Source organism: Paraburkholderia oxyphila NBRC 105797 (assembly GCF_000685075.1).
Classification (GTDB): domain Bacteria; phylum Pseudomonadota; class Gammaproteobacteria; order Burkholderiales; family Burkholderiaceae; genus Paraburkholderia; species Paraburkholderia oxyphila.
The window spans coordinates 1-113160 of the sequence record NZ_BAYD01000002.1 but is presented as its reverse complement, the minus strand read 5'-3'; the positions used below and the strand labels follow the sequence as shown (position 1 = coordinate 113160).

106 protein-coding genes, 5 tRNA genes and 1 pseudogene (1 of these 112 only partly in view) are annotated in these 113160 nt (G+C 66.5%); 51 read left to right on the top strand and 61 right to left on the bottom strand.

The genetic code is table 11. The annotated features are described in order from the left end of the window. Positions 1 to 718, bottom strand: the 5' portion of a protein-coding gene (locus BO1_RS01410) for a glycosyltransferase family 4 protein (protein ID WP_028216014.1). It extends 347 nt beyond the left edge of the window; 718 of the gene's 1065 nt are visible here — the first part of the coding sequence; it begins with the start codon at positions 716 to 718; its stop codon lies beyond the left edge, outside the window. Between the two features lie 756 nt (positions 719 to 1474). On the opposite strand from BO1_RS01410, the gene BO1_RS01405 reads away from it, so the two are divergent. After that, positions 1475 to 3310, top strand: coding sequence for an ABC transporter ATP-binding protein (locus BO1_RS01405; protein ID WP_028216013.1), 1836 nt, complete (start codon positions 1475 to 1477; stop codon positions 3308 to 3310). 129 nt (positions 3311 to 3439) lie between these two features. Here the strand turns inward: BO1_RS01405 and otsA are convergent, their stop codons facing one another. Continuing rightward, a complete protein-coding gene (gene otsA, locus BO1_RS01400; RefSeq protein ID WP_028216012.1) occupies positions 3440 to 4873 on the bottom strand; it encodes an alpha,alpha-trehalose-phosphate synthase (UDP-forming) in 1434 nt (477 codons plus the stop codon). A 109-nt stretch (positions 4874 to 4982) separates the two neighbouring features. Next, entirely contained in the window at positions 4983 to 5732 is a 750-nt protein-coding gene (gene otsB / locus BO1_RS01395; RefSeq protein WP_028216011.1) for a trehalose-phosphatase, read from the bottom strand. A gap of 473 nt (positions 5733 to 6205) precedes the next feature. Here otsB and BO1_RS01390 point away from each other — a divergent pair, with 473 nt between their 5' ends. From BO1_RS01390 to BO1_RS01380, 3 genes are all read left to right on the top strand, one after another. Beyond that, positions 6206 to 6784, top strand: a complete 579-nt coding sequence (locus BO1_RS01390; protein ID WP_245643681.1) for an SCO family protein — start codon at positions 6206 to 6208, stop codon at positions 6782 to 6784. 89 nt (positions 6785 to 6873) lie between these two features. After that, positions 6874 to 7362, top strand: coding sequence for a copper chaperone PCu(A)C (locus BO1_RS01385; RefSeq protein ID WP_245643680.1), 489 nt, complete (start codon positions 6874 to 6876; stop codon positions 7360 to 7362). A gap of 167 nt (positions 7363 to 7529) precedes the next feature. Next, on the top strand, positions 7530 to 8405 hold the full coding sequence (locus tag BO1_RS01380) for a cytochrome c oxidase assembly protein (RefSeq protein ID WP_028216008.1): 876 nt from the start codon (positions 7530 to 7532) through the stop codon (positions 8403 to 8405). Between the two features lie 53 nt (positions 8406 to 8458). Here BO1_RS01380 and BO1_RS01375 read toward each other — a convergent pair whose 3' ends face one another. From BO1_RS01375 to uvrC, 7 genes are all read right to left on the bottom strand, one after another. Next, positions 8459 to 8947 carry a GNAT family N-acetyltransferase gene (locus BO1_RS01375; protein WP_028216007.1) on the bottom strand — a complete coding sequence of 163 codons (489 nt, stop codon included), beginning with the start codon at positions 8945 to 8947 and terminating at the stop codon, positions 8459 to 8461. 82 nt (positions 8948 to 9029) lie between these two features. Then, a complete protein-coding gene (locus BO1_RS01370; protein ID WP_028216006.1) occupies positions 9030 to 9302 on the bottom strand; it encodes a DUF2164 domain-containing protein in 273 nt (90 codons plus the stop codon). Positions 9303 to 9477: 175 nt separating this feature from the next. Beyond that, positions 9478 to 9551: transfer RNA gene (locus tag BO1_RS01365), tRNA-Cys, on the bottom strand. A 124-nt stretch (positions 9552 to 9675) separates the two neighbouring features. After that, positions 9676 to 9751 (bottom strand) — tRNA-Gly (locus tag BO1_RS01360). 74 nt (positions 9752 to 9825) lie between these two features. Continuing rightward, a tRNA-Gly gene (locus BO1_RS01355) sits at positions 9826 to 9901 on the bottom strand. A 178-nt stretch (positions 9902 to 10079) separates the two neighbouring features. Next, a complete protein-coding gene (pgsA, locus tag BO1_RS01350) occupies positions 10080 to 10670 on the bottom strand; it encodes a CDP-diacylglycerol--glycerol-3-phosphate 3-phosphatidyltransferase (RefSeq protein ID WP_028216005.1) in 591 nt (196 codons plus the stop codon). A 115-nt stretch (positions 10671 to 10785) separates the two neighbouring features. Beyond that, positions 10786 to 13131 (bottom strand): excinuclease ABC subunit UvrC, encoded by a 2346-nt coding sequence (uvrC, locus tag BO1_RS01345; RefSeq protein WP_028216004.1) that lies wholly within the window; start codon positions 13129 to 13131, stop codon positions 10786 to 10788. A gap of 197 nt (positions 13132 to 13328) precedes the next feature. On the opposite strand from uvrC, the gene earP reads away from it, so the two are divergent. From earP to BO1_RS01325, 4 genes are all read left to right on the top strand, one after another. Continuing rightward, on the top strand, positions 13329 to 14606 hold the full coding sequence (gene earP / locus BO1_RS01340; RefSeq protein ID WP_043283494.1) for an elongation factor P maturation arginine rhamnosyltransferase EarP: 1278 nt from the start codon (positions 13329 to 13331) through the stop codon (positions 14604 to 14606). Positions 14607 to 14746: 140 nt separating this feature from the next. Beyond that, a complete protein-coding gene (efp, locus tag BO1_RS01335) occupies positions 14747 to 15304 on the top strand; it encodes an elongation factor P (protein ID WP_028216002.1) in 558 nt (185 codons plus the stop codon). A gap of 312 nt (positions 15305 to 15616) precedes the next feature. Next, complete coding sequence (locus tag BO1_RS01330) at positions 15617 to 15826, top strand: CsbD family protein (RefSeq protein ID WP_028216001.1); 210 nt, start codon at positions 15617 to 15619, stop codon at positions 15824 to 15826. Between the two features lie 435 nt (positions 15827 to 16261). Continuing rightward, a complete protein-coding gene (locus tag BO1_RS01325) occupies positions 16262 to 17647 on the top strand; it encodes a sigma-54-dependent transcriptional regulator (RefSeq protein WP_028216000.1) in 1386 nt (461 codons plus the stop codon). A 120-nt stretch (positions 17648 to 17767) separates the two neighbouring features. On the opposite strand, the gene nagZ is transcribed toward BO1_RS01325, so the two are convergent. The 22 genes from nagZ to BO1_RS01215 all read right to left on the bottom strand — a co-directional run bounded on the left by nagZ (position 17768) and on the right by BO1_RS01215 (position 38390). Then, complete coding sequence (nagZ, locus tag BO1_RS01320) at positions 17768 to 18808, bottom strand: beta-N-acetylhexosaminidase (RefSeq protein WP_028215999.1); 1041 nt, start codon at positions 18806 to 18808, stop codon at positions 17768 to 17770. Positions 18809 to 18886: 78 nt separating this feature from the next. Next, entirely contained in the window at positions 18887 to 19294 is a 408-nt protein-coding gene (acpS, locus tag BO1_RS01315; protein WP_028215998.1) for a holo-ACP synthase, read from the bottom strand. A gap of 22 nt (positions 19295 to 19316) precedes the next feature. Continuing rightward, entirely contained in the window at positions 19317 to 20084 is a 768-nt protein-coding gene (gene pdxJ / locus BO1_RS01310) for a pyridoxine 5'-phosphate synthase (protein ID WP_028215997.1), read from the bottom strand. Further along, positions 20081 to 21010, bottom strand: a complete 930-nt coding sequence (gene recO / locus BO1_RS01305) for a DNA repair protein RecO (protein ID WP_084687718.1) — start codon at positions 21008 to 21010, stop codon at positions 20081 to 20083. The genes pdxJ and recO overlap by 4 nt, the downstream gene beginning before the upstream one ends. Positions 21011 to 21085: 75 nt before the next feature. Then, positions 21086 to 21991 (bottom strand): GTPase Era, encoded by a 906-nt coding sequence (era, locus tag BO1_RS01300; RefSeq protein ID WP_028215995.1) that lies wholly within the window; start codon positions 21989 to 21991, stop codon positions 21086 to 21088. Positions 21992 to 22052: 61 nt separating this feature from the next. Then, positions 22053 to 23312, bottom strand: a complete 1260-nt coding sequence (gene rnc / locus BO1_RS01295; RefSeq protein ID WP_028215994.1) for a ribonuclease III — start codon at positions 23310 to 23312, stop codon at positions 22053 to 22055. A 155-nt stretch (positions 23313 to 23467) separates the two neighbouring features. Then, complete coding sequence (gene lepB / locus BO1_RS01290; protein ID WP_028215993.1) at positions 23468 to 24361, bottom strand: signal peptidase I; 894 nt, start codon at positions 24359 to 24361, stop codon at positions 23468 to 23470. A 21-nt stretch (positions 24362 to 24382) separates the two neighbouring features. Next, positions 24383 to 26176, bottom strand: a complete 1794-nt coding sequence (gene lepA, locus BO1_RS01285; RefSeq protein WP_028215992.1) for a translation elongation factor 4 — start codon at positions 26174 to 26176, stop codon at positions 24383 to 24385. Positions 26177 to 26350: 174 nt separating this feature from the next. Beyond that, on the bottom strand, positions 26351 to 26695 hold the full coding sequence (locus tag BO1_RS01280; RefSeq protein ID WP_043283493.1) for a glutaredoxin family protein: 345 nt from the start codon (positions 26693 to 26695) through the stop codon (positions 26351 to 26353). Positions 26696 to 26700: 5 nt separating this feature from the next. Next, positions 26701 to 28227, bottom strand: a complete 1527-nt coding sequence (locus BO1_RS01275; RefSeq protein ID WP_028215990.1) for a DegQ family serine endoprotease — start codon at positions 28225 to 28227, stop codon at positions 26701 to 26703. Between the two features lie 25 nt (positions 28228 to 28252). Further along, positions 28253 to 29314 (bottom strand): MucB/RseB C-terminal domain-containing protein, encoded by a 1062-nt coding sequence (locus BO1_RS01270; protein ID WP_028215989.1) that lies wholly within the window; start codon positions 29312 to 29314, stop codon positions 28253 to 28255. A gap of 5 nt (positions 29315 to 29319) precedes the next feature. Beyond that, the gene (locus BO1_RS01265) at positions 29320 to 29973 is read right to left on the bottom strand and encodes a sigma-E factor negative regulatory protein (protein WP_028215988.1); all 654 of its coding nucleotides are present in this window, start codon (positions 29971 to 29973) and stop codon (positions 29320 to 29322) included. Positions 29974 to 30061: 88 nt separating this feature from the next. Continuing rightward, on the bottom strand, positions 30062 to 30661 hold the full coding sequence (gene rpoE, locus BO1_RS01260) for an RNA polymerase sigma factor RpoE (RefSeq protein WP_028215987.1): 600 nt from the start codon (positions 30659 to 30661) through the stop codon (positions 30062 to 30064). A gap of 237 nt (positions 30662 to 30898) precedes the next feature. Continuing rightward, positions 30899 to 31402, bottom strand: a complete 504-nt coding sequence (locus tag BO1_RS01255) for a protein YgfX (protein WP_052409331.1) — start codon at positions 31400 to 31402, stop codon at positions 30899 to 30901. Positions 31403 to 31427: 25 nt separating this feature from the next. Continuing rightward, entirely contained in the window at positions 31428 to 32669 is a 1242-nt protein-coding gene (gene fabF, locus BO1_RS01250; RefSeq protein ID WP_028215985.1) for a beta-ketoacyl-ACP synthase II, read from the bottom strand. Positions 32670 to 32864: 195 nt separating this feature from the next. After that, positions 32865 to 33104: an acyl carrier protein gene (gene acpP, locus BO1_RS01245; RefSeq protein ID WP_004197638.1), complete on the bottom strand. Its 240-nt coding sequence runs from the start codon at positions 33102 to 33104 to the stop codon at positions 32865 to 32867. A gap of 168 nt (positions 33105 to 33272) precedes the next feature. Then, positions 33273 to 34022, bottom strand: coding sequence for a 3-oxoacyl-ACP reductase FabG (gene fabG, locus BO1_RS01240; protein WP_028215984.1), 750 nt, complete (start codon positions 34020 to 34022; stop codon positions 33273 to 33275). Positions 34023 to 34063: 41 nt separating this feature from the next. Continuing rightward, the gene (gene fabD / locus BO1_RS01235) at positions 34064 to 35002 is read right to left on the bottom strand and encodes an ACP S-malonyltransferase (protein ID WP_028215983.1); all 939 of its coding nucleotides are present in this window, start codon (positions 35000 to 35002) and stop codon (positions 34064 to 34066) included. A gap of 122 nt (positions 35003 to 35124) precedes the next feature. Continuing rightward, positions 35125 to 36114: a beta-ketoacyl-ACP synthase III gene (locus tag BO1_RS01230; RefSeq protein WP_028215982.1), complete on the bottom strand. Its 990-nt coding sequence runs from the start codon at positions 36112 to 36114 to the stop codon at positions 35125 to 35127. Beyond that, the gene (gene plsX / locus BO1_RS01225) at positions 36114 to 37259 is read right to left on the bottom strand and encodes a phosphate acyltransferase PlsX (protein WP_028215981.1); all 1146 of its coding nucleotides are present in this window, start codon (positions 37257 to 37259) and stop codon (positions 36114 to 36116) included. Before plsX ends, BO1_RS01230 begins: the two co-directional genes overlap by 1 nt. 147 nt (positions 37260 to 37406) lie before the next feature. Continuing rightward, positions 37407 to 37586 carry a 50S ribosomal protein L32 gene (gene rpmF / locus BO1_RS01220; protein ID WP_018441573.1) on the bottom strand — a complete coding sequence of 60 codons (180 nt, stop codon included), beginning with the start codon at positions 37584 to 37586 and terminating at the stop codon, positions 37407 to 37409. Positions 37587 to 37718: 132 nt separating this feature from the next. Continuing rightward, on the bottom strand, positions 37719 to 38390 hold the full coding sequence (locus tag BO1_RS01215; RefSeq protein WP_028215980.1) for a YceD family protein: 672 nt from the start codon (positions 38388 to 38390) through the stop codon (positions 37719 to 37721). A gap of 485 nt (positions 38391 to 38875) precedes the next feature. Between BO1_RS01215 and BO1_RS01210 the strand changes: the two genes are divergently transcribed. Both BO1_RS01210 and BO1_RS01205 read left to right on the top strand, forming a co-directional pair. Further along, positions 38876 to 39523: a Maf-like protein gene (locus BO1_RS01210; RefSeq protein WP_043283491.1), complete on the top strand. Its 648-nt coding sequence runs from the start codon at positions 38876 to 38878 to the stop codon at positions 39521 to 39523. Continuing rightward, entirely contained in the window at positions 39520 to 40242 is a 723-nt protein-coding gene (locus BO1_RS01205) for an SAM-dependent methyltransferase (RefSeq protein ID WP_028215978.1), read from the top strand. The genes BO1_RS01210 and BO1_RS01205 overlap by 4 nt, the downstream gene beginning before the upstream one ends. A 105-nt stretch (positions 40243 to 40347) precedes the next feature. On the opposite strand, the gene BO1_RS01200 is transcribed toward BO1_RS01205, so the two are convergent. The 4 genes from BO1_RS01200 to BO1_RS49265 form a co-directional block, all read right to left on the bottom strand. Next, positions 40348 to 41373, bottom strand: a complete 1026-nt coding sequence (locus tag BO1_RS01200) for a S49 family peptidase (protein ID WP_028215977.1) — start codon at positions 41371 to 41373, stop codon at positions 40348 to 40350. A gap of 16 nt (positions 41374 to 41389) precedes the next feature. Then, a complete protein-coding gene (locus BO1_RS01195) occupies positions 41390 to 41803 on the bottom strand; it encodes a Rieske (2Fe-2S) protein (protein WP_043283490.1) in 414 nt (137 codons plus the stop codon). After that, on the bottom strand, positions 41800 to 42459 hold the full coding sequence (locus BO1_RS01190; protein ID WP_028215975.1) for an HAD-IIIA family hydrolase: 660 nt from the start codon (positions 42457 to 42459) through the stop codon (positions 41800 to 41802). The genes BO1_RS01195 and BO1_RS01190 overlap by 4 nt, the downstream gene beginning before the upstream one ends. A gap of 144 nt (positions 42460 to 42603) precedes the next feature. After that, on the bottom strand, positions 42604 to 43641 hold the full coding sequence (locus BO1_RS49265; RefSeq protein ID WP_043283489.1) for an RluA family pseudouridine synthase: 1038 nt from the start codon (positions 43639 to 43641) through the stop codon (positions 42604 to 42606). A gap of 899 nt (positions 43642 to 44540) precedes the next feature. On the opposite strand from BO1_RS49265, the gene BO1_RS01180 reads away from it, so the two are divergent. From BO1_RS01180 to BO1_RS01150, 7 genes are all read left to right on the top strand, one after another. After that, a complete protein-coding gene (locus BO1_RS01180; protein WP_028215974.1) occupies positions 44541 to 47870 on the top strand; it encodes an Rne/Rng family ribonuclease in 3330 nt (1109 codons plus the stop codon). A gap of 656 nt (positions 47871 to 48526) precedes the next feature. After that, on the top strand, positions 48527 to 49072 hold the full coding sequence (locus BO1_RS56155; protein WP_218002784.1) for a L,D-transpeptidase: 546 nt from the start codon (positions 48527 to 48529) through the stop codon (positions 49070 to 49072). 148 nt (positions 49073 to 49220) lie between these two features. Beyond that, positions 49221 to 50333 (top strand): GTP 3',8-cyclase MoaA, encoded by a 1113-nt coding sequence (moaA, locus tag BO1_RS01170; protein ID WP_028215973.1) that lies wholly within the window; start codon positions 49221 to 49223, stop codon positions 50331 to 50333. Between the two features lie 7 nt (positions 50334 to 50340). Further along, on the top strand, positions 50341 to 50976 hold the full coding sequence (gene mobA / locus BO1_RS01165) for a molybdenum cofactor guanylyltransferase MobA (protein ID WP_043283488.1): 636 nt from the start codon (positions 50341 to 50343) through the stop codon (positions 50974 to 50976). A gap of 102 nt (positions 50977 to 51078) precedes the next feature. Continuing rightward, positions 51079 to 52461, top strand: a complete 1383-nt coding sequence (gene moeA, locus BO1_RS01160; RefSeq protein ID WP_028215971.1) for a molybdopterin molybdotransferase MoeA — start codon at positions 51079 to 51081, stop codon at positions 52459 to 52461. Between the two features lie 85 nt (positions 52462 to 52546). Beyond that, positions 52547 to 52822 (top strand): DUF3566 domain-containing protein, encoded by a 276-nt coding sequence (locus BO1_RS01155; protein ID WP_027817320.1) that lies wholly within the window; start codon positions 52547 to 52549, stop codon positions 52820 to 52822. Further along, positions 52822 to 53319 (top strand): GNAT family N-acetyltransferase, encoded by a 498-nt coding sequence (locus tag BO1_RS01150; protein WP_028215970.1) that lies wholly within the window; start codon positions 52822 to 52824, stop codon positions 53317 to 53319. The genes BO1_RS01155 and BO1_RS01150 overlap by 1 nt, the downstream gene beginning before the upstream one ends. Before the next feature lie 96 nt (positions 53320 to 53415). Here BO1_RS01150 and BO1_RS01145 read toward each other — a convergent pair whose 3' ends face one another. From BO1_RS01145 to pncB, 5 genes are all read right to left on the bottom strand, one after another. Beyond that, complete coding sequence (locus BO1_RS01145; RefSeq protein ID WP_407669886.1) at positions 53416 to 54936, bottom strand: DNA recombination protein RmuC; 1521 nt, start codon at positions 54934 to 54936, stop codon at positions 53416 to 53418. A 5-nt stretch (positions 54937 to 54941) separates the two neighbouring features. Next, positions 54942 to 55931 (bottom strand): 2-hydroxyacid dehydrogenase, encoded by a 990-nt coding sequence (locus BO1_RS01140; protein WP_028215968.1) that lies wholly within the window; start codon positions 55929 to 55931, stop codon positions 54942 to 54944. 197 nt (positions 55932 to 56128) lie between these two features. Beyond that, positions 56129 to 57568, bottom strand: a complete 1440-nt coding sequence (locus BO1_RS01135) for a sodium:proton antiporter (RefSeq protein WP_043283519.1) — start codon at positions 57566 to 57568, stop codon at positions 56129 to 56131. Between the two features lie 62 nt (positions 57569 to 57630). Next, entirely contained in the window at positions 57631 to 58305 is a 675-nt protein-coding gene (locus BO1_RS01130; protein ID WP_043283487.1) for a LutC/YkgG family protein, read from the bottom strand. Positions 58306 to 58408: 103 nt separating this feature from the next. Further along, positions 58409 to 59611: a nicotinate phosphoribosyltransferase gene (gene pncB / locus BO1_RS01125; protein WP_028215965.1), complete on the bottom strand. Its 1203-nt coding sequence runs from the start codon at positions 59609 to 59611 to the stop codon at positions 58409 to 58411. A 289-nt stretch (positions 59612 to 59900) separates the two neighbouring features. Here pncB and fdxA point away from each other — a divergent pair, with 289 nt between their 5' ends. From fdxA to BO1_RS01075, 10 genes and pseudogenes are all read left to right on the top strand, one after another. After that, positions 59901 to 60224: a ferredoxin FdxA gene (fdxA, locus tag BO1_RS01120; RefSeq protein WP_028215964.1), complete on the top strand. Its 324-nt coding sequence runs from the start codon at positions 59901 to 59903 to the stop codon at positions 60222 to 60224. 129 nt (positions 60225 to 60353) lie between these two features. Next, positions 60354 to 60429: transfer RNA gene (locus BO1_RS01115), tRNA-Asn, on the top strand. Between the two features lie 83 nt (positions 60430 to 60512). Beyond that, positions 60513 to 60588, top strand: a tRNA-Asn gene (locus BO1_RS01110). Positions 60589 to 60746: 158 nt separating this feature from the next. Continuing rightward, entirely contained in the window at positions 60747 to 61019 is a 273-nt protein-coding gene (locus tag BO1_RS01105) for a CopG family ribbon-helix-helix protein (RefSeq protein ID WP_028215963.1), read from the top strand. Continuing rightward, a complete protein-coding gene (locus tag BO1_RS01100; protein WP_043283486.1) occupies positions 61007 to 61300 on the top strand; it encodes a type II toxin-antitoxin system RelE/ParE family toxin in 294 nt (97 codons plus the stop codon). Before BO1_RS01105 ends, BO1_RS01100 begins: the two co-directional genes overlap by 13 nt. Positions 61301 to 61387: 87 nt before the next feature. After that, positions 61388 to 61879 (top strand): CreA family protein, encoded by a 492-nt coding sequence (locus BO1_RS01095; protein WP_028215961.1) that lies wholly within the window; start codon positions 61388 to 61390, stop codon positions 61877 to 61879. 27 nt (positions 61880 to 61906) lie between these two features. Continuing rightward, the gene (locus tag BO1_RS01090) at positions 61907 to 62776 is read left to right on the top strand and encodes an AraC family transcriptional regulator (RefSeq protein ID WP_028215960.1); all 870 of its coding nucleotides are present in this window, start codon (positions 61907 to 61909) and stop codon (positions 62774 to 62776) included. Between the two features lie 161 nt (positions 62777 to 62937). Beyond that, positions 62938 to 63573: pseudogene (locus BO1_RS49255) on the top strand (AzlC family ABC transporter permease); the annotation flags it as partial. A gap of 137 nt (positions 63574 to 63710) precedes the next feature. After that, entirely contained in the window at positions 63711 to 64034 is a 324-nt protein-coding gene (locus BO1_RS01080; RefSeq protein ID WP_028215959.1) for an AzlD domain-containing protein, read from the top strand. Positions 64035 to 64308: 274 nt separating this feature from the next. Then, a complete protein-coding gene (locus BO1_RS01075) occupies positions 64309 to 65061 on the top strand; it encodes a DUF4088 family protein (protein ID WP_028215958.1) in 753 nt (250 codons plus the stop codon). A 23-nt stretch (positions 65062 to 65084) separates the two neighbouring features. Here BO1_RS01075 and BO1_RS01070 read toward each other — a convergent pair whose 3' ends face one another. Then, entirely contained in the window at positions 65085 to 67232 is a 2148-nt protein-coding gene (locus BO1_RS01070; RefSeq protein WP_028215957.1) for an ATP-dependent helicase, read from the bottom strand. Between the two features lie 342 nt (positions 67233 to 67574). Next, positions 67575 to 68051, bottom strand: a complete 477-nt coding sequence (locus tag BO1_RS01065; RefSeq protein WP_028215956.1) for a hypothetical protein — start codon at positions 68049 to 68051, stop codon at positions 67575 to 67577. Between the two features lie 309 nt (positions 68052 to 68360). On the opposite strand from BO1_RS01065, the gene BO1_RS01060 reads away from it, so the two are divergent. The 3 genes from BO1_RS01060 to panS all read left to right on the top strand — a co-directional run bounded on the left by BO1_RS01060 (position 68361) and on the right by panS (position 71596). Continuing rightward, positions 68361 to 68582 (top strand): RNA-binding S4 domain-containing protein, encoded by a 222-nt coding sequence (locus BO1_RS01060; protein ID WP_028215955.1) that lies wholly within the window; start codon positions 68361 to 68363, stop codon positions 68580 to 68582. Between the two features lie 201 nt (positions 68583 to 68783). Continuing rightward, complete coding sequence (locus tag BO1_RS01055; protein WP_043283516.1) at positions 68784 to 70202, top strand: MATE family efflux transporter; 1419 nt, start codon at positions 68784 to 68786, stop codon at positions 70200 to 70202. A 440-nt stretch (positions 70203 to 70642) separates the two neighbouring features. Continuing rightward, on the top strand, positions 70643 to 71596 hold the full coding sequence (gene panS, locus BO1_RS01050; RefSeq protein WP_028215953.1) for a ketopantoate/pantoate/pantothenate transporter PanS: 954 nt from the start codon (positions 70643 to 70645) through the stop codon (positions 71594 to 71596). 103 nt (positions 71597 to 71699) lie between these two features. On the opposite strand, the gene BO1_RS60090 is transcribed toward panS, so the two are convergent. Further along, on the bottom strand, positions 71700 to 72074 hold the full coding sequence (locus BO1_RS60090) for a DUF2917 domain-containing protein (RefSeq protein ID WP_043283485.1): 375 nt from the start codon (positions 72072 to 72074) through the stop codon (positions 71700 to 71702). A gap of 403 nt (positions 72075 to 72477) precedes the next feature. Between BO1_RS60090 and BO1_RS01040 the strand changes: the two genes are divergently transcribed. After that, positions 72478 to 74154 (top strand): phospholipase D family protein, encoded by a 1677-nt coding sequence (locus tag BO1_RS01040; RefSeq protein ID WP_043283514.1) that lies wholly within the window; start codon positions 72478 to 72480, stop codon positions 74152 to 74154. Between the two features lie 86 nt (positions 74155 to 74240). After that, complete coding sequence (fumC, locus tag BO1_RS01035) at positions 74241 to 75650, top strand: class II fumarate hydratase (protein WP_084687708.1); 1410 nt, start codon at positions 74241 to 74243, stop codon at positions 75648 to 75650. Between the two features lie 134 nt (positions 75651 to 75784). On the opposite strand, the gene BO1_RS01030 is transcribed toward fumC, so the two are convergent. From BO1_RS01030 to BO1_RS60085, 3 genes are all read right to left on the bottom strand, one after another. Further along, complete coding sequence (locus BO1_RS01030; RefSeq protein ID WP_028215950.1) at positions 75785 to 76288, bottom strand: acyl-CoA thioesterase; 504 nt, start codon at positions 76286 to 76288, stop codon at positions 75785 to 75787. 153 nt (positions 76289 to 76441) lie between these two features. After that, positions 76442 to 77464 (bottom strand): GlxA family transcriptional regulator, encoded by a 1023-nt coding sequence (locus BO1_RS01025; protein ID WP_043283484.1) that lies wholly within the window; start codon positions 77462 to 77464, stop codon positions 76442 to 76444. Positions 77465 to 77613: 149 nt separating this feature from the next. Continuing rightward, positions 77614 to 77751 (bottom strand): hypothetical protein, encoded by a 138-nt coding sequence (locus BO1_RS60085; RefSeq protein WP_167338301.1) that lies wholly within the window; start codon positions 77749 to 77751, stop codon positions 77614 to 77616. Between the two features lie 230 nt (positions 77752 to 77981). Between BO1_RS60085 and BO1_RS01015 the strand changes: the two genes are divergently transcribed. Together BO1_RS01015 and BO1_RS01010 are read left to right on the top strand one after the other, a co-directional pair. Continuing rightward, positions 77982 to 78695 (top strand): ArsR/SmtB family transcription factor, encoded by a 714-nt coding sequence (locus tag BO1_RS01015; RefSeq protein ID WP_028215948.1) that lies wholly within the window; start codon positions 77982 to 77984, stop codon positions 78693 to 78695. Positions 78696 to 78940: 245 nt separating this feature from the next. Continuing rightward, positions 78941 to 81469, top strand: coding sequence for a DUF6600 domain-containing protein (locus tag BO1_RS01010; RefSeq protein ID WP_028215947.1), 2529 nt, complete (start codon positions 78941 to 78943; stop codon positions 81467 to 81469). Positions 81470 to 81582: 113 nt separating this feature from the next. Here BO1_RS01010 and BO1_RS01005 read toward each other — a convergent pair whose 3' ends face one another. Together BO1_RS01005 and BO1_RS01000 are read right to left on the bottom strand one after the other, a co-directional pair. Beyond that, positions 81583 to 82554, bottom strand: coding sequence for a thymidylate synthase (locus BO1_RS01005; protein ID WP_028215946.1), 972 nt, complete (start codon positions 82552 to 82554; stop codon positions 81583 to 81585). Positions 82555 to 83180: 626 nt separating this feature from the next. Further along, positions 83181 to 84572 carry a sigma-54 dependent transcriptional regulator gene (locus tag BO1_RS01000; protein ID WP_028215945.1) on the bottom strand — a complete coding sequence of 464 codons (1392 nt, stop codon included), beginning with the start codon at positions 84570 to 84572 and terminating at the stop codon, positions 83181 to 83183. 578 nt (positions 84573 to 85150) lie between these two features. On the opposite strand from BO1_RS01000, the gene BO1_RS60915 reads away from it, so the two are divergent. The 9 genes from BO1_RS60915 to BO1_RS00955 all read left to right on the top strand — a co-directional run bounded on the left by BO1_RS60915 (position 85151) and on the right by BO1_RS00955 (position 94108). Then, positions 85151 to 85678 (top strand): hypothetical protein, encoded by a 528-nt coding sequence (locus tag BO1_RS60915; protein ID WP_028215944.1) that lies wholly within the window; start codon positions 85151 to 85153, stop codon positions 85676 to 85678. Between the two features lie 104 nt (positions 85679 to 85782). Continuing rightward, positions 85783 to 86280 (top strand): hypothetical protein, encoded by a 498-nt coding sequence (locus BO1_RS00990; RefSeq protein WP_043283483.1) that lies wholly within the window; start codon positions 85783 to 85785, stop codon positions 86278 to 86280. Beyond that, a complete protein-coding gene (locus BO1_RS00985) occupies positions 86277 to 86888 on the top strand; it encodes a hypothetical protein (RefSeq protein ID WP_028215942.1) in 612 nt (203 codons plus the stop codon). The genes BO1_RS00990 and BO1_RS00985 overlap by 4 nt, the downstream gene beginning before the upstream one ends. A gap of 27 nt (positions 86889 to 86915) precedes the next feature. Continuing rightward, positions 86916 to 88499 carry a hypothetical protein gene (locus BO1_RS00980; protein WP_028215941.1) on the top strand — a complete coding sequence of 528 codons (1584 nt, stop codon included), beginning with the start codon at positions 86916 to 86918 and terminating at the stop codon, positions 88497 to 88499. 96 nt (positions 88500 to 88595) lie between these two features. Beyond that, complete coding sequence (locus BO1_RS00975; protein WP_028215940.1) at positions 88596 to 89321, top strand: C39 family peptidase; 726 nt, start codon at positions 88596 to 88598, stop codon at positions 89319 to 89321. A 14-nt stretch (positions 89322 to 89335) separates the two neighbouring features. After that, on the top strand, positions 89336 to 90178 hold the full coding sequence (locus BO1_RS00970; RefSeq protein ID WP_028215939.1) for a hypothetical protein: 843 nt from the start codon (positions 89336 to 89338) through the stop codon (positions 90176 to 90178). Positions 90179 to 90367: 189 nt separating this feature from the next. Beyond that, on the top strand, positions 90368 to 91900 hold the full coding sequence (locus BO1_RS00965; RefSeq protein ID WP_028215938.1) for a hypothetical protein: 1533 nt from the start codon (positions 90368 to 90370) through the stop codon (positions 91898 to 91900). A 200-nt stretch (positions 91901 to 92100) separates the two neighbouring features. Beyond that, positions 92101 to 93477: a sigma-54 dependent transcriptional regulator gene (locus BO1_RS49245; RefSeq protein WP_245643679.1), complete on the top strand. Its 1377-nt coding sequence runs from the start codon at positions 92101 to 92103 to the stop codon at positions 93475 to 93477. A 133-nt stretch (positions 93478 to 93610) separates the two neighbouring features. Further along, the gene (locus BO1_RS00955) at positions 93611 to 94108 is read left to right on the top strand and encodes a dihydrofolate reductase (RefSeq protein WP_028215937.1); all 498 of its coding nucleotides are present in this window, start codon (positions 93611 to 93613) and stop codon (positions 94106 to 94108) included. 128 nt (positions 94109 to 94236) lie between these two features. Here BO1_RS00955 and pmbA read toward each other — a convergent pair whose 3' ends face one another. Next, positions 94237 to 95607, bottom strand: a complete 1371-nt coding sequence (gene pmbA, locus BO1_RS00950; protein ID WP_028215936.1) for a metalloprotease PmbA — start codon at positions 95605 to 95607, stop codon at positions 94237 to 94239. 189 nt (positions 95608 to 95796) lie between these two features. On the opposite strand from pmbA, the gene yjgA reads away from it, so the two are divergent. Both yjgA and mog read left to right on the top strand, forming a co-directional pair. Then, on the top strand, positions 95797 to 96423 hold the full coding sequence (yjgA, locus tag BO1_RS00945; protein WP_028215935.1) for a ribosome biogenesis factor YjgA: 627 nt from the start codon (positions 95797 to 95799) through the stop codon (positions 96421 to 96423). Continuing rightward, positions 96410 to 97033, top strand: a complete 624-nt coding sequence (gene mog / locus BO1_RS00940; RefSeq protein ID WP_043283481.1) for a molybdopterin adenylyltransferase — start codon at positions 96410 to 96412, stop codon at positions 97031 to 97033. The genes yjgA and mog overlap by 14 nt, the downstream gene beginning before the upstream one ends. A gap of 81 nt (positions 97034 to 97114) precedes the next feature. On the opposite strand, the gene orn is transcribed toward mog, so the two are convergent. Further along, positions 97115 to 97756: an oligoribonuclease gene (gene orn, locus BO1_RS00935; RefSeq protein WP_028215933.1), complete on the bottom strand. Its 642-nt coding sequence runs from the start codon at positions 97754 to 97756 to the stop codon at positions 97115 to 97117. A gap of 157 nt (positions 97757 to 97913) precedes the next feature. Here orn and BO1_RS00930 point away from each other — a divergent pair, with 157 nt between their 5' ends. Genes BO1_RS00930 through BO1_RS00920 form a run of 3 tightly spaced genes read left to right on the top strand, consistent with a single transcriptional unit; the run spans position 97914 to position 100481 of the window. Then, entirely contained in the window at positions 97914 to 99197 is a 1284-nt protein-coding gene (locus tag BO1_RS00930) for a M48 family metallopeptidase (protein ID WP_043283480.1), read from the top strand. Then, positions 99194 to 100141, top strand: a complete 948-nt coding sequence (rsgA, locus tag BO1_RS00925; protein ID WP_028215931.1) for a ribosome small subunit-dependent GTPase A — start codon at positions 99194 to 99196, stop codon at positions 100139 to 100141. Before BO1_RS00930 ends, rsgA begins: the two co-directional genes overlap by 4 nt. A 16-nt stretch (positions 100142 to 100157) precedes the next feature. Next, a complete protein-coding gene (locus tag BO1_RS00920) occupies positions 100158 to 100481 on the top strand; it encodes a putative signal transducing protein (protein ID WP_028215930.1) in 324 nt (107 codons plus the stop codon). 93 nt (positions 100482 to 100574) lie between these two features. Here the strand turns inward: BO1_RS00920 and BO1_RS00915 are convergent, their stop codons facing one another. From BO1_RS00915 to rpsP, 6 genes are all read right to left on the bottom strand, one after another. After that, a complete protein-coding gene (locus BO1_RS00915) occupies positions 100575 to 101513 on the bottom strand; it encodes a CobD/CbiB family protein (RefSeq protein ID WP_028215929.1) in 939 nt (312 codons plus the stop codon). A 159-nt stretch (positions 101514 to 101672) separates the two neighbouring features. After that, complete coding sequence (locus BO1_RS00910) at positions 101673 to 102359, bottom strand: CoA pyrophosphatase (protein WP_028215928.1); 687 nt, start codon at positions 102357 to 102359, stop codon at positions 101673 to 101675. An 86-nt stretch (positions 102360 to 102445) separates the two neighbouring features. Further along, on the bottom strand, positions 102446 to 102838 hold the full coding sequence (gene rplS, locus BO1_RS00905) for a 50S ribosomal protein L19 (protein WP_028215927.1): 393 nt from the start codon (positions 102836 to 102838) through the stop codon (positions 102446 to 102448). 150 nt (positions 102839 to 102988) lie between these two features. Beyond that, positions 102989 to 103756, bottom strand: coding sequence for a tRNA (guanosine(37)-N1)-methyltransferase TrmD (gene trmD, locus BO1_RS00900; RefSeq protein ID WP_028215926.1), 768 nt, complete (start codon positions 103754 to 103756; stop codon positions 102989 to 102991). A gap of 34 nt (positions 103757 to 103790) precedes the next feature. Continuing rightward, positions 103791 to 104573: a ribosome maturation factor RimM gene (gene rimM / locus BO1_RS49240; protein ID WP_084687707.1), complete on the bottom strand. Its 783-nt coding sequence runs from the start codon at positions 104571 to 104573 to the stop codon at positions 103791 to 103793. Between the two features lie 65 nt (positions 104574 to 104638). Then, positions 104639 to 104902: a 30S ribosomal protein S16 gene (rpsP, locus tag BO1_RS00890; RefSeq protein WP_028215925.1), complete on the bottom strand. Its 264-nt coding sequence runs from the start codon at positions 104900 to 104902 to the stop codon at positions 104639 to 104641. A 127-nt stretch (positions 104903 to 105029) separates the two neighbouring features. On the opposite strand from rpsP, the gene BO1_RS49235 reads away from it, so the two are divergent. Both BO1_RS49235 and BO1_RS00880 read left to right on the top strand, forming a co-directional pair. After that, complete coding sequence (locus BO1_RS49235) at positions 105030 to 106364, top strand: PQQ-dependent sugar dehydrogenase (RefSeq protein ID WP_084687706.1); 1335 nt, start codon at positions 105030 to 105032, stop codon at positions 106362 to 106364. A 185-nt stretch (positions 106365 to 106549) separates the two neighbouring features. Further along, a complete protein-coding gene (locus tag BO1_RS00880) occupies positions 106550 to 107020 on the top strand; it encodes an NINE protein (protein ID WP_028215924.1) in 471 nt (156 codons plus the stop codon). Positions 107021 to 107050: 30 nt separating this feature from the next. Here the strand turns inward: BO1_RS00880 and BO1_RS00875 are convergent, their stop codons facing one another. Beyond that, the gene (locus tag BO1_RS00875; protein ID WP_028215923.1) at positions 107051 to 108244 is read right to left on the bottom strand and encodes a PA0069 family radical SAM protein; all 1194 of its coding nucleotides are present in this window, start codon (positions 108242 to 108244) and stop codon (positions 107051 to 107053) included. Positions 108245 to 108381: 137 nt separating this feature from the next. Then, positions 108382 to 108870, bottom strand: a complete 489-nt coding sequence (locus tag BO1_RS00870; RefSeq protein WP_028215922.1) for an Lrp/AsnC ligand binding domain-containing protein — start codon at positions 108868 to 108870, stop codon at positions 108382 to 108384. A gap of 167 nt (positions 108871 to 109037) precedes the next feature. Between BO1_RS00870 and BO1_RS00865 the strand changes: the two genes are divergently transcribed. Beyond that, positions 109038 to 110336 (top strand): D-amino acid dehydrogenase, encoded by a 1299-nt coding sequence (locus BO1_RS00865; protein ID WP_156992078.1) that lies wholly within the window; start codon positions 109038 to 109040, stop codon positions 110334 to 110336. A gap of 100 nt (positions 110337 to 110436) precedes the next feature. On the opposite strand, the gene BO1_RS00860 is transcribed toward BO1_RS00865, so the two are convergent. Together BO1_RS00860 and BO1_RS00855 are read right to left on the bottom strand one after the other, a co-directional pair. After that, complete coding sequence (locus BO1_RS00860; RefSeq protein ID WP_028215920.1) at positions 110437 to 112224, bottom strand: acyl-CoA dehydrogenase; 1788 nt, start codon at positions 112222 to 112224, stop codon at positions 110437 to 110439. Positions 112225 to 112338: 114 nt separating this feature from the next. Further along, positions 112339 to 113160 (bottom strand): electron transfer flavoprotein subunit alpha/FixB family protein (locus BO1_RS00855; RefSeq protein WP_028215919.1); only part of this gene is annotated, 822 nt, incomplete at its 5' end.

Here is a 113160-nt window from a genome sequence, read left to right as displayed (position 1 = left end):
GCTTTTCGGCTTCGCCGATTTCGCCGATGTACTCGACGTGCGGCAGCGCCATCAGCGGCTTGATGACTTCTTCGTAGTAGGCACGGTCGGCCTTGTCGATCTTGGCGGCGACCTTGAGCTTCATGCCCGCCTGGCCGGCGATGCGGATCGCCTTGTCGAGACCCTTCTCCGGCGAGACGCGGCCGAGGAAGGCGAGGTAGCCGGGTTCGACGTTGGGAATCGGCTTGAGCACGTCTTCGGGCAGGCCGTGGTAGACGGTCTGCTGCCAGTTGGCTTGCTGCAGCGGGATGCGCTGGTTGTCCGAGATCGAGACGACCGGCACGTCGCTGAACGCGTTGAAGATCGGCTGCAGTTCCGGCAGGTCGAGACGGCCGTGCATCGTGGTGACGAACGGCACGTCCTGGCGCTGGAACAGCGAGAACGGGTAATAGTCGATGTGGAAATGCAGCACGTCGAATTCATGCGCGCGGCGGCGCACTTCTTCGAGCAGCAGCATGTGCGGAGCCATCACATCGCGAATCGTCGGGTCGAGGCGCAGCGCCTGCGGCCAGAATGCTTCGAGCTTTGCCGAGGTGATCGAATCGCCGCTGGCGAAGAGCGTGACGTCGTGGCCCTGCTCGACCAGCGCTTCGGTCAGGTAGGAGACCACCCGTTCCGTGCCGCCGTACAGCTTGGGAGGAACCGCCTCGTGCAACGGAGCGATTTGAGCGATTCGCATAGTGGTGAACTCCTTCCTCGTAATAAATCGGGCTAAGTACTGCAATTTTGACAATCGACCTCGCGAGCTGCGGCTTCTTTGCCGCGCGCCCCACCAGGCGTTCCATACCGCTAACCGCGCCGGAAGCCCGGCACACTGACCGACGCAGTTGTGAAGTCTTGAGTTGACACAAACGGCGGCTCAGGCGGTAAACGCGCAGGGTTCGCGGTCGTTGACGTCATGCTGTCAAATTCCCTACGCTGTTCGAGTCGGCATTATCGGGGTTTGCACCCATAGCCGGCTACGAGATTTCAAACTCTTTACATTGTTACAAAGCAGAAACACTCCGCAACCCCTTGTTTTTTAAGCCCGTTCTAGATTGGGGGTTCGTTTCCGGGCAGCGCGGCGTTAAATCCAGGGGCACCATGCTTCATTATCTGGCCCTGATTTGCTGGATCTCGCGGCCCGGGAGGCTTGCGGACGCGCCTGCGGTACGGCGCGTGATGTGTGCATACGGCGAGCTTGAACGCAATCCATAATTGTATCTCGAAAACGGTCGTGAAAACCCGTTTAACCTCCGGCGCGACAACATGTCGGGAAGGGTCCCTCCCTGTGACATAGTCGCGATAAGATGCGCGTCCCGCCGGGCACGAGCCATGCGGCTCGCGCGTGGGGTGTTTACAATGCGGGAATGCCACCAGGTTTGCCGTTGCGCGCCTTTTTGCCTCTTTTTCTACCTTGCACGGACGAAGCTCCGTCAGACCGACCACCGATCAATTGGAACATCTGACCATCGCCCAGCGTAACGCCCACAACGCAAAGCTCGCGAGCTATGCGCGACGGCCACTTGCGTTCCTTTTCCGCTACATCAAGCGCCATCCTTTCGCCCATGCCGTCGTGCTCGCCAGCGTGTTCGCGGCCGTGGGCTGCGCCCTCGCCTCGCAATACGCGATCAAGCATCTGATCGACGTGCTCGGCGCGGGCCGTCACCACCCAGGCCCGCTGTGGACCGCGTTCGCGATCCTCGTCGGCCTGATTGCGGCCGACAACCTGCTCTGGCGTGTCGGCGGCTGGTTCGCCGCGCACACCTTCGTCACCGTCACGGGCGACCTGAGGCGCGACCTCTTTCAGTACCTGAGCGGCCACTCGAATACGTATTACGCGGAAAAGCAGCCCGGCACGCTCGCGAGCCGGATCACCGCCACCTCGAACGCCGTCTACACCGCCGAGAACACCACCGCCTGGAACGTGCTGCCGCCGTGCATCGCCGTGGCGGGCGCCATCGTCATGATCATCTCGGTCAATCCGTTGATGGCGGCGGGCCTGCTGCTCTGCTCGGCGATTCTTTCGGTCATCCTCTTCAAGCTGGCCGGGCGCGGCTCGGCGCGCCATCACACGTTCGCCTCCAAGGCGGCCGCCGTGGACGGCGAGCTCGTCGACGTGATCGGCAACATGGCGCTCGTGCGCGCCTTCGGCATGACGCTGCGCGAGCAAAAGCGCTTCGGCTCGACCGTCAAGGCCGAACTGGACGCGCGCCGCTCGAGCCTGCTCTATCTGGAAAAACTGCGCCTGCTGCACGCCGTCATCACGGCGATGCTCTCGGCGGGCCTCCTTGGCTGGGCGCTGTGGCTCTGGAACCAGGGCAAGGCCACCTCGGGCGACATCGTGCTGGTCAGCTCGCTCGGCTTCACGATCCTGCACGGCACGCGCGATCTGGCCGTGGCGCTCGTGGACGTCACGCAGCACGTCGCGCGTCTGGCCGAAGCCGTGCAGACGCTGCTCGAGCCGCACGGCATGCCCGACCGCGACGATGCCAGCGAGCTCGTGGCCCAGGGCGGCCGGGTGGACTTCGAAGGCGTCACCTTCGCGTACCCGCACCGCAAGCCGATTCTCGACCACTTCGACCTGCATATCGAGGCGGGCCAGCGCGTGGGCCTGATCGGCAAGTCGGGCGCGGGCAAGACCACGGTGCTCGCGCTGCTGCAGCACTTCTACGACACTCAGGGCGGCGCGATCAAGATCGACGGCCAGGACATCGCCCATGTCACGCAGGACAGCCTGCGCCACGCCATCGCGCTCGTGCCGCAGGACATTTCCCTGCTGCACCGCTCGATCTACGAGAACATCGCCTACGGCCGCCCCGAAGCGACCCGCGAGGAAGTGCTCGCCGCAGCCCGCGAGGCGCGCTGCGCCGACTTCATCGAGGCGATGCCCGAAGGCTACGACACGCTCGTGGGCGACCGCGGCGTGAAGCTCTCGGGCGGCCAGCGCCAGCGCATCGCGATCGCCCGGGCGATCCTCAAGAATTCGCCGATCCTGCTGCTCGACGAGGCTACCTCCGCCCTCGACAGCGCTTCGGAGGAAGCCATCCAGCAGGCGCTCGACCGGCTCATGGTCGGCCGCACCGTGATCGCGATCGCGCACCGCCTCTCCACGCTGCACAACTTCGACCGCATCATCGTGATGAGCGCGGGCAAGGTGATCGACGACGGCAGCCCCGAGGAGTTGCGCAACCGCCCGGGCCTCTACCGCGACCTGCTCTCCAAGCAGTACGGCAAGCCGTCCACGCTGCATCTGGGCAGCAAAAAGGCCGACGAAAAGCACGTGGCCTGACGCCGGGCGCGATGCCCGCACCAAAAGAAAAAGCCGCTTCGTTCGTGAAGCGGCTTTTTCGTTTTTGGCGCTGCTCGAGGCGCTTTAATACGCGTACGAGCGAGGCCGGACCCGCCTGGCGCTGCCCTGCTACGACTGCGCCGGCTCGACGGACGCCGGCAACGACACGCCAACCTGCGCGGCCATGCTCGTCAAGTCGCGCATGAAACTGTCGCGCCAGACCGAGACATTGTTCTCGCGCAATTGCACCATCATGTCGTTGTAGCGCGCGAGACGCTCGGCGAGCGGCATCGAGAGCGCCTTGCCGAGCGCGTCGGCCATGCCGTCGATATCGAGCGGATTCACGATCAGCGCGCCGCTCAACTCCTGCGCGGCGCCCGCGAAGCGCGAGAGCACCAGCACGCCCGGATTCTCGGGGTCCTGCGCCGAAACGTACTCCTTCGCGACGAGGTTCATGCCGTCGCGCAGCGGCGTGACGTAGCCCACATGCGAGGCGCGAAACAGCGCCGCGAGCACGGCGCGCTCGTACTGCCGATGGATGTACCAGATCGGCGTCCAGTCGAGCTCGGCGAAGCGCCCGTTGATGCGGCCCGACTCGGCCTCGAGCCGCAGACGGATGTCCTGGTAAGCGTGCAGATCGGCGCGCGTGGGCGGCGCGATCTGCACGAACGACACCTTGTTGCGCTGCGAAGGCGTGTGCTCGAGCAGCCGCTCGAAGGCGCGAAAACGCTCGACGAGGCCCTTCGAGTAGTCGAGCCGGTCCACGCTCATGATCACCTTGCGGCCGTGCAGCGTCGCCTTCAGCGTGCGCACCGGCTTGTCGCGCTCGCCGGCCCTGGCGAGCTCGGCGACTTCATCGGGATAGACGCCGATCGGGTAATCGTTCGCGCACAGGGTCTTGCCGAACGCCTCGATCTGCGTGAGCCCGTCGGCGCGCTTTTCGACCGAGCCGCCCGCCTCGTTGACGATGTAATCGCAGAACGCGCGCACATCGGGCTTGGTCTGGAAGCCGAGCAAGTCGAACGAGCACAGCGCCTGCACCAGCTCGCGATGCGGCGGGACCGCCAGCAGCACCTGCGAGGCCGGAAACGGGATGTGCAGGAAGAAGCCGATGCGATTCTTCACGCCCGCCGCACGCAGCGCCTCGGCGAACGGAATCAGGTGATAGTCGTGGACCCAGATGACGTCGTCGTCGCGCAAAAGCGGCACGAGCTGCTGCGCGAGCCACGCATTCACGCGGCAGTAGCCTGCGTATTCGTTGCGGTCGTACTGCACGAGATCGGCGCGATAGTGGAACGCCGGCCAGAGCGTGGCATTCGAGAAGCCGCGGTAGTACTGGTCGTAGTCGCGGCGCAGCAGCCCGATGGTCGCGAAGGTGACCGGGCCGCGCTCCTCGAGCTGGATCTGCGGCTGGCCGGACGAGAGCACCTCGCCGCTCCAGCCGAACCACATGCCGCCGGTTTCCTTGAGCGCGTCGTAGACGCCGACCGCGAGACCGCCCGCGGCCGGGCCGCCTTCGGAGATCGGCGCGACCCGGTTCGACACGATGATCAATCGGCTCATGAGATGCAGGTTCCGTGCAGAAAAGAAGTTAGACGCGGCCGTGCGGGCGAGACCCAAGGGCAGCGCCTGGCAGCGCCGCCGCACGGGGGCCGGCCGGCGCGCGCCAGGTTCAGGCGCCGCGCAGCGGCGCGACGAGCGTGTCGAGCCATGCGAGCAAGGCCTCGACCGACTCGATACGCGTCTTCGCGATCGTATCGCCGCCGCCGACCTTGATCGAGAGGCCGCCCTGGGCGTTGACCACGGCAAAGCCCTTCTCGTCGGTCAGATCGTCGCCGGCGAATACGGGCGTGCGGCCCGCGAACGGCGGCTCGTCGAGGAAGGCGCGCAGCGCGCGGCCCTTGTCGACGTCCTTCGGCTTGATCTCGTAGACCATCTTGCCCGGTTGCAGCACGTAGGCGTCGGCGAATTCGGCCGCGAGCTTCTCGGTAGCCCCGCGCGCAGCGCCCTCGTGCTCGGGCGCGTTGCGGTAGTGCAGCGCGAGCGCCGCGCCCTTGATCTCGAGCAGCACGCCCGCGTGCGTGCGCACGACTTCGGCCAGCACCTGCTCCATGTGCAGCAGACGCTGGTCGTTGAAGCCGACGCGCTGCGTGTCGCCGTTCGCGTCGCGGCGCTCGGCGCCGTGCAGGCCCGCGACCGGCAGATCGGGCATGCCGAGGAACTTGTCGATGCTCTCGATGCCACGCCCCGAGACGATCGCCACCGCGCCGTGCGTCGCACGACGCAAGGCGGCGAGCAGCGCGAGCATGTCGGGGCGCACCAGCACGCCGTCGGGCGTGGGCGCAAGGTCGACGAGCGTGCCGTCGAAGTCGAAGAAAAACGCCGTCTTGTCGAACGGCAATTCAGCCGGAAGTACTTGCATTACGTTCGTTTCGTCCCTCGGCGCACCGGCCGGGTATGGGTCAGGCGAGCGCTCGCCCGACGCTGAAAGTGTGCGCATCTTACCGCGCATCGTGCTGATTTTCGAGAACGGCAGCCTTCACGGGCCGGCCTGGTACATGGCGACGTACGCCGTATCGGCTCGAAGTGTTCAGACGCTTTTTTTGCACTGCCGACTTGCCACAAGCGCGACATCGGCAAGACCGATGCGGCAAATTGCCCCTGCCGCGCCGCCACAGCGAGCCGTGCGCGGCAGTGAGCCCCCAATTTTGCTACAGTCCAGCGACATGGCGTCGGCCGGCCACGGTCATGCCCTTGTAAATCGAGTTAACGAGAGAGCCTTTGTTCCCCGAGATCGACGCTTCACGTTCGTCACGCTTCGCACTGCGCGCCATAGTCCGCCGGATCCGCCCGGCCCACCTGCGCCGTGCCTTGCGCAGCGTACGTGTCGCGACATTGCTGACGCTTGCCGCCGGTTCCGCGCTGCTCAGCGCCTGCTCGCATCCGGCCGAGCCGTGGCAACTCACTAATGTGAGCGGCCATCTGCCCGACCTCACTTTCGCGCTCACCGCCGATACAGGCAAGCCCATAACCGGCGCGGACCTGCACGGCAATACGACGCTCGTGTACTTCGGCTACACGCATTGCCCGGACGTCTGCCCGGAAACGATGGCGCGTCTGATGCAGGTCATAGCGAAACTCGGACCCGACGCGCGGCATGTGCGGATACTCTTCATCAGCGTCGATCCGGCACGCGACACGCCGCAGGCGCTGCATGCCTACGTGGGCGCGTTCGACGCCGAGCATGCGCTCGGCCTGACCGGCACCGATGCGCAGATCGAATCGCTCGCCAAGCGTTATCGCGTGGCGTACCAGATGGAAAAGCGCGATCCCGACGGCAGCTACGAAGTCACGCACAGCTCGGCCGTCTACGTGTTCGACGCACAAGGCCACGCGCGCCTGCTCGCAACCGACAAGGACTCGCCCGACGCCATCGCACACGACGTGCGCCGCGTGATCGGCTCCGCGGCGTAATTGCCGCCGGGCTTCGCCGGAGCGCCTGCGCGCCCGCGCAATCCGTAGCACCGATTTCAGTACCACCCGCAACAGGAACTGCCATGACGATGAAAATGATGTCCCGCCGCGTGACTCGCATGAGCCCTGTCAGCCGACTGGGCGCTACACTCGGCTGCGCCCTCGCCTGCACGTTCGCGGCGTTCGCCCCCGCGGCGCACGCGGCCGGCGAAGCGCTCACCGCGCAGAACGCATGGGTCCGCTGGCTGCCGAACGATTTGCCGGCAGCGGGTTACGTCACGCTGAAGAACGACGGCGACAAGCCGGTCGAGCTCGTGAACGTGTCGAGCGACGACTACGGCATGGTGATGCTGCATCAGACCGTCTCGAACGGCTCGACGCAGAAGATGATCATGGTGGACAAGGCCACGGTCCCCGCGCACGGCACGCTCTCGATCGCACCGGGCGGCTATCACCTGATGCTGGAGCACGCGAAGCACAAGATCGCGCCCGGCGACACGGTGGAGGTGAAACTGCACTTCTCGGACGGCGCGACGCTGGACACGCCGTTTGCGGTGAAGCCGCCGTCGCAACAGTGACGGTGTCCTGAACACGAAGAAGCGCGCCATGGCCTTCGTGAAGGAGCCGGCGATGAACCCGTGCGAAGGCCAACGAAGAACCTGTGTAGATGTCCGCGATGAACCTGCCCGGATGTCCACGATGAACCTGTTCAGATGTCCGCGATGAACCTGCCTGGATGTCCGCGATGAACCCGCTCTATTGGCTCGACCCGTGGGAGCCCTCGCCGACCGTCGTGATCGCCGTCGTTGTGACGGCGGTGCTGTTCGTGCGCGGCAAGCGCCATGCGAGGGTCTCGCTCGCGCGCCAGATCTCGTTCTGGTTCGGGCTCGGCGCGCTCTATGTCGCGCTGCATACGCGGCTCGACTACTTCTTCGAGCATGAGTTCTTCATGCACCGCGCGCAGCATCTGGTGCTGCATCATCTCGGGCCGTTCTTCATCGTGCTCGCGTATCCGGGCGCGGCGCTGCGCGCAGGCATCCCGTTCGCGTGGCGGCAACGCTTCGTGCGCCCGGTGCTGAGCGCGCGGCCGGTGCGCGCGATGCTCGACATCGTCATGCATCCGGTCGTCGCCGTGACGCTCTTCGTGGGGCTCATCTACTTCTGGCTGCTTTCGCCGATCCACTTCGTCGCGATGCTCGACTGGCGGCTCTATCGCGTGATGAACTGGAGCATGGTCATCGACGGCCTGCTGTTCTGGTGGCTCGTGCTCGACACGCGCCCCGCGCCACCCGCGCGCCTCGCCCCTGGCAAGCGCGTGCTGGTGGTGATCGCGGCGATTCCGCCGCAGATCGTGCTCGGCGCCTTCATCTTCTTCACGTCACACGAGCTCTATCCCGTCTATTCGATCTGCGGACGCGCATTCACATGGCTCTCGCCAATGCGCGATCAGCAGATCGGCGGCCTGCTGTTATGGATTCCGGGATCGATGATGAGCGTGATTGGCGCCTTGATCGCGCTGCGTCACTGGATGCGGCTTTCGGCGCGCGGGCGCCTCAAGCGCGCACCGGGCACGCGCAAGCCCGCACGCGCCGCGCACCAGCACGACGTGCAGCACACCTGAGTGGCGGGCGCCGCACGCGCAAGGCGTGCAATGCGGCGCACGACGGCGATGCACTACGCCGAGCGCATCCACACGTGCGGGATGCCGTCCTCGTCGTGAATCTCCGATACCGGCTCGAAGCCGAACGCACCGTAGAATTTTTGCAGATGCGCCTGGGCATGCAGCCGCATCGGCACGCCCGGCCATTGCTGCGCGATGTGCCCGATCGCGCGCTCGAGCAAGCCGTTGCCGAGCTTGATGCCGCGAAAGTTTGCCGAAGTCGCCACACGGCCGATGCGCACATCAGGGTCCTCGGCATCGGGCAGCAGCACTCGCAGATAGCCCGCGAGCTCGCGCTTGCCGAACCGCTCGCCCCACGCAAGCAGATGCCAGGCGTCGCCGTCGAGGCCGTCGATGTCGCCGTATACGCAGTTCTGCTCGACCACGAACACGGCCGAACGCAGCTTGAGCATGTCATAGACATCGCGTGAGGAAAGCGCATCGAATGCGTTCCATTGCCAATCGAGTTGGGCTGTTGGCAATGCGGGAGACTGCGCAGTCATGGGATTTCCGTCAAAGCGTGCTGAAACATCGATTATGCCCTGCTGCGCGAGCGCGGCACAAACGCGTCCATGGAGCCGGCTTTCACTTGCGCCGGCGCGGCGCTTCGAACTTGCGCCAGTACTGAAACGGCTCTTCGTGCAAGTCGATATCGAGTTCGACGATGCGCGCCTGCATGCGCTCCTGCGCATCGGCAATCGCCCGGTTATAGACGGCGGGCCCGATCTCTTCGAGAAAGAAGCCCAGCAGGCCGCCCGCGGCGATATTGCCGATCGGCTCGTCCATGTTGGCGTCGAAGTAACGCTGGATCGACGCAATCGCGGCAGCGCGTATGTCTTCGGAGAGTTCGATGGTCATGGCGGGGTCCAGTAGATGCGATCCGGAGATTGTGCGCGAGTCCGTGGGACAGCACATCACTCATTTGACCTGGTACGGCTGCTTACGTGACTAGCACGCGGATCGCGCACAACACACGACTGAAAAGGCGCAGAAAAAAGAAAAGCCACCCGAAGGTGGCTTTTCTCGTCTTACCTGGAGGCGCGAGCCGGAGTCGAACCGGCCTACACGGCTTTGCAGGCCGCTGCATAACCGCTTTGCTATCGCGCCAAAAGCGGACTATTCGATGCTTCTGGCACACCGTACTGCTTGCGCCCACAACCACCGAACAGATTTTGTGCGGCGGCCTTGCGGCCTGCCAAACAAAAAGGGAAGCGCTGCTTCCCCTGAATTCTGGAGCGGGAGACGAGTCTCGAACTCGCGACCTCAACCTTGGCAAGGTTGCGCTCTACCAACTGAGCTACTCCCGCATTTTTACTACCGCACTACTTCTACTACTCCGGCACCTCGTTTCACACTGCTGCAAAACGCCGCACCTAAAATCTGGAGCGGGAGACGAGTCTCGAACTCGCGACCTCAACCTTGGCAAGGTTGCGCTCTACCAACTGAGCTACTCCCGCATATTTACTGCATCGCCGCTGATTTACCGCTTATCTTCAGCGATCTCCACCGCATCTGCTTCGTTTGCTGCTTGTCGTGCAGCGGAGAAGTGAGATTATGTATAACCCGCAGAATCGTGTCAACCCCTTCGCATGATCTTTTTAAAAAAGATTCGCGAGGGGTCCACGGCTGCGCCGCTTACAGGCTCCCCCGCTCGCGGATCTGCGGCCACGCGAGCTTCATGTAGTAGAGCATCGACCAGATCGTCAGCACGGCCGCCACGTAGATGAGCCACGTGCCCCACACGCGCGAATCGAACAGCGTGAGCCCGCCGATCGTCAGCGGTGCATAGAACAGCAGCATGGGGATCGCCACCATCTGGCACGCCGTCTTGAACTTGCCGAGCTGATTGACCGCGACACTCTTGGACGCGCCAATCTGCGCCATCCATTCGCGCAGCGCCGAAATCGCGATCTCGCGGCCCACGATCACGAGGGCGATCACGGCGTCGAGCCGCTGCAGATGCACGAGCACGAGCAGCGCGGCCGTCACCATGAGCTTGTCGGCCACCGGGTCGAGGAACGCGCCGAACGAAGAGGTCTGATTCCATTTGCGGGCGAGATAGCCGTCGAACCAGTCGGTCAGCGCCGCGAGCACGAAGATCAGCATCGCGGCCGTGTTCTGATGCATCGGGGTCGACATCGTCTGCGGCAGATAGAACACGCCAACCACGAGCGGAATCAGCACGATCCGCAGCCACGTCAGGAGAATCGGAATATTGAACGGCATCGTGTGGCGCAGTCTGTTTGGGGAGATTGCAATGATGGGAGATGCAATTGTGCCGCGTCACCGGACCTGCCACAAGCAAACGTAAGGTGGCGCGGCGGGTGGCGCGGCAGCGGGCTCAATGAAGCTGCTGGTAGATCTGCTCGGCGAGCGCGCGCGAAATGCCTTCCACGCTAGCCAGATCCTCCACGCTCGCGGCCATCACGCCGCGCAGGCCGCCGAAGCGCGCGAGCAGGCGCTGACGGCGCTTCGCGCCCACCCCTTCGAGCTCTTCGAGCCGCGAGGTCTGGCGCGTCTTGCCGCGCTTCGCGCGCATACCCGTGATGGCGAAACGGTGCGCCTCGTCGCGGATCTGCGCGACCAGCATCAGCGCCGCGCTCTCCTTGCCCAGCTCGAGCGGCGGCCGGCCGTCGGCGAACACGAGCGTCTCGAGGCCGACCTTGCGCCCCTCGCCCTTGGCCACGCCCACCAGCATCGCAGGGTCGAGCCCCAGCTCGTCGAACACCTGGCGCGCGATCTCGACCTGGCCCTTGCCGCCGTCGATCAGCACGATGTTCGGCAGCGTGCCGCCGGTCGCAACGGGCTCCGCGCCTTCGGGCGGCACCGCGCTGGTATCAACGGCTTCGGCGGCCTCGGAGGTGTCTGCTGCTACAGCGCCGCCTGCAGCTTCGGGCGCGGGCAAGGCCTGCGCTTCGTCCGTCTCGTCGCGCGCCGACTGCGCGACCATCTTTTCATAGCGGCGCGTGAGCACCTGGCGCATGGCCGCGTAGTCGTCGCCGCCCGTGATGCCCGTGATGTTGTAGCGCCGGTACTCGCCCGATTGCATCTTGTGATGGTGATAGACGACGCACGACGCCTGGGTCGCCTCGCCCATCGTGTGGCTGATGTCGAAGCACTCGATGCGCAGATGCGCGAGGTCGTCGAGCTCGAGCCCGAGCATCTGCGCGAGCGAGCGCGTGCGCGCCTGCTGCGAGCCCTGCTCGGAAAGCAGGCGCGCAAGCGCGAGCCGCGCGTTTTGCTCGGCCATGGCGAGCCAGGCGCGCTTTTGGCCTTGCGGCTGACGCAGCAGCGTGACCTTGTGCCCGGCCTGCTCACTGAGCACGTCGACGAGCTCGCGGTTCGCCGGCGGATGGCTCACCACCAGCACCGGCGGCACGCGGTTGCCGAAGTAATGCTGGGCGATGAACGCGTCGAGCACTTCGGATTCGATGCCGATCTCGCGCTTGCCGCGCGCGGCCGGCCTGGCTGCCGGCGCGGAGTCGGCGCCTGCCTCTGCACGATCACCGGCATCGGCTTCGTCTTCCGCGTCACCGGCTTCGCTCCCGGCAGCCGGGGCCGCACCGTCCGGCCCTTCGGCCTCGCTCGCGAGATCTACCGCGAGCGCGAGCGGATCGGGCGCGGCGTCTTCATCGGCTTGCTCGCGCGCATCACCGCCTTCTTCGCCTTCATGGCCGGCTCGCGCACCTGCTGCGGACACCAGCGCCTTGCGCGCGAGCGACGGCAGCGACTTCAGCGCCGATGCCGCCAGCACGGTCTCGCCGTCGATCTCCTCGGCGACACCGCCCTCCTCATCAGTCAGCGCGCGCTCCACGTGCGCCGGGAAATACGCCTTGTCGCCGAGATGGCGACCACCTCGCACCATCGCCAGATTCACGCAGACCCGGCCGCCCAGCGCCACCACCGCGAGGATGTCGACGTCACTCTCGCCACCCGTCTCGATGGCCTGCTGATGCAGCACCGTCGAGAGCGAGCTCATCTGGTTGCGCACCGCCGCCGCCTGCTCGAATTTCAGCTCGGCGGCGAATGCGTGCATTTTCGTCTCCAACTCCTTCATCACTTCGTTCTGGCGGCCGAGCAGGAAGCGCGAGGCGTTGCTCACGTCGCGCGCGTAATCGTCCGCGCTGATCGCGCCCACGCACGGCGCCGTGCAGCGCGCGATCTGATGCAGCAGACAGGGCCGCGTGCGATTGTTGAAGACCGAGTCTTCGCAGGTGCGCAACTGGAACACGCGCTGCAGGATCTGGATGCTCTCGCGTACCGCCGAGGCGCTCGGGAACGGCCCGAAGTACTGGTTGTTGCGATCGACCGCGCCACGGTAGTAGGCCATGCGCGGAAACTTGTGGCCCGTGAGCTTGAGGAACGGATACGACTTGTCGTCGCGAAACAGGATGTTGTAGCGCGGCGTGAGCGCCTTGATGAGGTTGTTCTCGAGCAGCAGCGCCTCGGCCTCGGAGCGCGTGACCGTGGTCTCGATACGCGCGATGCGCGTGACCATCATGGCAATGCGTGGCGAGAGCTGCGTCTTCGTGAAATAGCTCGACACGCGCTTTTTCAGGTCGCGCGCCTTCCCCACGTAGAGCACGGTGCCTTGTGCGTCGTAGTAGCGGTACACGCCGGGCAGATGCGGGAGCTGCGCCAGGACCTCTTTCGGGTCGAAAACGTCGGGAGCGGTGGAAGCGGTCATCCAGTCTGGGGGGCGTCGGGTGGCAAGCCGCGCCGCCTCTCGCGACGCCGCCGTGCGGGTGTCTTAGAATCGCAAGTTTAGATCATTCCGCGCGGGGCCGAACCCGCTGGAGCATCGGCCGGATGGCCTGCGGGCCGCGCGGCACGATGGCCTGATGGCTGTTCTCACGATCCCGCACCTGCGCTCCTTTCCCCTCCATGCCAGACAGCAAACGTCCCGCAGCAACCGGCAAACGCGACACCACGCCAAGCCCAGACGAATCGCGCATCGCCTGCGACATCTTCTGCGCCGTGATCGACAACTTCGGCGACATCGGCGTGTGCTGGCGCCTCGCGCGCCAGCTTGCGCACGAGCACGGCTGGGAGGTGCGTCTCTTCGTCGACGACCTGCACGCCTTCCAGCGGCTTTGCCCCGCGCTCGACCTCGAACGCGCCACGCAAAGCGTCGAAGGGGTCGTGGTCGAACACTGGCACGAGCCCGGGCACGCGGGCGAGACGCTCCAGATCGCCGATGTGGTGATCGAAGCGTTCGCCTGCGAGCTGCCGGGCGTCTACCTGAGCGCGATGGCGCAGCGCGAGCGCACGCCCGTGTGGCTGAACCTCGAATATCTGAGCGCCGAGGACTGGGTTGCCGATTTCCATCTGCGCCCTTCGCCGCATCCGCGCTACCCGCTGCTCAAGCACTTCTTTTTCCCGGGCCTGGGTCCGGGGACGGGCGGCGTGCTCAAGGAACGCGACCTGGACGCCGCGCGCGAGGCGTTCGAGCGCTCGGCCGCCGCGCGCGCGGCGTGGTGGCAAAGCGCGACTGGGGGCCCGCCGCCGGGTCCGGATGCCACGGTGATCTCGCTCTTCGCTTACGAGAACCCCGCCGTCGACGCCCTGCTCGAGCAATGGCGCGACAGCCCGACGCCGATCGTGCTGCTCGTGCCGCAGGGCCGCATCTCCGGCGCGCTCGCGCGCTTTTTCGGCGTCCCGTCGTTCGATGCCCACGCTTGCGCCGAACGCGGGTCGCTGCGCGCGCACGGCCTCGCCTTTACGGAGCAGCGCGGCTACGACGCCCTGCTGTGGGCAAGCGACCTCAACTTCGTGCGCGGCGAAGACTCGTTCGTCCGCGCGCAATGGGCGGCCCGGCCGTTCGTCTGGCAGATCTATCCGCAGGCGGACGACGCCCATCTGCCCAAGCTGGACGCGGCGCTCGAGCACTACACGCGTACGCTCGCCGAGGCACCGCGCGACGCGCTCGCGCGTTTCTGGCACGCATGGAACGGCAACGGCGCCCAAACGACGCCTGGCGGCCCCGACGGTGCGCCCGGCCAGCCCCACGATGCGTCGCCTCGGCCCGTGCCCGACTGGCGCGATTTCGCCCAATATTTACCCGCGTTCAGGACGCGGGCGCAGGCCTGGGCGGACGAACTGGTGCATGTCGGCGATCTCGGCGGAAATCTAGCCGAATTCGCAAAAACTCAGTTAAAATAAGCGGTTACCCGACGGCAGCCGTCTCAAGCGCTTCGATTCCTGTGCCCCGATCATCAAGGGGACACACCATCCGACCCGCTTGCGACGTTTGCCGTCGCGCACACTTGAAGCTATTTAATATCTGGACAGGACTGTTTTTTATGAAGACCGCACAGGAACTCCGCGTCGGCAACGTCGTGATGATCGGCAACGACGCCATGGTCGTGCAGAAAGCCGAATACAACAAGTCGGGCCGCAACGCCGCCGTCGTGAAGATGAAGTTCAAGAACCTGCTGACCGGTTCGGGCATGGAAACCGTGTACAAGGCTGACGACAAGTTCGACGTCGTCGTGCTCGATCGCAAGGAAGTGACCTACTCGTACTTCGCCGACCCGATGTACGTGTTCATGGACGCCGACTACAACCAGTTCGAAGTCGAAGGCGAGATGATGGGCGACGCCCTGAACTACCTCGAAGACGGCATGCCGTGCGAAGTCGTGTTCTACAACGAGAAGGCCATCTCGGTCGAACTGCCGACCACGCTGGTGCGCGAGATCATCTACACGGAACCGGCTGTCAAGGGCGACACGTCGTCGGGCAAGGTCATGAAGCAGGCCAAGCTGAACACGGGCTTCGAGTTGCAAGTGCCGCTCTTCTGCAACATCGGCGACAAGATCGAAATCGACACGCGCACGAACGAGTACCGCAGCCGCGCGTAACGCGTTCGGTTGCATGCGCCAGCCGCGTGAGTGCATCCGCAACGATCTGCAAGCGCGCGCAAGGCCATCTCGATGCGTGGTGGATGCAAAAATGAAAGCGCCCTTCGGGGCGCTTTTTCTTTTATGCCCGAACGTGTATGTTTGTGACTCCATGGGAAATCCTTACCGGTTATTCAGGTGCGCAAATCAGGCGCGCTTCGCGGCGGTAAGGCACAGCACCCATGGCATGGTTTCTGCTGGTTCAATTTCGAGATACATCGCGCCATGGAGCAACCCGCGAGTATTGCTCTTCGCTGAACCAGGAGAGACACGATGAATAACGACATCGCTGCAGGCAAGTGGAAGCAGTTGCTGGGCAAGGCCAGGACGGCCTGGGGCAAGCTCACGGACGATGAGCTTGCGAAAGTCGAAGGGCACGCCGAACGCCTCGTCGGCTTGATCCAGGAGCGTTACGGCAAGACGCGTGACGAGGCCGAGCGTGAGGTCCGGCGCTGGCTCGATACACACGGGCCACACCACTGACCGATTGGCTGACGACGCGGCTTGCTTCGCCCTTGACCGAGGCCGCTTGCATGCAGGGTGGGGGTAGTACGGCTTGCGCGTGACGCTTCGCGGCGCAGCAAGCCCGCGCGGCACGCGACGCAGCGCGACGGTGACGTTGGGCAAGGACGATCCGCACGGGCAGATGCCCCGCGGGCGCCGCCCGCACGCGCGCACCGCATCGCAGTCGGCACAGCCCGACGCACCGCTGTGCGCCAGCCGCCAATCTGGGAGGACCGGAACTGAATAACATGCTTCGAGACACCCTGGTGATCTCGGTAAAAACCTCCGTATCGTGCCGCGCCGCGGCGCGCCGCATCGTCGCGCCTGCCGGCCGGTCTGACTGCCGCCCGGGCTGCGCGCACGCGAGCGCGCCTGCCCGGCGCACCTGCGTTCATCCGTAAGCCGCATTCAGCCATGCCACACGCCCTGATTGTCGAAGACGATCCCAACAGCCTGTCCGGCCTTTCGGCCATCCTGGCTGCCGACGGTTTTTCCGTCGATACGGCCGCCACGCTGGCCGACGCGCGGGCCGCACTCACGCGCTTCATTCCCGACGTCGTGCTCGTCGACCTGAACCTGCCCGACGGCAGCGGCCTCGAGTTGCTGCCCCTTCTGCCTGCCCAGCCGCCCGGAGGCGCACTGCCCGTGATCGTGATGACCGGCAACGCGACCGTCGAGAGCGCGATCGAGGGCCTGCGCCATGGCATCTGGGACTACCTGCTCAAGCCCGTCAACATTCCGCGCCTGCGCAGCCTGCTCGCGCGCATTCCGCGCCCCTACGAGCTCACCGAGGAAGTCCGCATGCTGCGCGCGACGCTGCGCGAGCTCGGCCGCTTCGGCCCGATGGTTGGCCGCAGCAACGCGATCCAGCACGTCTATGACGCACTCGAGCAGCTCGCGCCCACCGAATCGGCGATCCTCGTGCACGGCGAGGCCGGCACCGGCAAGGAAGTGGCGGCGCGCACGCTGCATCAGCTGAGCCGCCGGCGCAAGGGGCCGTTCGTCGTCTGCGACGTGCGCGCGCTCACGGCCGAAGCCGCCAGCGGGCGGCCCATCGCAAGCCAGCTCTTCGGCCACGAGCGCGGTGCGTTCAGCGGCGCGGAGCAGCGCGAGCCCGGCCTCGTCGATCAGGCGAGCGGCGGCACGCTCTTCGTCGACGAGCTCACCGAACTGCCGCGCCCCCAGCAGGAAGCGCTGCTGCGCGCGCTCGACTCGCAGACCTTCATGCGGGTGGGCGGCAGTAGCGAAGTGGGCACCGATTTCCGTCTCGTCGCGGCCACGCGCGCCGTGCCGCGCGAGGCGGTCCGGCAAGGCATGCTGCATGAGGGCCTGTGGATGCGCCTCGACGCCGCGTCGGTCCAGTTGCCGCCGCTGCGCGAACGCGAAGAAGATGCGGCCCTGCTCGCCGCGGCACGCGTCGACGAGCTCAATCTCGAGGCTCACGCGCGCGGCCTCACCGGCACGACGCGGCTCGTCTCGCCGTCGTTCGTGCGCGAGTGCCTCGCCTACGACTGGCCCGGCAACGTGCGCGAGCTGCACGAGCGCGTGGAGCGCGCGTGGCACGCGTCCGGCGACATCCTCGAAAGCTTGCAGGGCGAGGAAACCAGCGGCGTCGCGCCGCGCGAAGTCAACGGCGGCCGCGTGCAGGTCACGGTCGGCACGCCGCTCGCCGACGTCGAGGAGATGCTGATCCGCGCCACGCTCGACGCCGTGGGCGGCACGCGCCATCGCGCGGCGTCGCTGCTCGGCATCAGTCCGAAGACGCTCTACAACAAGCTCCAGCGGATGCGGCTGAACTGACGCCCCGCTCCCTCTTTTGCGCGTAGAAAAACGGCGGCCCTTCGAATTCGAAGGGCCGCCGTTACGATTTCCTGGGCCATGTGCGCACGCGATGTAACGTAACACGCGCCGCGCAGGTGCTCAGGGAAGCACGGTACGCATCAACGTCTGTGCGGACTGATACGCGGGATCGGCCACGAGTTTTTCCCAGCTAAGCGCCTTGCCGCGCGGACGCAGCCGCCTGATGCGCTTCGCCGACGCCTGCGCGGCGCGCGTAGGCTCTCCAGTGCGCAGCGCGTCGAGCACCTTCTCCGCCTCGTGCGGCTGGTTGCAGATCAGCACCATGTCGCAGCCCGCTTCGAGCGCCGCGCGCGCGCCCTCGGTCAGCGTGCCGCCCTGGCGCGCGGCCTCCATCGAGAGATCGTCGCTGAAGATGGCGCCCGTGAAGCGCAAGCGCTCGCGCAAGATCTCCTGCACCCAGATACGCGAGAAGCCGGCCGGCTTCGCGTCGACCTTCGGATAGATCACATGGCCCGGCATGGCCGCCGTGAGCGAGAGGCCGAGCCAGTCATAAGGCTGCGCGTCCTCGCCGAGGATCGATTCGAGCGGACGCTCGTCCACCGGCACCGCGACGTGCGAATCCGCCGTCGCGAAGCCGTGCCCCGGGAAATGCTTGCCGCAGTTCGCCATGCCCGCAAGCGCGAGGCCGTGGTTCAGGCTCTTGGCGAGCAGCGTGACGACGCGCGGGTCGCGATGGAACGCGCGGTCGCCCACCACCTTGGACTGGCCGTAGCCCAGATCGAGCACGGGCGTGAAGCTCAGGTCGATGCCGCACGCGCGCAGCTCGCTCGCGAGGATATAGCCGACCGACGTGGCCAGCTTGGTGGCAAGCAGCACATCCTTGTCCCACAGCGCGCCGATGCGCCCCATCGCGGGCAGCACCGTGAAGCCATCGGTCCGAAAGCGCTGCACGCGGCCGCCTTCGTGGTCGACGGCGATCAGCAGGTCCTCGCGCACCGCGCGGATGGCGTCCGTGAGCGCGACGAGCTGCGCGCGGTTTTCGTAGTGACGCGCGAACAGGATCACGCCACCGGTTGAGGGATGCGCGAGGCGGCGCACGTCGTCGTCGTTGAGCGTCGTGCCGACCACGTCGAGCATGACCGGTCCGGGAATTCTCTTCATCGATCGGGCGTTGAATGGATGTTGATTTTAGGCAACGGCCGCCGCGCGCAGCGTCTGCCGCGCGCGACCGGATGGAAATCAGCGAGTGGGTTGGCCAGTTTCGGCGATCACGAACGAGACGGCATAGTCCTGCTCGTCGGTGATCGACACTTGCGTGGTGATGCCGCGCGCCTCGAGCCATTGCGCGAGCTCGCCCGAAGCCACCATGTACGGCTTGCCGCCGGGCGCGTTGAGCGTCTGCACGGCACGCCAGGTCATCGGCATGCGGATGCCGAGGCCGATGGCCTTCGAGAACGCTTCCTTCGCGGAAAAGCGCGTGCACAGGTAGGCGAGCCCGCGCTTCTCGGAGCGCGCCTTGCGCGCTTCGTAGACCGCGAGCTCGTCAGGGCCGAGCACGCGCGCCGCAAAGCGGCCGCCGGTGCGCTCCATGACTGCCGCGACGCGGCTCACCTGGATCATGTCGGTACCGATGCCGTAGATCGCCATGCAGTCCTCGTCGCCGGGTGGGTCACGCGCGCGTCGCGGCGAGACGCGACGCGACCATGATCGCCTTCATCTCGCGCACCGCGTTCTCCCAGCCCGCGAAGATCGCATGCGCGACGATCGCGTGGCCGATGTTGAGCTCGTGAATGCCGTCGATCGCGGCGATCTGCTGCACGTTCGTGTAGTGCAGCCCGTGGCCCGCGTTGACCCTCAGCCCGAGGCCGATACCGCAGTTCACGCCCAGCACCACGCGCTCGAACTCGCGCTGCTGCCCGGCGGCCTCGTGCGCTTCGGCATAGCGGCCCGTATGCAGTTCGATCACGGGCGCGCCGGTTTCGTGCGCGGCGCGAATCTGCGTCTCGTCCGGGTCGATGAACAGCGACACGCGGATGCCCGCATCGGCAAGTTGCCGGCAAGCGGATGCGACGGCGTCGAACTGCCCCGCCACGTCGAGACCGCCTTCGGTTGTCAGCTCCGCGCGCTTCTCGGGCACGAGGCAGACGTCCTGCGGCTTGATCTCGCACGCGATGTCGAGCATTTCAGCCGTGACCGCGCACTCGAGGTTCATGCGCGTCTTGAGCAGCGGGCGCAGCTTGCGCACGTCGGCGTCGACGATATGACGGCGATCCTCGCGCAGGTGCAGCGTGATGACGTCGGCGCCCTGCTCTTCGGCGAGCAGTGCTGCGCGGATTGGATCGGGGTAGGCCGTGCCGCGCGCGTTGCGCAGCGTGGCGACGTGGTCGATGTTGACGCCGAGGTCGATCACGTCAGGCGAAGTGAGAAAGAAGCTCATAGATTCTGCAGGTCGATCAGGATCTGGCGCGTCGCAAGCGGCGTGCCGCCAAGGTAAGTGTGCAACAGGAAACGCATCAGCGCCTTGCTCTGCGCGACGGTCTGGGGTCGATGGTAATCGTCCTCCTCCATGTCGAGCAACGTCTGGCCGGAAAGCACGGGCCATTGCGAGGGCCATTCGTCGGAAGCCTCGCGCACGCCGCGCTCGGGATCGAACACGTAGCGCCCTTCGGGCACCACGGCCTTGCGGTTCACCGTGCGGTTGAGCGAGAGCGCGTAGCCGGTTTCGCGCAGCAGCACGCGCTCGAACGAGCGCAGCACCTGCACGGGCGGCTCGTCGTGCGCGAGACGCGTCATCGTCACGACGTAGTGGCGAAACAGTGGAGGATGCGGGTCTTCGCGCGCGCAGAACTTCACGAGCAGCTCGTTCACGTAGAAGCCGCACAAGAGCGCGTCACCGGTGAGCGGCAGCATGCCGCCTACCCATTCGGCGCCGGTGAGCGTGCGCACCTCGCCCTTGCCGGTCCACGAGAGCGTGAGCGGCTGGAAGGTCTGCAGCACGCCGCGCAGCGCCGAGTGCGGACGCTTGGCGCCCTTCGCGACAAGCGCGACGCGGCCGTGATCGCGCGTGAGCACGTCGATGATGAGGCTGGTTTCGCGCCAGGGATAGCTGTGCAGCACGAACGCGGGCTGCTCGGCGACGCGATAGTCGGGCGTCGCGCTGCGCGGCGCGCGCGGCAGTGTCGAGCGCGCGCTGGTCTTGCCCGGAGCGTGCGATGTCGGGGTGCGCTCGAGCGTGGCGTCGGCGCCTTCGGTCAAATCGCTGTCTGGCGCAGAGGACTTCGCGCGCCGGCTGCGCGATGGCGTAGCCTTGGCACGCGAGCGAGCACCGGCGGGCGCCTCGAAGTCGGCGTCGTCGGCGTTCATGCCCGCGTCGGGCGCGGGCCGGTCGTCGTTCAGGGTTCCGGCTGCGCCGTCACTCATCCTGGCACTCGTAGCGGGTCACTCGTAGCCGTAAGCGCGCAGGCCGGCCTCGTTGTCGGCCCAGCCGCTCTTCACCTTCACGAAGGTTTCGAGATAGACCGGACCGTCGAACAGCTTTTCCATGTCGAGGCGCGCGTCGGTGCTGATCTGCTTGAGCTTGGCGCCCTTCTGGCCGATCACCATGGCCTTCTGGGTGTCGCGCTCGACGAGGATCGTCGCGAAGATGCGGCGCAAGCGCCCTTCCTGCTCGAACTTGTCGATCAGCACGGTGCTCGTGTACGGCAGCTCGTCGCCGGTCCAGCGGAACACCTTCTCGCGCAGGATCTCGGCGGCGAGAAAGCGCTCGCTGCGATCGGTCAGGTCGTCTTCGCCGTAGATCGGCTCGCCTTCGGGCAGATACGGCTTGAGCGTTGCGAGCAGGCGCTTGATGTCGTCGGGATCCTTGGCCGAGAGCGGAATGATCTCGCGGAAATCGCGCAGCTTCTGCACTTCCTGGATGAACGGATAGAGCGTGGCCTTGTCGGTCACGCGGTCGATCTTGTTCGCGATCAGGATCGTGGGCGCGTTCGGCGGAATCAGGTCGAGCACCTTCTGGTCGTCGGGACCGAACTTGCCGGCTTCGATCACGAACAGCACGGCGTCGACGGAACTCAGTGTCGAGGTAACGGCGCGGTTCAGCGAGCGGTTCAGCGCGGTGCTGTGGCGCGTCTGGAAGCCGGGCGTGTCGACGAAGATGTACTGCGCGTCGTCGACCGTGTTGATGCCGGTGATGCGATGGCGCGTGGTCTGCGCCTTGCGCGACGTGATGCTGATCTTCTGGCCGACGAGCGCGTTCATCAACGTGGATTTGCCGACGTTCGGACGGCCGACGATCGCGACCATGCCGCAGCGAAAACCGGCAGGAGTGGAAGTGGGAGCGTTCATGATCGGACCGGAGTATGAGAGCGGCGCGCGGACGGTTGAAACGGCGCGCGCACGGGTTGAATCAGTGGCCGGCGTCGGCGGCGCGCACGGGGACCGCGGCGCCCGCTTCGGCGCTGGCGCCCGCGGTGGAGCCGGACGATGTGCTGGACAGCGCGCCCGGCGACGCGTCGTTGCCTGCGCCGGCCGCGCCGGTTGTGCCGCTTGCGCCATTACTGGCCGTACCGTGCTGTCCGCCGTTCTGCTGTGGATCGCGGCCGCGCGCCACACGCGGCGCGATCGACCCGGCGGACGGCACGGAGTCGAATTTATCGGCAGGCTTTTCGGCGTGCTTCTCCGCGGCGGTGCGCTCGGTTTTTTCAGCCGGCTTTTCCGGGGCTTTGTCGCCACCCTTCTCCACGCCACGCTCCTGCACGTGCGCCGCGCGGATCACCGCGAGCGGCGCCGCCAGTACGGTGGCGGCCGCAGCCTCATCGCCTGCCACAGCGGCATGGTGTGCACTCGTGGCCGCCGCACGCTCGCCGCGCGCGCGACGTTCCGGTGTGCGCAGATCGAGTGCGCCCTGCACGCCCGTCACGCCGGGCACGACCTCGGGCTCGGTCTTGGGCGCGCGTGCGCCCTTCGAGCGGCGCGGCTTGGCGACCAGCGCGGGCGCGGCGGCCATCACCTCGTCGAGCGCCTTCTTCGCGGCGGCCTGCTCGGCCGCGCGGCGGCTCGCCCCCGAACCCGACACCTTCACGTCGAGCTTGGGCACCGTGCATTCGACCTCGAACTGCTGATTGTGCGCCGCACCATGCGTGGCGACGACGGTATAGGTCGGCAACGCGATCTTGTGCCCCTGCAGGTACTCCTGCAGCAGCGTCTTGGAATCCTTGCCGAGCGTGCGCGGATCGATGTGATCGAGGATCGGCACGTAGAGGCGCTTGATGACCGTCTGGGCGGCGTCGAAGCCGCCGTCGAGGAAGATTGCGCCGAAGATGGCTTCGAGCGCGTCCGCGAGGATCGACGGGCGCCGAAAGCCCCCGCTGCGCAACTCGCCTTCGCCGAGCCGCAGGCCGTCGGCGATATTGAGGGCCTGAGCGATCTCGTAGAGCGACTGCTGCTTGACCAGATTCGCGCGCACGCGCGAGAGGTCGCCTTCGTCCAGCTTGCTAAAACGTTGGAACAATAGGGCCGCCACCGCGCAATTCAGAACCGAATCACCGAGGAATTCGAGGCGTTCGTTATGCGTGGCACTGTGACTGCGGTGGGTCAAAGCCTGGCGCAACAATTCCGCATTGCGAAATTCGTAGCGCAAACGGCTTTCCAACGGAGATAGGGGCATGGGGAGAGTATAACGCGCCCGCCGCCCCCGGCGAAAACGCGGGGCGGCGGGCGAAAAACCGTGATGAAGCGACGTTACCGCCGGTTCTTCAAGTAGCGTGCGAAGATGCGCTGCGAATCACACACGTGGACGCACACGCATCGACGCGCACGCCATTACTCGAACGAACCGATGCGCTTCAGATTGCTGAAGTTCATCCAGATGAAGAACGCGCGGCCGACGATGTTGGCGTCGGGCACGAAGCCCCAATAGCGGCTGTCCGCGCTGTTGTCGCGGTTATCGCCCATCATGTAGTAGTGACCCGGCGGCACCTTGCAGATCACGCCGCGCGCGTTGTACTGGCAGTTGTCGCGATACGGATAATCTTCGGCGCCCACAATGAACGGCGGCACCGCGGGGTTGTTGAGGATGTTGTTCTTGCGGTCGCCGAGGTCTTCGGTGAACTGCTTCGCGTAGCCGATGCGCTCTTCATCGAAATAATCGGGTTGCGGCGTCTCGGGCACCGGCTTGCCGTTGATCGTGAGCTGCTTGTCCTGATACGCGACCACGTCACCCGGCAAACCGATCACACGCTTGATGTAGTCGACCGACTCGTCCTTCGGATAGCGGAACACCACCACGTCGCCGCGCTCGAGCGGACGGCCCTGGGTGATCTTCGTGTTCGTGATCGGCAGGCGCAGACCGTAGTCGAATTTGTTCACGAGGATGAAGTCGCCCACGACCAGCGTGGGCACCATCGAGCCCGACGGAATCTTGAACGGCTCCACGACGAACGAGCGCACGAGGAACACGATCAGGATGACGGGAAAGAAGCTCGCCGTGTATTCGAGCCACCACGGCTGGCGCAGCTTTTCGTTGCGCAGGTTCTGACGCGTGACGGGCGCGTTCTCGTCGGCGAAGCGCTCACCCACACGCGCCTGCTGCCGGTCGAACTCGGCGACGGCCGCATCGGCGGCGAGGCGCCGGCGCGGCATGAAAACCAGCTTGTCTGCAACCCACGCGATACCCGTCAGCACGACGAGCACAAAAAGAATCAGCGCAAAATTCATGTAGAGATCCGTTGTTCTGGCTTATTTGTCTTCGACACGGAGAATCGCGAGGAATGCCTCTTGCGGAATTTCGACAGAGCCAACCTGCTTCATCCGCTTCTTGCCTTCCTTCTGCTTCTCGAGAAGCTTCTTCTTGCGCGTGATGTCGCCGCCATAGCACTTGGCCAGCACGTTCTTGCGCAGCGCCTTGATGTTCTCGCGCGCGATGATGTGCGCGCCAATGGCCGCCTGGATCGCCACGTCGTACATCTGGCGCGGGATGATCTCACGCATCTTCGCCGCCACTTCGCGGCCGCGGTATTGCGACTGCGAGCGGTGCACGATCACGGACAGCGCATCGACCTTGTCGCCGTTGATCAGCATGTCGACCTTCACGACGTCCGAGCTGCGGTATTCCTTGAACTCGTAGTCCATCGACGCGTAACCGCGCGAGACCGACTTCAGGCGGTCGAAGAAGTCGAGCACGATTTCCGCCATCGGGATTTCGTAGGTGAGCTGCACCTGGCGGCCGTGATACTGCATGTTGATCTGGTTGCCGCGCTTCTGCGTACAGAGCGTGATGACCGAACCCACATAGTCCTGCGGCATGTACAGGTTCACGGTCACGATCGGCTCGCGGATCTCGGCGATCTTCGAGGGCTCCGGCATCTTCGCCGGGTTCTCGACCTTGATCAGGGTGCCGTCGGCCTGCACGACTTCGTACACCACGGTGGGCGCCGTAGTGATGAGGTCCATGTCGAACTCGCGCTCGAGACGCTCCTGCACGATCTCCATGTGCAAAAGACCCAGGAAGCCGCAGCGGAAGCCGAAGCCGAGCGCCTGCGAAACTTCGGGCTCGTACTGGAGCGAAGCGTCGTTGAGCTTGAGCTTTTCGAGCGATTCGCGCAGCGCGTCGTACTGGTTCGCCTCGACCGGATAAAGGCCCGCGAACACCTGCGGCTTCACTTCCTTGAAGCCCGGCAGCGGCGCCGGCGCCGGCTTCGTGGCAAGCGTGACGGTGTCGCCCACCTTGGTCGCGGCGAGCTCCTTGATGCCCGCGATGATGAAGCCCACCTGCCCCGCCGAAAGCTGGTCGAGGTTGCGCGACTTCGGCGAGAACACGCCGACGTGCTCGACCGGGTACTGCGCGCCGGTGGCCATCAGCTTGATCTTGTCCTTCGGACGCAGCGTGCCGTTGACGATGCGCACGAGCATCACCACGCCCACGTAGTTGTCGAACCACGAGTCGATGATGAGCGCCTGCAGCGGCGCTTCCGGGTCGCCCTTGGGCGGCGGCACCTTGGCGATCAGCGATTCGAGCACGTCCTCGACGCCGAGACCGGTCTTCGCGCTGCAGCGCGTGGCGTCGGTGGCGTCGATGCCGATCACGTCCTCGATCTCGGCGATGGCGTTCTCGGGGTTCGCCGCGGGCAGGTCGATCTTGTTGAGCACCGGCACGACTTCGACGCCGAGCTCGATCGCGGTGTAGCAGTTGGCCACCGTCTGCGCCTCGACGCCCTGGCTCGCGTCCACCACGAGCAGCGCGCCCTCGCACGCGGAGAGCGAGCGGCTCACTTCGTACGAGAAGTCGACGTGTCCTGGCGTGTCGATCAGGTTCAGGTTGTAGACCTTGCCGTCACGCGCCTTGTAGCTGAGCGCAGCGGTCTGCGCCTTGATCGTGATGCCGCGCTCGCGCTCGAGATCCATCGAGTCGAGCACCTGCGATTCCATTTCACGGTCGGACAGGCCGCCGCACAGCTGGATGATGCGATCGGCGAGCGTCGACTTGCCATGGTCGATGTGCGCAATGATCGAGAAGTTACGAATATGATCCATTCAGTACCGATCAAGCGAAAAAGGCGCGCCCCAACCATTGCTGGGCACGCCTCGTAAATAGATGAAAAACCGCAGTATTTTAGCCGAAAAGGGGTCCCACGGGCGAACCGTCCTGTGATGTAACGGATGTGTCATGCCCATGGGACGCGTCGGGCGCGATGCCGGGCGGGCGTTTCACGCGCTGCCCGACGGGGGCGGCAGCACGCTTTGCGCACCCGCCACCTCCGGCACTTCGGCGCTCGAGCCCAGCGCGGCGCGCGCGCGCGCCTCGTCTAGCCGGTAGTGGCACAGCTCGACGCCGTCGCATACCAGCACCGGCACGAGCTCGTCGTAGCGCGCCTGCAGCGCGGGGTCGGAGTCGACATCGATCACCTCGATGCGCGCCCCCGCCGCCGCGGCCAGCGGCTCCAGCGCCGCGCGCATCTCCTCGCACAGATGGCACCACGCGCGGCCATACAGGACGAGATGCGCGCCCGCGCGCGGCTCGGTGGCGGTCGATGTCCGCGCAGGGGCGCCCATCGTACTTACTTCTGCCCCGAATTGCGCGGGCGCAGCGGCACGAACTGCGTGTTCTCGCCACGGCGCACGAGGATCGCCACCATCTTCTGCGGGTCCAGGCGCGATGCGAGATCCTGGAACTGCTTGGCGCTCGTGATGTCCGTGTCGCCCACCCGCAGGATGATGTCGCCCTTTTGCAAACCGGCGCGCGCGGCCGGGCCGTCCACCGAATCCACCATCACGCCGCCCTTGATCTTGAGCTGGCTCAGCTGGTCAGCGGAAAGGTCCGTCACCGAAAGGCCCAGTGCATTCGACGGGCGCGGCTTGGGCTCCGGCGCCTTCTGCTGGTCGGCCTTCGCGCTCTTGTCCGACTGCATCTCGGCAATCGTGATCGGCAGATCGCGCGTCGTGCCCTTGCGCCAGATCGTGATGGTCGCCTTGGTGCCCGGCTTGGTGTCGCCCACCATGCGCGGCAGGTCGGTGGCCGCATCGACCGTCTGGCCGTTGAACTTCTGGATGATGTCGCCGGGCTGGATGCCCGCCTTGTCGGCCGGACCGCCCGGCTCGACGCTCGACACCAGCGCGCCCTGCGCCTTCGGCAGACCGAGCGAATCGGCCACGTCCTTGGTCACCTCGCCGATCGCCACGGCAATCCGGCCGCGCGTGACCTTGCCCGTGGCCTTGAGCTGATCGGCCACGCGCATCGCCTCGTCGATCGGAATCGCGAACGAGATGCCCATGAAGCCGCCGGTGCGGCTATAGATCTGCGAGTTGATGCCGATCACCTCGCCCTGCATGTTGATGAGCGGGCCGCCCGAGTTGCCGGGATTCACGGCCACGTCGGTCTGGATGAACGGCAGATAGTCGCCCGTGTCGCGGCCCTTCGCGCTCACGATGCCGGCGGTCACGGTGTTCTCGAGGCCGAACGGCGAGCCGATCGCCACGACCCACTCGCCCACGCGCACCTTGTTAGAGTCCCCGATCGTGATGGCCGGCAGGTTGGTCGCCTGGATCTTCACGACTGCCACGTCGGTACGGTCGTCCACCCCGATCAGCTTGGCCTTGAACTCGCGCTTGTCGGTGAGCGTGACGTAAATGCTGTCCGCGTCGTCGACCACGTGTGCGTTGGTCATCACGTAGCCGTCGCTCGTCATGATGAAGCCCGAGCCCACGCCGCTGCTCTGTTCGGTATCGTTGCCGCTGTCCGGCCCGGAGTCCTGTCCCCCGCCTTGACCGCCGCCCTGGTCGCCGCCTTGACCGCCGTGTGGCGACTGGTCGCCGCCCTGCGGCCCTTGCGGGAGCGGGATGCCGAAGAAGCGGCGGAAGAATTCCGACATGTCGCCGTTGTCCATCCCCGGCGGCAGCCCGCGCTGCGAGAGCGTCACGCGCGTGGTGGTGCGGATGTTGACGACGGAGGGCCCCACCTTGTCCACGAGATCGGTGAAGTCCGGCAGATTGGCGGCAGGCGCCGCCGATGCCGTGTGCGGGGCGAACGGCAGGCACGCCGCCACCACCGCGGCCGCGAAGAATTTGCGCAGCGGGAGGATCGTCATATCGAAATCGGCCGTAGCGTAGAAGTTACTTGGGAGGCTTGTATTCTATGGCAGACGCGAATTGCTGCAACGTGATCTGGGGCACCTCGCCGAGCAAGGTGATCCAGTAATCCCCGCTGCGCTTCACGAGCACGTGGGTTGCGCCGCTGCTACCCGAGCCTTCCTTGCGGCTATTGTGCTCGACGGGCTCGACAAAGACGGAGATGGCCGACAGTCCATCGGAGAACACGGCCTGATCGACGGGAATGGGCGGATCGTTGGCGTCGCGCGCGGCCATCGGGCGGCGCAGTTCGCGGATCTTGCGAAAGCCCGGCACGGTCTGCGCGAAGGTCCAGCCCTGGGCCTCCATGTCGACCGGCTGCAGCGGCGGACGCACGACCGTCCAGCCGGCGGTGTTACGCATGGCGGCGGCGATCGGCGCCTTGTCCACCGGCACGCCGATGCTCACCTGCGTGAAGGAGAGTTGCTGGAGCACCTGGCCATTTGACGGGTCGAGCGTCTGCGCGCGCAGCAGCAGACCCGTCTTCGCGTCGGCCCACAGCTTGTAGGCAAAGCGGTAGGCGTCCTTCGGATCGAGTTCGATCACCTGGCTGTCGATGCCGGCCACGCGGTCGTTGCCGAGCATCTTCGGATCGTAGACGGCGAGCACCTGCTCACCGCTCGTGGAGAGCAGCGCCGGGAACGCCTCCTTGTTCTGGCGCTTTTCGACGACGCACAGCTTGCGCTCGGGCACGAACGTGTAGAGGTCGTCGTTATGGCGCAGCATCTTGCGCGGCTTGCCATCGAGGCTCTCGAGCTGCTCGTATTCGCCGTCGTTCTTCGTGGCGTAGTGCGTGATGCGCGAGGACTGCACGAAGGCACCGCGCTGATAAACGAAGGTGCCCGTGTAGTTCAGCTGCTGTGCGGCCTGCTGAATGCGGTCGAGCCACTGCGCGGCGCTCTGGCGTGTGGCCGGGTCGGTGGCCGACGCGCCTTGCGCGTGTGCGTGCGTGGCGGCAGACAGCGCGGTGAACATTACGGCCGCACAACACAGTAGTGCCGGCAGCCGCCCCCAGAATGTCGTTTTATTCAACCGCGCTATCTGCATCAGACTTATTGGCCTTGCGTGGTAAGGGCAGCGGAGCGGATGTACGGCATCGAATCCGACATGACCGGTTGCTGCGCGAACTGCTGGTGCGCCTCGAGATATTCGTCCAGGCGCGCGTCGCGGATGATGTTGCCGTCTTGCACGGCAGCCGCCTGCACCGGTGCCGTATTCATGGCCACACGCTGGACGTTGTCGCCGGCGGGCTGCACCGAAGCGATCTGCGGCGCGCCGGCCATGCCGACACCGCGCATCTGCGGCATGACGATCCACGTGAGCGTGGCGGCCGCGGCGGCCACGGCCAGCGAAGGCACGACGCGGCGGCGCAACGCCAGGATGCGCGAGACGCGGCCGTTATGCGTGGCGGCCTGGCCAGACGCCGCAGGCAACGCCGCCGGCGCCAGCACGTGCGGCTCGGCCTCGAAGCGTGCCGCGAAACCCGCCATGAACGACTGGCTCGCGGCCGGGCTCATCGCCAGGTCGTCCGAGCGCAGCACGTCGCCGATCAGGTGATAGCTCGACCAGGCCATGCGGCCTTCTTGATCGAGCCCAGAAAAAATAGTGTTCAGATGCTGTTCATCGCCGGCCATTTCGCCGTCGACGAAGGCGGACAGTTGCTCGCCGCGCGAGCTTGACACCGATTGCATCGAAACCGACCCCATGATGCTCCCCATTTTCTTACAGAGCGCCGTAGTGACACACACCCACATTCTGGTGGATTGCGTCCGTGCCCGGCGCGAGACTGGCCAGTTACCAGCGCTTGCCTTCCGGTGTGTCCAGCAGCGGACGCAATTTTGCCGCAATGGCTTCGCGAGCGCGGAAAATTCTCGATCTGACGGTGCCGATCGGGCAACCCATCATTTCGGCGATTTCCTCGTAGCTCAACCCCTCAATTTCACGAAGAGTAATGGCGGTGCGCAACTCTTCCGGTAAAACCGCCATCGCAGCATTGACCGTCTCTGCGATCTGCTTGCTCATCAACATCGACTCTGGCGTGTTGATATCCCTTAGTTGATCGGCGTCCGAGAAAGTTTCCGCTTCTTCAGCATCCGCTTCGGTAGATGTGGGGGCGCGTCTTCCCTGGGTCGCAAGGTAGTTCTTCGCCGTATTGACGGCAATTCGGTACAACCACGTATAGAAAGCGGATTCGCCACGAAATTGCGGCAGTGCCCGATACGCCTTGATGAAGGCATCCTGGGCCACGTCCTCGACCTCCGCGGGGTCCCGCACGAGGCGCGAGATCAGGCGGATGATCTTGCGGTGGTACTTGGAGACCAGCAGTTCGAACGCGGCCTTGTCGCCTTTTTGCACGCGTTCGACCAGCACCTGGTCGATTTCTTTTTCGCTCACCTGAAAAATCCGTTAGCTCATGGAAGTGGACGCGGGGGCACCATTGTAGCGTTACCGCCACGGTGCCACGTTATGCGCGTAACAGTCGTTACAGTCGTTACAGCGCTCTGGCAAGCGTAGGACGCACTTAGTTGGGGGCGACGCGGCGAAAGACAATGCGGGCGATGCCGGCAATGAGGAGAAATGCGGGTACGCGAAGCGCCGCGCAGGCGCATTGGCGCGATACGGCAGTCGCGCTTATCGGCCGGACGCGCCGCGGGCGCTCACGGCGAGGATGCGGAACGTCTCGGCGTCGAGGGAATCGGCGGCCACGAGCAAGGTCTTGCGGCGCCCGCCCGCCTCCACCACGAGCGCAAGCAGCGCCGCGCCCCACTGCGCGGCGCCGACGAGGCGCCCATCGACGAGACAGGCACCCGTGCGCGCAATGGCGGCGAAGCGATCGGTCCCGATTTCGATGAAAGCCGGCTGCGCGCGGCGCCAAGCCTGGAAAGCGAGCAGCCCGGCCGCGCCCAGTGCGAGCGTTGGCGGCAATGCGCGCCATCCGCCAAGCCAGGGCGAGAGCGTCGTAAAAAATGCTGCAGCGGCAATCAGGACGCCCGCGAGAAGCAGCGCCTGCAACGCCCGGGACGGGCGCAGGGCAACGCGCGGCGCATGCACGCGCCGCGCATCGGAAAGGGGGTGGCGGCCGGCCGGCGCGTCCAACTGCGCCGGCGCGGCCACTGTGTCGCGCGTAGCGATCACGTTCGGCTTAACGCCTGAATGCGGCTCAAGCGTGGCGCTTGAAAACCAGCGTGCCGTTCGTGCCGCCGAAGCCGAACGAGTTCTTCAGCGCGACGTCGATCTTCATGTCCCGCGCGGTGTTCGCGCAGTAGTCCAGGTCGCATGCCGGATCCTGGTTGAAGATGTTGATCGTCGGCGGCGACACCTGGTTGTGCACGGCGAGCACCGTGAACACCGACTCGAGGCCGCCCGCGCCGCCCAGCAAGTGGCCGGTCATCGACTTGGTCGAATTCACGACGATGTCCTTCGCGTGGTCGCCGAACGCGCGCTTGATCGCGGTGGTTTCCGCGATGTCGCCCAGCGGCGTCGACGTGCCGTGCGCGCTGACCCAGTCCACTTCGCTCGGGTTCACGCCCGCGTTGCGCATCGCGTACTGCATACAGCGGCGCGCGCCGTCGCCGTCTTCGAGCGGTGCGGTCATGTGATACGCATCGCCGCTCATGCCGTAGCCGCCGACTTCCGCGTAGATCTTCGCGCCGCGCTTCTTCGCGTGCTCGTACTCTTCGAGGATCATCACGCCGGCGCCCTCGCCCAGCACGAAGCCGTCGCGGTCCTTGTCCCACGGACGGCTTGCCGTTGCCGGGTCGTCGTTGCGCTGCGAGAGCGCGCGCGCCGCCGCGAAGCCGCCGATGCCGAGCGGCGAAACGGTCGATTCCGCGCCGCCCGCGATCATCACGTCGGCGTCGCCGTACTCGATCAGGCGCGAGGCTTCACCAATGCAGTGCAGGCCGGTCGTGCAGGCCGTGACCATGGCGAGGTTCGGGCCTTTGATGCCGTACTTGATCGACAGGTGGCCGGAGATCATGTTGATGATCGAGGCCGGCACGAAGAACGGCGAAATCCGGCGCGGACCGCGATTGAGCAACTCGGTCTGCGTGACTTCGATCATGGGCAGGCCACCGATGCCCGAGCCCACCACCACGCCCACGCGCTCGGCATTCTCTTCGGTGATCTCGAAGCCGCTGTCCTGCATCGCCTGGATACCCGCGGCAATGCCGTAATGGATGAACGTATCCATATGGCGCGCTTCTTTCGCCGGCATGTAATCTTCGACGTTGAAACCTTTCACTTCGCCGGCAAAGCGGGTCGAGAAGTTCGTAGCGTCGAACTTCGTGATGTTGGCGATGCCGGACTTCCCGGCGACCAGATTGGCCCACCCGTCGGCAACATTATTGCCAACAGGCGAAATCAGCCCCAGGCCTGTAACAACAACTCGACGGCGGCTCACGGTAACCCCTTTTCCATAGATGACAAAACAAAAGCCACAGAGGCCACAGGAAATGCTCCTGTGAGCCCTGTGGCTAGTTGACCGGCAGATGTCCCGCAGCGGTTGCGGGGCGTTCGCGGTTTCACGGGCAAGCGTCCTCGCGGGCCGCTAGCGTGCAACTTGTACGCGCGTCGGCCCGGGCAGGAAGATGGCGCTTTAGGCCTTGACGTTCGCGCGAGCGTAGTCGATCGCTTGCTGAACCGTCGTGATCTTCTCGGCTTCCTCGTCGGGGATTTCCATGCCGAATTCGTCTTCGAGGGCCATCACCAGTTCCACGGTGTCGAGCGAGTCTGCGCCCAGATCGTTCACGAACGAAGCTTCGTTCTTGATTTCAGCTTCGGCGACGCCCAGTTGCTCGGCGACGATCTTCTTGACGCGCTGTTCGATGTTGTCCATTACCCCTCCAAGGGAAAAAAGTCAGTTCATAAATGCGAGTGCGCGCATTTTATCAGGTTTGACCTGGCAGAAAAGCGGCGCTCGCTGTTCCGGAACGGCTATTCGCGAGAGCGCCTGGCGAGATTATTCGCACAGGTGCATCAAGGCGCGGATAGTACCTGAATCCGGTTAAGACATATACATCCCGCCATTTACGTGCAACGTCGTGCCCGTGATATAGCCTGCCTGCGGCGAGGCGAGAAAGACGACCGCGTGCGCGATGTCTTCCGGGCTGCCGAGGCGCCCCAGCGGAATCTGCTGCTTGAGCGCCGCCTGCTGCTCGGCGGGCAGATCCTTGGTCATGTCGGTGTCGATGAAGCCCGGCGCCACGCAGTTCACCGTGATGCCGCGGCTGCCGATCTCGCGCGCGAGCGCGCGCGTCATGCCCGCGACGCCGGCCTTGGCCGCCGCGTAGTTGGCCTGGCCCGGGTTGCCCGAGGAGCCGACCACCGAAGTGATGTTGATGATGCGGCCGGTGCGCGCCTTCATCATCGGGCGCAGCACGGCGCGCGAGAGGCGGAACACCGACTTCAGGTTGGTGTCGATCACCGCATCCCACTCGTCGTCCTTCATGCGCATCGCCAGGTTGTCCTGCGTGATGCCGGCATTGTTGACGAGGATCGCGAGGCCGCCGAACTCCTTGACCGTGGCGTCGATGAGCGCTTCGGCCGCAGCCGCGTCGTTGACGTTGAGCACCGCGCCGCGGCCCTTCACACCGGCCTCTTCGAAGGCTGCGGTGATGGCCTGCGCGCCGGCTTCGCTCGTTGCCGTGCCGATCACCGTCGCGCCCTGGCGCGCCAGTTCGAGCGCGATCGCCCGGCCGATGCCGCGCGATGCGCCGGTCACGATCGCGGCTTGATTGTCGAGAGTCTTTTCCATCGTTCGAATCCGTTGCGTTTGATGCTTGTCGATGCTGCGGCTCAGGCCTTGAGCAGCGCGAGCGCTTCCTCGAGCGACTTCGGATCGGCCACCGAGGCGCCGGTCAGATTGCCGTCGATACGCTTGGTGAGGCCCGCGAGCACCTTGCCGGGGCCGCATTCGACCACGTGCGTCGCGCCCTGCGCGGCAATCGCCTTCACGCACTCGACCCAGCGCACCGGGCCCGCGGCCTGACGCACCAGCGCATCGCGGATCTTCGCGGGATCGGTTTCGAAAGCCACGTCCACATTGTTCACGACCGGGATCTGCGGTGCGTTGAGCGTGACGTTCGCGAGGTACTCGCGCAGCTGGTCCGAAGCGGGCTTGAGCAGCGACGAGTGGAACGGCGCCGAAACCGGCAGCGGCAGCGCGCGCTTGGCGCCCTTGCCCTTGGCGATCTCGCAGGCTTTCTCGACGGCGCCCTTGTGGCCCGCGATCACGACCTGTGCCGGCGCGTTGAAGTTCACGGCTTCGACCACGCCGCCGCTTTCGGCTGCTGCTTCGGCACACACGGCACGCACGGTGTCGTCGTCGAGGCCGAGCACGGCGGCCATGCCGCCCTCGCCCACCGGCACCGCGCTTTGCATCGCCTGCGCACGGAAGCGCACGAGCGGCACGGCGTCGCGGAACGCGAGCACGCCTGCGGCCACGAGCGCCGTGTATTCGCCAAGGCTATGGCCCGCGACGATCGCCGGGGCCGGACCGCCCGCCGCTTGCCACGCGCGATAGACGGCGTAGGCGGCGGTGAGCATGACCGGCTGCGTGTTGGTGGTGAGATTGAGTTCTTCGGCTGGGCCTTCGGCGATCAGCTTGCCGAGGTCCTGGTTCAGCGCGTCGGACGCTTCCTTGAGCGTCTCGCGCACGATGGCGTTATCGCCAAAGGCGTCGAGCATGCCGACGGCCTGCGAGCCTTGTCCGGGAAAAACGAACGCGAATTTCATAACGTCCCCAATATTCGATCAAAACGGATGGGCGATGCGCTCCGATGGACCGCTCTCGAGCCGCGCACGTCGCGCGCGCGGCCTTTGAATGCGGGAGCGCGAAAACCCCTTCCAGGGTCGGGTCAGAAGCGGATGACGGAGGCGCCCCAGGTAAAGCCGCCGCCGACGCCTTCGATCAGCACGTTGTGGCCGCGCTTGATACGGCCGTCGCGCACCGCGACGTCGAGCGCGAGCGGAATCGAAGCCGCCGAGGTATTGCCGTGCTCGCCCACGGTGACCACCATGCGCTCGGCGGGCAGGCCGAGCTTGCGGCAGGTGCCTTGCATGATGCGGATGTTGGCCTGGTGCGGGATCAGCCAGTCGACCTGGTCGGCGGTGAGCTGCGCCTTTTCGAGCGCCTCGATCGCGACCTTTTCAAGCACGTTCACGGCGAGCTTGAACACGGCCTGGCCGTCCATATGCAGGAACGCGTTGCCGGCGATCACGCCGCCGTTCACGTTGCCCGGCGTGCAGAGGATGTGCGCGTAGCTGCCGTCGGCATGCAGCGCGCTCGAGAGCACGCCCGGTTCATCGGAAGCCTGCAGCACGATCGCGCCCGCGCCATCGCCGAACAGCACGCAGGTCGTGCGGTCCTTGAAGTCGAGAATACGCGAGAAGGTTTCCGCGCCCACCACGAGCGCTGTCTTGTGCTGGCCGCTGCGAATCAGGCTGTCGGCCACCGAAACGCCGTACGCGAAGCCCGAGCAGACGGCCTGCACGTCGAACGCCGCGCCGTGATTACGGATGCCGAGCTTGTTCTGCAGCAAGCAGGCGGTGCTCGGAAACACGAAATCGGGAGTGGAAGTGGCGACAATGATGAGATCGATCGATTGCGGGTCGACGTCGGCAGCGGCGATCGCGCGCTGCGAAGCGGCAAGCGCCAGATCGCTGGTCGTGACGTCGGGCGCCGCGAAATGGCGCGCGTGAATGCCCGTGCGGGCGACGATCCACTCGTCGCTCGTCTCGACGCCTTGTGCGGCAAGCCGTTCGGCCAGGTCCTGATTGGTGACGCGCTCGGGCGGAAGGAAACTGCCCGTGCCGAGCACGCGGGAATAGAGAGTCGATTGAGCCATTATGCCTTCGAGGATGATGCGGCGCCGGGCGGCAAACCGCCCGCCGTCTGACCGGGTGAGCTCGCGGATGGACTCGCGGACGGCTCCTCGGGAGCCCTTGCGGCGGCACTGTTCTGGCCGCCGGCCGCCTGTTCGAGTGAACTGGCGTTTTCTTCCATGGCGCGCGCGAGACGCTCCAGCACGCCATTTTTGACGGCATCATACCCGCGTTTGATCGCCCACTCAAACGCATAGGCGTCGGCGGAGCCATGGCTCTTGAAGACGAGGCTCTTCAGGCCGAGCAGCGCGGCGCCGTTGTACTGGCGGTGATCGACGCGCTTCTTGAAGCGCATCAGCACCGGCAGCGCGGTGATCGCCATGAGCTTCGTGAGCCACGAGCGGCCGAACTCTTCCTTGATCATGTCGTTGAGCATCTGCGCGAGGCCCTCCGACGTTTTCAGCGCGACATTCCCGACGAAACCGTCACAGACGATGACGTCGACGGTGCCCTTGTAAATGTCGTTGCCTTCCACGTTGCCGCGGAAGTTCAGCGTGCTCGCGCGCAGCAGTTCGCCCGCGCGCTTGATGGTCTCGTTGCCCTTGATGACTTCTTCGCCGATATTCAGGAGCCCGATGGTCGGGCGCTCCTTGCCTTCGAGCGCGGCAACGAGGGCGTGGCCCATCTCGGCGAATTGCAGCAGGTGCTGAGGTTCGCAATCGACGTTCGCGCCGAGGTCGAGCATCGTCGTGTAGCCGCGCGGATTGGGCAGCGCGAACGCGATGGCCGGCCTCTCGATGCCGGGCAGCGTCTTGAGCACGTAGCGCGAGACGGCCATGAGCGCGCCGGTGTTGCCGGCCGAGACGCAGGCCTGCGCCTCGCCCTCTTTCACGCGGTTGAGCGCGACGCGCATCGACGAGTCTTTCTTCTTGCGAAGGGCGACTTCGACCGGATCGTCCATTTCGACGACCTCGGTGGCGGGAACGACGGAAAGTGCGGGGAGGTCCAGCGCCTTCAGCTTCTTGAGCTGGGCGCGGATCGCCGTCTCGATGCCCACCAGTTGCAGTCGCGCGTCGGGATGCGAGCGGACGAAATTGACTGCGGCAGGGACCGTTACGGACGGACCGTGGTCGCCTCCCATGCAATCTATCGTGAGCGTAACAGTCATGGAATGCGACGGATTTCAGGCACAAAAAAGCGGCAGTTGAATGCCGCCTTTTTTGCCGAGCCGAAAAATTGTCAAGCGAACAGAATCGCCATGTGCGGCGCTGCCTGGAGACCCGTTTCCGGGTTGCCGCGCCGCACGCTGGAACGATTAGTCGTTCTTGGTCTTGACGACTTTCTTGCCGCGGTAGTAGCCGTTCGGGCTGATGTGGTGACGCAGATGCACTTCACCCGTGCTCGGCTCGACGGCCAGCGGTGCGCCCGTGAGGAAATCGTGCGAGCGGTGCATACCGCGCTTCGACGGCGACTTCTTGTTTTGTTGAACTGCCATGATAACTCCTGAAAATTTTCCGAATTCTAACACAGCCCGATCCGGCCGCCGCCACCCTTGGGGGATAGCCGGACTCCGGGACTGGGCCCACGAATTGATACTGCACGCCACCTGCAGCCACTCAGTAAAAACTCAGTGCTTGCTGCCGGGACCGTCCTTCTTGAGCGATTCGAGCGCCGCAAACGGGTTGACGCGCTCTTCCGGCTCGATTTCCTGCTCCGGCACGTCGTCGACGGAATCCACGCCTTCCGCGCCGTCGGCACCCGAGGCAAGGCTTTCGTGAATTTCCGGACAAACTTCGTGCTTCGGCACGAGCGGCAGCGAGAGCAACAACTCCTCTTCGATCAAGTCGACGAGATCGAAATGGCGCGAGCCCACAATCACATCGAATTCATCGTCGTCGAGCGGGAACTCGTCCGCCTCTTCTTCCGTCTGGACGATGCGGAAGACGGTGTCTGCGTGGAACGCCTGCTCGTAGGGAGCGAGGCAACGCTGACACGTAAGCCATGCGCCACCGTGAATCGCGAGCCGCAGATACGGCTGCGGCCCCTCGGTGCCGTCGTCCTGCAATTCTTGTTGCTTGAAGCCTTCGGCCTGCCACGTGAACGCGGTGTCGCGATCTGGCGCCTCGGCCGGGACTTCGTTTAGCATGCGCGGCAGCTGCGAGAGACGCACCGTGCCCGAGGCACTGCGGCCGCTACGCGCGAATTCGAAGATATCGAGATCGCGCGGATTGAGTGCGCTCTTGTCCTGCGCGCCCTTTTCCAATGCGGCGCCGGCAGGCTTGCCAGGATGTTCGGTCATTGCGCTCTCCTGCTCCAGAAGTACGGCCTGCAGACCATGGCAGGCAGTGAAAAAGCCAGACCATGCTGCCGAGCTGCATTCTTGATCTACCCGCTTGCAGCACCTGCTTCAATCGGCTCCGGTACGCTCAGGTACGCCGAGCTACGGATTCCCGCCCTCTCATTAATACACGTGTTTCAGACGTCGACCAAAGGCGTTGACCAGCGCTTACTCAAGACGCGCGAAGCGAGCGTACCGATGAAAAGCCCAAAATCATAACGTCTTTATCTTTGCGAGTCAAACACTTAAGCTCACGCTCGCAAGCCTCTGTGCAGCTTGAGTATTTCGGCAAATGCGTCGGCAAGAGCGTTGGCAAAATCATCGGCAGGCCGGACGGGGCGCATGAAATCCGCCCCCGTTTTTAACCGCGCCTGCTGCGAAAGCGATTGCCGAATGCCTTGCCCCCGAGCCGCCGCCCTACGACCCATTCTCACGATCCAACCATCATGCAGGATACCGCCGCACCTGTCCCACCGACGGGCCGCCCCGCGCTGATTCTCGCCTCCAGTTCGCGCTACCGCCGCGAGTTGCTCGAGCGCCTGCGCATTCCTTTCGACACCGCCGTGCCCGCCATCGACGAAACGCCGCAGCCCGGCGAAACGCCCGAAGCCACGGCGCTGCGTCTCGCCGAAGCCAAGGCCCGTGCCGTGGCCGCCGCCCTGCCGGCCGGCGCCGGGCGCGCGCTCGTGATCGGCTCCGACCAGGTGGCGACCTTCGACGGCCACCAGATCGGCAAACCGGGCACGCACGAGCGCGCGCTCGAACAACTGCGCGCCATGCGCGGGCGCGAAGTGTTGTTCCATAGTGCGCTCAGTCTGCTCGACACCGCTACTGGCCAAACGGATACCGTCGATGTCGTGACCAAAGTCCGCTTTCGCGACCTCCCCGACGCCGCGCTCGACGCCTATCTGCGCGCCGAACAGCCCTACGACTGTGCGGGCAGCGCGAAATCGGAGGGGCTTGGCATCGCGCTGCTCGAAGCGATCGAGTCCGACGACCCCACCGCCCTGATCGGCCTGCCGCTCATCGCGCTCACGCGCATGCTGCTCGCCGCCGGCTATCCGCTACTGGCGCCGCAGGAGGCTCAGCCATGACCACGGGCACGCTCTACCTGATCCCGAATACGCTCGGCGAAGGCGACGACGCCGCGCTCGCCGCCGTCCTGCCCGCGCCCGTGCGCGAGCGCGCGGGCACCCTGGCAAGCTATATCGGCGAAAACGCCAAGACCACGCGCGCGTTCCTGAAGCGCGTCGGCACCACGCGGCCAATCCAGGAGATCGAGATTCGCGAGCTCAACGTCAACACGCCTGCGGGCGAGATCGACAAGCTGCTCGCGCCGCTCCTGGCCGGCATCGACACGGGGCTCGTCTCCGAAGCCGGCGTGCCCGCCGTGGCCGATCCTGGCGCCCTGCTGGTGCGGCGCGCGCACGAGCGCGGCATCAAGGTCGTGCCGCTGGTCGGGCCGAGCTCGATCCTGCTCGCGCTGATGGCCTCGGGCCTGAACGGCCAGAGCTTCGCGTTCCACGGCTACCTGCCCGTCGACGCGAACGAGCGCGCGAAGAAGCTGCGCGAGCTCGAGCAGACCTCCCGCAAGGCGAAGCAGACGCAGATCTTCATCGAAACGCCCTATCGCAACCGCACCTTGCTCGACGCGCTGCTCGCGTCCTGCGCGCCTTCCACGCTCGTGTGCGTGGCCGTCGACCTCACGCTGCCCACCGAGACGATCGTGAGCCGTGCCGTGTCCGAATGGAAGAAGAAAGCGGCGCCCGAGTTGCACAAACGGCCCGCGATCTTCCTGATGCTGGCTAACTGAGCGCGCATGGGCGCTTGATCGAGTGCACGCCTGCTGAAAACGCAACGGCCGCTGTGTATCAGACAGCGGCCGTTTTTACGTCGGCATGAGCCCCAACGCGGCGGATCAGCGCAGCGAGACCTCCCCGCCCGAGATCAGCGAATGCACGGCCGCCGAGCCGATGCTCGCGCCGAAGCGCTTCGCCACGCGGTCGGTGATGCCCTGCTTGACCGTGTAGTCGATGATGTCCGGCGCCTTGATGACTTCGCGCGCCACGTAGTCGTTGTCGCCGAAGCCGTCGGCGAGGCCGAGCTCGACGCTCTTCTGGCCGGTCCAGAAGAGGCCCGAGAAGACGTCCGGCGAGTCCTTCAGGCGCTGGCCGCGGCCCGCCTTCACGGCGTCGATGAACTGCTGGTGGATCTGGTCGAGCATCTCCTGCGCATGCGCGTCCATCTTCGGCGTGTCGGGTGAGAACGGGTCGTAGAAGCCCTTGTTCTCGCCCGAGGTGCGCAGGCGGCGCTGGATGCCGAGCTTGTCCATCAGGCCCGTGAAGCCGAAGCCGTCCATCAGCACGCCGATGGAGCCGACAATGCTGGCCTTGTTGACATAGATCTTGTCGGCCGCGGCGGCGACGTAATAGCCGCCCGAGGCGCACATGTCGCCCACCACCACGTAAAGCGGAATGGCCGGGTATTTCTTGCGCAGCCGGTGGATCTCGTCGTTGATGATGCCGGCCTGCACCGGCGAGCCGCCGGGGCTGTCGATGTGCAGGATCACGCCAGCGGTGCCGTCGTCGTCGAAGGCGCTGTCGAGCGCGCTGTTGATGTCGTCGGCGTTGGCTTGCGTATCCGACGAAATCTCGCCGTCGAGCGTGACGAGCGCCGTGTGGCGGCCGCCGCTGTCCACGCGCGCGCCGGAAAGATCGAGGAGGCTCCACGCGATCACCGCCAGCACCGCAAGAAACGCGAAGCGGAAGAAGATCCTCCAGCGCCGCGCCGCGCGCTGCTCGTTGATCGCGGCTAGCGCAATGCGCTCGAGCGCCTCGCGCTCCCAGCCGGGCTTGCCACCGTCGGCGCCTGAGGCGCTGCCGGACTTCCCGGCGGGCGCGGGACGCGCCGGCTCGTTGGGCTCAGGGGTCAGATTGTCGGACATGCGTGGGCAATGAAGATCAGGATGGGGTCGGACTCAAATCGTCGTCCGGCAACCAGAATACCGCACGGCCCTCGGGCGTGTCGCGTTCCTCGACACGCACAGCACGCAGCCGCGCGCCGCGGCACGGGCCGCCCACGCACTTGCCCGTGTCGGGCTGATAGATCGCGCCGTGCGTCGCGCACATGATGTAGAGCCCCGACGACTCGAAGAACTGCCCTTCGACCCAGTCGAGCTCCATCGGCACATGCGCGCAACGGTTCAGGTAACCGTACACCTCGCCGCCGTACCGCACGAAGAACACCACGGCGTCGCCACCCACGTAAGTCGCGTTCATGCGCTGGCCGGCGCCGCCCTCGATGAGCTCGTCGGCGGCGCACACGCGCACGGGGGCATGCTGCGCCGTCGCATTCGTCTGCGGGTGCGCGCTCATGCGTGCTCCCTCAGCCAGGTGGCGAGCGCCGCCACGTCCGGCGCGATATAGCGCGGCGCGAGCACCTCCAGCGCACCCGGCGAATGGGCGCCGTAGGCCACGCCCACGCCTGCCGCGCCGGCGTTCGCGGCCATCTGCAGATCGTGGGTCGTGTCGCCGATCATCACCGTGCGGTTAAGATCCTGCCCCAATTCGCGCGTGAGTTCCTGCAGCATGGCCGGATGCGGCTTCGAGAAGGTCTCGTCGGCGCAGCGCGTGCCGTCGAACAGGCTCGTGAGCCTGGCTTCGGCGAGCGCGCGGTTCAGCCCGACCCGGCTCTTGCCGGTCGCCACCGCCAGCAGATAGCCCGTGTCGCGCAGTTCGGCGAGCATCTCGCGCACGCCCGAGAACAGCTCGGTTTGCTGATCCTTCAGCAGGTAATGGATGCGGTAGCGCTCCACGAGGCGCGGATAGTCGGCGGGATCGAGCGTGGGCGCGGCAATCTGCAGCGCCTCGCGCAAACCCAGGCCGATCACGTAGCTCGCGGCCTCGTCGCCGGGCACAGGCAGCCCCAGGTCGCGGCATGCGGCCTGGATGCTGCGCGTAATGTGGGCGGTCGAGTCCATCAGCGTGCCGTCCCAGTCGAACACAATCAGGTCAAATTGCTCTCGGGCCATGCGGTCCTTCTCCAAACACTGTTGTTCTTGAGTCCGGCTTGCTCCCCGGTTCATTGTGGCGCCGCTCGCGACGTACGTGGCGGCGCCGGGCGTGTTGTCCAGCGTAACGCCGCGCGCCGCTTCGATCAGCGCTTCGCCGTGCCCTCATTCGGGTTGCGCGGCGGCGTGGCCTTCGCCTTCCCCCGTCGCTTCGCGCTGCGCGCGCAGCTCGCCGACGAAGCGGCGCAGCTCGGGCGGCAGCGGCGCCTCGAATTGCAGCGGCGCGCCCGTGATCGGGTGCGTGAGCTTGAGCCGGTGCGCATGCAGGAACATGCGCTTGACGCCGGGATTCGCGCCGTTGCGCGCGAGCGCCTTGTTGAGCGCGAAGTCGCCGTACTTGGCGTCGCCGATGATCGGCAGGCCCAGATGGGCCAGGTGCACGCGGATCTGATGCGTGCGGCCGGTCTTGAGCTCGGCCTCGACGAGCGCGTAGCCGGGCCAGCGCTCGACGAGATTGAACACCGTATGCGACGGCAGCCCGTCGGGCTGCACGCGCACGCGGCGCTCGCCTTCCGGGGTCAGATACTTATGGAGCGGCTCCTTGACGGCGCGCCGGCGCCCCCAGTCGCTCGCCCATTCCCCGTGGACGCACGCGTAATAGCGCTTGTCCGTCTTGTTCTCGCGCATCTGCTCGTGCAGGCCGACCAGCGCCGAGCGCTTCTTCGCGAGCATCAGCACGCCGGAAGTCTCGCGGTCGAGCCGGTGCACGAGCTCGAGAAATTTGGCGTGCGGCCGCGCCTCGCGCAACTGCTCGATCACGCCGAAAGCCACCCCGCTGCCGCCATGCACGGCCACGCCAGCGGGCTTGTCGATGACGAGCAGTGCATCGTCCTCGTACAGCACGCTGAATTCCGCCGCGGGCACGCTCGCCGCGCCCGCGGGCTCGCTCGGCTGCGCCACGCGCATGGGCGGCACGCGCACGAGATCGCCGAGCTCGAGCCGGTATTGCGCGTCGATTCGCCCCTTATTCACGCGCACTTCCCCGCTGCGCAGAATGCGGTAGATGTGGCTCTTCGGCACGCCCTTGCAGACGCGCAGCAGGAAATTGTCGATCCGCTGACCAGCAGCGCCTTCGTCGATCTCGACGAACGAAACCTGGTCGCTCGCGACCTGATTCTGGGATATTTTGCCTAACCCTTTCATTCTGAATATAATTTGCCCAGCGCTGACGCGACGGCAGGCCAAACGGCCAAAAAGTTCCTGATTCGCCCGACGGATACCCAAGGGCGTTTCTTCGAGATCTTGAACCGCGCAGCATGCGCAGGCGGCAAGCGATAAACCGATATTTTACTTGCGCCCGGGGCTGGTTGCTCACCCCGTCTGAAGAGATGCAACGAGTTGCACGCACGGAAATCCGCGCACGGCAGGGACGGCGCCCACAGGCACGTTCGGTCGGGACGGACTCCGACGGTAACGGAAGGTTGGTATAAAGAATTCATCCGGTGCGTCGCGCCGCGTGGTCGACATGATTCGAAGCGACCGCAGCCCGACGCGCCGGTGGCGAAAATACGGCGAGCGCCCGAAGCGTCCCGGCAATGTGCGGGACATGGCGACGTCAAAAGTGGCGAGACATCCCGAGGGGGAAGGCGGGCGTTCCTGAAAGCTTCCCGTGTGCGGCATCTGCTTGATGCTTGATGCCGCAAAGCAGATCCAGCCGGCAGCGCGCGCAGTTCGCGGCTGCGGCCCATGTCCTGTCGTGGTCGTGCATGGCGCGCTTTGCCGCCTGCGCACGCAACCCATAGCGACCAGGCGGCGGCGGGCGGATCGGAAGCGCAGGAAGCCAGTGCCGTCGTTCTTTCCGCGGCCCGTCTTGTCGCTTGTTGAAGACGTATTTCGCATGAGCCCACGCGGCCCGTCCCTGGCAACGCAACGCCAGACCGGGCGCCCGAAAGGCAATTCTCCCCGCCATCGTTCCTGCTCCAGCGTGCTTGTGAAAACACAATAAGGCGCGGCTTGCCGCTGCCCGTCCCTGTGCTGCCCGTCGAAGCGTCGGGCGCCTCAAAGGGCCAGGGCCGCACGCGAAGCCGCACTGGAGCCGTTCAATGAAACGAATGTTGTTCAACGCGACGCAGCAGGAAGAGCTGCGCGTCGCCATCGTCGATGGACAGAAGCTCATCGACATCGACATCGAAACCGCCGGCCGCGAACAGCGCAAAGGCAACATTTACAAGGGCATCGTCACGCGCATCGAGCCGTCGCTCGAAGCGTGTTTCGTCAACTACGGCGAAGACCGCCACGGCTTCCTGCCGTTCAAGGAAGTCGCCCGCCAGTACTTCCGCGAAGGCATCGACATGCGCGGCGCGCGCATTCAGGACGCCCTCAAGGAAGGCCAGGAACTGATCGTCCAGGTCGAGAAGGAAGAGCGCGGCAACAAGGGCGCCGCCCTCACCACCTTCATCTCGCTCGCCGGCCGCTACCTCGTCCTGATGCCGAACAACCCGCGCGGCGGCGGCGTCTCGCGCCGCATCGAGGGTGACGACCGTCAGGAGCTGCGCGAAACCATGGCGCAGCTGCAACTGCCGGAAGGCATGAGCATCATCGCGCGCACGGCCGGCATCGGCCGCTCCGCCGAAGAGCTCCAGTGGGACCTGAACTACCTGCTGCAACTGTGGCGCGCCATCGAAGCCGCGTCGCAGGCTGGCCAGTCCGGCCAGCCGATGCTGATCTACCTGGAATCGAGCCTCGTCATTCGCGCGATCCGCGACTACTTCCAGCCCGACATTGGCGAAATCCTCATCGACACCACCGAGATCTATGACCAGGCACGCGCCTTCATGGATATCGTGATGCCGGACAATGTCAATAAGGTGAAGCGGTATCACGACGACGTGCCGCTTTTCTCGCGTTTCCAGATCGAGCACCAGATCGAGACGGCCTACTCCCGCACGGTGCCGCTGCCCTCGGGCGGTGCGATCGTGATCGACCACACCGAAGCACTGGTTGCCATCGACGTGAACTCGGCGCGCGCCACCAAGGGCGCCGACATCGAGGAAACCGCCGCGCGCACCAACCTCGAAGCCGCCGACGAAGTCGCGCGCCAGCTGCGTCTGCGCGACCTGGGCGGCCTGATCGTGATCGACTTCATCGACATGGAGTCGGCCAAGAGCCAGCGTGAAGTCGAGCAGCGCCTGAAGGACGCGCTGCGCCACGACCGCGCGCGCGTGCAGATGGGCAAGATCTCGCGCTTCGGCCTGATGGAGCTGTCGCGCCAGCGCCTGCGCCCCGCCCTCTCGGAAGGCAGCCACGTCACCTGCCCGCGCTGTAACGGCACGGGACATATCCGCGATACGGAATCGTCGGCGCTTCAGGTCCTGCGCATCATCCAGGAAGAAGCGATGAAGGAAAACACCGCGGCCATCCATTGCCAGGTGCCGGTCGAAGTGACTGCCTTCCTGCTCAACGAAAAGCGCGCGGAGATCAACAAGATCGAGTCGCGCTTCAAGGTCGGCGTCGTCCTGATCCCGAACAAGCACCTCGAAACGCCGCACTACAAGCTCGAGCGCCTGCGTCACGACGACACCCGCCTCGACGACCCGCGCGCCTCCTGGAAGATGGCCGAAGAGGCCGCGCGCGAGCTCGAGTCGGAGACCGGCTACAGCAAGCGCACGGCCGAAGCCAAGCCGAAGCAGGAAGCCGCGGTGAAGGGCATCACGCCCGAGCGTCCGGCACCCACCGCACAGGTCAAGCCGGTTGAAGCCGCTCCCGTGGGCGCGGCGGTCGCAGCCGCGCCGGCAGGTGGCGGCGGCTTCTTCGCGTTCATCAAACGTCTCTTTGGCGGCGCACCGGCTGCAGCCCCCGCTCCGGCTCCGGTCGAGCAACAGGAAAAGGCGGCCCGTCCGGCACGCGAAGCCCGCACCGAGCGCGGCGAGAAAGCCGGCGCTGGGGCCGGCTCCGCTGACCGCAACCGCAATCGCCGTAGCGGCGGCCGCGACGCGGCCGGTCGTGGCGAGGCCGCGGGCGGCACGCGCACCGGCCAGCCGTCGGGACGCCGTGAAGAACGCGAGCCGCGTGAAGCCCGTGAGGGTCGCGAAGGCCGTGAAGGCCGCGCGACCCGCGAGCCGCGTGAACCCCGCGAGCCGCGTGAAGCACGTGAATCCCGTGAGCCGCGCGAACAACGCGAACCGCGTGAGGCACGCGAAGGGCGCGAAGCCCGCGCCGAGCGCGAGCAGCGCATCGAGCGCGTCGAGCGCGGTCAGGAGCGCAGCGAGACGGCAGAAGCCGCCCCGCGCGACGAGCGCCAGGAGCGAGGCGAGCGCCGTGAGCGCGGCGAACGCGCCGAGCGTGGCGAACGCCGACGCCAGCAACCGGCCGAAGCCGCCGAGGCGCAAGAAGCACGCCTCGACGCCGCCAGCACCGAAGCCGACACTGCGGAAGCCGCCCAGGCCGCCCTCACCGACGGCGTGACCCACGCGGGTGCTGAGGAAGACGGCACGACGCCGCAAAGTGAAGAGCGCCGCCGCCGCCGCCGCGGCCGCCGCGGCGGTCGCCGCGAGCGCGATGCGGAAGGCACGCAAGGGCTCGAAGGCGCTGCGGGCGCCGATGATGGCAGCGACGAAAGCACCGACGAAACGGCCGTTGCAGCGCCTGCGGGCGAGCATGCTGCCGAGCGCGTCGAAGCCCAGGCCGAAGCCCGCGCGCCGGAAGCCGTCGTTCACGCTTCCGTCGCAGAAGCCGTGGTCGCGACCGCCCTGCCGGTCGCAACCGCCGCGGCTGCCGAAGCCGCGCAAGCGGAGCAGCCGGCCCAACCGGCGCAAGTGATCGAAACGTCGGCCGCCGAAGCGTCGGTCGCCGTGACGGCCGCGCCGGTCGAGACCCAGGGTGAGGCCGCTGCCGAAGCGGCGGCGCCTGCTGCCCCGCCGGTTGCGTCGGTTGCACCGGTCGTCGAGCCGGTTGCTGCTGCCACGCCGGTTGAAGCCGAGCCGGCCCAGGCGGTAGCTGCGCCGGTGACCGAAGCCGCAACGCCTGCGGCGCCCGTCGTGGAAAGCGCTGCTGCCGAAGCGCTGCCCGTGCGCGAAGACCGCGTCGAAGCGCCGGCCGCACCGGCTGCCGAGCCGGCCGTCATCGCTCAACCCGAGCCGGTCGAAACGCGTGTCGAAGCGGTTGTGGCGCAGGCCGAAACCGCAACGGTGATTGCCGAAACCGCGACCCAGCATCACACGCAAGCCGGCGCGGCCGTCACGGCCGACACGCTGCGTCCGATGCTGGAATCGGCTGGCCTCGTGTGGGTCAACACCGACGCCGTCAAGCTGCGCGCCGCGCAGGACGCCGCCGCGCAAGTGGTGAAGCCCGCGCGCGTGCCGCGCGAGCGCAAGCCGCTGCCGCCGGCCGACAGCACGCCGATGCAGCAGGTGGAGACGACCCGCCAGCCGTAAGCACCGCGCGAACGCTGCCTGGGCCGATTGACGGCGCAGGCAGCCAGCCATGCTGATCTGCACCCCAAAAGTTGGCCAACGGCCCAACCTTTGGGGTGTTTTTCATTGTGAGGAAGAATCAGGGTCCAGGCGAAAGGCACAACAGCCGGAAAAGCCAACAAGCCCAAATGCGACTGTGTGACACACGATCCGGGTGAGGCATATTGCAACTGGCTTGACACATAGCCAGTAATTCCTCGTATGCGGTCGTGAAAGTGAGTCGAAACCCCTACCATGCCGCCTGATGAGGATCGCGTCACATGACGCGCCAGTTTCTGGAAAAGTGACGATGCGGCGCTGACAGTCCCGCGTTTGGAGGTTCAATGTCGGGGCATGCATGGGTTCGTCGGGGTATCGTGGCGGGTGCGCTCCTGGCGACAGGAGCCGTGGCCGTCGTGGCGATCGGTGCCGGTGACTCACCGGCGGGATACCGCGCCGACGGGGCACCCCCTGGCGCCACGCCTGCCGCCGTCGCGACAACCTCTACGTCGCCTGGCGCAGAGGCCCTCCCCACCGCCTCGAAGATCGCAACAGCAGATGCTGCGGCCACCTCTGCGCCGCCCACGACCCAAGCCATGACGCCAGTACGGGTGACGCTGCCTCCCGCCGGGATGCCCATGTCTGAAGCGATCAAAATGATCCAGGATCAAGCAGCCATTGCGCTCGCCGCGAACCCGGCCGTAGAGCCGCACGATGCGCTCGGCGGTCCCCCGGTCTTTCCGGCCGGTTTTGACTTTGGCGCGGCTAGCCCGCCCGCCACTGCGCCGAGCGCGTGCACCAGGGCAAAGCGGATCGTTTGCGTGGACAAAACCACCTATACCGCCACGGTGTATGAAAGCGGCAAGCCGCAGTGGGCGTTTTACGTGCGTCCGGGGGACGCGCGGGGTCCCCGATATCTGACCGGAGAAGGCTACGGCCGGATTACCCACAAGAGTCGTAATCACGTCTCGAGCATTTATGGCACGCCCATGCCGTACGCGATGTTTATCTCGTGGGACGCCTCCCCCGCCACCGGTGAAGCCTTCCATTTGTCGTATCAGTTCCAGTCGGAAGGCTATTACGGGGCAAGCCACGGATGTATGGGCGTGGGTTCCGAAGCGGCCATGAAGCGACTCTGGGACAGCAGCCCCAAAGGCACACGGGTATTCGTCTATCGCACCTGAAGGCGCGCGACGGGGCACCGCCCGGTTGATGCGCCGCCGGAAACGGTGAGCATCGCTTCTGACGGCCAGGCTCCGGCTGATATATCAAATTGGTCATGGGCAAAGCGCGGTTGGGCTAAAATCGAGCTATCGCGAGTACGAGCCCACCATGTCCCGACGCATCATCCCTGTTGCCGACGTCCGTTCGCTGCCGCCCAGCCCGGCCGTTGAGGCCGTGCGCTCGCCGTCCGGCGAACTGTTCGACACCCTCGCGCGACCGCTGCACGACCTGCGCATCTCGGTGACGGACCGCTGCAACTTCCGCTGCGTCTACTGCATGCCGCGCGCGGTTTTCGACAAGGACTACCCGTTCCTGCCGCATTCCGCACTGCTCTCGCTCGAAGAAATCGAACGTCTTGCGCGCCTTTTCGTCGCGCATGGCGTCACCAAGATTCGCCTGACCGGGGGCGAACCGCTCCTGCGCAAGAACATCGAATTCCTGATCGAGCGTCTCGCGAAGCTGCGCACGCCAGCGGGCGAGCCGCTCGACCTCACGCTCACGACCAATGGCTCGCTGCTCGCGCGCAAGGCGCGCGCATTGCGCGACGCAGGCCTCACGCGCGTCACGGTGAGCCTCGACGCGCTCGACGACGCCCTCTTTCGCCGCATGAACGACGCCGACTTCTCGGTCGCCGACGTGCTCGAAGGCATTGCCGTCGCGCAAGCCGTGGGGCTCTCGCCGCTCAAGGTCAACATGGTCGTCAAGCGCGGCACCAACGACAGCGAGATCGTGCCGCTCGCGCGCCACTTCCGCGGCTCGGGCGTGACCTTGCGCTTTATCGAGTACATGGACGTGGGCACCTCGAACGGCTGGAACATGACCGAAGTGTTGCCGTCGGCCGACGTGGTCGCACGCATCGCCGAGCACTTCCCGCTCGTTCCGCTCGAAGCGCACAACGCGGCCGAAACGGCGCAGCGCTGGGGCTACGCAGACGGCGCCGGCGAAATCGGCGTGATTTCGAGCGTCACGCGCGCATTCTGTGGCGACTGTACGCGCGCGCGCCTCTCAACCGAAGGCAAGCTGTATCTGTGCCTGTTCGCCACGATGGGCTACGACCTGCGCGCGTTGCTGCGCGGCGAGGCGAGCGACGCCGCCATCTCGGCCGCGATCGCGCAGATCTGGGAGCAGCGCGCCGACCGCTATTCGCAGTTGCGCGGCAGCGAGGCCGCCCCGGCTGTGGGCGAAGAGCGCCGCATCGAAATGTCCTATATCGGCGGCTGATACGCCGATGCCCGCGACCTCGCCTGCCCCCGCCATCCCCGCCGCCGCACTCACCGGCCTCGTGCTCGCGGGCGGCCGCGGCCAGCGCATGGGCGGCGTCGACAAAGGCCTGCAGCGCCTGCACGGCAAGCCACTCGCCGCGCACGTGCTGGCGCGCCTGGCGCCTCAGGTGGGCGCCCTCGCCATCAGCGCGAACCGCAACCGCGATGTCTATGCCGAACTCGGCGCACCGTGGCAGGCGCAGGTGATCGCCGATACGCTGCCCGACTACCCCGGCCCGCTCGCGGGACTGCTTGCCGGCCTGCGTGCGGCCCGCACCGAATGGCTGCTGAGCGCGCCCTGCGATTCGCCGTGGCTGCCTGCCGACCTTGGCGCGAGGCTGGCCGAAGCGGCACGCGCGCAAGACACGCTGATCGCCACGGCAACGACGGCGAACGCGGCCGGCGAAGTCAGCCTGCACCCCGTCTTCGCGCTCGTCCACACCTCGCTCGCCAACGACCTCGCGGCGTTTCTGGACGCGGGCGAGCGCAAGGTGCGTGCGTGGTACGCGCGCCACACGGCGGCCGAAGTGGCCTTTGCCGACGAGCGTGCGTTTTACAATGTCAATTCCTTACAGGAACTTGCCGACCTCGACCGTGCCTGACGAGCGCCACCGGCTTGACCGCCACCGCCCGCCACCGGCCTGATGCACGTCCCCCAGGACGATCGCCGCACCCATCGTGCGGATGCGACGCTTCTCCACTCCATGACCACGCTTAACAGTATTTCCGGTAGCGCAGGAAGCCTTAGCCAGTTCGATCCTCAAGCCTTGCCCGTCAGCGCCGCCCAGGCCATCGTGCTCCAGTGGGTGACGCCGCTTGTGCAAAGCGAGCGCGTGCCGTTGCGCGATGCGCTCGCTCGCGTGCTCGCCTCGGACGTGATCTCGCCGATCGACGTCCCCGCGCACGACAACTCGGCCATGGATGGCTATGCGTTCGACGGCGCGTCGCTGCTGTTACACGATGCCGCACCCAGTGACGCGTCGCTCACGCTGGACGTGGCCGGCAAGGCATTCGCCGGCCATCCGTACACGGGCGCCATCGCGCCGCGCGCGTGCGTGCGCATCATGACCGGGGCGCCGATGCCCGCCGGCTGCGACACCGTCGTCCCGCAGGAGCGCGTGGAGCGCAGCGGGAGCACGGCGGGAGAAGCCGCCGCGGCCGAGTCGCTCACCGAAGTGGTCAATGAAGCGCTCACCGAATCGATTACATTCCGCGCCGACGCCGTGACGCCCGGCGCGAACCGCCGCCGCAAGGGCGAAGACCTCGCGCGCGGCAACGCGGCGCTGCGCGCGGGCCGCGTGCTGCGCGCGAGCGACATCGGCTTGCTGGCCTCGCTCGGCATCGTCGACGTGGCCGTGCGGCGGCGCCTGCGCGTGGCGTACTTCTCGACCGGCGACGAACTGCGCTCGCCCGGCGAGCCGCTCGACGCCGGCTGCATTTACGACAGCAATCGCTACACGCTTGGCGCGATGCTCCAGCGCCTGAACGTCGAGCCGATCGACCTCGGCGTGGTGCGCGACGACCCCGAATCGCTGGCCGCCACGCTCAAGGCAGCCGCCGAAAGCGCCGACGTCGTGTTGACCTCGGGTGGCGTCTCGGTCGGCGAAGCCGATTTCACGCGCACCCAGCTGCAGACGCTCGGCGACGTGTCGTTCTGGGGCCTCGCCATGCGCCCGGGCCGCCCGCTCGCATTCGGCCGCATCTGGTCGGGCGGCCACCCAGGCGTGGGGCGCGCGGCGCTCCTGTTCGGATTGCCAGGCAACCCCGTCGCCACGATGGTCGCGTTCTATCAAATCGTGCGGCCCGCCCTGATCGCGATGTCGGGCGCGACGCCGCAGCCGGTGCCGCTCATTCCGGCGCGCTGCGACGCGCCCATCAGGAAGCGCCCTGGCCGCACCGAATTCCAGCGCGGCATTGCCGAACGCGATGCGCAGGGCCAGTGGCGCGTCGCGCCCACGGGCTCACAAAGCTCCGGCGCGCTCAGCACGATGAGCGAGGCGAACTGCTTCATCGTGCTCGCCCACGAAAGCAACGACCTCGATGCCGGCGACGCCGTCGACATCATGCTCTTCGACGGTCTCGTCTAGTGCGGCGCTCATGGCCAGCCACCGCAACGTTCAACATCATTCAACGTCGATCAGCGACGTCCCATCGACCTACGGACCGACTCACATGAAAAAACAGATCTCGTTTATCGCCGCCGGGCAGACTGCGAAGGCCCTCATCCTCGTGTACCTGACCTTCAGCGTGCCGGTCGTGCTGCTCGTCGCGGTGGTCGCGTTCTTCCGCTACGGCACCTTCGAGCTCGGCACCGTATTCAGCGCGCTGATCCTCAATGCGATCGTCGGCTTCGTGCTGCTGTGGATCGCCTGCCATCTGTACAACTGGGTCGCCTCGCGCTTCGGCGGCATCGAGATCCATCTCTCCGATGTCCCGGAGGAAGCGTGATGAGCGCCACGATCCGCGCGGCCACGCCCGCCGATGTGAGCGCCATGCACGCGCTGATGTACGAGCTCGCCGAATTCGAAAAGCTCACGCACCTCTTCACCGGCACGCCCGAGGGGCTCGCCGACGCGCTCTTCGGCGCGCGTCCGTCGGCCGAGGCGCTGGTGGCTGAAGAGGCAGGCCGCATCGTCGGCTACGCGCTGTTCTTCCACAACTACTCGACCTTCCTCGGACGCCGCGGGCTCTATCTCGAAGATCTCTACGTGCAGCCGTCGCAGCGCGGCACCGGACTCGGCACGGCCATGCTGCGCGCGCTCGCGGCCATCGCCGTTGAGCGCCAGTGCGGCCGCTTCGAGTGGACCGTGCTCGACTGGAACGAGCCGGCCATCCGCTTCTACGAGAAGATGGGCGCGACCGTCCTGCCTGACTGGCGTGTGGTGCGCGTGACGGGCGACGCGCTCGACCAGCTTGCGGCACCGGCCGAGCGGGTTGCGAGCTAAGCCCCTGCGACAAGAAAAACGGGCCGTCCGCAGTTTGCTGCGAACGGCCCGTTTTTTTGTGTCCAACTCAATGCGCGCAATCGCGCTGCGCGTGGATCACTCGTCGCCGTTCTCTGCGTTGCGCAGCACATCGCCGAGCAGGTTCGACGCCGCCTCCCCGGGCAAGGCCTCGACATCGCGCAACTTGCGGCTCATCGCGCGCGTGCGCACCTCGGCGGCTTCGATCGAGCGCGTCACCGTCTCCAGCTGCGACTTCGTGCGCGCGAGCACTTCGCCGAACTTGCCGAACTCCGTCTTCACCGCGCCGAGCACCTGCCAGACCTCGCTCGAACGCTTCTCGATGGCGAGCGTGCGAAAACCCATCTGCAGGCTGTTGAGCAGCGCCGTCAGCGTGGTCGGGCCCGCGACGCTCACGCGGTAATCTCGCTGCAAGACGTCGGTGAGGCCTGGCCGGCGCAGGATCTCGGCATAGAGCCCTTCGGTGGGCAGGAACAGCAGCGCGAAGTCGGTCGTGTGCGGCGGCGCGACGTATTTTTCGGCGATGGTGCGCGCCTCGGCGCGCACGCGGGCCTCGAGCGCACGGCCCGCCTCCTCGATGCCGGCGGCGTCGGCACGCTCCTGCGCGTCGATGAGCCGCTCGTAGTCCTCGCGCGGAAACTTGGCGTCGACGGGCAGCCAGACCGGCGCGCTATCGGAGGCGGAGGAAGCGGAACCGCCGCCCTGCAGCCCGCGCCCCGGCAGCCGGATCGCAAACTCCACGCGCTCGCTGCTGCCGGGCACTGTCGCCACGTTCTTCGCGTACTGGTCGGGCGTGAGCATCTGCTCGAGCAGCGCTTCGAGCTGCACCTCGCCCCACGTGCCGCGCGTCTTCACGTTCGTCAGCACCTTTTTCAGGTCGCCGACGCCAGCCGCGAGCGTCTGCATCTCGCCCAGCCCACGATGCACCTGCTCGAGCCGGTCGGAGACGAGCTTGAACGATTCGCCCAGACGCTGCTCGAGCGTCGCGTGCAGCTTCTCGTCGACGGTGCGGCGCATCTCTTCGAGCTTCGCCGCATTGTTCGCTTCGATGTCCTTCAGGCGCTGCTCCAGCGTCGCGCGCACCTCGGCCAGGCGGCGGTCGTTCGCCTCGGTCAGCTGCACGAGCTGCTGGCCGAGCACGTTGCCGAAATGGCGCAGCGCCTGGCCTTGCTCGTCGCGTGCCTGTTGCGCCTGCAACTGCTGGCTCTGGCGCACGGCGTCGAGCTGCTGCGCGTTGCTCCCGGTGAGCTTCGCGAGCTGCTGCGCGAAGCTGTCGAGCTGGCCGCTCTGCACGGTCGCAATGCTCGTGAGGTGCGCGGCGAGCGCCTGCTGCACCTGTGTGAAGCCGCCGCCGAATTCGCTGCGCGAGGCCTGCGCGGTGCGCGCGATCTCGTTGCGCAGCTCGCGTTCGATGCGCTCGGCCGCGCGCGCCTGCGTGTCGGTCGAACCCGCGATGCGGTCGCTCAACTGGTCGAGCGCGTCGAGCGTGGCTTCGGCGCGCTCGTCGTCATGCGCGCCACGGCGCGCGCGCATCAACGCCACGATCGCACATAGCAGCGCGAGCGCGAGCACGAGCGTCGCAACCGCCATCAACGGCATGGCGCTCATGAACGCGCTTTCCCCATCACGTCGGGATTGACCGGATTGGGCGGCTGGCCCGCGCGCGGGCCCTCGCCCAGCGCGGCGATCAGATTGTCGGCGGCCAGGTTCGCCATCGCGCGGCGCGTGCCCTCGCTCGCGCTCGCGATGTGCGGCGTGAGCACCACGTTGTCGACCGTGAGCAGTGCCGGGTGCACGCTCGGCTCGCCTTCGAACACGTCGAGGCCCGCGGCGGCGATCTGGCGCGTGCGCAGCGCCTCGGCCAGCGCCGCGTCGTCGACGATGCCGCCGCGCGCGATGTTCGTGAGCGTGGCCGTGGGCTTCATCAGCGCGAGCTCGGCCGCGCCGATCGTGTGGTGGTTCGCCGGCACATACGGCAGCACGAGCACGACGTGATCGGCCTCCTTGAGGAGCGCCTCTTTCGTGCGGTACTCGGCGTTCAGCTCGGCCTCGATCTCGGGCGCGACGCGCGAGCGGTTGTGATAGATCACGCGCATGTTGAAGCCGCGCGCGCGGCGCGCGAGCGCCTGGCCGATGCGGCCCATGCCGACCACGCCGAGCGTCGAGCCGTGTACGTCTGTGCCCATGAACATGTCGAAGGACCACTTCTGCCACTTGCCCGCGCGCAGGAAATGCTCCGACTCGGCCACGCGGCGCGCGGCCGCCATCATCAGCGCCCAGCCGAAGTCGGCCGTGGTTTCGTTGAGCACGTCGGGCGTATTGGTGCCCAGAACATTGGCGGCGTTGAAGGCCGCCATGTCGAAGTTGTTGTAGCCCACCGCCATGTTCGAGACCACGCGCAGGCGCGGCGCCGCGGCCAGCACCGCTGCGTCGATCGGCTCGCCCATGGTGAGCGCGCCGTCCTTGTCGGCGAGGCGCGCCTTGAGGGCGTCGGCGGACAACGTCTCGCCATTGTTCCAGTCGACGTCGAAATACTGCTTGAGACGATCGATCACGTCGGGAAAGATCGGGCGCGCCACGAGAATCTTTTGCATCGTTGCTCTCCACACTTCAGAAGTTGATCCGCTTGCTTTGCTTTGACCGGGTCGGCCGCGTGCGGCTGTCCGCCATTGTCCCGCGCGAAGGGGCGCCAGCGGAAGCCTGCCGGACGGCTGAGGTGCATTCGGCCGCGAATCGGGCCACGGACGGCGGCTAAACCCGCCGGCTAGATGAGCCAGGCGAGCCGGGCGGGCTAGACGAAAAAGAGCCAGGTCGCCACGGCGAACACCGGCAGCAACACCACGCAGGACCAGCCAAGATAGCCGAAGAAGCCCGGCATGCGCACGCCGCGCTGCTGCGCGATCGCCTTCACCATGAAGTTCGGCGCGTTGCCGATATAGGTCATCGCGCCCATCCAGACGGCACCGGCCGAGATCGCCGCGAGCGTTTTCGCACCGCTCGTCATCAGCGATTGCGCGTCGCCGCCCGCGAGATTGAAGAACACGAGATAGGTGGGCGCGTTGTCGAGGAACGACGAGAGGACGCCCGTCGCCCAGAAGTACAGCACCTCGTTGGGGCGCCCCGGCGCGTCGTTTACGAACTGGATCAACTGCGCGAAGGCGCCCGCCTCGCCCGCGCGCAGCATCGCTATGACGGGCGTGATCGTCACGAAGATGCCTGCGAACAGCTTCGCGACCTCGGCGATGGGCGCCCAGTCGAAGCCGTTGTCCGCGCGCGCCTTGCGCGACGCGAAGACGAGCGATACGACCGACAACGCGACAAGCCCCACATCGCGCACGAGATTCTGCAACTCGATGCGGGTGCCCGGCAACGCGATGCCGATATCGGGCTTCCAGACGCCGCTCATCAGCACGAGCGCGATCGCGAGCCCCAGCAGCACGAAGTTGAACTTGCCGCCCACGTGAAGCGACGGCAAATCGGGCGTCGGATCGAGAATCGCCGCGCGCACTTCGCCCGAACGGCGGAAGTACCACGAATCGAGCAGCCAGAACACGGCGAGCAGCACGCCGCAAACGAACAGCATCGGCAGCGCGAGATGCTGCGTAGTCCAGAAGAAACCCACGCCGTTGAGAAAGCCGAGGAAAAGCGGCGGATCGCCGAGCGGCGTGAGCGAGCCGCCCGCATTGGCGGCGAGAAAGATGAAGAACACCACGACGTGGACGTTGTGGCGCCGGTTGTCGTTCGCGCGCAAGAGCGGCCGGATCAGCAGCATCGCGGCGCCGGTTGTGCCCATCACGCTCGCGAGCGCGGTGCCGAGCGCGAGAATCGCCGTGTTCGTGCGCGGCGAGCCGCGCAGATTGCCGTACACGCAGATGCCGCCCGATATCGTATAGAGCGCGCCGAGCAAAACGATGAACGGCACGTACTCGTCGACGAGCGCATGCAGGAACAGCGGCCAGGTGGCCGCAAACCCGTGCGTCGCCGCGAACGGCAGCAGGAACGCGAGCGCCCAGGCCGCCGAGATCTTGCCGAAGTGGTAATGCCAGAACGTGGCCGCGAACATCGGAAAGAGCGCGATCGACAGCAGCATGCCTGCGAATGGGAGGCCCCAGGTCGCGGAAAGCGTCGCGCCGTCCACGCCGGCCGCCTGCGCCGCGGGCGCGATCGTCACGCCGAGTGCCGCGACGATCCCGGCGCCCGCATGGCGTGCGAGCAACGCGAAACAACGCATGGGTCGCGCGGCCCTGCCCTTCACGTGCTGCGCGGCTTCGGTGCGCGCGACGGTCTCAAACGTCATGCGCCCTGCACGACGATGACATGCACGCGATACGGCCCGTGCGCGCCGAGGATGATGGTCTGCTCGATATCGCCGGTGCGCGACGGCCCCGAAACGAAGTTGACCGCGCGGGGCAGCTCGCCGCGTTCGGCGCGCATGAGCGCGAAGGCGTCCTCGTGACCGGCGACGATGCGCGACGCGGGCACGACGGCAATGTGCGTCTCGGGCAGCAACGCGCCGGAGGCCCACGTCTGCGGGCTGGAGAGCAGGACCAGCGTGCCCGTTTCGGCGGTTGCGCAAAAGCATCCGGTCAGGCCGACGAGATCGCGATCCTCGGGCTTGCGGAATTCGACGCTCAAGCCCGCGCCGGCCCAGTCGAACGATTCGAGCGTCTGCCAGGCCACTGCTTGCGTGGACAAGCCGAGCGACGCGAGATAGCGCGCGGCGGCGGCGGGCACGTCGGCGAGCTGCGCGACTTCATCGACGCTCGAGGCCATCTTCTTCGCCTCGGCCACGAAGCGCGCGACGAGATCGCCTTCGAGCGGCGGACGCGGGCCTTGCGGATGACGCGCGAGGTAGTCGGCGACAGCTTCGCGCTCGTGCGCGGCGGGCGTCGCGTCGCGGCCCTGCGCCGCGCGGATGCGCGCGAGTATGCTGCGGCGGGCGGCCGTGGTGTCGACCTTGGAGTCCATACGCGTCCTCGACAGATGAAGAAAAGCGACGCGCCGATTATACCGGGGCGTCGCTGTTCTTCTGGCACGGCGCGTGGGCGAATCAACGCCCGATGCGCGGCGCTTAACTGCTCGCGAGCTCTTCTTCCGTGGGCTGCTCGATGCCGAACACCTGGCGCAGATAGGCCAGATAGGCCTTGTCGTCGCACATGTTCTTGCCCGGCGAATCGGAGAGCTTGGCAACGGGCTGGCCATTGCAGCGGACCATCTTGATGACGATCTGCAGCGGCTGATAGCCGAGGTCATTGGTGAGATTGGTGCCGACACCGAAGGCGAGGCGGCAGCGGTCCTTGAAGCGTTCGTAAAGGCGCAGCACCTTGGGAATGTCGAGCGCGTCCGAGAAGATCATGGTCTTCGTGCGCGTGTCGCAGCGGTTGTCCTCGTAGTGCTTGAGCAGGCGCTCGCCCCACTCGAACGGATCGCCCGAGTCGTGGCGCGCGCCGTCGAAGAGCTTGCAGAAGTACATGTCGAAGTCGCGCAGGAAGGCCTGCATGCCGTAGACGTCCGAGAGCGCGATGCCGAGGTCGCCGCGATACTCCTTCGCCCACATCTCGAAGCCGTAGATCTGCGAATCGCGCAGGCGCGGACCGAGCGCCTGGCAGGCCTGCAGATACTCGTGCGCCATGGTGCCGAGCGGCGTGAGGTTGTGCTTCATCGCGTAGTAGACGTTGCTCGTGCCCGTGAACTGCTCGGCGAGGTCGTCCTTGAGCGTGAGGATCACCTCCTCGTGCCAGCGTTTCGAGAAGCGGCGCCGCGTGCCGTAGTCGGCGATCTTGCAGTCGGCGAATTCCGGCTTCGCGCCGAGCAGCTCGATCTTGTGGCGCAGACGCTCGCGGCCCTCTTCATACTGCGGATGATGCTGCGTGTTGCGGAAATAGACCTCGTTGACGATCGCGAGCACCGGAATCTCGAAGAGGATCGTGTGCAGCCACGGCCCCTTGATCTCGATGTCGATTTCGCCGTTGCCCTTAGGCGAAGGCGTGACCGAAATGTACTTCTCGTTCAGATGGAAGAGCGCGAGGAAATCGATGAAATCGCTCTTGATGAAGCGCATCTTGCGCAGATACTCGAGCTCGGGCTCGGCAAAGCGCAACCTGCAAAGCTTCTGGATCTCGCCGCGAATCTCATCGACGTAAGGGACGAGATCGATGTCGGGTGTACGGCAGCGGAAGCGGTATTCCACGTTGGCCGCGGGAAAATGATGCAGCACCACCTGCATCATCGTGAATTTGTACAGATCGGTATCGAGCAGCGAAGTAATAATCATGATGGGCGAGCCGGACTGCTATCGGAGGGCGCACGCCTTGCTTGCCGGCCGCCCTCGCCTTGCAAGGGCGAGACGACAGCGCCGCAAACGGCATGCGCCGGTGATGCGCCCATGTTACCCGAATGAGCCCAGGCCAAGCCGCCAGCGCCGCACCACCACAGCGCATAAACTAATCACGAAACGATCTAAGCAGCGCTGCGGACGTCTGGCTGAGAAAAATCGGCATCAGTTACAATAGGCGTTTTGGCAAACTGCCAACCCCCGATACAAGCATGCAGGAGCTGCCTGAATGACCCACGTTGTGACCGAAAGCTGCATCAAGTGCCGCTATACCGACTGCGTCGATGTGTGCCCGGTGGACTGCTTTCGCGAAGGTCCCAACTTCCTCGCGATCGACCCGGACGAGTGCATCGACTGCGCCGTATGCGTTGCCGAATGCCCGGTGAACGCCATCTACGCCGAAGAAGACGTGCCTGGCGACCAGCAGCAGTTCATCGAGCTGAACGCCGACCTCGCCAAGGGCTGGCCGAGCATCACCAAGACCAAGGCGCCGCTGCCGGAAGCCGACGAATTCAAGGACGTGAAGGACAAGCTCGCGCTGCTCGCACGCTGAGCGTCCGTCTCCGGGGCTGTCGTCATCCTGAAACCCTGCCCCTTTCGGCCGGGATCACCAAGAAGATGGCGACAGGGTGTTGACAGACTCCGCCAGACCCCATAGAATCTCGTTCTCTGCTTTTGTTGATCCCCGATAGCTCAGTCGGTAGAGCGCCGGACTGTTAATCCGTAGGTCCCTGGTTCGAGCCCAGGTCGGGGAGCCAAGATTCGCAAAGGCCCGTTGGTGTTAATCACAACGCACAACGGGCTTTTTCATGAAGTTAAAGTGTTGTAGCTGTACTGCTGTTCCCCGATAGCTCAGTCGGTAGAGCGCCGGACTGTTAATCCGTAGGTCCCTGGTTCGAGCCCAGGTCGGGGAGCCAAAATATCGAAGGCGTTGCGCACATCGCGCAACGCCTTTTTTCTTTTCTGGCGCGGCTTGGGCACTCGGCCAGATCAAGCCATCGCCGGATGTCTCGCATACGGTATCACCAGTTCGTGTACTATCAAGCAGTGATATCCTCCCCCTGGGCTCGGCGCCATGGCCATTTCCATCAAGCTCGACGACGATTCGGAAGACCTCCTCCAGCGGGCTGCCGGACTGGAGCATTGCACATTGCACGCCGTCTTGCGCGAGGCAATCGCACACCATGCCGAGCGCGTGAATGCCCGCGAGCGCTTCAAACAGGAAGCCCTCGCATCCTGGCGGCATTACAACGAAACCGGAAAGCATTTGCGTGGTGACGAAGTGCGTGCGTGGATGCGCACCTGGGGCACTGAAGACGAGAGGGCCGTGCCAGATTGCCACGACTAATCGTCACGCAGCGCGCCTCCGAAGGACTGGAGCGCTGCCGACGATTCTTGTCTCAAAAATCACCGGAAGCCGCGAGACGTGCGGCACAAGTCATCTCCCTGCAATTTCTCTCGCTAGAAAAAGCGCCCTCGATTGGCCGGCCGCTGCCTGGCTCGCCCGATTTGCGCGAACTCGTGATTCCGTTCGGCGACTCCGGTTATATCGCGCTATATCTTCACGAGCCGGGCAACGATACGGTCTATCTGCTGGCCTTTCGGCATCAGCGCGAGTTCGACTATTAGGGACTCCACTGCGCTTGATCGGGCCGCTTGCACCCCCGCCACCCCACCCTGCCCGATAATGTCACTTCGCCATCTTCGGGAATCCGCATGAAATCGACTCGCCTCGCCGCCCGACGGCGTCCGGCCCTCGCCTTTTGCGCCGGCGCGCTCGCGCTTGGCGCCGCGCACGCCGAGCAGATCGGCAGCGTCAACACCAACTTCCGCGTCACCGGCTCCGACAGGGTGGTCGTCGAGGCCTACGACGATCCCGCCGTCGCCGGCGTCACGTGCTACGTCTCCCGCGCGCGCACCGGTGGCGTGAAGGGCACGCTCGGCATCGCCGAAGACCCGACCGAAGCGTCGATCGCCTGCCGCCAGGTCGGCCCGATCAGCTTCGCCGCCCCGCTCAAGCAGCAGGCCGACGTCTTCAACGAGCGCATGTCGTTTCTCTTCAAGACGCTGCACGTGGTCCGCGTAGTCGACACGAAGCGCAACGCGCTCGTCTACCTGACGTACAGCGACCGCGTGGTGAGCGGCAGCGCGAAAAACAGCGTCACCGCCGTGCCGATGCCCGCGGGCACGACCATTCCCGTGCGCTAAACTGAGGGGCCAGGCCGGACCCTAGCCATGACCCTCTCCCGTTTTCGTGATTTCGCCCGCTATTGGCGCACGCCGCTTTTGCCCGGCGCGGATCTGCTCACGGCCGAATATCACGATCACACTTTCACGCCGCACTGGCACGAGGCCTACACGATCCCCGTGATCGAGGACGGCGCCGAGTGCTACCGCTACCGCGGCGCGCAGCATGTCGCGGAAGCGGGCAGCGTGCCGGTCATCAATCCGGGCGAGCTCCACACGGGCTCGCGCGCCGTGGACGAAGGATGGCGCTATCGCGTCATGTATGTGCCGGTCGATTACCTCCACACGCTCGCGGGTGAAATTGCGGGCCGCGCCGAGCCGCTGCCGTGGTTCGACGCCGAAGTGATCCGCGACCCCGATCTCGCACGCCGCCTCTCACGCACGCACCGGCTGCTGGAGGCCGACGCCGACCGTCGGCGCACGGTGCTCGCGCCGGGCGCGACGCAGCCCGATCTCCTCGCCGTGGAGGATGCGCTGCTCGACGCGCTCTCGACGCTCCTCACCCGCCACGCGCGCACGCGCGAGGCGCCGATCGGGTCCGCCGCGAACGAGCCGCGCGTCGAAATCATGAAAGCGTTGCTGGCCGCCGATCTCACCACGCCGCTGCGTGTAGCCGATCTCGCCCAGGCGGTCGGCCTCTCGCCGTTTCACGCGACGCGCCTGTTCACGCAGGCCACCGGGCTGCCGCCGCACGCCTGGCGCACCCAGTTGCGGCTGCAGCGCGCCCTCGGGCCACTGCGCGCGGGCGCCAGCGTCGCCGAAGTCGCCGCGGCGAGCGGCTTCACGGACCAGAGCCACTTCACGCGGCACTTCCGCCGCATGTTCGGCGTGCCGCCGGGCCGCTGGCAGGCGAGCTAGGGCCTGTTCACGCTAATGACAGGCCCTTGGCCCCTGCGCAAGAACGTACAAGCCACCCGCGCCGCATCCCGCTAAGCTGGTCTCCAACTCAGGAGACTCGCTTGACCCGCCATCCCCATCGCTTCAAGGAATTCGTCGCCGGCGCGCGCGACACGATCCCCATGATGATCGGCGCAGCGCCCTTCGGCGTCATTTTCGGCACGCTCGTCACCTCGGGCCCGCTCTCGCTCTGGCACGGCCAGTTGATGTCGCTCGCCGTGTTCGCCGGCTCGGCGCAGTTCATCGCGCTCGGGCTGATCGCCTCGCACGCGAGCTTCGCCGTGATCTGGGCCACCACGTTCATCGTGAACCTGCGCCACGTGCTCTATAGCGCGACGCTCGCGCCCTACGTCTCGCATCTGCCGATGCGCTGGCGTCTCGTGCTCGGCGGCCTGCTCACCGACGAGGTGTTCGCCGTCGCCTGGGCGTATTTCCGCCGCCACCCGCCCGGCGAAGTCTCGCCGTGGCACTTCCTCGGCTCCGGTGTCGCGATGTATGTGAACTGGCAGATCTGGACCGCCGCCGGCCTGCTGTTCGGCGCGGCGTTCCCGGGCCTGCAGTCGCTCGGGCTCGACTTCGCGATGGTCGCCACGTTCATCGCCATCGTCGTGCCGCAGCTCGTCGCGCTGCGCTATCTGGCCGCCGCCGTCACGGCGGGCGCGCTCGCCTTCTTCTGGCAGGACTGGCCGTACAAGCTCGGACTGCTCGGCGCCGTGCTCGCGGGCGTGGCCGTGGGCGTCGCGCTCTCGCTGCCGCGCAAGCCGCGCGCGGCGAGCGCCGCTGCCGGCCACCATGACGCGCACGCTGCCGCCGGGCCGGCCGGCAAGAGCACGAGCGAAGCCAGCGCCACGCGCATCCCCTGTCATGACACCCACGCCGCCGCAGGAGGCCGCCCATGAACTACGTCGTCCTGATCCTCGGCATGGCCTTGATTACGGTGACGATACGCACGGCCGTCTTCGTGCTGGGCGAGCGGCTCGTGTTCCCGCCGATCGTGCGCACCGCGCTCGGCTTCGTGCCCGTCACGGTGCTCACCGCGATCATCGTGCCGATGGCCGTCTCGCCCCACGGCCAGCACGCCGAGCTCACGTGGCGCAATCCGCAGCTCGTCGGCGCGCTCGCGGCAATCGCCGTGAGCGCGCTCACGAAGCGGCCGCTCCTCACCATCGCCGTGGGGCTCGCCGTGTTTTTCCTCTGGCAGGGCGTGGTGTTGCGCTGAATTTGCCCGGGGTTGACTGGGTTGACTGGGTTACCGCCCGTTGCCCAGGGTTGCCCGGAATTGCCCGCTGGCACCCCGCGCCCTCTCCCCCTGACACGCGCTCCTGAAACGCCCCCCGACTCGCCCCCGCTGCCGCCAGGTGCCGCGCTCGCGGCACGCCTGAGCGGTCCCGGCTCAAGTTTCGCCCCCGTGCGCCGATAAACCGTCGAGGCCTGCATTGGCGCACGCGCAAGAGACTGCCAGGCACCGCCAGGAATACACCGGGGCAACCACAATGGGGCACATCACCCTCAATCTCAAGGACGAGACGCTTGCGTCGCTGCGCAAGGACTTCGATGCGTTCCTGCGCGTCTCGCTGAAGCTCGACCCGCAGTTCCTCACGCCGTCGTTCGAGGATTTCCTGCGCGCGAAGCTGCTCGACAACATGACGCCGCTCACCGAGCAGGCCGTGCAACGGCTGTTGCAGGGCGGGCAGTACGCATGGGCCAAGCGCACGCTCGACAAGGAGTTTCCCGAGGTCGTGTCGATCCTGCTGCGTCAGGCCGGCGAGTTCGGCTTTGGCTTTGCGTCGCGGCCCGAGTGGACGCCCGACGAGCTGGCGAAGCAGTGCCGGGAGTGGGCGGCGGCGATCGTCCACGAGGCGCAGGCGGCCGAATCCCTGATCGAGCCGCTAGCCGCGCAGATCAAGTCCGGCGTGCAAGACATCCAGGCGCTGGAAGAGTCGATGCAGACGCCTGCGTGGCGGCTCGCGGAATCGGTGCGGCAGCGCGTCTATGAAGCGAAGATCGGCTGCGAGCAAGCGAGCGGCAGCCTCGCGCGCGAGCGCCTGGGCGAGTTGCGCGGGCTCCTGCGTCTGGGCATCGCGCACGGCACGTTCCAGAAGCAGGAAGCGCAGCAGATCATGGAGTATCTGCGACTTTTGAAGCCGGAGATCTTCGTCGAGGAACCCGACGACGTGTTCACGCGCCTTGCCGCCTGGCTGCGCAACTTCTTCGTGCCGCCGCCGAAGAATCAGATGCGCGGCTGAACGCGCGCCGCGAGGCAGCGCCCCTAGTCCCACATCTTGCGCAGCTTCGCGCCGATCTCGACCTTCGCGCGCGCCGCGGCCGCCAGCCCCGCCGCGCTCGGCGGGCTCGCCACCGGCGCGGGCGGCCACGCGCACGATTCGAACAGCGGCAGCATCGACGCCGCAATGAAGCGCGTGCGCGACGCCCACACGTGCCGGTCGCCGCTCGCGGCCTGGTTGTGCACATAGAAGCGCTGCGGCACGACGATGTGCAGGTCTTCCTTTGCACGCGTCATCGCCACGTAGAGCAGGCGCCGCTCCTCCTCGAGCTCTTCGTCGCTGCCCGCACCGAGATCGGACGGAATGCAGCCGTCCACGCCATTGAGCACGAACACGTTGCGCCATTCCTGGCCTTTGGCCGAATGGATCGTCGAGAGAATCAGATAGTCCTCGTCGAGCAGCGGATCGGCCGACTCCGCGCTCGTGGCGTCGGGCGGGTCGAGCGTGAGCTCGGTCAGGAAGCGTTCGCGCGACGCATAGGTGCTGGCGATGCTCTCCATCTGCAGCAGGTCGGCGAGCCGCACCTGGGCATCTTCGTGATTGCGCTCGAGGTGCGGCTCGTACCAGCGCCGCACGCGCTCGAACTCGGCGGGCCAGGGCGTCGCGCGCGCGCCGAGCTGCTCCACGAGCCCGGTGAACGCCGGCCAGTCCTCGGCCGCGCGCGGCGGCGGCGCGAACGCGGCGAGCGCCTGCGCGGCGCGGTACGCGCCCGTGCAGGCCGCAACCTGATCGAGCAGGCGCGCGGCCGTCGCGGGCCCGACGCCGGGCAGCAGTTGCGTCACGCGAAAGCCCGCCACGCGGTCGAGCGGATTCTCAGCCCAGCGCAGGACCGCGAGCACGTCCTTCACATGCGCGGCGTCGAGAAAGCGCAGGCCGCCGAACTTCACGAACGGGATATTGCGACGCGCCAGCTCGATCTCGAGCGTCGCGCTGTGGTGCGCGGCGCGAAAGAGGACCGCCTGCTGCTTGAGCTTCATGCCGCCCTCGCGCGCCTCCAGGATCTGCTCGACCACGTAGCGCGCCTGGGTGGCCTCGTCGGCGACCGTGACGAGGCGCGGGCGCTGTTGCGACGCGCGGTCGGTCCACAGATTCTTGGTGAAGCGCTCGGCGGCCGCGTCCATCACCGCGTTCGAGGCGGCGAGGATCGGCGCGGTCGAGCGGTAGTTGCGCTCGAGCGTGACCTGGCGTGCGGGCGGATCGAACTGCACGGGAAAGTCGAGGATGTTGCGCACCGTCGCGCCGCGAAACGCATAGATGGCCTGGGCGTCGTCGCCGACCACGGTGAGGCCGTGCCCGTCCGGCTTCAGCGCGAGCAGGATCGACGCCTGCAGGCGGTTGGTGTCCTGATACTCGTCGACGAGGATATGGTCGAAGCGCCCCGCCAGATCGGCCGCGATAGCCGGCTCCGCCGCCATATGCGCCCAGTAGAGCAGCAAGTCGTCGTAGTCGAGCACATTCTGCTTCTGCTTGGCGTCCACGTAGGCCGCGAACAGCGCGCGCAGCTGCGGCTCCCATTCGAGGCACCACGAAAACGAGCGCGCGAGCACGTTCGCGAGCGAGTCGCCCGTGTTGACTACGCGCGAGTAGATCGCGAGGCACGTCGACTTTGCCGGAAAGCGCTTTTCCTTCGCCGATAAACCCAGTTCGTGGCGCACGAGGTTCATGAGATCGGCGGAATCCTCGCGGTCGTTGATCGTGAACGCGGGCGAGAGGCTGATCTGCTCGGCGTACTCGCGCAACAGGCGCGCGCCGATGCCGTGAAAAGTGCCCGCCCAGGTGAGCCCCTGGGCCAGTGCCGCCGCCGCGCCCGATACGCCTGCCGCGATGCGCGAGACGCGCCGCGTCATCTCCTGCGCCGCGCGACGCGAGAACGTCAGCAGCAGGATGCGGTGCGGATCGGCGCCGTTCGCGACCAGATGCGCCACGCGATGCGCGAGCGTGTTGGTCTTGCCCGAGCCCGCGCCGGCGATCACGAGCAGCGGCGCCGGCAACGCCGCGCCCGGCGCGAACGCCTGCGGGCCACCATGCTCGACGGCGGCGCGCTGGGCGTCGTTGAGCTTCGCGAGGTACGGCGCCGCCGCTAGCGCGGCGTCGCTCGTAGCGGGGGAATCGGCGAGGGAGACGGTGGACACGGCGGGCGCGGTGGGTATCCGGTGAGCGATGAAAGGATCGAGCCGCGTCGCATATCGGCATCTATCGGCGGGCGCGGCGACGCATACTGTATATCCATACACCTCTCGCCCGCAAGCACCGATCTTGCCGCGATCTGGCGCTATTCAGCCCCGAACTTCCGGATCGAAACATGGCGGAAAGCGGCGCGCCAGGCCCGATGGCCCAAAACAAAGCGGCGACGCCCGCTTCCGGGCGCCGCCGCTTCATGTCCTGCACAGGCCGGCGCCGGGGCAGGCGCCGAATGGAGAAACCTCATCCAGCCCACAGGCGCGCAGCGCACGCCACCAGGCTATCGAAGCGCCTTATTGCTGAGCCTCACCGCCCGGCTGCTGAGCCGACTGGCCGCTCATCTGGTCCATCATTTCCGACTTGTTGGCCTGCTGGTCGGCCTTGTGGTTGATCTTCGCGTCCTTCACCTGCGACTTGTACTGCGACTTGGCCTGCTTCTTCGTCGAGTTGTATTCCGCTTTCGCCGACTTCTTGGCGCTGCGGTATTCGGCGTTCGCGGCCGCATCGGCGTTGCGCTTTTGCACCAGCGGATCGGTCGCTTGCGCCGCGCTCAAGTCCTGCGGCGCGGGCTGCGAGAGGCCCGCTGCCGCCGGCGCCTGGCCTGGCGTCAGAGCCGGCGCAGTCGCGGGCGCCATGGCAGGCGCGGCAGAAGGCAGGGCCGTGGGCGCCCCGGCGCCGGGCTGCGCCGCGCCCTGGGCGAAGGCGCCTTGCGCGAAGATGGCAGCAGTGGCGAGAGCGGTACCGGTGAGCAGCTTGCGAATTTGAGTCATGGCGTATCCTCTTTGTAGTCGTTCCGGGATCCATGCCGCCGCGGACAGGTCCGCTTGCGGCGCGATTCCTCCCGATCGAGCCGCAGTACGTGACTTCGGTGACTGCGCTGCGGCGGGGTCGTTTCGGGGTGAGACCATTTTCATCTGAAGATCGACGCAAGGTCTCCCGACGTTACCCAACGTTGCATCTTCTTACGAAATCATGACATCTGGCCCCGACATGTAACAGCCGCCCGCGCGTCCGGCATCGCTTATGATGCTCACCCTTCGCGTGCCGTGCCCGGCGCGCACCTGAATCTCGTTTGCCCCATGCCCAATCTCGATTTCACGCTCACCGGCGACTACGTCGAACTCCACAACCTCCTGAAGATCACCGGCCTCGCCGACAGCGGCGGCTCGGCCAAGCAGATCGTCGCTTCCGGCGCCGTGAAGGTGGACGGCGAGGTCGAACTGCGCAAGACCTGCAAGATCCGCGCGGGCCAGTCGGTGTTGCTCGGCGATACACGCATAGCCGTGCGCGAAGCCGAATGAGGCGTGCGGCGCAACGGCTGCCATAGGGGCTGGCCAAGCGCCCCCACGCGTGTCGAAGTGAAATACGTTCGAAAGCGAATGCACCATCCAGGTGCTTTTTATCCGAAAGAAGGGTAATCTCGCATTGAGCTTTCAATCTCGACACAAATGCACTTTCTGAACGCGCGGCGCGATTCATCATCGCGCCGCGCGTCTGTTTTCATGACCCGACCCACTGCCCCCGCGCGCGCCAACCAGGCGAGCCGCGCCATCGCCCCGCCCACGCTCAAGCGCCACGCCGCCGACACCGCGCGCCTCGCCGCGCCGCTCGCCATTGCCCAGCTTTCGCAGATGGCCATGAGCGTGACCGACACCGTGCTGCTCGGCTCGCTGGGCGCGGGCGCGCTCGCGGCGGGCGGGCTCGGCGCGAACCTGTTCTTCGTGGTGGTGACGGTGCTGCAGGGCGTGCTGACCTCGGTGAGCGTGAGCGTCGCGCAGGCGCGCGGCGCCGACGATCTGCACCGCGTGCCGCACATCTACTGGACCGGCTTCGCGCTCTCGCTGCTGCTGGCCGTGCCCGCATTCGCGCTGCTTTCGTTCGCGGGGCCGGTCTTGCTCGCGCTCGGCGAACCGCCCGTGCTCGCGCATCAGGTGGGCGAGTACGCAGCCGTGCTGCGCTGGGGCGCACCCGCCAGCCTGATTGGCGTGGGCCTGATGCGCTCGTTCCTGCCCGCCATCGGCGCGGCGAAGCGGCTGCTGTGGGTGTCGATCATCAGCGTGTTCTCCAATGGCTTCCTGAACTACGGGCTGATTCATGGCGTGTGGGGCCTGCCGCGCCTCGGCTTTCTCGGCTCGGCTACCGCCACCACGATCACGATCTGGGTCACGACGCTCGTGCTGATGGCGCTCCTGCATCTGCGGCCCTCGCATCAGCACTTCGTGGTCGCGCGGCGGCCCACCGCGCCGCTGATGGGCGAGCTCTTCGCCATCGGCTGGCCCGTGGCGATCACCTACGCCGTGGAGGCGACGCTGTTCCTCGCCACGGGTCTGCTCATGGGCCTGCTTGGCGCGACGCCGCTCGCCGCGCACCAGATCGCGCTGAACGTGGCTTCGGTGATGTTCATGGTCCCGCTCTCGATCGGCCAGGCCGCCAATGTGCGCGTGGGCTACTGGATCGGCGCGGGCGTGCCGCGCGCGGCGCGCCACGCGGGCTTCGTCGCGCTGGCGCTGGGCGTGGGCTTCATGTCGATGTCGGCGCTCGTGATGGTGCTCGCGCCGCACTGGATCGTCGGGCTCTATCTGCATCTCGACGATCCGGCCAACGCGCAGACCGTCGCGCTCGCGACCTCGCTGCTCGGCGTGGCGGCCATCTTCCAGATCGTCGACGGCATGCAGACCGTGGGCTCCGGCTGCCTGCGCGGCCTGAAGGACACGCGCATTCCGATGCTGGCCGCGACGCTCGGCTACTGGGGCATCGGCTTTCCGATCGGCTATGCGCTCGCGTTCCATTTCGGGCTCGGCGCGCTCGGGCTCTGGTGGGGGCTCGCAGCGGGCCTCGCCAGCGTGGCCGCGCTCATGACGTGGCGTTTTCACCGCAAGAGCCGGCGCGTGCAACTCGAGGCGGCGGCGCGTGCTGGCTGAGGGTTGGCGCGTGCGGCCGCGCGGGCCATACGCGGGCCATACGCGGGCCCTGGCCGTATCCAATGCGAGCCCTTATGGGCGCACAAGGCGCCCATAAGGGCGTCCTGCGCGGGTCGTTAAGCGCCCGGTTAAAATAGCGGACCGGCGCCGCCCGCCGTCCGTCCCACAAGGGCAGGAAAACCGCGGCCCTGTTGCAGGGGGCCGGCGTGAGCGTTCAAGCGCCCACACCGGCCGAGCAAGGAGACATGCCCGTTCGCAGCCATGCCGGCCACCCCGGCCGCGCGCGCGACGCATCGCAGGCCAGCCGGCGCATCCGCCTCAGCCCTGAATCCCACACACGCGTTTCGTCCGCGCCAGCCCGCGCGTGCGGGCGTCGTCATGGAGTCGGCTGACGCGTCCCCTGCCCCAACAATTACGACCCGCTCACGGACCTCCCACTCATGCTTGCCCCGATTACCCGACTGTTCCCGCTCTGGGCCGTCCTCGTCTCGCTTCTCGCCTACTTCAACCCGGGTCTCGTCGCCCCCATCGCGCCGCACGTCACGACGCTGCTGATGGTCATCATGCTCGCCATGGGCGTGACGCTCTCGTTCGCCGACTTCCAGCGCGTCTTCACCCGGCCCGCACCGGTGCTCGCCGGCATCGTCCTGCACTATCTGGTGATGCCGCTGGCCGCCTGGGGCATCGCCCATGCGCTCCATATGCCGCCCGACCTCACCGCGGGCATGGTGCTCGTGGGCAGCGTGGCGAGCGGCACGGCCTCGAACGTGATGATCTATCTCGCGCGCGGCGACGTTGCGCTCTCCGTGACGATCAGCGCGCTCTCGACGCTCGTGGGCGTGTTCGCGACGCCGCTGCTCACGCGCCTCTACGTCGACGCCTCGATCGTCGTCGACGTGCGCGGCATGCTCATGAGCATCCTGCAGATCGTCGCGCTGCCGATCGCCGTCGGCCTCGTCGTGAACCGTCTCGCAGGCGGCCTCGTGCGGCGCGTCGAGCCGGTCCTGCCACTCGTCTCGATGGTGTCGATCCTCGCGATCATCGCGGCCGTGGTGGGCGGCACGCACGCGAGCATCGCCACGGTGGGACCGATCGTGGCGCTCGGTGTGGTGCTGCACAACGGCATCGGCCTGCTGGGCGGCTACTGGGGCGGGCGTCTGCTCGGCTTCGACGAATCCGTGTGCCGCACGCTTGCGATCGAGGTGGGCATGCAGAACTCTGGCCTGGCCGCGACGCTCGGCAAGCTCTACTTCTCGCCGCTCGCCGCGCTGCCCGGCGCGCTGTTCTCGGTGTGGCACAACCTCTCGGGGTCGTTGCTCGCGGGCTACTGGGCCGGCAAGCCGGCGCGCGGCAGCGAGCGCGATGCGCGCGAAGCACGCACCGAGAAGGTCTGAGCATAGGCGGCCCGGCGCGCATCAGGCCGCTTGCGTAACCGGTTGCCCGCGCCTGAGTTGTGCCCGGCTCGCGCATACCGCCCGGCCTCCTGCGGACGCGGCCTCACCCACGCAGTGCGCGCAGGCGCACGCGTGCGGGCCGCTTCACCATGCGCGCTGCCAGCGCCGCGAACCCCACAAGCCACGCGCGGGCGCGCCCCTCGCCCCACGGCGAGGCCGGCGTGCGCACTTCGCAGCGCACCGCCTCGTCCCATCCGCCGATCCACACCCGTTCTCCGGGCGCGAACGGCAATGCTTCGCCGGGCTCGAGCCAATAGTCCTGCGCGTCGCCTTCCACGGTCATCAGCACGCGCCCCTCGAGCGCGCCGAGCAAGCCGCCTTGCGCATGGCGCACGAGGCGGCAACGGCCGCGCGCGATGCACAGTTCCTCGCACCGCTCCTGTTTGCTCATCTCACCCGCTTGCATGATCCGGTCCATCGCACTCTCCCATCGTTCGTGATGGAGGCAGTGTGCGGCGAGTGCGGGCGCCGACGTTTCCGTCCGGCATGAAACGAGGCTTGCGGCGGGCGGCGCGGGCGCGCCGCATTGCGTGACGATTGTGGCCAACGTCGCGCGAGACTTGCTTGCCGCAAATGCGGCACGGCACGCGCGTTGCACGCTGTGCCTTGCCGCTTCCCGATAGAATCGGCGGCAAAAGGCGCGCAACGTAAGCGAACCATCGGGGACGCCCCAGCGCCGACCGCTTTGCATGCGACCGCAGGGGTGCGACTCACGCGCGAACGCGGGTCGACCGCGAAGCATGGAATCGCGAAGCGTGGGGCCTGAGTCAGTGCTGAAGCACTCACTCAGGCCGACACTGGAGAGGAGAATCCGCTTGTCCGTGCACACCGTTCCGGGCGTCGCCCCTGGCGCCCCGCTTGCCGCCGAAGCGGCGCCGCCGCGCCACGCCGCGCTCGTCCGCGCGCTGCTTGCGCTTCTGAGCGTCACGCTCGTTGCGGCCTGCGCGACGCGTCCGCCCGCTACGGTCTTCCAGCGCCAGAACTCGGCCGCCCTGTCCACCTCCGAGGCGAGCGCCACGCCGCTCGGCGCCGCACTCGCCGGGCCCGTGGCGGCGCATCCCGACGAATCGGGCTTTCGCCTGCTTGCCACCGGCACCGACTCGCTGCAGATGCGCATCGCGCTCGCGCGCGCGGCGACGCGAACCCTCGACATGCAGTACTACATCGCCAACGAGGACACCACCGGCAAGCTGCTGCTCGGCTCGGCGCTCTACGCGGCCGACCGCGGCGTGCGCGTGCGCATGCTCGTCGACGACCTGAACTTCCACGACATCGACCGCCTGATGGCCGCGCTCAACAGCCATCCGAACATCCAGATCCGCGTGTTCAATCCGTACGGCAGTCCGAGCGAGAGCATGTTCACGCGCACGCGCAACTTCTTCACGAACGTCGACCAGTTCACGCGCCGCATGCACAACAAGGCGACGATCGTCGACAACGAGCTCGCGATCGTGGGCGGGCGCAATCTCGGCGACGAATACTTCAGCGCGAGCCAGACGCTGCAGTTCCGCGACCTCGACGTGCTCGCGGCCGGGCCGGTCGCGGCGACCGTCTCGGCGAGCTTCGACGAGTACTGGAACAGCAGCGTGGCCTACCCCTTGAGCGTGCTCAATCATCAGAAGTTCGATCCGCACGATCTCGACGTCGCGCGCGATGAATTGCGCGCGCACTGGCGCGAGAACGCCGACCCGTACAACGCCAAGCCGCTCAACGCCACGCCGCTCGCCCAGCAGATCGCGCGCGACGAGCTGGGCCTCATCTGGGCGAAGTGGCAATTCGTGGCCGACTCGCCGGACAAGATCGCGGACCCCGAGCACGGCCAGATGGGCGACGCCATGCGCTCGTTGCTCGATCGCCTCAATCACGCGCACAGCAGCGTGCTGATCGTCTCGCCGTATTTCGTGCCGCACGAGGCGGGCGTGCGGGCCATTCGCGCGCTCACGGCGCGCGGCGTGCGCGTGGCCATCCTCACCAATGCGCTCGCGGCCACCGACGCCGTCGCCGTGCAGGCCGGCTACAGCCCTTACCGCGTGCCGATGCTCAAGGCCGGCGCGGAACTCTACGAGTTCAAGCCCACGCAGCCCGTGACCCGGGACTCGCGGCGCGTGCACGTGATGGGCTCGCGCTCGCGCGCGAGCCTGCATGCGAAGGTCTATGTGATCGACGAGAGCACGCTCGTGATCGGCTCGCTCAATCTCGACCCGCGCTCGGCCAGCCTCAACACGGAGCTCGCGCTCGCGATAGAAAACCCGCCGATCGCGCACGACGCAGCCGCCCTGTTCAAGCTCGCGACCTCGCCCCAGGCGAGCTATCGCGTTTCGCTCGCGACGCCCGCCGAGCTCGCGTCGCAGCGCGGCAGCGCGATTTCCTCGCCGCTCGTGTGGACCGACGAGGAAGACGGCATGATCCGCACCTACAACCTCGATCCCGGCGCGGGTTTCTACAGGAATCTCCTAACCGGACTATTCTTGCTGTTGCCGGTCGACAGCCAGTTGTGACGCCACCCGTCGGCCCCGAACCCACCACGCAGGCTTGAGGCGCGGCGTCTCGGCGCGCTCGCCTCATCCACCATCGGAGTTTCGCCATGACCGCAAGCAATGAGAACGTCAGAATGGAGCGCGACACGTTCGGCGAGATCGCCGTACCGGCCGCCCAGCTCTGGGGCGCGCAGACGCAGCGATCCCTGCAGAACTTTCGCATCTCGAGCGAGAAGCAGTCGCCCGAGCTCATCACGGCGCTCGCCACGATCAAGCGCGCCGCCGCCGAGGTGAACCACTCGCTCGGCGTGCTCGACGAGGCCAAGGCACGCGCGATCATGGCGGCCGCCGACGAGATCATCGAAGGCAAGCACCCCGGCGAATTCCCGCTCGCGGTCTGGCAGACGGGCTCCGGCACGCAGACCAACATGAACCTCAACGAGGTGATTGCGAACCGCGCGAGCGAGATTCTGGGCGGCGAGCGCGGCGAGGCGCGCAAGGTGCATCCGAACGACGACGTCAATCGCGGCCAGTCGTCGAACGACGTGTTCCCCACAGCAATGCACGTGGCCGCTGCGTATGGCATCGTCAAGCATCTGCTGCCCGCGCTGAAGACGCTGCGCGACACGCTCGAAGCGAAGTCGAAGCAGTTCGCCGACATCGTCAAGATCGGCCGCACGCACCTGCAGGACGCCACGCCGCTCACGCTCGGCCAGGAGTTCTCGGGCTACGTCGCGCAGCTCGATCAAGGCATCAAGCATGTGGAGTCGACGCTGCCGCATCTCTACGAGCTCGCGCAAGGGGGCACCGCCGTGGGCACGGGCCTGAACGCGCACCCGCAGTTCGCGCAGAAGGTGGCCGAGACCATTGCGAAGCTCACGGGTGTGCCCTTCGTCACCGCGCCCAACAAGTTCGAGGTGATGGCCGCCGCCGACGCGCTCGTGTTCGCGCATGGCGCGCTCAAGACCGTCGCGGCAAGCCTCATGAAGATCGCCAACGACATCCGCTGGCTCGCGAGCGGCCCGCGCTGCGGTCTGGGCGAGCTCTCGATCCCCGAGAACGAGCCGGGCAGCTCGATCATGCCGGGCAAGGTGAATCCTACGCAATCCGAAGCAGTGACGATGCTCTGCTGCCAGGTGTTCGGCAATGACGTGGCCGTGAACGTGGGCGGCGCGAGCGGCAACTTCGAGCTGAACGTGTTCCGCCCGATGATCGCGCACAACGTGCTGCAATCGATCCGCCTGCTGGCCGACGGCGCATTGAGCTTCAACGATCACTGCGCCGTGGGCATCGAGCCCAACCGCGCGCGCATCGACACGCTGCTCAACGAGTCGCTCATGCTCGTGACGGCGCTCAATCCGCACATCGGCTACGACAAGGCCGCGCAGATCGCCAAGAAGGCGCACAAGGAAGGCACGACGCTCAAGGCCGCCGCGCTCGCGCTCGGACACGTGACCGAGCAGCAGTTCGACGAATGGGTCAAGCCCGGCGACATGGTCGGCACGCTGAAGAAATAAGCCCTGTTTCTGGGGCTAAAATGCAACGCGGGCGGCAAGGTTTGAAGCTTTGCCGCCCGCTTTTTTATGCATGCAGCCGATGCGGCGCATTCCGCTCCGCAGTCGGCCCTGCATTCAGCCCTGCATTCGGCTCATCACACCTTGCCTTTCGCCACTTCCTCGGGCTTCAGATCGACGATCGCGTCGAGCGCGTCCCTCACGTCGAGTGCGTATTTCGCCAGACGCTTTTGCTCCTCCGTTTCCGGCACGAAGGTCGGCACGGGAATCGGGTTGCCGTTTTCGTCGACGGCCACGAACACGATCAGGCAATCGGTCGTCAGCCGCAGCTGACCGCTCTTCGGGTCGCCCGCGTGCACGGTGATGTGGATGTGCATCGACGTGCGGCCCGTGGCCACCACGCGCGCGCGCAGCTCGACCATGTTGCCGACGAGGATCGGCCGCCGGAAGCGGATATTGCCCACGCTCACCGTCACGCAGTAGCGGCCCGACCAGACGGCGGCGCACGCATAGGCGGTTTCGTCGATCCATTTCATCAGGGCGCCGCCGTGGACTTTGCCGCCGAAGTTCACCGAGGTCGGCTCGGCGAGAAAGCGGAACGTCGTTTCCGAACGCTCCAGCGGCTGGGAAGGCGTACTCATAGGGGCTCCGCTCGTGGGGTTTGCGCCTTGCCGGCAAGGCGTCGTTATAGGGTCCCGTCGATTATACGAGCGCAGTATGTCATCCGCAGACACCCAAGCAGGCCGGCGCGGCGTCAGCTGCCCGCGCCTCGCTCAGCCACGCTCAGGCCGCGCTCAGGCCGCCGAAAAGCGCGCCCGGTAGTCGAGCGGCCGCACGCCATAGCGCCGCTCGAACGCGCGGCGCAGATTCTGCTCGGTGCCGAAGCCGCAGTCCGCGGCAATGCGCTTGACGCTCTGCCGCGACTGCGCGAGCGCATGCGCCGCCGCCTCCACGCGCATGGCCGCGACGGTGCGCGCGGGCGTTCGCCCCACGGCCTCGACATAGCGCCGCGCGAAGGTGCGCGGGCTCATGCGCGCCTCTTCGGCGAGACGCTCGACGCTCAGCTCGGTGTGCAGGTTCGCGGCCATCCAGCCGTGCAGCGTGTCGAAGGCGCCGCCCGCCGCGCTTTGCGCCTCCAGCGCCTCGCTGAACTGCGCCTGGCCGCCCGGGCGCTTCATGAACACCACGAGCCGGCGCGCGGCATGCATGGCGGCGGCGTGGCCGCAATCCTCTTCGATCAGCGCGAGCGCGAGATCGATGCCGGCCGTCACGCCCGCCGAGGTCCAGACCACGCGGCCGTCACGCTCATCGCGCACGAAGATCGGCTCGGGATCGACGTCCACGCGCGGAAAACGGCGCGCGAGCTGCGCCGCGCTGCGCCAGTGCGTGGTGGCGCGGCGGCCGTCGAGCAGGCCCGCGGCGGCCAGATAGAACGCGCCGGTGCAAACCGAGGCGACGCGCCGCGCGCGCGGCGCAGCGGCGGCGATCCATGCGACCAGCTCGGGCTGCAACTGGGTCGCTTCGTCGATGGGGATGCCCGGGACGATCAGCGTGTCGATCGTGGCGATGTCGAGCGCGTCGAGCCGCTCGGTGACGACCGGCATCCCCGCGAACGTGGGCAGCACGCCGCCCGCCACCGAGGCGAGCGTGACGCGATAGGCGCAGGGCTCGGCTGAGACGGGCGTCGCCTGGGCGCGCCTCGCGCGCATGGCCAGTTCGGCCCGCCAGAAAGCCTCGACGGGCCCGCAGGCGTCAAGCAGCACGAGATCGGGCGCGACCGCGAACACCACGTGGCGCGCGCAGGAAGAGGCAGACATAGGGATCAAGGGGCAATGAAGGCTCGTTGCAACCATCATCGCATGCGCGCCGTTGGCAGGCGCGTCGATCTTGCGTCAATTTCTGCCATGGCGCGACGTGCCAAACCGCGGGGCGGCGCAGCGTCATGCAGATCGCCTCGCGCGTCCTGCTACTTGTGAAATGTGATGCCCTCGTCGATCGTCCCGTACATCGTGATGCCACTCGAGCCGCTCGACGGCACGCTGCCGCCCTGGGCGCAGGCCGCGCAGAGCAGCGCCAGCGCTGCAAGGGCCAGAATCCGTTTCATGACTGCCTGTTTGCTTCCAGAAAGGAATTCATTCTAGCGCGGTGCCGCTGGGCTCAACCGATTGGCCGGCAACACCCCACCATCATCCACGCGATGCACGCCATATTTCACGACAACCTGAAATGTCGAATGCCGGATTTCGCTAGAGTATCTCCATGGGCCGTCGCGCCACGCTCAGGCAGGCGACGCACGAAGGCCATCCGAACCGCCCGTTCCGCATGGGAGCCATCATGCCTCTTCCCGCCAGCGATGAAACCAGCCACTTCCCCGGTCTCGCACGCGTCGCCGCGCTGCTCGCCGATCCCGGGCGCGCCGCCATGCTGTGGGCGCTCATGGACGGCAGCGCGCGCCCCGCAGGCGAGCTCACGATGATCGCGGGCCTCTCGCCGTCCGCGGCAAGCGCGCATCTCGCCCGGCTCGCCGACGGCGGCCTGCTCGCGCCCGAGGTGCGCGGGCGGCACCGCTATTACCGCATCGCCACGCCCGAAATCGCCACGGCCATCGAAGCGCTGATGAACGTCGCGCACGCCGCCGCGCCGTCGCAGCCCGTGACCCGCCCCGCGCGCACCGTCCCCGTCGAGATGCGCCATGCGCGCACCTGCTACGACCACATGGCAGGCGAGGTTGCGGTGCGCGTGTTCGACCGGCTCGTCGAAGGCGGCTGGCTCGTGCGCAACGACGATGACCTCGACGTGACGGAGCAAGGCGTCGCGCGGCTCACCGATTGGGGCGTCGATCTCGGGGCGCTGCGCGCGCGCCGGCGGCGCTTCGCCTGCACCTGCCTCGACTGGAGCGAGCGGCGCCCGCATCTGGGCGGCGCGCTGGGCGCGGCGCTGCTCGAACGCTTCACCTCGAACGGCTGGGTCGAGCATGCCAGCCGCCCGCGCGTGCTGCGCATCACGCCGCTCGGCCAGCGCGAATTCGACGCGTTCGTGGCCGCATAGAAGTTCCAGAAAGCTGACAAATACCCAACAATACCGCTTAACAGGCACCGAAAAGCGGGCTTTCGCGCGCCTGTCACACGTTCTGTTACATCTGGTGCATAAGCCCTAACAATTGAGCGCGCATGGAAACAGGCGCGGCGGATAGAGTTCCCCCCATAGCTCCCTGGCATTCGCTCCAGAGGCTGTGGAGAACCAATATGACAACGCGCACCTCTTCGCCCATCACGTTCCGCTGCCACGACACCATGCAAGACACGCATCTGGACACGCCCGTCGCAGTGCGCCGCCCGCGCGGCCGCACGCTCATCGCCGGCGCCGTGCTCGCCGCTTTCGCGCTCAGCCTCGCCGGCGCCAACGCCTGGGCGCAGGCCGCGCCGCAAGGCGCACCCGTTGCCAGCGCAGCCGGCGACCCGCCTGGACGCGTCGCACGCCTCGACTACATGGCAGGCGACGTCACGACCGAGCCGGCCGGCGCCACCGACTGGTCCTACGCCCAGCTGAACCGCCCGCTCACGACTGGCGACCAGCTCTGGAACGATGCCAACGCGCGCTCGGAGCTGCACATCGGCTCGACGGCGGTGCGCATGGGCCCGCAAACGAGCGTCGACGTCCTCAACCTCGACGACTCGACTGCCCAGCTGAAAGTCGCGCAAGGCACGCTCTCGACGCGCGTGCGCGAGCTGCCCCCCGGCGCCTCGTATGAAATCGACACGCCCAACCTCGCGCTCGGCGTGACCAGCCCCGGCGACTATCGCGTGGACGTCGCGCCCGACGGCAGCAGCACGACCGTGACGGTGCGCAGCGGCAGCGTGACGGTGTACGGCGAGAACGGCCAGACGCCGATGTCGGCGGGCCAGCAGATCCGCTTCGCGGGCACCGACCTGCAGCAGGTGGCGAGCGAGGCCGCGCCGCCGCCCGATGCCTTCGACCAGTGGGCGCTCGCGCGCGACGCCAGCGAGGACCGCTCGGTCTCGGCGCGCTACGTCTCGCGCGACGTGCCCGGCTATCAGGATCTGGACGCCAACGGCACATGGCGCGACAGCCCGCAGTACGGCGAGGTCTGGACGCCCAACGATGTGCCCTCCGGCTGGGCTCCGTATCACGACGGCCACTGGGTCTGGCAAGCGCCGTGGGGCTGGACCTGGGTGGACGATGCGCCGTGGGGCTTCGCGCCCTACCACTACGGCCGCTGGGCCTATGTCGACGATTCGTGGGCCTGGGTGCCGGGTCCGATCGTCGAGACCGCGCCGCCCGTCTACGCACCTGCGCTCGTCGCCTTCGTGGGCGGCGGCGGCGGTGGCCCCGATTGGGGTGTGAATCTCGCCATCGGCGGCGCCGCGGCGGCCGGCGTCGCATGGTTCGCGCTCGGGCCGGGCGAGCCGTGGCATCCGCACTGGGGCGACTGGAGCCCGCACTACTACGACCGCGTGAATCAGACCGTGATCGTCAACAACTACCGCCACGACGTGAACATCACGAACATCAACGTGCACAACACGTTCGTGAACTACCGCGTGCCGGGCGCCGTGACCGCCGTGCCCGCCACGGCCTTCGTGCACGGCCAGCCGACTTCGCGCTTCGCGCAGCGCGTCGATCCGCGCCAATGGCAGAACGCGCGCGTCCAGTCGGGCACGCCGGGCATCGCGCCGGTCAAGGGCAGCTTCGGTCCGGACCTGCGCCGCGCCGACTACCGGCCGCCGGCTTCGCTCAATCAGCGTCAGGTGGTGGCAACGCGCGCGCCCGTCGCGCCGCCGGCCTTCCGCGACAACCTCGCACAGCGCTTCGCCCACAACGGCGGCGCCGTACCGGGCGCGGGCGCGCCGGTCGTGCGCGTCTCCGCGCCGGCGCACGCCTCCTTCTCGCCTTTCTCGCCCGCCTCGCACGGGGGATGGCCGCAGCAGAACGTGCGTGTCGTGCCGCCCCACTCGCCGGTGATCGGCGCGGCGGGCCGGGCGAACGGCGCGCCGGGCCAGGCACCGGGTCAGGAGCCGCGTCCGGGCGCTTTCGCCCAGGGCGGCCCGCATGGCCCGAACGAAGCCATGGCCCCGCATGCACAACAACCCGGACAGCCCGGCACGCCGCCCTCGATGGCGAACGGCCACGGCCCGGCCGCCCCGCAGGCCAACGAAGCGCACGGCGTGCCGCATCCGCCGCAGTTCGCGGGGCGGCCGGAGGGCGGACAGCCGCAAGGCGCCATGCCCGGCGGCGAGCCGCGCGCACCGGGCGCCGCCGGCAACATGAATGGCCACGCGATGGCCGGCACCCCGGGCGAGGCGCATCAGCCCTCCTGGATGCAGCCGCATGCACCGATGGCGCAGCACGGACAGCCGGGCGGCGCGGCGCCGGGTCAGGATAACCGGCAGCAAGCGTTCGCGATGCAACAGCCGCATGAAGGTGCGCCTGCCCGCGCGCCGCAGTCCACCGCAGGCGAAGCACCGCACGGGCAGCAGCCGATGCAGACGCAATCGCGTGCGGATGCCCATCCGCAACCGGAGCAGCAGCGCGCCGAGTTTCATCCGCAGCCTCAACCTCAGCAGCGCGAAGAGCCTCGCCCGCAGCCGCAGCCGCGTGCGGAAGTCCACCCGCAACCGCAGCCTCAGCAGCGCGCGGAGTTCCACCCGCAGCCGCAGCCCCAGCCACGTGCGGAGTTCCATCCGCAGCCGCAACCGCGCGCCGAGTCCCACCCGCAACCGCAACCGCGCCCGGAGCCCCATCCGCAACCGCAGCCCCATCCGCAAGCGAGCAGCGGCCACGACGACCGTCACCACGGCTAAGCCCACCGCCTCGGCGCGCGCCGCAACGCGCGCGCCGCCAACGAAAAAGCCCGCGAACGTCACCGTTCGCGGGCTTCTTGTTTATCGCGCGTCGATTGCGGCGCTACGGCACGCTAGACCGCCATCGGCGCCGTGAGCGGATCGTGATGCCGGTAGCCAACCAGCGAGAAGTCGGCGGGCTCGACCTTCTCGAGCCACTCGGGCGCGTAGACGCCAGTCTTCGCGTACTCGGGCACGCGCGACGCGATCTCGAGGCGCGGGCTCTCATAAGGCTCGCGGCTCAGCTGTTCGTTGAGCATGCCGAGCTGGTTCTCGTAGATGTGCGCGTCGCCGATGAAGTACGTGAACCAGCGCGGCGTGTAGCCCGTCAGACGGCCGACCAGATGCAGCAGCACCGCGCCTTCGGTCAGATTGAACGGCGTGCCGAGGCCCACGTCATTGCTGCGGATATACAGGCACAGCGAGATCTCGCGCTTCGCCACGTTCGGCAAGAACTGATAAAGCAGGTGACACGCGGGCAGCGCGATCTCGTCGAGCACCGCCGGGTTCCAGCCATGAAACAGAATCCGCCGGTCGGCGGGGTTGTTCATGATCGTGTCGAGACACTGGCGCAGCTGGTCGACCGCCTTGTAGAGCAGCACCTTCGGGCGCCCATCCTCGCTGAATTCGCTCACGCGCGCATAGCCGCGCGACTGCGCGTCGGCCAGCTGCGCGCTCGCATCGGCGTCCAGCACCTTGTAGGCAGGCCACTGGCGCCACTGCACGCCATAGACGTCGCCGAGGTCGTCGGTGCCGCGGCGATACGGATTGGCGAGCCACTGCGCGTTCTCGTTCGCATTGGCGTCCCACACCTTGCAGCCGAGCGCACGGAAATCCGCCGCGCTGCGCGAGGCACGCAGGAAACCGATCAACTCGCCCACCGCCGACTTGAACGCGAGCTTTTTCGTCGTGACGGCGGGGAAGCCCTGTTGCAGGTCGAAGCGCAACATGGCGCCCGGCATGCTGATCGTGCGGATGCCGGTGCGGTTTTCCTGCCAGCTGCCGGTGTCGAGAATCGAGCGGACGAGCTCGAGGTACTGTTTCATGCGTGGTCCCTGAGCGGGCGCGCGAGTGCACCCGGTGCGGATTCAAAAGAAGAGATTCTATAGCAAGCCGACAAACGGCAGATCGGGCCCATTGGGGCGCAAGCGGAGAGCAATCAGGGGACAGGCACGACCACCGCGCACAGCTTCATTTGGAATGACCGGATAGAACGGCATAGGCGCGACGACACAATTCACCGTATCGGCATAACATGCTCATAAAATACGCATTATGTCGAAGCCGTGAAAAATCGAATAATGCCGCAGATAATGCGTCGCATGGCGGCGCCCGGCAAAGACAAACGGCGTAAAAATCAATGCGTCGATTAGCGCGACGAACTAACGTGACAAGCGACGTGACAAGCGCGTGGCAAATCGTTCGCAAATAACCCGTAATATCGCGACCTGCACACCGAGGCCACAACGCGCCCACCGCTCGCAGACGCGGACAGGGCGACCCGCACCCACGGGCCGCCCGCCGCACGAACCTGCGCCCCCGCGCAGGCCCGCTTGCACCCCTGCTACCTCGTACCCTCACGGCCTGTTCCGGCTCTTCGTCAGCCTGCTTCGTCAGTGCTTGTGCGGCCGCATCGCGCGGCGCTTATATGGTCCCCTCGACGAGGCCGCCTTCAGGCCCCGCCCCCCGAAACCAGTCCGCCCGGATGCGGCGCAAGCGGATCGCTTTCCATATGCCGCATGCCATGCGCACACAGCAGCCGGTAAAGCGTCACACGCGAAATGCCCAGTTCCTGCGCGGCGTCGCCAAGGCGCCCGCGATGGCGCAGCAAGGCGAGCTCGATGGCCTGGCGCTCGGCGGCCTCGCGCGCCTGCGCGAGCGAGACCGGCACCACCTCGACGTAATCGCCCAGCTCCAGATCGCGCGCCGTGATCGCGCGCCCTTCTGTCATGACGATCGCACGCCGCACGCGGTTGATGAGCTCGCGCACGTTGCCGGGCCAACTGTAGTTATGCAGCGCGGCGATGGCGTCGGGAGAAAAGCCGCGCAGACGCCGCCCGCCGTCTTTCTTGAAGCGCTCGAGCATATGCCGCGCGAGCAATTCGATGTCCTTGCCGCGCGCGCGCAGCGGCGGCTCGTCGATCTGCAGGACGCACAGGCGGTGATACAAATCCTGGCGGAAGCGCCCCTCGACCATGGCCGCGCGCATGTCCACGTGCGTGGCCGAGATGATGCGCACATCCACGGGAATCGACTGGTGGCCGCCAAGGCGCTCGATCCGGCCTTCCTGCAGAAAGCGCAACAGGCTCGCCTGGCTTTCCATCGGCAGGTCGCCGATTTCGTCGAGAAAGAGCGTGCCGCCGTTGGCCGCTTCCACACGGCCGATCTTGCGCTGGTTCGCGCCCGTGAACGCGCCGCGCTCATAGCCGAATAGCTCCGACTGCAGCAGGTGCGGCGGGATCGCCCCGCAATTGATGGGCACGAAGGTCGCATTGCGCCGCGCCGAGCGCTCGTGAATGGCGACCGCGGTGAGTTCCTTGCCGGTGCCGGATTCACCGGAAATGAACACCGGCGCGTCGGTCATCGCAACCTTGCGGATCGAGCGGAACAGCGCCAGCATCGCCTCGCACGAGCCCACCATTTCGCCTTCCGCACCGCCCGTGGTGTCGTTCGAAGCGCCCTCGCCGAGCGCGACCATGCCGAATGCATGGCCCACGGAATCGACAATGCGCTCGCCGCTCCAGGGCACCGTTACGTAATCGAAACAGTAATCGCGCACGAGGCGGCGCAAATTGGCATCCTGCAACTGGCCCGTGGTGGTGGCGGCAACCCAGCCTACGTTAGGCAACGTGAGGCACGGCTCGAACGCGCCGATCTCATGCACATGGAATTCGCTGGTCAAGTCGATCAGGCCGCCCGCGGGCAGGCCCGCGCGCAGCGCACGCCGCGTGTCCCGGGCGTTGCCGACAATCTCCACCTGCCAGCCCCGCTCGTGGAACCGCTCGCTCAGCGCTTCATTCGGATTGCGCGTCACGTAAACCAATTGCCGCGTTGCGGATTCCATTATTCAGATCCTCTTGCCAACACATCGTTGCGAAATGACGGCACGCACCTGATGTACAGACACGCAGCAAAAGACCACATTCGCCAGGCGCAAAGGGACGTGGCGAGCATGGGGCTTTTGCTGACAGTGAATCCCCGAGTTGCGGCGTGTGTGTCAACTTGCCCACGGCTGGGCTTTTCTTATGGGTATTACGCGTTTTTCTGAAGCTTACTATATGGACCGGGGTGTTGGATAGAAAATATGCACCACGAATAACTTAGGGTCCGATGGAAAGGTTTCCATTACGCAAGTACTGAATAGTAAGAAGAAAATCCATTACGGATGTTTTCATTCTGTTGCTCCTGCACCGTTTTCTCCAGGCGTCGCGATTGCGTAACAAAAAAATCGCGCAAACGTTCTCCGTTGAAACTTTCGAACGAATTTCCGGCGTTTAAAACCGGTCGACGTTTCAGCACTGAAACGTTTTTGCGAAAATCCACTATTCAAAATCCGTAGAAAATATTCAGACCCGCGACGTATCAACGGGTTGCGTGGCATGGCACACGTTTCGCTAAATGTCTCGCACCAGGAGATACGCCATGCGACTCATCCTTTCGAACGTCAAGCGCAGTGTTTCCGGTACGTGCGGCATGCTCGCCGCCGTGCTGATTCCCGCCGCGCTCCTCGCTCTTGCGCCATCGGTGCGCGCACAGACCGCAACGGATGCGGCGAGTGCGAGTGTCGTTGCGGCGAACACCGGTGTCGTTCCTGCAACAGGCGCGGCCATGGTAAGCGCCACGCTCGACGCGAGCGTGGCACCCAACTCTGATAACGACACGAACGGCGATAACTTGAGCAGCGGCCCGAGCGCCAGCGCGCCCGCCGCCGACCCCGGCCCCGCTGGGGACGATCAGGTGCTCGCCGGCTTCGGTGCACTCGACGACCAGACGCTCGCGCGCCAGCGCGGCGGCGCCGTGGGCATGGTGATGGTCGCCGCCACGCCGCAACTCATGCATGGCAACAGCGTGACGCTGTGGGACGAAATCGCCCCGCCCAGCCCGCTGCCGATCCCGGTGGACGCCGGCCAGGCGGCGCAAGGCAACATCGCCAGCTACGTCCGAAAGTAAGCCGAACCAGCACGTTATCGCCCAACAGGACCCGTGCCCCTGGTGGCGCGGATCGCAGGCGGCACTCGACACACGCCGGTTGCGAAATGCAGACGGAGACAAACATGATCGTTCGCTTTAAGACGCCCGCTGGGCGCCGGCACTCAGCCCGGCTCGCGGCCGTCCTGAGCGCGGCGTTCGCGGCGGTGCTGACAGCAGGCGTCAGCGCACAGCAGGCGGCCAATCCCGGCGACATCATCGTCGAACGCGACATCACCCCGCGCAGCGCTTTCGCCAGCGTGCCGAAGAGCCAGGACCCCGTGCTCGTGCGCGCCACGACGTTCCCGAAGAACGCGTACGACCCCGCCATAGCGACACTCGTCAGCGATACGGACCTCACCAACGCACACGGCAATTCCGGCGTGAACACGAGCGGCGCGCTCGCAGGCGTGCAGGCCATCACGAGCATTCTCGTGGGCAACCCGTCGGCCTCGAACCCGGCGCTCGGCGCAGGTGGGAGCGGCCAGGCCATCGGCGGCATCGGCGGCACGATCTCGTCGACCATCAATGGCGCCCTCGCGCCGCTCACGAGCGCGCTCGGCGCCGCCGGAGGCATGAAATGAGCCGCCATTCGCACGTTCTGGCAGCGCTCGCGCTCGCAGCCTCGTCGGCTGCGCTCACGACGACTGCGCATGCGCAGGTCACGGTAGGCGCAACCGCCGTGATCGCACCGAACGCCGCCATCGCGACAACCGGCGCGCTCGCCGTGAACGAAGCGGCCGGGCTCGACAACGCCCAGGGCAACCAGTTGAGCATCACCTCCGGCGGCTCGGTGGGCAATGTGAATCTCGATGAACAAGGCGCCTTGGTGCGCGCTCGGCTTGGCAACGCCAGCGCGCTCATCGGTTCGGGCGCCTTTGGGAACACGTCCGGCGCCACGATGGTGAATCAGGCAGCAGGCGTGGGCAACATCCAGCGCAACAGTGCGCAGATCGGCACTGGCGTGCTTGGAGTTGCGTTGCTCTCGGACGGAGAACTGGCCGCGGTCAGCGCAACGAACGGCGGTATGGGTAATCAGGCAGGCCAGGCAGGCGGCATTCGTGAGGTACGCATCGACGATGTGGCCTTCAGGAATGCAACGGGCCTCGTGCAGGTGAACCAGACAGCCGGCGCCGGTAACGCTACGGCAAACAGTTTTGTGCTCCGTCCCCCGGCGGGCACTCTTTTTTAACTGACCACTCAAGTATCGGAGCGAAACATGAAGCGCACCCTCATCGCAGCAGCAGTCCTCGCGACTGTGGCAAGTTCAGCTTTCGCAAGCCCGAAGACCGCTTACCTCTTCAATGCTACGGGAGTCACCGAGTACGTGGGCATCGAAGGATTCGTCGGCCTGTTCGGATGCGTCACCGTCTCGAGCACGGCAGGCGCAGTCATCAACAACACCCAGAACACGGCAGGCGGCACGCTCAAGCCCCAGGCACAGAGCTATGAGTTCGGCAACGTGACGACGACCTACGACAACAACACGTGGAGCAAGGTCGGCACGGGCACGAACTCGAGCTACAAGACCTCGTACTTCGCCACGGCCGACCAGTCGACGTCGTCGAGCTCGTCCTCGAAGACGAATGACGTGAATGCGTCGACCACGAAGGCTTCGTCGAGCAGCTACACCTACAGCAAGGCTAACAGCGCGAGTGTGAACGCCGACTTCCATGCCACGGCCGACAACGGCAGCACGCAGAACTCGACGAGCGCCAGCACGTATAGCGACACGGGCGGCAACAGCAAGACCCATGCGTCCACGAGCGTCGGCAACAACACGTCGACGAAGTCGCAAAGCGGGAACGCGAGCCTGGATGCGAGCGCGACATGGAAGAGCACCGGCAACAAGCACAATGGCTCGGCCAGCATCAACGCCAGCCTGGACGAAAGCTCGTCGCACACGAAGACCAACTCGCATGACAACAGCGACTCGTCGTCGAATACGAACACCTGGTCCGCCAGCAACGATCGCAGCTCGACCGACAGCAAGACCAACGCGAACACGGCTTACGCCGACGCCACGTTGAGCGCAGCGGTCTCGACCAGCGCAAGCGGATCGGGCAGCAAGACGAAGAACTCGAGCGACACGTACGCTCACACGTACAGCGCATCGAGCTCGAGCTCGAAGTCGAACTCGCATTCGTACGCGAAGGCCACGGACGAAAGCAAGACGTGGGGTTATAGCGTGAACGACACGATGACCACGGTCAACGAAACGACGACCGGCTCGGTCACGCAGCACTACGACACGCAACAGGCCGGCACGCTCACCGCCACGACTGGCACAGACGCGGCAACCGGCGTGACAGGCAACGTGGGCGTGAACATCGCGGAAGGCATCAACAACGCGCAAAGCAACGACGTCGCGCTCGCGTCCGTCGACATGGGCAATGTGTTCGGTAACGCTCAGATCTTCAACAATCAGGCCTCTGCTGGCGTCGCGAATGTGAAAAACTTTAATTTGAACGCGTCCGTGGGTGATGGCTCGCTCGCCGGCGCTTCGGGCAATGTCGGTGTGAACGTCGCATCGGGTATCGGCAACGCCCAGAACAACAGCCTCGCCGGATCCGTGACGACGGCCACCAACGCAGGCTCTGCGATGACGACGGCGATGGTCGCGACCGACAACAACGTCCAGAACGCCGGAATGAGCGCCACGGGCCAGTTCCAGGGTACGGCTAGCCTCGGCAGCAACACCCTCACAGGCGCCCAAGGCAACATCGGCGTGAACATTGCCGGTGGCATCGGCAATCTGCAGCACAACGGCATGGCCATTGCAGCAATGAACAACGGCCACTAACCAGTCCCCAAGTCACGATAGTTCAAAGCTGTACCCCGGGTACGCCGGCCGCAGCCACACTGCGGCCGGCGCACTCACCACAAGCAGGAGACCACCATGTCCGGGTTCGTGCCGTCCCCGGCCTCAAGGATGTGTGCAGTCGCGCTGGCGCTCGCCGCCGCCGCCACCGCGGCGTTCGTGCCTTGTCGTGCGCAGTCGAGCATCGACGCGACCCACCTGGTCGGCGTGCCGATCAAGCTGCCGGTCCACTCGATGCGCGACATCCGCTACAACAGCGTCGTCACCCAGCAATACGACTATAGCTGCGGCGCCGCCGCGCTCTCGACGCTGCTGAAGTACGGCTACGGCATCGACATCCCCGAACCGGAACTGATCCGTCGCATGATGGTGTTCTCCACGCCCGAGGTGGTCGTGAAAAACGGCTTCTCCATGCTCGACATGAAGAAGTTCGTCGAAACGATCGGCCTGCGCGGCCGTGGCTTTCGCGTCAACACCGACGCGCTTTATCACCTGCAGATTCCCGTGCTCGTGCTCATGAACATCAACGGCTATGAGCACTTCGTCATCGTCAAGCATGCCGAGAACGGCCGCATCTTCATCGCGGACCCCGCGCTCGGCAACCGTATCGTCGCCGAGGACGACTTCGCGAAGACATGGAACGGACTCGTCTTCGCCGTACTCGGCAAACCGTTCCTGGAGGACTCTCCGCTGTTGCAGAACAACGAGTCGCTCGCCCTGAAGCTGCGCGAGAACGCCCTGCTCAACGGCATGGCACCGACTCCCTTCTTCGAGTACGGCCTCGATAAGGCCGTGATGTTCTGAAGTCCTGACGAGTCATGAACCGCAACCTCTCACAGTGTGGCATTGCGGCAGCGCTCTACGCGCTCGCCTGCGCTTGCTCAAGCAGTGCGTGCGCCGCCGAGAGCCTTGCCGATACCCAGGCCGCCGTGCCCGCGTTCCTCTCTGCGGGCGGCCCCGAGGCGCAGCCCGTGCGCTGCGAGCCCGTCGGCGACGACGTGCTCGCGCATCAGACCGGCAAGTATGCCGGCAGCGACATGATCTCCGGCTTCGTGCTCAACGTGCTGTCGCAATGGCAGCTGCCCAACGGCGCGAGCGCCGTGGCGCAAGGCTCGCTTACGGTTGCGCAGAACGCGGCCAACCAGCTGAGCGCCAGCGTGCAAACCAACGTCCACGTCACCGACCCGGTACCGGGCGGCACGACCGCGGCCAATAGCGGCGCCACCCCGAACACGTCGGCTTCTGGCGGCCAGAACGTGTCGGTCAACGGTGTATCGCAGATCACCCAGGTGGCCGGCGACGGCAACGTCGGCTCCAACGCCGCGACCATCGATTACAGCAATTCGATCACCAGCGGCGCAAACACCAGCGCCAATCAGCCGAGCGCTGCGGCCTCGAACGCGAACGGCACCATCAAGGCCGGCATCGCGTTCGGCAGCAACGGCATCAACGTCACGCTGCAGACGCCCGCTGGCATCGCGACACAGAACATCTTGCCGAGCAGCACGCAGCAGGCGGGCGCCATTGCCCAGTTGCTCCAGATCGCGGGCAACAACCAGCAAGTCGCCAATCAGTTACAGCTCAGTTTGCAGACGCAGCAGTTGACCGCGCAGATGATCCGTCAGGTCGGCGTGTTACAGGCACTACGCAACACCCACTAACAACAGACGCCGCCCATTTCATGAACACCCTGCCGTCCACCGCCAACGACGGACACAACAAGGAGACAGCACAAGAAGACGTGCACGCGGGCTAGCAGACTGCGTGAAGCATCAAGCAAGCGTATCGACGGTGCGGGAGCGGAACCAGGGGGTTCCGTCGTGTGCCCGCGTTCGATCCGGGGGAAAAGAATGAACACGACGTACGAGACGGCAGCGCCGCGTGTGGCGCTGGCCGCCATTCCAGCAGCGGTCCTGATCTTCGCGCTCGCGCAAACCGCCCATGCGCAGGCGCTGCAAAGCCAGTCTGTCGAAGACCGGCTCAACACGCTCATGCGTGTGGTCGACGAGCAGCAACGGCAGATCCAGTCTCTCGAGCGCCAGGTCACGGAACTCGAAATGGCGCAACGCGGGCGCGGCATGCCTGGCGCAGACGCGCCGGGCGCCGCTACGCCGGACGCGTCTGCGCCGGGCGTCGCTACGCCTGATGCCGCCTCCGGCACGAGCGTCGCCGAGCAGCCCGGCGCGGACGGCCTGCCCGTGCCGCTGCCACCGCTCGCGCAGGCGCTGCCAGGTGCCACCGCGCCAGGCTCGCTCACCGGCACCGCCACGGGCGTGCCGGTGAATCCGCCGTCGCCCGACAGCGGCCCGACCAACGGCGCCACCGGCTCCTCGGCCGCGAGCGGGCCGCAGCAAGGCGCGCCCGTCGGCGTCAACCCGAACGCCAACCCGACCGTGGGCGAGACGCAAAAGAGCGCCGAGCCCACCCGCACCGAGTCTGAGCAGGCCGTGGTCGAACGCGAACATGCGCCGCTGTTCGATCACAAGCTCACGCTGGACTGGGGCATCAGCGACACCTACTACGACCGGCGCCAGCTGCAGCTCTCGGGCTTCCTCGCGCTCGATGCGATCTTTCTCGGCAACATCAATCTGGGCGAGACGAAGTCTCACCAGCTCATGGCCGACCTCGACACGCGGTACGGCCTCACCGACCGCATGAGCATCGACGTCGACGTGCCCTACATCTACCGCCACAGCAGCTTCATCGTGGGCGGTGCGGGCGGCTCGGCGAGCTCGCTCTCTGACTCGTCGGTCAACTCGAGCGACATCGGCGATGTGAACTTCGGGATCTACTACCAGTTCCTGAAGGAAACCAACAACCTGCCCGACGTGGTCGGCAGCCTGCGTGTGAAGACGCCCACCGGCAGTTCGCCGTTCGGCATCAAACTGCAGCAGATCTCGGACGACAACACCAACCTCGTCGCGCCGAGCAAGCTGCCCACGGGCACGGGCTTCTGGAACGTCACGGCGGGCCTCTCGGTGCTGAAGACCTACGACCCGGTCGTGCTGTTCGGCAGCATCTCGTACACGTACAACATCTCGCGCTCGTTCGCCGACATCTCGTCGGTCGTCGGCCAGACCGAGCCCGCCGATGTGAAGCTCGGCGACATCGTGCAGTTCGGGGGCGGCGTCGCGCTTGCCTTCTCCGAAAAGGATTCGGCCAGCATCTCCTATACGATGGCGATCGAGCCGCAGTCGAAGACCAAGGCGCCCGGCGGCAGCTGGACTGGCGTGCCGGGCAGCGAGACCACGGCCTCGGTGCTCAACTTTGGCCTGAATCACGTGGTCAACAAGCACCTGACGATCAACGGTGCGGTGTCGGTGGGCCTCACGCCCGACGCGCCGAACTTCGTCGTCGGCGTGCGGTTCCCCTATACCTTCTGATCAATACGAGGACGATCGTGCGCGATTCCTCACATCTGGGCGCCACCGTGACACCTTTGGCCGGGGCGGGTCAGCGGCTCGCCATGGCAGGCGCGCCGCCGCAACCGGCCGCGGCGGCGGACGATACGGCCAGCACCGGGCGCGGGTACGACGCCGCGGCCCGCGAGCCCGACGGCAGACCGATTGCCGATATCGACCGCATGCTGCTGTACGTCGCCCGCGTGCCGGACACGCAGCTGGGCGCGTATCTGCGCAGCCGCGGCTGGGAAGTCGCGACGGCCAAGAGCCCGCACGAAGCGACGCGCCTCGCCAAGGCCGAGCCGACGTGCGCGGGCATCGTCGACCTGACCGGGTTCGCGGCGCGCGACCTGGCCGGCCTCGAAGCGGTGCTGCGGCTACAGCAGGTGGGCTGGATCGCGCTCACCGACGCCAAGCGCCTCACCGACCCCGAAGTACGGCGCCTGATTCGCCAATACTGTTTCGACTATGTGCATCTGCCGGTCACGCCGGCGACGCTCGACTACCTCGTGGGCCACGCATTCGGCATGGTCACGCTGTGCGACCTCGACGAGGCGCCCGCAGCCGCCGCGAGTCAGGACGAAGACGAAATGGTGGGCACCTGCGAGGCGATGCAGCAGCTCTTTCGCACCATCCGCAAGGTGGCGAACACGGACGCGACCGTGTTCATCTCGGGCGAGTCGGGCACCGGCAAGGAGCTGACCGCGCTCGCGATTCACGAGCGTTCGCCGCGCCGCAAGGCGCCGTTCGTGCCGATCAACTGCGGGGCGATCCCGCATCATCTTCTGCAATCCGAACTGTTTGGCTACGAGCGCGGCGCGTTCACGGGCGCGAACCAGCGCAAGATCGGCCGCGTGGAAGCGGCCAACGGCGGCACGCTCTTTCTCGACGAAATCGGCGACCTGCCGATGGAAAGCCAGGCGAGCCTGCTGCGCTTTCTCCAGGAAGGCAAGATCGAGCGCCTCGGCGGCCACGAGCAGATTCCCGTGGACGTGCGCATCATTTCGGCCACCCACGTCGATCTCGAAGCCGCCATGCGCGACGGGCACTTCAGGGCGGACCTGTTTCACCGCCTGTGCGTGCTGCGCGTGGACGAACCGCCGCTGCGCGCGCGCGGCAAGGACATCGAAATTCTCGCGCACCATGTGCTGCACAAGTTCAAGCAGGACAGCGCGCGCAGGATCCGCGGCTTCACGCCCGATGCGATCGAGGCCATGTACAACTACAACTGGCCCGGCAACGTGCGCGAGCTCATCAACCGCGTGCGGCGCGCGATCGTGATGGCCGAAAGCAAGCTGATCTCGGCCGAGGATCTCGATCTCGACCAGTTCACCGAGCAGCAGACCGTCACGCTCGCCCAGGCGCGCGAGGCCGCGGAAAAACGCGCGATCGAGGCCGCGCTGCTGCGCCATCGCCATCGCCTGACCGAAGCGGCCGCCGACCTCGGCATCTCGCGCGTGACGCTCTACCGGCTCATGGGCACGCACGGGCTGCGCGACGAGAAGACGATCTTTGGCGGCGAAGCGGAGAACCAGCCGGACCTGCCGCCCGAGGCCTGACACTGCGGGGGACGCGCAGGGCTTTTTGCGCACAGCGCCCGCGGCGCTGCCGCCGGCCGCAAGGGCGGCGGCGAGAGCGTCGGGTAGAATCGGTGCGACTGGCTTTCCATTCCAACGCATTTCGACTCTCTCGATGACGACGCTCACCCTGATCGTCGCTCGCGCCCGCAACGGCGTGATCGGCCGCGACAACGAGCTGCCCTGGCGGCTGCCCGAGGACCTTGCCTTCTTCAAGCGCACCACCATGGGCGCGCCCATCGTGATGGGCCGCAAGACGCACGAATCGATCGGGCGCGCGCTGCCCGGCCGCCGCAACATCGTCGTCACGCGCGACGCCACCAAGCGCTTTCCCGGCTGCGACACGGTCACGAGCCTCGAAGCCGCGCTCGCGCTCGCGGCACAGGATCAGGCGCCCGAAGCGTTCCTGATCGGCGGCGCGCAGCTCTACGCGGAAGGCATCGCGCTCGCGCGGAAGCTGATCGTCACGGAGATCGCCACCGATTTCGAAGGCGATGCCACCTTCCCTGCGCCCGATCCGGCGCACTGGCGCGAGACGGCGCGCGAAACGCTGCACGCGAATCCGCCCAACAACTTCGACTTCGCGTTCGTGACGTACGAGCGGCGCGACTGAGCCTCGAAAAAAACCGCCCGTATGGCCATTGGTTTGGCAACTGGGCGCGCAAAATCGAAAACGGCACGCCCAGGCGTGCCGTTTTGCATTGAAGTGCGGAAAGCTCGCGCGAAACGCGCCGCGTGCGCTTACTGCCCCGCCACCGTCATGCGCTCGATCAGCACCGAGCCCGTCTGACGCGTACCGCGCGCGAGCGTATCGGCGCCCACCGCGACGATGTGGTGGAACATCTCCTGCAGCGTGGACGCCACCGTGATCTCCTCGACCGGATACTGGATCTTGCCGTTCTCGACCCAGAAGCCCGAGGCGCCGCGCGAATAATCGCCCGTCACCATATTCACGCCCTGCCCCATCAGCTCCGTGAGCAGCAGGCCCGTGCCGAGCTTCCTGAGCATTTCCTCGAAGTCGTCTTCGGGTCTCGTCAGCGAGCTTTGCAGCCGCAGGTTGTGCGAGCCGCCCGCGTTGCCGGTCGTCTGCATGCCGAGCTTGCGCGCCGAATACGACGAGAGGAAATAGCCCTGCACCACGCCGTCCTTCACGACTTCGCGCCGTTGCGTGCGCACGCCTTCCTCGTCGAAGGGCGCGCTGCCCGCGGCGCGCGCCACGTGCGGGTCCTCGACGACCTGGATATGCGGCGCGAACACCGGCTTGCCGAGACTGTCGACCAGGAACGAAGTCTTGCGATAAAGCGCGCCGCCGCTCGTGGCCTGCACGAACGCGCCGAGCAGGCCCGCCGCGATGGGCGCCTCGAACAGCACCGGCACCTTGCGCGTGTCGAGTCCGCGCGCGTTCAGACGCGAGAGCGCGCGCTCGGCGGCATAGCGGCCGACCGACTCGGGCGTGGCGAGCTCGCTCGCACTGCGCCGCGAGGTGTACCAGTCGTCGCGCTGCATGCTGCGGCCCGTGCCCGCGATGGGCGCGCACGCGATGTAGTGGCGCGAATAGGGGTAGCCGTGCATGAAGCCGCCCGAGGTCGCCAGCACGAACTGCGAATGCTGCGCCGAGACGCTCGCGCCTTCCGAGTTGGTCACGCGGCGGTCTGTGGCGAACGCGGCGTCCTCGGCGCGGCGCGCGATCTCGACGGCCTCGTCGGCCGTGAGGCTCCACGGGTGATAGAGGTCGAGGTCGCGCGGCGCGGTTTCCAGCAACTCGGGGTCGGCGAGGCCCGCGCAGTCGTCGTCGGCGGTGAAGCGCGCGATGTTGTAGGCGGCCGCCACGGTGTCCTTGAGCGCCTGCGCGGAAAAGTCCGAGGTGCTCGCATTGCCGCGCTTGTTGCCGATGTAGACGGTCACGCCCACGGACTTGTCGCGGTTGTGCTCGATGGTCTCGACTTCGCCGCGCCGCACGGAAACCGACAGGCCATCGCCTTCGGAGATCTCCGTCGCGGCGTCGCTCGCGCCGAGCGCCTTCGCGTGGCGGAGAATGTCCGACGCGATCTCCTTCAGCTCGTCCTGGGTGTGCGGGAAAAATCGTTGCCGGGCTTCGATGTCTGCAGCCATTGTCGTTACGGTCCGGTTTCGGGCCGGTGCGGCCCGCTTGTCGTGTATCGGGTGTGTCGGATCAGGCGCCTCGGTAAAAGGCGCGTTCCGCGATCATAGCAAGGTATGCGAACGCGCACCGCAGGCGCATGGCCCGCGCGGGCCAGTCGCGTCCCGATTGGAGGGCGCGCGCAGGCTACAATACGCGTCATGAAACGCAAAACCCGCATTCAACCCATGACCGACGTTGCCGCCGACCAGGACGACAACGGCTACGATCGCCCGAGCAAGTCGCAGCTCAAGCGCGAAATGACCGCGCTCCAGGAGCTGGGCATCGCGCTCGTCGACCTGCCCAAGGACGCGCTCAAGCGCATGCCCATGACGGAAGACCTCGCCGACGCCGTCCACGAGGCCCGCCGCATCACCGACCACGAAGGCAAGCGCCGCCAGCTCCAGTACGTGGGCCGCATGATGCGCGGCCTGCGCGAGGACGAGGTTGCCGCGCTGCGCACCGCACTCGACGAGCACCGCGGCGTGAACAAGGCCGCCACGGCGCGCCTGCACTGGATCGAGCGCACGCGCGAGAAGCTGCTCGCCGACGACGCCGCGCTCACCGCCTTCATCCGCGAGCATCCTGCGGCCGATCCGCAGGAAGCGCGCACGCTGATCCGCAACGCGCGCCGCGAGCAGCAGCAAGGCCGCCCGCCGAAGTACTTCCGCGAGCTGTTCCAGTGGATCAAGGACATGAGCCGCCAGGGCGCCGACGATCCGCTGGACGCGGCGAACCAGCGCCCGCACGCCGATCTCGACGAGGATAGCGAAGATGACGAAGCCTGAGCGCAGCCATCCTGACGAACTGGTGATCGGCCTCGTGTCGGTCAGCGACCGCGCCACGAGCGGCGTCTACGAGGACAAGGGCATTCCGTCGCTGATGGAATGGCTCGGCCACGCGCTGAAGTCGCCGTGGCGCGCCGAAACGCGCCTGATCCACGACGACGCGGCCACCATCTCGGCCACGCTCACGGCGCTGGTGGACGGGCTCGGCTGCGACCTCGTGCTGACGACCGGCGGCACCGGCCCCGCGCGCCGCGACGTGACGCCCGAAGCGACGCTCGCCGTCGCCACGAAGGCAATGCCGGGCTTTGGCGAGCAAATGCGCCAGATCAGCCTGAATTTCGTGCCGACGGCGATTCTTTCGCGCCAGGTGGCCGTGATCCGCGAGACCGACGACCACGCGGCGCTCATCATCAACCTGCCGGGTCAGCCCAAGTCGATCAAGGAAACGCTGGAAGGCTTGCGCGACGAGCAAGGCACGGTGAAAGTGCCGGGCATCTTCGCCGCGGTGCCGTACTGCATCGACCTGATCGGCGGTCCGTATATCGAAACCGATCCGAATATCGTCGCGGCGTTCCGGCCCAAGAACGCGCAGCGAGCGCCGCGCGCGTAACACCCCGTCGCCACGGGCTGTGCAGGGTGCGGCGCAAAAACGCGTCCGCCCCCCTGCAGGCCCAGAGGTTGTCCTGCTTCCTTACTTCGCCGCGCCGCCCGTCTGTGAGGCGGCGTCCGCCGTGCCCGCGGCCGGAATGAGAAAGTGCTCGCGGTAGTATTTGAGCTCGTCGATGGACTCGTGGATATCGGCCAACGCCGTATGCATCGCGCGCTTCTGAAAACCCTTGTAGATGGTCGGCTGCCAGCGGCGGCACAGCTCCTTGAGCGTGCTCACGTCCAGATTGCGGTAGTGGAAAAAGCGCTCGAGCGTGGGCATCCAGCGCGCCATGAAGCGGCGGTCCTGGCAGATCGAGTTGCCGCACATCGGCGACTTGCCCGGCGGCACGTATTGCGAGAGAAACGCGAGAATCTCCCCGGTCGCGCTGTCCTCGGTCACGGTGGAGGCGCGCACGCGCTCGGTCAGACCCGAGCGGCCGTGCGTGTTGCGGTTCCATTCGTCCATGCGGTCGAGCACGGCCTCCGGCTGATGGATCGCCAGCACGGGACCCTCGACGATCTTGTCGAGCGTGGAGTTCGTCACCACCACGGCGATCTCGATGATCCGGTCGTTGTCGGGATCGAGCCCCGTCATCTCCATGTCGAGCCAGATCAAGTTCATGTCGGTGCGCTCCATCGCCGGAGTCGCCTGGCCCGCCGGGTCGGCAGAAGTGATATCAGTCATGAGGGGCAGCCTGAAACGGTTGAGATGCGGCGTCCGGACACCTTCGAATGCGATGCGCACGCATGATGCTGGCGCGGCCCGCACGCCAAATGCGGGGATGCCATGGCCGGGCCGCCGAGAACATATAATTGTCGCATAGATACCACGGACACCCCGGATGCCGACCTCATCAACTGCGTTGTCCCCCGCGCTGGCTTTCAGCGTCGTTTTCGTGATCGCCGTGCTGGCCATGGTCGCGACCAAGCTCTGGCTCGCCTCGCGCCAGGTCCGCTTCGTGGCGGCGCACCGCAGTGCGGTGCCGCCCCAGTTCGCGGCCACCATCCCGTTGACGGCGCACCAGCGCGCCGCCGACTACACTATCGCGCGCACGCGCCTTGGCATGATCGAGATCGTGCTCTCCGCGGTCGTGCTGATCGCGCTCACGCTGCTGGGCGGCGTGCAGGTGCTCGACCTCGGCATTTCGGACCTGATCGGGCGCGACTACGTCGGCCAGATCGCGCTGGTCGCGGCCGTGCTCGCGGTGAGCGGCATCGTCGAGTTGCCGCTCGACTACTACCGCCAGTTCGTGATCGAGGAGCGCTTCGGCTTCAATCGCATGACGCGGCGCATCTTCTTCGCCGACCGCATCAAGGGGCTCCTGATCGGCGCGCTGTTCGGCATTCCGCTGCTCTTCGTCGTGCTGTACCTCATGAAGCAGGCGGGCAGCCTCTGGTGGCTCTGGACCTGGGTGGTCTGGGTCGCGTTCCAGATGCTCGTGCTGGTGCTCTACCCCACCTTCATCGCGCCGCTCTTCAACAAGTTCGAGCCGCTGCGGGACGAAGCGCTGCGCTCGCGCATCGAAGCGCTGATGCAGCGTTGCGGCTTCGCGGCCAAGGGCCTGTTCGTGATGGACGGCAGCCGCCGCTCCGCGCATGGCAACGCCTATTTCACGGGCTTCGGCGCGGCCAAGCGCATCGTCTTCTTCGACACCCTGCTCGCGCGCCTCTCGGGCAGCGAGATCGAGGCCGTGCTCGCGCACGAGCTCGGCCACTTCAAGCGCCGTCACGTGATCAAGCGCATGGTGGTGACGTTCGCGATCAGCCTCGTGCTGCTCGGCGTGCTCGGCTGGCTCACGCAGCGCGTCTGGTTCTACGAGGGACTCGGCGTGCGGCCGTCGCTGCTCGGCGGCAACGAAGGGCTCGCGCTCGTGCTGTTCTTCCTCGCCGTGCCGGTGTTCCTGTTCTTCGTCACGCCGCTGTCCAGCCTGAGCTCGCGCAAGCACGAGTTCGAGGCCGACGCCTTCGCCGCCACGCAGACCGACGCGCAAAACCTCGTGAACGCGCTCGTCAAGCTGTATGAGGACAACGCGTCGACGCTCACGCCCGATCCGCTCTACACCGCGTTCTACTACTCGCATCCGCCGGCTTCGCAGCGGATCGACCGACTGCTCTCGCACGCATGAACCGGCGCGCAACGAAAGCCGCCGGCGGCGCAGCAGCTACGGGCACGGGGGCGACGCTGCACGGCGTCGTAATCGCGGCGCACGGGCGCCACTATCTGGTCGCGCCGGACGCAGGCGGCGCGCCGCTGCAATGCTTCCCGCGCGGCAAGAAGAGCGAGGTTGCGGTGGGCGACCGCGTCGAATATCAATCGACTTCGGCGGACCAGGGCGTGATCGTCGCGATCGGCGAGCGGCGCAACCTGCTCTACCGCTCCGATCAGTTCAAGTCCAAGCTCTTCGCGGCCAATCTCGACCAGCTCCTGATCGTGCTCGCCACCGAGCCGCACTTCAGCGAGGACCTGCTCGGCCGCGCGCTCGTGGCCGCCGAGGCCAACGATCTGAAGCCGATCATCCTGCTCAACAAGATCGACCTCGAGGCCGCGCTGCCGCTCGCGCGCGAGCGGCTCGAGCGCTATCGCGCGCTCGGCTATACGGTGCTGGAAGTGTCGGAGAAGAAGCACCCCGAAGAGGCGCGCGCGATTCTCACCGAGCATCTGCATGGCCACCAGACCATCCTGCTCGGCCAATCGGGCATGGGCAAGTCCACGCTGGTGAACCTGCTGATCCCCGACGCCGAAGCCGCCACGCGCGAGATCTCCACGGCGCTGAACAGCGGCCGCCACACGACGACGTTCACGCGCCTCTACAAGCTCCCCGAAGGCGGCGCGCTGATCGACTCGCCGGGCTTCCAGGAGTTCGGGCTCTATCACCTCACCGAAGGCACGCTCGAACGCGCGTTCCCGGAGTTCCGGCCGCTGCTCGCGCATTGCCGCTTCTACAACTGCCATCATCTGCACGAGCCGGGCTGCGCGGTGCTCGAAGCTATCGATGACGGCCGCGTCGAGCCGGAGCGCCATGCGCTCTATGCGCAGCTCGTGCACGAAATCAGCCAGGTCGTGCGCTGACGCGCCAGCCGTCACCATGCTCAAGCTCGTGCGCGCGCCGAATGTCGTCATCGCCCAGCACTGGATGAACATCCTCGCGGCGGCCGGCGTGCCGTGCGAGCTGCACAACCGCTACCTGAGCGGGGCGATGGGCGAGATTCCCGCCGATCAATGCGCGCCGGAGATCTGGCTCGTCGACGAGCGCGACGAAATGATTGCGCGCAAGCTGATTGCCGACGCCATGAACGGACCGCCGCCGGGCGCGCCGTCGTGGCGCTGCCCGCAATGCGGCGAGACGCTGGAGCCGCAATTCACGGTGTGCTGGCAGTGCGGCCGTGCGCGCGATCCGCGCGACGACTGAAAACTTCCCGCCCCGCCCTGCTGGATCTGGAAATGACAACGGCCCGCTCGTGAGAGGCGGGCCGTATTCTTTTGCGCAAGACGCCGGGGTCGCTCAGACCCAGACGGCAATGGTCAGCATGAGCAGCAGGATCATCCACAGGATCACCGCGCGCCACACGAGGCCCACGGCCGATTGCAGCGTGCGCGGCGTGCAGTCGTCGCCGACCGTATAGGGATCGCCTTCGCCGGGCTGGGCGAGCACGTCGACGCTCGACTGCTCCGCGAGCGGCCCCGAGAGGCGCGCGCCCAGCGCGCCGCTGCCGGTCGCGAGCAGCACGCCTTCGTTGGTGTCGGGCCACTGGTTCGTGTGGTTGCGCCACGAGTAGATCGCGTCCTCGAAATTGCCGACGATCGCAAAGCCCAGCGACGTGAGCCGCGCCGGCACCCAGTCGATCACGAAGAACACCTGCTGCGCGAAGTTCGAGAAGGCTTCGGTCCGGTCGTCGGCGGGACGCGACCATGCGCGCGCCAGATATTCGGCGATGCGGTACAGCACCGCGCCCGCCGGCCCGATCGGCACGAGAAACCAGAAGAACACGCCAAACACGTGCCGGTGCGAGGCCACCACGGCGTGGATCAGCGTATGGCGCACGATCTCGCTCACGGGCATGTCCACGGCGTCGATGCCGGTCCACTCGGTGAGGATCTCTCGCGCGCGCGGCACGTCGTCGTTGTTCAGCGCGAGGTGGATATCGGTGAAATAGTGGCTGAACTGCCGGAAGCCCAGCGTGAAGTACACCACCACCACGTTCCACAGAAACGCCAGCACGAAGCTGATGTGATAGAGCACGTAGTAGACCAGCGCGGTGGCCACCGTCCACGGCACCACGACCACGAGCCAGGCGATCAGACCGTGCTTTTGCTTGCCCGCGTCGAAGCCATGCGCGGCCCAGTCCGCATTGAGGCGCAGGAGCGCCATCACCGGATTATTGGGCGAAAGCGCCCGCACCTGTTCGATGACGAGGGCCAGCAATACGGAGAAGAAGGTCATGCCACGCGCCGTGCAGTGAGTCGGGTTGCCAAAGGGATTTCGGGGGTCTTCAGAAATTGTTGCAACGATATCACAGGGCCAGATGTGCCTGAACATGCGGCGGCAAAGACACAACAGCGAGACGCGCGGCGCATGCCGCGCGGCGAAAACCACGCCGCATCAGGCGAGCAGGAAACGATAGAAATTGCGCAGCATGCCCGCGGTGGCCCCCCAGATGAAGTGCACGCCGGCCACGCCCGCGCCTTCCTGCGGATACGGCATGGCGAAGAAGCGGCGCTCGCCGCCCTCCCAGCGCAGCACGCGCACCTGGTGATGCGCCGGATTCATCAGGAAGCTGAGCGGCACTTCGAAGATGCTCGCCACTTCGAGCGAATCGGCGGCCAACGTGAACGGCTCGTGCACGAGGCCCACGACCGGCGTCACCTTGAAGCCCGTGCCCGTGAGGTAGTCGGGCAGCGCGCCCAGCACTTCGACGCGCGCGGGGTCGAGATTCACTTCCTCGTGCGCCTCGCGCAGCGCGGCGGCAATGGGGGTGGCGTCGGCGGGCTCGCGGCTGCCACCCGGGAAGCTCACCTGGCCGGCGTGATTGCTGAGGTTGTCGGCACGCTGCGTGAGCAGCACGGTGAGCCCGGCAGGCCGCATCGCGATCGGCACGAGCACGGCGGCCTCGCGCGGATCGGCGATCTCGGTCACGCGCGCGTCCTGCGGCTCGGGGTCCCAGGGCAGGCGCTGCTCGAAACGCGCGCGCAAGCCTTCGGGCGTGAGCCGGGCGGCGTCGACATGGGGGAGTTCGATGCCTGTCGATTCGATCGGCAGGTTTTCGGGTTCAAATACTGGACGGATCAACGGCTGGCTCGAAATTCGGACACACCTGCGTATTTTGCGGCCAAAAAGAAAAAAGCACCCCGAGGGGTGCTTCTTTCTTACAGCTTTTACGCCTGATCGGCCGGAGCAGCTGCGCTCTTGAACACCAGCTTTTCCTTGATACGCGCCTTCTTGCCCGACAGGTTGCGCAGGTAGTACAGCTTCGCGCGACGCACGTCGCCGCGACGCTTCACCACGATGCTGGCCAGCAGCGGCGAGTACGTCTGGAACGTACGCTCGACGCCTTCGCCCGACGAGATCTTGCGAACGATGAACGACGAGTTCAGACCGCGGTTACGCTTTGCGATCACGACGCCTTCGTAAGCCTGAACGCGCTTGCGGGTACCTTCAACCACGTTCACGTTGACGATCACCGTATCGCCGGGAGCGAATTCGGGGATGGTCTTCTCGCCCAGCACGCGCTGGATTTCTTCCTGCTCGAGTTTTTCAATCAGATTCATTACTGACTCCGTAAGCCATCTTGTCGGCGTTCGTACCTGTGCAGGATTGCCTGCAACTACGGCCCCGATAGAGGATGGATTCACATCTGGCGCCGTTCACGCATGAAGCGGCACCGCCTTTGGCGTCCCGTGTCGCGCCCGCCCGAAGCCTTACGCTTCGTTCGCGCCCTTCGCGAGACTAGCGAGCCATGCCTCGTCGGCACGGCTCAGCATCTTGTTCTTCCTGGCCCGCTGGATCAGATCGGGCCGTTTGTGCCACGTATTGCGCAGCGCCTCGCGGCGGCGCCATTGCTCGATTTCCGCATGATGGCCGCCGAGCAGCACATCGGGCACACGCACGCCGTCGTATTCCTCGGGCCGCGTGTAATGCGGGCAGTCGAGCAGACCGTCCACGAAACTGTCCTGCACCGCCGACTGCGCGTCATTGAGCACACCGGGCAAGAGCCGCACCACGGCATCCATCAGCGCCATCGCGGGCAATTCACCGCCGGAGAGCACGAAGTCGCCGACGCTCACTTCCTCGTCCACGCAACGGTCGACCAGACGCTGGTCGATCGCTTCGTAGCGGCCGCACAGCAGCACGAAACCGGGCTCCTGGGCGAACTGCACGACGCGCTCGTGCGTGAGCGGCTTGCCTTGCGGCGACATCAACAGCACGCGCGGACTCGCGACGCCCTCTCCCGCCTGCGCGGCTTTCGCCGCGCCGATCGCCGCTTCGAGCGGCTTGGCCAGCATGACCATGCCGGGGCCGCCGCCGTAAGGCCGATCGTCGATGGTGCGGTAATTGTCGGTCGTGAAATCGCGCGGATTCCACGTGCGCAACGCATAACGCTGCTGCTTCGCGGCCCGGCTGGTGATGCCCCAGTCGGTGAGTGCGCGGAACATCTCGGGAAAGAGCGTAACGACATCGAACTGCATCGCTCTCTCCGTTCAGCGAATCAGCACAGCAGGTTCAGTAATCGGCTTCCCAGTCGACGACAATGCGCTTCGCCGCCAGGTCCACCGTCTTCACAAACACGCCGACGAACGGGATCAGCCGCTCGCCGGTGGTGGGCTTGCCGTCCTTGCCCGTCGACGGATACTCGACGCGCAACACCGACTGCGCGCCGTTGTCGATCAGGTCGGCAACCGTGCCGAGCTCCACGCCCGCCTCGTTGGCGACGTGAAGACCCATCAGGTCGACCCAGTAATACTCGTCGGCTTCGGTCGCGGGGAAATCCGCGCGGCTCACGTAGATGCGCGCGCCGCGCAAGCGCAGCGCGGTGTCGCGATCCGCAACACCGCCCAGTTGCCCGACGACGCTGTCGCCGTGCACCTTGGCGCTCATGCGCACCGCGGAATGCCGCTCCGGACGCTCGCGGCCCTTCAGGAGCCACCAGCGCTTCGCCGCGATGAGCGCCTTGCCGCCTTGCGCGTGCGGGACGATCTTCAGTCCGCCCTTCAGGCCATAGGCATCGAGCACGGTGCCGACTTCGACTGCGTCGGCCGGCCAGCTTTCCGGCGTTTCCGCGCGCAGGCCTTCGGCCGCGCCTGCAACTCCAGACGCACTGCTGCGCGTCTGCGCGCGTTCCGCAGGCTTGCGCACGAACGCGCCAAACGACGGCGCCTTGCGCGAACCGCCGCCCGATGATGCTTCGGCGCCTGACTTGCCGCCTGCATCATGGTTTTTGCGCGGTACATCGCCCGCTGCGGCAGCAGCGCCCCTGTCCGCTTGTGTATCGTCATGCACGGGCATGGGCAAACCTCGCAGCCAGCTTGAACTCGTACACGCCGCTCACGCCGCGCGCACTTGGGTAAGACTTAAGCAGCCGGTTGAGCGGCAGCAGCCTTTTGCGCTTCCTTCACGAGACGCTCGACGGCCGGCGACATTTGCGCGCCGTTTTCTTGCCAGTACGTCACGCGATCTTGCGCGATACGGAGGGTTTCACCCTTGGTGGCGACCGGGTTGTAGAAGCCCACGCGCTCGATGAAACGGCCGTCGCGACGGTTGCGCGAATCGGTTGCGACGATGTTGTAGAACGGGCGCTTCTTCGAGCCGCCGCGTGCCAGACGGATGATGACCATACTAGAATCCTTGAAAACCGGGGTTCGGGACTACTGAAACATGCGATTATAGCCCGAAACCAATGGCATAACAAACACTTAACCAGAAACCGGGCGGAAACTGCGTGGCAACCGTGAGGAAGCGGCGATGAACGGCGATCGATCGGCGGCTGACGGGCATGACCTACAGGGCCTGGCGCCCGCGTGGGAGCGGCTGCTGGTGTGGGCTCGCGCAACCCTCCTCCGCCTGTGGCGGCATGACAACGCGCCTTCGTCCCTCCACGCCGCGGATCCCGCCCCACATCGACATGGCCGCGACCCTGGCGGCTCGCGCACCTGGCGCCCACGCCGATCGCCTCGCATTGTACGGCGATGCTGTGCTGCCCTGCTCGCGCTCGCCGCCCTTCTCGGCGCTCCGCTCGCGCGGGCCACGCTGCCCATCGAGCGCATCCGGCTACCGGCCGGCTTCCACATCGAAGTGCTCGCCGACGACGTGCCCAGCGCACGCGAAATGACGCTCTCGCCCGCAGGCATCCTTTACGTGGGCAGCATGGAGGGCCGCGTCTACGCGCTCGAGCTGCGCGAAGGCAAGGTCCTCAGGCGCCATGTGGTCGCCTCCGGGCTCACGATGCCCGTGGGCGTGGCCTGGCACGACGGCGCGCTCTATGTTTCCGCGGTCTCGAAGATCGTGAGGCTGGACGCCATCGACACGCATCTCGACGATCCGCCCAAGCCCGCCGTCGTCACCGATGCGCTGCCCGCCGAGCGTCACCACGGCTGGAAGTTCATCGCCTTCGGCCCGGACGGCAAGCTCTACGTGCCGCAGGGTGCGCCCAGCAATGTCTGCCTGCCCGCGAACGATCCGCAGCGCAGCCACTACGCGATGATCGGCAGGATGGACCCGGACGGCACGCACTACGAGACGATCGCGCGCGGCGTGCGCAACACGGTGGGCTTCGCGTGGCATCCGCAGACGCACGACCTGTGGTTCACCGACAACGGCCGCGACATGATGGGCGACGACGTCCCCGACGACAAGCTCAACCGCCTTGCGCGCGTGGGCCTGGATTTCGGCTTTCCGTATTGCCATGGTGGCGATGTCGCCGATCCGGAATTCGGCGCGGGCCATCCGTGCAGCAGCTTCACGCCGCCCGTCGCGAAGCTGGGCGCGCACGTCGCGTCGCTCGGCATGCGCTTCTATACAGGGACGATGTTCCCGCCCGGGTATCGCGACAGCATCTTCATCGCCGAACACGGCTCGTGGAATCGCAGCAAGAAGGTGGGCTATCGCGTGGTGCGCGTCATCGCCAACGCCGACGGCACAGACGCGCATCAGGAAGTGTTTGCCCAGGGATGGCTCAACAGCGACGAGACCGAGTGGGGCCGCCCCGTCGACGTGCTGCCGCTGCCCGACGGGTCGCTGCTCATCAGCGACGACTACGCGGGCGCGATCTATCGCGTGACCTACACGAAGCCGTCGTAGTTGTGCGAAGCCCAGGTTGTCGCGCGTGCGGCCGCAGCTACGCTCGCCCGCCCAGCTTCAGGCATTTCCCGGCATAAGCGGCACGCTCTGCTTGCTTGCGCGCACGCCACGTACAATGGCCAGCGGCCCACGTCCACGCGCGTAGTCAACGCGAGTCAACGCGCAGTCATCGAATCCGTCCGCCCATGTCCAGTCAAAAGAATCCCGCACGCTTTCGCTCCAAGACACTCACCTCCGCCCTCGCCTTCCTGTTCGGCTGCCTCGGCGCGCACCGCTTCTATCTATATGGAGCGCGCGACGTGTGGGGCTGGGCGCACATCGCCGGCACGCTGCTCGGCATTCCCGGCGTGCTCCTGCTCATGGCCACCGAGCGCGCGTCGATACCCGGCTGGGCACTCGCCGTGATCGGCGCCGTTTCCGTGCTCTCGGCCTTTCTTGCCGCCATCGTCTACGGACTGCGCCCGGACGCCAGGTGGGACGCGCAGTTCAATGCGGCCTTCGCCGGAAGCCGTGCGAGCCGTTCGGGCTGGACCGTGATCTTCGTGGTGATCTTCTCGTTGCTGATCGGCGCGTTCTTGCTGATGACGGGCCTCGCCCTCTCGTTCCAGACTTACTTCGAATCGCAGGTCGAAGCGGCCAAGGCGATTTCTCAATAGCAACAGCGGCAGCGGCGCGCGAGGACAAAACTAGAACAAATCCAGTTGCGGCTTCTCGCGCACGGTCTTGGCGCGCACGAACGCCGACATGTCCAGGATGCCGTGGCGCCGCTCGTTCAACCCGAGCCGCGTCACGGCCTTGTGAAAGCGCTGCTTGAGCAGGTCGGCCCAAAGCCCGGTGCCCTTCATGCGCTGCGAGAACGACGAGTCGTAATCCTTGCCGCCGCGCATGTCGCGCACGCGGCTCATCACGCGCGCGGCGCGCTGCGGGAAATGCGCCTCGAGCCAGCCTTCGAAGAGCGGCGCCACCTCCCACGGCAGACGCAGCACGATATAGCTCGCGCTCGTTGCGCCCGCCTCGGCGCAGGCCTCCAGCACGCGCTCCATATCCGGCTCGGTGACGAACGGAATCACGGGCGCGATGCTCACACCGACCGGAATACCCGCCTGCGCGAGCGTGCGGATCGTGCGCAGCCGGCGCGCGGGCGTGGCCGCGCGCGGCTCGAGCGTGCGCGCGAGATCGGCGTCGAGCGTGGTGATCGTGATCGCGGCCATGAATTGCTGGCGCTGTGCCATGGGCACGAGCAGGTCGAGATCGCGCTCGACCAGCGAAGACTTCGTGATGGCCGCAAACGGATGCTCGCGCTCGCTCAGCACCTCGATCACGCGGCGCGTGATGCGCAGATCGCGCTCGACGGGCTGCCAGGCATCGGTATTCACGCCTAGCGCGATGGGCTCCGGCTCGTAAGCGGGCTTGCCGATTTCACGCGCGAGCAGCTCGGGGGCGTTGATCTTCGCGTAAATGCGGCTCTCGAAATCGAGCCCCGGCGAGAGCCCAAGATAGCTGTGCGTGGGCCGCGCAAAGCAGTAGATGCAGCCGTGCTCGCAACCGCGATAGGGGTTGAGCGAGACATTGAACGGGATATCGGGCGACTGGTTGCGCGTGAGAATGCTTTTCGCGCGCTCCTCGAAGACCTGGGTGCGCAATGCGGGCGCTTCCGCGACGGCGAAATCACTATCTCGTGCGCCATCGCCGTCGCGCCCGGCATCGCCTTCGTGCGCGCTCGAGCCCTCGCCAGGCTGCACGTGCTGCCAGCCGTCGTCGAAGGCTTCGCGCTGATCGACCTCGTAACGCCCCTGCAGATTCGTGACCGCCCCACGCCCCTTGCGCGGCGCAGGCGGGGCGACGGGGTACCAGGTGTCGGGGGTGGAGTCGGGGTCCAGTTCGTTCACGGCACAAAGCAACAAAGCGTCTCAATGCTGTATAAATATACAGTATCGAGACGCTTTGTCGAGGGAGAAAAACGGGGGCGCTTTCGATTGCGTCTGCGCGTGCCGAAGCCCCGCGAACCGTCGCCCGGCTACTCGCCCACCGCGATCGTCAGGGTCTCCTTGATCTCCTCCATGACCACGTAGCTCTTCGACTGCACCGCACCCGGCAGTTGCAGCAGGATGTCGCCGAGCAGCTTGCGGTAGTCGGCCATTTCGCCGATGCGCGCCTTGATCAGGTAGTCGAAGTCGCCCGAGACCAGATGGCATTCGAGCACTTCCGGGATCTTCTTCACCTCGCGGCGGAACTGGTCGAACATGTTGCCGCTCTTGTGGTCGAGCGTGATCTCCACGAATACGAGCAGCGCCGCGCCCAGCACGTTCGGATTCACGCGCGCGTAATAGCCGGTGATAACGCCGTCGCGCTCCATGCGCTTGACCCGCTCGATGCAGGGCGTGACGGAGAGCCCGACTTGCTCCGCGAGGTCCTTCATGGCCATGCGGCCGTCCTCTTGAAGCAGTTTCAGGATCCGGTGATCGAGCCGGTCCAGCGCACGGACCGGCTGACGCTGCGTTCTCATGTTTTTTTCCTGAAAATCCGAAAAATACGATAACAAAATCTGGACTGAGAACAATAGCATAGTCGATATTACTGGCTACATCCGATTTTTCATGCCATCAGCGCTGGACGACCCAAAAATGGGCGCAGCAGCGCACGGCACAACGGCGTAGCCCTAACAAATCTAAAATGGAGCAGGCTATGCGAGTCGTCGTGTTGGGCAGTGGTGTGGTCGGGGTTGCCAGCGCCTGGTATCTTGCCCGCGCGGGCCATGAAGTGACGGTGATCGACCGCGAGTCCGGTCCCGCACTCGAAACCAGCTTTGCGAACGCCGGCCAGATCTCGCCGGGTTATGCCGCGCCGTGGGCAGCGCCGGGCGTGCCGCTCAAGGCGGTCAAATGGATGTTCGAGAAGCATGCGCCGCTCGCCATCCGCCTCGACGGCACGAAGTTCCAGCTGCAGTGGATGTGGCAGATGCTGCAGAACTGCACGCCCGAGCGCTATGCGCTCAACAAGGGCCGCATGGTGCGGCTCGCCGAATACAGCCGCGACTGCCTGCAGGCGCTGCGCGCCGACACCGGCATCCAGTACGAGGGCCGCACGGGCGGCACGCTGCAGGTGTTCCGCACGCAGCAGCAATTCGACGGCGCGGCGAAGGACATCGCCGTGTTGAAGGACGCGAACGTCCCGTACGAGCTGCTCACCGCCGCCGAGCTCGGCCGCGCCGAGCCAGCGCTCGCGGCGGTCTCGCACAAGCTCACCGGCGGCCTGCGCCTGCCCGGCGACGAAACCGGCGACTGCCAGCTCTTCACTACGCGTCTCGCGAAAATGGCCGAGGAGCTGGGCGTCAAGTTCCGCTACAACACGCCGATCGACGGCTTCGCCGTGCAAGGCGAGCGCATCGTGGGCGTGCAGTGCGGCAGCGAGCTCGTGCGCGCCGACTCGTATGTCGTCGCGCTCGGCTCGTTCTCCACGAAGATGCTGGCCGGCCTCGTGAAGATCCCGGTCTACCCGCTCAAGGGCTACTCGATCACCGCGCCTATCGTCGACGCAGGCGCCGCGCCGGTTTCCACCGTGCTCGACGAGACCTACAAGATCGCGATCACGCGTTTCGACGACCGCATCCGCGTGGGCGGCATGGCCGAGATCGTGGGCTACGACAAGACGCTGAAGCAGGCACGCCGCGAGACGCTCGAAATGTGCGTGAACGACCTGTTCCCGGGCGGCGGCGACACCTCGCAGGCCACCTTCTGGACCGGCCTGCGTCCGATGACGCCGGACGGCACGCCGGTGGTGGGCCGCACGCCGTTCTCGAACCTGTTCCTGAACACGGGGCATGGCACGCTCGGCTGGACCATGTCGTGCGGCTCGGGCCAGTTGCTCGCCGACCTCATCTCGGGCAAGAAGCCCGCGATCAAGGCCGACGATCTCTCGGTCTATCGCTACCTCGGGGAAACGCAGGGCGAGCATCGCCCGGCCTACGCTTGACGCGTCCTCTGTGTCTGATGTGAAAACGGCGCCCCTCGGGCGCCGTTTTTCGTTTCGGCCATGTTAATGACTTATGGCCGGCTCACATCTTCAGGCCTCCTCAGAACTGATCCTCCGATAGCGCCAGCAGGCCCTCGGCGCCATTCGCGCTGACGATCGCCGCCTCGAGCGCCACGGCCTGCGGCAGCACGTGCTCGGCGAAGCATTGCGCCGTCGCGATCTTCGCGCCGTGGAACTTCGGATCGTCCTGCATCAGCCGCTGCGAGGCGAGCATCGCGCGCGCCATCTGCCAGCCGCCCAGCGCGATGCCCGCCAGCTTCAGATAAGGCACGCTGCCCGCGAAGACCGCGTTCGGATCGCGCTTCACGTTGGCCAGCACGAAGGCCACCGCCGAGGCCAACGCCTGCTGGCCGAGCGCCAGGTGCTTCGCCATCGACTTGAATGCGGCGCCTTCGTACGTACCCAGTTCCGTAACGGTCTGCCCGATCTCGTCGATGAGCGCCTGCGCCGCCGCGCCGCCGTCGCGCAGCGTCTTGCGGCCGATGAGGTCGTTGGCCTGAATGGCGGTGGTGCCCTCGTAGATCGCCAGGATGCGCGCATCCCGATAGAACTGCGCGGCGCCCGTTTCTTCGATGAAGCCCATGCCGCCGTGCACCTGCACGCCGAGGCTCGCCACGTCGATGGCGAGCTCCGTGCTCCAGCCCTTCACGATCGGCACGAGGTATTCGTAGCGCGCCTGATGCCGGGCGCGCGCCACCTCGTCCGGATGCCGATGCGCGCGATCGCTCTCCCCCGCCGCCACGTACGCGAGCGCACGCGCGGCCTCGGTGAGCGCGCGCATGGTCGAGAGCATGCGGCGCACGTCGGGGTGATGAATGATGGTGACGGCCGCTTTGGCCGAGCCGTCCACCGGGCGGCTCTGCACGCGCTCCTTCGCATACGCGGCCGCCTTCTGATACGCGCGCTCCGAGATCGCCACGCCCTGCATGCCCACGGCGAAGCGCGCCGCGTTCATCATGATGAACATGTATTCGAGGCCGCGATTCTCCTCGCCGATCAACTGGCCGATCGCGCCGCCATGATCGCCGTATTGCAGCACGGCCGTCGGGCTTGCCTTGATGCCGAGCTTGTGCTCGATGGAGACGCAATGCACGTCGTTGCGCGCACCGGGCGAGCCGTCGTCGTTGACGAGAAACTTCGGCACGATGAAGAGCGAAATGCCCTTCACGCCTGCGGGCGCAGTCGGCGTGCGCGCGAGCACGAGATGGACGATGTTCTCCGCCATGTCGTGCTCGCCCCAGGTGATGAAGATCTTGGTGCCGAACAGCTTGTAGCTGCCATCGGCCTGCGGCTCGGCGCGCGTGCGCACGGCCGCGAGATCGGAGCCCGCCTGCGGCTCGGTGAGATTCATCGTGCCGGTCCACTCGCCCGAGATGAGCTTGGGCACGAAGCGCTTTTTCTGTTCTTCGCTGCCCGCCGTGAGCAGCGCCTCGATCGCGCCGTCGCTCAGGAGCGGGCACAGCGCGAACGACAGGTTCGCCGCGTTGAGCATCTCCACGCACGGCGTGCCGACGAGCTTGGGCAAGCCCTGTCCTTCGTATTCCTGAGGATGCTGCACGCCCTGCCAGCCGCCCGCGACGTATTGACGAAAGGCATCGGCGAAACCGGGCGACGTGTGCACCTGGCCATTTTCCCAGCGGCTGGGATTGCGGTCGCCTTCGACGTTCAGCGGCGCGAGCACTTCTTCACACAACTTCGCGCATTCCTGAAGCACGGCCTGCACAGTCTCGGGCGTGACATCCTCGCCGCCGGGAAGCGTGGCGATCTCTTCGAGTCCTGCCAGTTCCTTCATCACGAACAGCATGTCGCTTATCGGTGCGTTGTACATGGCCGTTGTCTCCAGTCGAGGCTGCGATGATGAAAAAAAGGGGCGCTCGAAGCGCCCCTTTTTTGTGTGTCGCCGGACATCGCACTGCGTCCGGCTTCGCCTGTGCTGCGGCGCTTAGCCGAGCTCTTTGACGAGCTCCGGCACAACCGTGAACAGATCGCCCACGAGGCCATAGTCGGCCACGCTGAAGATCGGTGCTTCTTCGTCCTTGTTGATCGCCACGATCACCTTCGAGTCTTTCATGCCCGCCAAGTGCTGGATCGCGCCCGAGATGCCCACCGCGATGTAGAGCTGCGGCGCGACGATCTTGCCGGTCTGGCCGACCTGGTAGTCGTTGGGGACGTAGCCCGCGTCGACTGCCGCGCGCGAGGCGCCCAGTGCGGCGTTGAGCTTGTCGGCGAGCGGCTCGAGAACCTTCGTGTAGTTCTCGCCGCTACCGAGACCGCGACCACCCGAGACGATGATCTTCGCGCTCGTGAGTTCCGGACGGTCGAGCTTCGTGACTTCACGGCCAACGAATTGCGTGAGGCCGCTGTCCGCTGCCGCTTCGATCTTCTCTACCGCTGCGCTGCCGCCTTCGGCCGCGACTGCGTCGAAGCCGGTCGTGCGAACCGTGATGACCTTGATCGGATCAACCGATTGCACGATCGCGATTGCGTTGCCCGCGTAGATCGGGCGCTCGAACGTGTCCGGAGAATCCACTGCCGTGATGTCCGAGATCTGCGCGACGTCCAGCTTCGCAGCGATACGCGGCGTAACGTTCTTGCCCGCAGCCGTAGCAGGCGCCAGGATGTGCGTGTAGTTCTTCGCGATCGAAAGAACCGTCGCCTCGACATTCTCCGCGAGGCCTTGCTCGAGTTGCGGCGCGTCGGCCAGCAGCACCTTCGAGACGCCGGCGATCTTCGCGGCCGCGTCTGCGGCAGCCTGGGCGTTGTG

Coding starts and splice junctions, on each gene's coding strand:
- otsA (WP_028216012.1), bottom strand. CDS start 4,873: ATGAGCCGATTGATCATCGTGTCGAACCGGGTCGCGCCGATCTCCGAA.
- otsB (WP_028216011.1), bottom strand. CDS start 5,732: ATGCAAGTACTTCCGGCTGAATTGCCGTTCGACAAGACGGCGTTTTTC.
- BO1_RS01385 (WP_245643680.1), top strand. CDS start 6,874: ATGAAAATGATGTCCCGCCGCGTGACTCGCATGAGCCCTGTCAGCCGA.
- BO1_RS01380 (WP_028216008.1), top strand. CDS start 7,530: ATGAACCCGCTCTATTGGCTCGACCCGTGGGAGCCCTCGCCGACCGTC.
- BO1_RS01375 (WP_028216007.1), bottom strand. CDS start 8,947: ATGACTGCGCAGTCTCCCGCATTGCCAACAGCCCAACTCGATTGGCAA.
- BO1_RS01370 (WP_028216006.1), bottom strand. CDS start 9,302: ATGACCATCGAACTCTCCGAAGACATACGCGCTGCCGCGATTGCGTCG.
- pgsA (WP_028216005.1), bottom strand. CDS start 10,670: ATGCCGTTCAATATTCCGATTCTCCTGACGTGGCTGCGGATCGTGCTG.
- uvrC (WP_028216004.1), bottom strand. CDS start 13,131: ATGACCGCTTCCACCGCTCCCGACGTTTTCGACCCGAAAGAGGTCCTG.
- earP (WP_043283494.1), top strand. CDS start 13,329: ATGCCAGACAGCAAACGTCCCGCAGCAACCGGCAAACGCGACACCACG.
- efp (WP_028216002.1), top strand. CDS start 14,747: ATGAAGACCGCACAGGAACTCCGCGTCGGCAACGTCGTGATGATCGGC.
- BO1_RS01330 (WP_028216001.1), top strand. CDS start 15,617: ATGAATAACGACATCGCTGCAGGCAAGTGGAAGCAGTTGCTGGGCAAG.
- BO1_RS01325 (WP_028216000.1), top strand. CDS start 16,262: ATGCCACACGCCCTGATTGTCGAAGACGATCCCAACAGCCTGTCCGGC.
- nagZ (WP_028215999.1), bottom strand. CDS start 18,808: ATGAAGAGAATTCCCGGACCGGTCATGCTCGACGTGGTCGGCACGACG.
- acpS (WP_028215998.1), bottom strand. CDS start 19,294: ATGGCGATCTACGGCATCGGTACCGACATGATCCAGGTGAGCCGCGTC.
- pdxJ (WP_028215997.1), bottom strand. CDS start 20,084: ATGAGCTTCTTTCTCACTTCGCCTGACGTGATCGACCTCGGCGTCAAC.
- recO (WP_084687718.1), bottom strand. CDS start 21,010: ATGAACGCCGACGACGCCGACTTCGAGGCGCCCGCCGGTGCTCGCTCG.
- era (WP_028215995.1), bottom strand. CDS start 21,991: ATGAACGCTCCCACTTCCACTCCTGCCGGTTTTCGCTGCGGCATGGTC.
- rnc (WP_028215994.1), bottom strand. CDS start 23,312: ATGCCCCTATCTCCGTTGGAAAGCCGTTTGCGCTACGAATTTCGCAAT.
- lepB (WP_028215993.1), bottom strand. CDS start 24,361: ATGAATTTTGCGCTGATTCTTTTTGTGCTCGTCGTGCTGACGGGTATC.
- lepA (WP_028215992.1), bottom strand. CDS start 26,176: ATGGATCATATTCGTAACTTCTCGATCATTGCGCACATCGACCATGGC.
- BO1_RS01280 (WP_043283493.1), bottom strand. CDS start 26,695: ATGGGCGCCCCTGCGCGGACATCGACCGCCACCGAGCCGCGCGCGGGC.
- BO1_RS01275 (WP_028215990.1), bottom strand. CDS start 28,227: ATGACGATCCTCCCGCTGCGCAAATTCTTCGCGGCCGCGGTGGTGGCG.
- BO1_RS01270 (WP_028215989.1), bottom strand. CDS start 29,314: ATGCAGATAGCGCGGTTGAATAAAACGACATTCTGGGGGCGGCTGCCG.
- BO1_RS01265 (WP_028215988.1), bottom strand. CDS start 29,973: ATGGGGTCGGTTTCGATGCAATCGGTGTCAAGCTCGCGCGGCGAGCAA.
- acpP (WP_004197638.1), bottom strand. CDS start 33,104: ATGGACAACATCGAACAGCGCGTCAAGAAGATCGTCGCCGAGCAACTG.
- fabG (WP_028215984.1), bottom strand. CDS start 34,022: ATGGAAAAGACTCTCGACAATCAAGCCGCGATCGTGACCGGCGCATCG.
- fabD (WP_028215983.1), bottom strand. CDS start 35,002: ATGAAATTCGCGTTCGTTTTTCCCGGACAAGGCTCGCAGGCCGTCGGC.
- BO1_RS01230 (WP_028215982.1), bottom strand. CDS start 36,114: ATGGCTCAATCGACTCTCTATTCCCGCGTGCTCGGCACGGGCAGTTTC.
- plsX (WP_028215981.1), bottom strand. CDS start 37,259: ATGACTGTTACGCTCACGATAGATTGCATGGGAGGCGACCACGGTCCG.
- rpmF (WP_018441573.1), bottom strand. CDS start 37,586: ATGGCAGTTCAACAAAACAAGAAGTCGCCGTCGAAGCGCGGTATGCAC.
- BO1_RS01215 (WP_028215980.1), bottom strand. CDS start 38,390: ATGACCGAACATCCTGGCAAGCCTGCCGGCGCCGCATTGGAAAAGGGC.
- BO1_RS01210 (WP_043283491.1), top strand. CDS start 38,876: ATGCAGGATACCGCCGCACCTGTCCCACCGACGGGCCGCCCCGCGCTG.
- BO1_RS01205 (WP_028215978.1), top strand. CDS start 39,520: ATGACCACGGGCACGCTCTACCTGATCCCGAATACGCTCGGCGAAGGC.
- BO1_RS01200 (WP_028215977.1), bottom strand. CDS start 41,373: ATGTCCGACAATCTGACCCCTGAGCCCAACGAGCCGGCGCGTCCCGCG.
- BO1_RS01195 (WP_043283490.1), bottom strand. CDS start 41,803: ATGAGCGCGCACCCGCAGACGAATGCGACGGCGCAGCATGCCCCCGTG.
- BO1_RS01190 (WP_028215975.1), bottom strand. CDS start 42,459: ATGGCCCGAGAGCAATTTGACCTGATTGTGTTCGACTGGGACGGCACG.
- BO1_RS49265 (WP_043283489.1), bottom strand. CDS start 43,641: ATGAAAGGGTTAGGCAAAATATCCCAGAATCAGGTCGCGAGCGACCAG.
- BO1_RS01180 (WP_028215974.1), top strand. CDS start 44,541: ATGAAACGAATGTTGTTCAACGCGACGCAGCAGGAAGAGCTGCGCGTC.
- BO1_RS56155 (WP_218002784.1), top strand. CDS start 48,527: ATGTCTGAAGCGATCAAAATGATCCAGGATCAAGCAGCCATTGCGCTC.
- moaA (WP_028215973.1), top strand. CDS start 49,221: ATGTCCCGACGCATCATCCCTGTTGCCGACGTCCGTTCGCTGCCGCCC.
- mobA (WP_043283488.1), top strand. CDS start 50,341: ATGCCCGCGACCTCGCCTGCCCCCGCCATCCCCGCCGCCGCACTCACC.
- moeA (WP_028215971.1), top strand. CDS start 51,079: ATGACCACGCTTAACAGTATTTCCGGTAGCGCAGGAAGCCTTAGCCAG.
- BO1_RS01155 (WP_027817320.1), top strand. CDS start 52,547: ATGAAAAAACAGATCTCGTTTATCGCCGCCGGGCAGACTGCGAAGGCC.
- BO1_RS01150 (WP_028215970.1), top strand. CDS start 52,822: ATGAGCGCCACGATCCGCGCGGCCACGCCCGCCGATGTGAGCGCCATG.
- BO1_RS01145 (WP_407669886.1), bottom strand. CDS start 54,936: ATGCCGTTGATGGCGGTTGCGACGCTCGTGCTCGCGCTCGCGCTGCTA.
- BO1_RS01140 (WP_028215968.1), bottom strand. CDS start 55,931: ATGCAAAAGATTCTCGTGGCGCGCCCGATCTTTCCCGACGTGATCGAT.
- BO1_RS01135 (WP_043283519.1), bottom strand. CDS start 57,568: ATGCGTTGTTTCGCGTTGCTCGCACGCCATGCGGGCGCCGGGATCGTC.
- BO1_RS01130 (WP_043283487.1), bottom strand. CDS start 58,305: ATGGACTCCAAGGTCGACACCACGGCCGCCCGCCGCAGCATACTCGCG.
- pncB (WP_028215965.1), bottom strand. CDS start 59,611: ATGATTATTACTTCGCTGCTCGATACCGATCTGTACAAATTCACGATG.
- fdxA (WP_028215964.1), top strand. CDS start 59,901: ATGACCCACGTTGTGACCGAAAGCTGCATCAAGTGCCGCTATACCGAC.
- BO1_RS01105 (WP_028215963.1), top strand. CDS start 60,747: ATGGCCATTTCCATCAAGCTCGACGACGATTCGGAAGACCTCCTCCAG.
- BO1_RS01095 (WP_028215961.1), top strand. CDS start 61,388: ATGAAATCGACTCGCCTCGCCGCCCGACGGCGTCCGGCCCTCGCCTTT.
- BO1_RS01090 (WP_028215960.1), top strand. CDS start 61,907: ATGACCCTCTCCCGTTTTCGTGATTTCGCCCGCTATTGGCGCACGCCG.
- BO1_RS01080 (WP_028215959.1), top strand. CDS start 63,711: ATGAACTACGTCGTCCTGATCCTCGGCATGGCCTTGATTACGGTGACG.
- BO1_RS01075 (WP_028215958.1), top strand. CDS start 64,309: ATGGGGCACATCACCCTCAATCTCAAGGACGAGACGCTTGCGTCGCTG.
- BO1_RS01065 (WP_028215956.1), bottom strand. CDS start 68,051: ATGACTCAAATTCGCAAGCTGCTCACCGGTACCGCTCTCGCCACTGCT.
- BO1_RS01060 (WP_028215955.1), top strand. CDS start 68,361: ATGCCCAATCTCGATTTCACGCTCACCGGCGACTACGTCGAACTCCAC.
- BO1_RS01055 (WP_043283516.1), top strand. CDS start 68,784: ATGACCCGACCCACTGCCCCCGCGCGCGCCAACCAGGCGAGCCGCGCC.
- panS (WP_028215953.1), top strand. CDS start 70,643: ATGCTTGCCCCGATTACCCGACTGTTCCCGCTCTGGGCCGTCCTCGTC.
- BO1_RS60090 (WP_043283485.1), bottom strand. CDS start 72,074: ATGGACCGGATCATGCAAGCGGGTGAGATGAGCAAACAGGAGCGGTGC.
- fumC (WP_084687708.1), top strand. CDS start 74,241: ATGACCGCAAGCAATGAGAACGTCAGAATGGAGCGCGACACGTTCGGC.
- BO1_RS01030 (WP_028215950.1), bottom strand. CDS start 76,288: ATGAGTACGCCTTCCCAGCCGCTGGAGCGTTCGGAAACGACGTTCCGC.
- BO1_RS01025 (WP_043283484.1), bottom strand. CDS start 77,464: ATGTCTGCCTCTTCCTGCGCGCGCCACGTGGTGTTCGCGGTCGCGCCC.
- BO1_RS60085 (WP_167338301.1), bottom strand. CDS start 77,751: ATGAAACGGATTCTGGCCCTTGCAGCGCTGGCGCTGCTCTGCGCGGCC.
- BO1_RS01015 (WP_028215948.1), top strand. CDS start 77,982: ATGCCTCTTCCCGCCAGCGATGAAACCAGCCACTTCCCCGGTCTCGCA.
- BO1_RS01010 (WP_028215947.1), top strand. CDS start 78,941: ATGCAAGACACGCATCTGGACACGCCCGTCGCAGTGCGCCGCCCGCGC.
- BO1_RS01005 (WP_028215946.1), bottom strand. CDS start 82,554: ATGAAACAGTACCTCGAGCTCGTCCGCTCGATTCTCGACACCGGCAGC.
- BO1_RS01000 (WP_028215945.1), bottom strand. CDS start 84,572: ATGGAATCCGCAACGCGGCAATTGGTTTACGTGACGCGCAATCCGAAT.
- BO1_RS60915 (WP_028215944.1), top strand. CDS start 85,151: ATGCGACTCATCCTTTCGAACGTCAAGCGCAGTGTTTCCGGTACGTGC.
- BO1_RS00990 (WP_043283483.1), top strand. CDS start 85,783: ATGATCGTTCGCTTTAAGACGCCCGCTGGGCGCCGGCACTCAGCCCGG.
- BO1_RS00985 (WP_028215942.1), top strand. CDS start 86,277: ATGAGCCGCCATTCGCACGTTCTGGCAGCGCTCGCGCTCGCAGCCTCG.
- BO1_RS00980 (WP_028215941.1), top strand. CDS start 86,916: ATGAAGCGCACCCTCATCGCAGCAGCAGTCCTCGCGACTGTGGCAAGT.
- BO1_RS00975 (WP_028215940.1), top strand. CDS start 88,596: ATGTCCGGGTTCGTGCCGTCCCCGGCCTCAAGGATGTGTGCAGTCGCG.
- BO1_RS00970 (WP_028215939.1), top strand. CDS start 89,336: ATGAACCGCAACCTCTCACAGTGTGGCATTGCGGCAGCGCTCTACGCG.
- BO1_RS00965 (WP_028215938.1), top strand. CDS start 90,368: ATGAACACGACGTACGAGACGGCAGCGCCGCGTGTGGCGCTGGCCGCC.
- BO1_RS49245 (WP_245643679.1), top strand. CDS start 92,101: ATGCTGCTGTACGTCGCCCGCGTGCCGGACACGCAGCTGGGCGCGTAT.
- BO1_RS00955 (WP_028215937.1), top strand. CDS start 93,611: ATGACGACGCTCACCCTGATCGTCGCTCGCGCCCGCAACGGCGTGATC.
- pmbA (WP_028215936.1), bottom strand. CDS start 95,607: ATGGCTGCAGACATCGAAGCCCGGCAACGATTTTTCCCGCACACCCAG.
- yjgA (WP_028215935.1), top strand. CDS start 95,797: ATGAAACGCAAAACCCGCATTCAACCCATGACCGACGTTGCCGCCGAC.
- mog (WP_043283481.1), top strand. CDS start 96,410: ATGACGAAGCCTGAGCGCAGCCATCCTGACGAACTGGTGATCGGCCTC.
- orn (WP_028215933.1), bottom strand. CDS start 97,756: ATGACTGATATCACTTCTGCCGACCCGGCGGGCCAGGCGACTCCGGCG.
- BO1_RS00930 (WP_043283480.1), top strand. CDS start 97,914: ATGCCGACCTCATCAACTGCGTTGTCCCCCGCGCTGGCTTTCAGCGTC.
- rsgA (WP_028215931.1), top strand. CDS start 99,194: ATGAACCGGCGCGCAACGAAAGCCGCCGGCGGCGCAGCAGCTACGGGC.
- BO1_RS00920 (WP_028215930.1), top strand. CDS start 100,158: ATGCTCAAGCTCGTGCGCGCGCCGAATGTCGTCATCGCCCAGCACTGG.
- BO1_RS00915 (WP_028215929.1), bottom strand. CDS start 101,513: ATGACCTTCTTCTCCGTATTGCTGGCCCTCGTCATCGAACAGGTGCGG.
- rplS (WP_028215927.1), bottom strand. CDS start 102,838: ATGAATCTGATTGAAAAACTCGAGCAGGAAGAAATCCAGCGCGTGCTG.
- trmD (WP_028215926.1), bottom strand. CDS start 103,756: ATGCAGTTCGATGTCGTTACGCTCTTTCCCGAGATGTTCCGCGCACTC.
- rimM (WP_084687707.1), bottom strand. CDS start 104,573: ATGCCCGTGCATGACGATACACAAGCGGACAGGGGCGCTGCTGCCGCA.
- rpsP (WP_028215925.1), bottom strand. CDS start 104,902: ATGGTCATCATCCGTCTGGCACGCGGCGGCTCGAAGAAGCGCCCGTTC.
- BO1_RS49235 (WP_084687706.1), top strand. CDS start 105,030: ATGAACGGCGATCGATCGGCGGCTGACGGGCATGACCTACAGGGCCTG.
- BO1_RS00880 (WP_028215924.1), top strand. CDS start 106,550: ATGTCCAGTCAAAAGAATCCCGCACGCTTTCGCTCCAAGACACTCACC.
- BO1_RS00870 (WP_028215922.1), bottom strand. CDS start 108,870: ATGAGAACGCAGCGTCAGCCGGTCCGTGCGCTGGACCGGCTCGATCAC.
- BO1_RS00865 (WP_156992078.1), top strand. CDS start 109,038: ATGGAGCAGGCTATGCGAGTCGTCGTGTTGGGCAGTGGTGTGGTCGGG.
- BO1_RS00860 (WP_028215920.1), bottom strand. CDS start 112,224: ATGTACAACGCACCGATAAGCGACATGCTGTTCGTGATGAAGGAACTG.